Origin of the sequence: Pseudomonas sp. LG1E9, from assembly GCF_003290225.1 — a bacterium.
Classification (GTDB): Bacteria; Pseudomonadota; Gammaproteobacteria; order Pseudomonadales; family Pseudomonadaceae; genus Aquipseudomonas; species Aquipseudomonas cyclaminis.
The window spans coordinates 6,055,284-6,166,854 of sequence record NZ_CP029983.1 but is presented as its reverse complement, the minus strand read 5'-3'; the positions used below and the strand labels follow the sequence as shown (position 1 = coordinate 6,166,854).

At 61.4% G+C, this 111,571-nt stretch carries 109 protein-coding genes (2 of these 109 only partly in view); 65 read left to right on the top strand and 44 right to left on the bottom strand.

Annotation, left to right across the window (positions count from 1 at the left end; genetic code table 11):
* Together eat and DNK50_RS28265 are read right to left on the bottom strand one after the other, a co-directional pair.
* Positions 1 to 36: the beginning of an ethanolamine permease gene (gene eat / locus DNK50_RS28270; RefSeq protein WP_112196852.1), read on the bottom strand. It extends 1,398 nt beyond the left edge of the window; only the first 36 of its 1,434 coding nucleotides appear in the window; it begins with the start codon at positions 34 to 36; the stop codon falls past the left edge of the window.
* 147 nt (positions 37 to 183) lie between these two features.
* Positions 184 to 1,704, bottom strand: a complete 1,521-nt coding sequence (locus DNK50_RS28265) for an aldehyde dehydrogenase family protein (RefSeq protein WP_099584657.1) — start codon at positions 1,702 to 1,704, stop codon at positions 184 to 186.
* Positions 1,705 to 1,979: 275 nt separating this feature from the next.
* Here DNK50_RS28265 and DNK50_RS28260 point away from each other — a divergent pair, with 275 nt between their 5' ends.
* From DNK50_RS28260 to DNK50_RS28245, 4 genes are all read left to right on the top strand, one after another.
* Positions 1,980 to 3,881, top strand: coding sequence for a sigma-54-dependent Fis family transcriptional regulator (locus DNK50_RS28260; protein ID WP_112196851.1), 1,902 nt, complete (start codon positions 1,980 to 1,982; stop codon positions 3,879 to 3,881).
* Between the two features lie 79 nt (positions 3,882 to 3,960).
* Positions 3,961 to 5,310 (top strand): UDP-N-acetylmuramate:L-alanyl-gamma-D-glutamyl-meso-diaminopimelate ligase, encoded by a 1,350-nt coding sequence (mpl, locus tag DNK50_RS28255; protein ID WP_099584659.1) that lies wholly within the window; start codon positions 3,961 to 3,963, stop codon positions 5,308 to 5,310.
* Entirely contained in the window at positions 5,307 to 5,936 is a 630-nt protein-coding gene (ubiX, locus tag DNK50_RS28250) for a flavin prenyltransferase UbiX (protein WP_099584660.1), read from the top strand. The genes mpl and ubiX overlap by 4 nt, the downstream gene beginning before the upstream one ends.
* Entirely contained in the window at positions 5,929 to 6,213 is a 285-nt protein-coding gene (locus DNK50_RS28245; RefSeq protein WP_099584661.1) for a YceK/YidQ family lipoprotein, read from the top strand. Before ubiX ends, DNK50_RS28245 begins: the two co-directional genes overlap by 8 nt.
* A gap of 136 nt (positions 6,214 to 6,349) precedes the next feature.
* On the opposite strand, the gene DNK50_RS28240 is transcribed toward DNK50_RS28245, so the two are convergent.
* The 3 genes from DNK50_RS28240 to DNK50_RS28230 all read right to left on the bottom strand — a co-directional run bounded on the left by DNK50_RS28240 (position 6,350) and on the right by DNK50_RS28230 (position 9,300).
* Positions 6,350 to 6,991 carry an oxidoreductase gene (locus DNK50_RS28240; protein ID WP_112196850.1) on the bottom strand — a complete coding sequence of 214 codons (642 nt, stop codon included), beginning with the start codon at positions 6,989 to 6,991 and terminating at the stop codon, positions 6,350 to 6,352.
* Positions 6,992 to 7,020: 29 nt separating this feature from the next.
* On the bottom strand, positions 7,021 to 8,739 hold the full coding sequence (locus DNK50_RS28235) for a C13 family peptidase (RefSeq protein ID WP_099584663.1): 1,719 nt from the start codon (positions 8,737 to 8,739) through the stop codon (positions 7,021 to 7,023).
* Between the two features lie 105 nt (positions 8,740 to 8,844).
* Complete coding sequence (locus DNK50_RS28230) at positions 8,845 to 9,300, bottom strand: MaoC family dehydratase (protein WP_112196849.1); 456 nt, start codon at positions 9,298 to 9,300, stop codon at positions 8,845 to 8,847.
* 163 nt (positions 9,301 to 9,463) lie between these two features.
* On the opposite strand from DNK50_RS28230, the gene DNK50_RS28225 reads away from it, so the two are divergent.
* The 4 genes from DNK50_RS28225 to DNK50_RS28210 all read left to right on the top strand — a co-directional run bounded on the left by DNK50_RS28225 (position 9,464) and on the right by DNK50_RS28210 (position 11,459).
* Positions 9,464 to 9,817 carry a CidA/LrgA family protein gene (locus DNK50_RS28225; protein ID WP_032884588.1) on the top strand — a complete coding sequence of 118 codons (354 nt, stop codon included), beginning with the start codon at positions 9,464 to 9,466 and terminating at the stop codon, positions 9,815 to 9,817.
* A complete protein-coding gene (locus DNK50_RS28220; protein ID WP_112196848.1) occupies positions 9,814 to 10,530 on the top strand; it encodes an LrgB family protein in 717 nt (238 codons plus the stop codon). Before DNK50_RS28225 ends, DNK50_RS28220 begins: the two co-directional genes overlap by 4 nt.
* Before the next feature lie 22 nt (positions 10,531 to 10,552).
* The gene (locus tag DNK50_RS28215) at positions 10,553 to 11,143 is read left to right on the top strand and encodes an LON peptidase substrate-binding domain-containing protein (RefSeq protein ID WP_112196847.1); all 591 of its coding nucleotides are present in this window, start codon (positions 10,553 to 10,555) and stop codon (positions 11,141 to 11,143) included.
* Between the two features lie 100 nt (positions 11,144 to 11,243).
* The gene (locus tag DNK50_RS28210; protein WP_099584827.1) at positions 11,244 to 11,459 is read left to right on the top strand and encodes a hypothetical protein; all 216 of its coding nucleotides are present in this window, start codon (positions 11,244 to 11,246) and stop codon (positions 11,457 to 11,459) included.
* Here DNK50_RS28210 and DNK50_RS28205 read toward each other — a convergent pair.
* Together DNK50_RS28205 and DNK50_RS28200 are read right to left on the bottom strand one after the other, a co-directional pair.
* Positions 11,453 to 12,769, bottom strand: coding sequence for a bifunctional DedA family/phosphatase PAP2 family protein (locus tag DNK50_RS28205; protein WP_112196846.1), 1,317 nt, complete (start codon positions 12,767 to 12,769; stop codon positions 11,453 to 11,455). The two genes, DNK50_RS28210 and DNK50_RS28205, sit on opposite strands and share 7 nt — an antisense overlap.
* A 114-nt stretch (positions 12,770 to 12,883) precedes the next feature.
* Positions 12,884 to 13,555 (bottom strand): DNA-3-methyladenine glycosylase, encoded by a 672-nt coding sequence (locus tag DNK50_RS28200; protein WP_099584667.1) that lies wholly within the window; start codon positions 13,553 to 13,555, stop codon positions 12,884 to 12,886.
* A gap of 175 nt (positions 13,556 to 13,730) precedes the next feature.
* On the opposite strand from DNK50_RS28200, the gene DNK50_RS28195 reads away from it, so the two are divergent.
* The 13 genes from DNK50_RS28195 (at position 13,731) to DNK50_RS28135 (ending at position 26,182) form a co-directional block, all read left to right on the top strand.
* Entirely contained in the window at positions 13,731 to 14,996 is a 1,266-nt protein-coding gene (locus tag DNK50_RS28195; RefSeq protein ID WP_099584668.1) for a glutamate-5-semialdehyde dehydrogenase, read from the top strand.
* The gene (nadD, locus tag DNK50_RS28190; RefSeq protein ID WP_099584669.1) at positions 14,996 to 15,640 is read left to right on the top strand and encodes a nicotinate-nucleotide adenylyltransferase; all 645 of its coding nucleotides are present in this window, start codon (positions 14,996 to 14,998) and stop codon (positions 15,638 to 15,640) included. The genes DNK50_RS28195 and nadD overlap by 1 nt, the downstream gene beginning before the upstream one ends.
* Before the next feature lie 69 nt (positions 15,641 to 15,709).
* Entirely contained in the window at positions 15,710 to 16,204 is a 495-nt protein-coding gene (gene rsfS / locus DNK50_RS28185; protein WP_003176298.1) for a ribosome silencing factor, read from the top strand.
* A 9-nt stretch (positions 16,205 to 16,213) separates the two neighbouring features.
* Positions 16,214 to 16,681 (top strand): 23S rRNA (pseudouridine(1915)-N(3))-methyltransferase RlmH, encoded by a 468-nt coding sequence (gene rlmH, locus DNK50_RS28180; RefSeq protein ID WP_003176297.1) that lies wholly within the window; start codon positions 16,214 to 16,216, stop codon positions 16,679 to 16,681.
* 15 nt (positions 16,682 to 16,696) lie between these two features.
* Positions 16,697 to 18,595: a penicillin-binding protein 2 gene (mrdA, locus tag DNK50_RS28175; RefSeq protein ID WP_112196845.1), complete on the top strand. Its 1,899-nt coding sequence runs from the start codon at positions 16,697 to 16,699 to the stop codon at positions 18,593 to 18,595.
* A 31-nt stretch (positions 18,596 to 18,626) separates the two neighbouring features.
* Positions 18,627 to 19,730, top strand: coding sequence for a rod shape-determining protein RodA (gene rodA / locus DNK50_RS28170; RefSeq protein ID WP_042570827.1), 1,104 nt, complete (start codon positions 18,627 to 18,629; stop codon positions 19,728 to 19,730).
* Positions 19,731 to 19,747: 17 nt separating this feature from the next.
* On the top strand, positions 19,748 to 20,758 hold the full coding sequence (mltB, locus tag DNK50_RS28165) for a lytic murein transglycosylase B (RefSeq protein WP_032884595.1): 1,011 nt from the start codon (positions 19,748 to 19,750) through the stop codon (positions 20,756 to 20,758).
* Positions 20,758 to 21,759 carry a septal ring lytic transglycosylase RlpA family protein gene (locus tag DNK50_RS28160; protein WP_099584671.1) on the top strand — a complete coding sequence of 334 codons (1,002 nt, stop codon included), beginning with the start codon at positions 20,758 to 20,760 and terminating at the stop codon, positions 21,757 to 21,759. Before mltB ends, DNK50_RS28160 begins: the two co-directional genes overlap by 1 nt.
* A 180-nt stretch (positions 21,760 to 21,939) precedes the next feature.
* On the top strand, positions 21,940 to 23,097 hold the full coding sequence (locus tag DNK50_RS28155; protein ID WP_099584672.1) for a D-alanyl-D-alanine carboxypeptidase family protein: 1,158 nt from the start codon (positions 21,940 to 21,942) through the stop codon (positions 23,095 to 23,097).
* Positions 23,098 to 23,181: 84 nt separating this feature from the next.
* Positions 23,182 to 23,457: a DUF493 domain-containing protein gene (locus tag DNK50_RS28150; RefSeq protein WP_099584673.1), complete on the top strand. Its 276-nt coding sequence runs from the start codon at positions 23,182 to 23,184 to the stop codon at positions 23,455 to 23,457.
* On the top strand, positions 23,457 to 24,104 hold the full coding sequence (lipB, locus tag DNK50_RS28145) for a lipoyl(octanoyl) transferase LipB (protein ID WP_112196844.1): 648 nt from the start codon (positions 23,457 to 23,459) through the stop codon (positions 24,102 to 24,104). Before DNK50_RS28150 ends, lipB begins: the two co-directional genes overlap by 1 nt.
* A gap of 26 nt (positions 24,105 to 24,130) precedes the next feature.
* Positions 24,131 to 25,132, top strand: a complete 1,002-nt coding sequence (gene lipA / locus DNK50_RS28140; protein ID WP_160385010.1) for a lipoyl synthase — start codon at positions 24,131 to 24,133, stop codon at positions 25,130 to 25,132.
* A gap of 129 nt (positions 25,133 to 25,261) precedes the next feature.
* Positions 25,262 to 26,182: an LD-carboxypeptidase gene (locus tag DNK50_RS28135; protein ID WP_112196843.1), complete on the top strand. Its 921-nt coding sequence runs from the start codon at positions 25,262 to 25,264 to the stop codon at positions 26,180 to 26,182.
* 120 nt (positions 26,183 to 26,302) lie between these two features.
* On the opposite strand, the gene DNK50_RS28130 is transcribed toward DNK50_RS28135, so the two are convergent.
* The 5 genes from DNK50_RS28130 to leuS form a co-directional block, all read right to left on the bottom strand.
* Positions 26,303 to 27,628 carry a lytic murein transglycosylase gene (locus DNK50_RS28130; protein WP_112196842.1) on the bottom strand — a complete coding sequence of 442 codons (1,326 nt, stop codon included), beginning with the start codon at positions 27,626 to 27,628 and terminating at the stop codon, positions 26,303 to 26,305.
* 61 nt (positions 27,629 to 27,689) lie between these two features.
* Complete coding sequence (gene arfA / locus DNK50_RS28125) at positions 27,690 to 27,854, bottom strand: alternative ribosome rescue factor ArfA (RefSeq protein WP_099584677.1); 165 nt, start codon at positions 27,852 to 27,854, stop codon at positions 27,690 to 27,692.
* A gap of 148 nt (positions 27,855 to 28,002) precedes the next feature.
* Complete coding sequence (holA, locus tag DNK50_RS28120) at positions 28,003 to 29,040, bottom strand: DNA polymerase III subunit delta (RefSeq protein WP_099584678.1); 1,038 nt, start codon at positions 29,038 to 29,040, stop codon at positions 28,003 to 28,005.
* Positions 29,041 to 29,079: 39 nt separating this feature from the next.
* Positions 29,080 to 29,685, bottom strand: a complete 606-nt coding sequence (gene lptE / locus DNK50_RS28115) for an LPS assembly lipoprotein LptE (protein ID WP_099584679.1) — start codon at positions 29,683 to 29,685, stop codon at positions 29,080 to 29,082.
* 88 nt (positions 29,686 to 29,773) lie between these two features.
* Positions 29,774 to 32,380: a leucine--tRNA ligase gene (gene leuS / locus DNK50_RS28110; RefSeq protein ID WP_112196841.1), complete on the bottom strand. Its 2,607-nt coding sequence runs from the start codon at positions 32,378 to 32,380 to the stop codon at positions 29,774 to 29,776.
* Between the two features lie 261 nt (positions 32,381 to 32,641).
* Here leuS and DNK50_RS28105 point away from each other — a divergent pair, with 261 nt between their 5' ends.
* Positions 32,642 to 32,959: a hypothetical protein gene (locus DNK50_RS28105; protein ID WP_099584681.1), complete on the top strand. Its 318-nt coding sequence runs from the start codon at positions 32,642 to 32,644 to the stop codon at positions 32,957 to 32,959.
* Positions 32,960 to 33,058: 99 nt separating this feature from the next.
* Complete coding sequence (locus DNK50_RS28100; RefSeq protein ID WP_112196840.1) at positions 33,059 to 33,820, top strand: YdcF family protein; 762 nt, start codon at positions 33,059 to 33,061, stop codon at positions 33,818 to 33,820.
* A 64-nt stretch (positions 33,821 to 33,884) separates the two neighbouring features.
* Here DNK50_RS28100 and lnt read toward each other — a convergent pair whose 3' ends face one another.
* The 5 genes from lnt to miaB form a co-directional block, all read right to left on the bottom strand.
* Positions 33,885 to 35,408, bottom strand: a complete 1,524-nt coding sequence (gene lnt / locus DNK50_RS28095; RefSeq protein ID WP_112196839.1) for an apolipoprotein N-acyltransferase — start codon at positions 35,406 to 35,408, stop codon at positions 33,885 to 33,887.
* An 8-nt stretch (positions 35,409 to 35,416) separates the two neighbouring features.
* Positions 35,417 to 36,256, bottom strand: a complete 840-nt coding sequence (locus DNK50_RS28090) for an HlyC/CorC family transporter (protein ID WP_005791724.1) — start codon at positions 36,254 to 36,256, stop codon at positions 35,417 to 35,419.
* Between the two features lie 31 nt (positions 36,257 to 36,287).
* Complete coding sequence (gene ybeY / locus DNK50_RS28085) at positions 36,288 to 36,746, bottom strand: rRNA maturation RNase YbeY (protein ID WP_112196838.1); 459 nt, start codon at positions 36,744 to 36,746, stop codon at positions 36,288 to 36,290.
* A complete protein-coding gene (locus DNK50_RS28080; protein WP_069673128.1) occupies positions 36,739 to 37,743 on the bottom strand; it encodes a PhoH family protein in 1,005 nt (334 codons plus the stop codon). Before DNK50_RS28080 ends, ybeY begins: the two co-directional genes overlap by 8 nt.
* Before the next feature lie 217 nt (positions 37,744 to 37,960).
* Positions 37,961 to 39,289: a tRNA (N6-isopentenyl adenosine(37)-C2)-methylthiotransferase MiaB gene (gene miaB / locus DNK50_RS28075; RefSeq protein WP_112196837.1), complete on the bottom strand. Its 1,329-nt coding sequence runs from the start codon at positions 39,287 to 39,289 to the stop codon at positions 37,961 to 37,963.
* Between the two features lie 131 nt (positions 39,290 to 39,420).
* Here miaB and DNK50_RS28070 point away from each other — a divergent pair, with 131 nt between their 5' ends.
* Positions 39,421 to 39,747, top strand: coding sequence for a DUF1820 family protein (locus DNK50_RS28070; protein ID WP_003236992.1), 327 nt, complete (start codon positions 39,421 to 39,423; stop codon positions 39,745 to 39,747).
* 8 nt (positions 39,748 to 39,755) lie between these two features.
* On the opposite strand, the gene DNK50_RS28065 is transcribed toward DNK50_RS28070, so the two are convergent.
* The 4 genes from DNK50_RS28065 to DNK50_RS28050 form a co-directional block, all read right to left on the bottom strand.
* Complete coding sequence (locus DNK50_RS28065) at positions 39,756 to 40,310, bottom strand: tetratricopeptide repeat protein (protein ID WP_099584686.1); 555 nt, start codon at positions 40,308 to 40,310, stop codon at positions 39,756 to 39,758.
* A gap of 226 nt (positions 40,311 to 40,536) precedes the next feature.
* On the bottom strand, positions 40,537 to 41,820 hold the full coding sequence (gene hemL / locus DNK50_RS28060; RefSeq protein ID WP_099584687.1) for a glutamate-1-semialdehyde 2,1-aminomutase: 1,284 nt from the start codon (positions 41,818 to 41,820) through the stop codon (positions 40,537 to 40,539).
* Positions 41,821 to 41,838: 18 nt separating this feature from the next.
* On the bottom strand, positions 41,839 to 42,462 hold the full coding sequence (thiE, locus tag DNK50_RS28055) for a thiamine phosphate synthase (protein WP_099584688.1): 624 nt from the start codon (positions 42,460 to 42,462) through the stop codon (positions 41,839 to 41,841).
* Between the two features lie 32 nt (positions 42,463 to 42,494).
* Positions 42,495 to 43,292, bottom strand: a complete 798-nt coding sequence (locus tag DNK50_RS28050; protein WP_112196836.1) for a hydroxymethylpyrimidine/phosphomethylpyrimidine kinase — start codon at positions 43,290 to 43,292, stop codon at positions 42,495 to 42,497.
* Between the two features lie 276 nt (positions 43,293 to 43,568).
* On the opposite strand from DNK50_RS28050, the gene DNK50_RS28045 reads away from it, so the two are divergent.
* The 4 genes from DNK50_RS28045 (at position 43,569) to DNK50_RS28030 (ending at position 49,977) form a co-directional block, all read left to right on the top strand.
* Positions 43,569 to 45,959 (top strand): hybrid sensor histidine kinase/response regulator, encoded by a 2,391-nt coding sequence (locus tag DNK50_RS28045; RefSeq protein ID WP_112196835.1) that lies wholly within the window; start codon positions 43,569 to 43,571, stop codon positions 45,957 to 45,959.
* A 67-nt stretch (positions 45,960 to 46,026) separates the two neighbouring features.
* Positions 46,027 to 47,682, top strand: a complete 1,656-nt coding sequence (locus tag DNK50_RS28040) for an acyl-CoA dehydrogenase family protein (RefSeq protein WP_112196834.1) — start codon at positions 46,027 to 46,029, stop codon at positions 47,680 to 47,682.
* A 114-nt stretch (positions 47,683 to 47,796) separates the two neighbouring features.
* A complete protein-coding gene (gene amn, locus DNK50_RS28035; protein WP_003176267.1) occupies positions 47,797 to 49,269 on the top strand; it encodes an AMP nucleosidase in 1,473 nt (490 codons plus the stop codon).
* A gap of 72 nt (positions 49,270 to 49,341) precedes the next feature.
* A complete protein-coding gene (locus DNK50_RS28030; RefSeq protein ID WP_112196833.1) occupies positions 49,342 to 49,977 on the top strand; it encodes a pseudouridine synthase in 636 nt (211 codons plus the stop codon).
* Here DNK50_RS28030 and DNK50_RS28025 read toward each other — a convergent pair.
* Both DNK50_RS28025 and DNK50_RS28020 read right to left on the bottom strand, forming a co-directional pair.
* The gene (locus tag DNK50_RS28025) at positions 49,972 to 50,181 is read right to left on the bottom strand and encodes a DUF2788 domain-containing protein (RefSeq protein WP_025999909.1); all 210 of its coding nucleotides are present in this window, start codon (positions 50,179 to 50,181) and stop codon (positions 49,972 to 49,974) included. The genes DNK50_RS28030 and DNK50_RS28025 overlap by 6 nt on opposite strands.
* A 135-nt stretch (positions 50,182 to 50,316) precedes the next feature.
* On the bottom strand, positions 50,317 to 50,796 hold the full coding sequence (locus DNK50_RS28020) for an Lrp/AsnC family transcriptional regulator (protein WP_003176264.1): 480 nt from the start codon (positions 50,794 to 50,796) through the stop codon (positions 50,317 to 50,319).
* A gap of 397 nt (positions 50,797 to 51,193) precedes the next feature.
* Between DNK50_RS28020 and DNK50_RS28015 the strand changes: the two genes are divergently transcribed.
* Positions 51,194 to 52,228: a DUF6515 family protein gene (locus tag DNK50_RS28015; RefSeq protein ID WP_112196832.1), complete on the top strand. Its 1,035-nt coding sequence runs from the start codon at positions 51,194 to 51,196 to the stop codon at positions 52,226 to 52,228.
* On the opposite strand, the gene DNK50_RS28010 is transcribed toward DNK50_RS28015, so the two are convergent.
* Both DNK50_RS28010 and DNK50_RS28005 read right to left on the bottom strand, forming a co-directional pair.
* Positions 52,225 to 53,118: a cation diffusion facilitator family transporter gene (locus DNK50_RS28010; RefSeq protein WP_099584695.1), complete on the bottom strand. Its 894-nt coding sequence runs from the start codon at positions 53,116 to 53,118 to the stop codon at positions 52,225 to 52,227. The genes DNK50_RS28015 and DNK50_RS28010 overlap by 4 nt on opposite strands.
* Before the next feature lie 9 nt (positions 53,119 to 53,127).
* Positions 53,128 to 53,547, bottom strand: coding sequence for a polyribonucleotide nucleotidyltransferase (locus DNK50_RS28005; RefSeq protein ID WP_112196831.1), 420 nt, complete (start codon positions 53,545 to 53,547; stop codon positions 53,128 to 53,130).
* A 110-nt stretch (positions 53,548 to 53,657) separates the two neighbouring features.
* Between DNK50_RS28005 and hrpB the strand changes: the two genes are divergently transcribed.
* Positions 53,658 to 56,165 (top strand): ATP-dependent helicase HrpB, encoded by a 2,508-nt coding sequence (gene hrpB, locus DNK50_RS28000; protein ID WP_112196830.1) that lies wholly within the window; start codon positions 53,658 to 53,660, stop codon positions 56,163 to 56,165.
* Positions 56,166 to 56,291: 126 nt separating this feature from the next.
* Here the strand turns inward: hrpB and DNK50_RS27995 are convergent, their stop codons facing one another.
* Together DNK50_RS27995 and DNK50_RS27990 are read right to left on the bottom strand one after the other, a co-directional pair.
* Positions 56,292 to 57,380 (bottom strand): endonuclease/exonuclease/phosphatase family protein, encoded by a 1,089-nt coding sequence (locus tag DNK50_RS27995; RefSeq protein ID WP_099584698.1) that lies wholly within the window; start codon positions 57,378 to 57,380, stop codon positions 56,292 to 56,294.
* Between the two features lie 40 nt (positions 57,381 to 57,420).
* Positions 57,421 to 58,080 (bottom strand): YciC family protein, encoded by a 660-nt coding sequence (locus DNK50_RS27990; protein ID WP_099584828.1) that lies wholly within the window; start codon positions 58,078 to 58,080, stop codon positions 57,421 to 57,423.
* 180 nt (positions 58,081 to 58,260) lie between these two features.
* Between DNK50_RS27990 and DNK50_RS27985 the strand changes: the two genes are divergently transcribed.
* The 3 genes from DNK50_RS27985 to DNK50_RS27975 all read left to right on the top strand — a co-directional run bounded on the left by DNK50_RS27985 (position 58,261) and on the right by DNK50_RS27975 (position 60,226).
* Positions 58,261 to 58,995 (top strand): DUF2076 domain-containing protein, encoded by a 735-nt coding sequence (locus DNK50_RS27985; RefSeq protein WP_112196829.1) that lies wholly within the window; start codon positions 58,261 to 58,263, stop codon positions 58,993 to 58,995.
* 117 nt (positions 58,996 to 59,112) lie between these two features.
* Positions 59,113 to 59,589, top strand: a complete 477-nt coding sequence (locus DNK50_RS27980; RefSeq protein WP_099584700.1) for an NYN domain-containing protein — start codon at positions 59,113 to 59,115, stop codon at positions 59,587 to 59,589.
* A gap of 25 nt (positions 59,590 to 59,614) precedes the next feature.
* Entirely contained in the window at positions 59,615 to 60,226 is a 612-nt protein-coding gene (locus tag DNK50_RS27975; RefSeq protein WP_112196828.1) for a PolC-type DNA polymerase III, read from the top strand.
* Between the two features lie 123 nt (positions 60,227 to 60,349).
* On the opposite strand, the gene DNK50_RS27970 is transcribed toward DNK50_RS27975, so the two are convergent.
* The gene (locus DNK50_RS27970; RefSeq protein ID WP_112196827.1) at positions 60,350 to 60,646 is read right to left on the bottom strand and encodes a DUF6124 family protein; all 297 of its coding nucleotides are present in this window, start codon (positions 60,644 to 60,646) and stop codon (positions 60,350 to 60,352) included.
* Positions 60,647 to 61,692: 1,046 nt separating this feature from the next.
* Here DNK50_RS27970 and DNK50_RS27960 point away from each other — a divergent pair.
* Positions 61,693 to 61,968 (top strand): acyl carrier protein, encoded by a 276-nt coding sequence (locus DNK50_RS27960; protein WP_112196826.1) that lies wholly within the window; start codon positions 61,693 to 61,695, stop codon positions 61,966 to 61,968.
* A 17-nt stretch (positions 61,969 to 61,985) separates the two neighbouring features.
* Here DNK50_RS27960 and DNK50_RS27955 read toward each other — a convergent pair whose 3' ends face one another.
* On the bottom strand, positions 61,986 to 62,438 hold the full coding sequence (locus tag DNK50_RS27955) for an Lrp/AsnC family transcriptional regulator (protein WP_099584704.1): 453 nt from the start codon (positions 62,436 to 62,438) through the stop codon (positions 61,986 to 61,988).
* A 161-nt stretch (positions 62,439 to 62,599) separates the two neighbouring features.
* Here DNK50_RS27955 and yedA point away from each other — a divergent pair, with 161 nt between their 5' ends.
* Positions 62,600 to 63,496, top strand: a complete 897-nt coding sequence (gene yedA, locus DNK50_RS27950) for a drug/metabolite exporter YedA (RefSeq protein WP_099584705.1) — start codon at positions 62,600 to 62,602, stop codon at positions 63,494 to 63,496.
* Positions 63,497 to 63,544: 48 nt separating this feature from the next.
* Positions 63,545 to 64,882 (top strand): DEAD/DEAH box helicase, encoded by a 1,338-nt coding sequence (locus DNK50_RS27945; protein ID WP_112196825.1) that lies wholly within the window; start codon positions 63,545 to 63,547, stop codon positions 64,880 to 64,882.
* Between the two features lie 122 nt (positions 64,883 to 65,004).
* Here DNK50_RS27945 and DNK50_RS27940 read toward each other — a convergent pair whose 3' ends face one another.
* Both DNK50_RS27940 and DNK50_RS27935 read right to left on the bottom strand, forming a co-directional pair.
* Positions 65,005 to 66,231, bottom strand: coding sequence for a TIGR03862 family flavoprotein (locus tag DNK50_RS27940; RefSeq protein ID WP_112196824.1), 1,227 nt, complete (start codon positions 66,229 to 66,231; stop codon positions 65,005 to 65,007).
* A gap of 171 nt (positions 66,232 to 66,402) precedes the next feature.
* A complete protein-coding gene (locus tag DNK50_RS27935) occupies positions 66,403 to 67,323 on the bottom strand; it encodes a histone deacetylase (RefSeq protein WP_112196823.1) in 921 nt (306 codons plus the stop codon).
* Positions 67,324 to 67,399: 76 nt separating this feature from the next.
* Here DNK50_RS27935 and DNK50_RS27930 point away from each other — a divergent pair, with 76 nt between their 5' ends.
* Genes DNK50_RS27930 through DNK50_RS27920 form a run of 3 tightly spaced genes read left to right on the top strand, consistent with a single transcriptional unit; the run spans position 67,400 to position 69,460 of the window.
* Positions 67,400 to 67,969, top strand: coding sequence for a GNAT family N-acetyltransferase (locus tag DNK50_RS27930; protein ID WP_112196822.1), 570 nt, complete (start codon positions 67,400 to 67,402; stop codon positions 67,967 to 67,969).
* Positions 67,970 to 68,006: 37 nt separating this feature from the next.
* Entirely contained in the window at positions 68,007 to 68,876 is an 870-nt protein-coding gene (gene tesB / locus DNK50_RS27925) for an acyl-CoA thioesterase II (protein WP_112196821.1), read from the top strand.
* Complete coding sequence (locus DNK50_RS27920) at positions 68,873 to 69,460, top strand: HAD family hydrolase (protein WP_112196820.1); 588 nt, start codon at positions 68,873 to 68,875, stop codon at positions 69,458 to 69,460. Before tesB ends, DNK50_RS27920 begins: the two co-directional genes overlap by 4 nt.
* 71 nt (positions 69,461 to 69,531) lie before the next feature.
* On the opposite strand, the gene DNK50_RS27915 is transcribed toward DNK50_RS27920, so the two are convergent.
* Genes DNK50_RS27915 through DNK50_RS27905 form a run of 3 tightly spaced genes read right to left on the bottom strand, consistent with a single transcriptional unit; the run spans position 69,532 to position 71,865 of the window.
* Entirely contained in the window at positions 69,532 to 70,506 is a 975-nt protein-coding gene (locus DNK50_RS27915) for an alpha/beta hydrolase (RefSeq protein WP_112196819.1), read from the bottom strand.
* Positions 70,507 to 71,394, bottom strand: coding sequence for a neutral zinc metallopeptidase (locus tag DNK50_RS27910; protein WP_112196818.1), 888 nt, complete (start codon positions 71,392 to 71,394; stop codon positions 70,507 to 70,509). It abuts the gene before it with no gap.
* A 57-nt stretch (positions 71,395 to 71,451) separates the two neighbouring features.
* Positions 71,452 to 71,865, bottom strand: coding sequence for a membrane lipoprotein lipid attachment site-containing protein (locus DNK50_RS27905; RefSeq protein ID WP_099584714.1), 414 nt, complete (start codon positions 71,863 to 71,865; stop codon positions 71,452 to 71,454).
* A 198-nt stretch (positions 71,866 to 72,063) separates the two neighbouring features.
* On the opposite strand from DNK50_RS27905, the gene DNK50_RS27900 reads away from it, so the two are divergent.
* Positions 72,064 to 72,942 carry a DMT family transporter gene (locus tag DNK50_RS27900; protein ID WP_112196817.1) on the top strand — a complete coding sequence of 293 codons (879 nt, stop codon included), beginning with the start codon at positions 72,064 to 72,066 and terminating at the stop codon, positions 72,940 to 72,942.
* A 26-nt stretch (positions 72,943 to 72,968) separates the two neighbouring features.
* On the opposite strand, the gene DNK50_RS27895 is transcribed toward DNK50_RS27900, so the two are convergent.
* Entirely contained in the window at positions 72,969 to 74,303 is a 1,335-nt protein-coding gene (locus DNK50_RS27895) for an MFS transporter (RefSeq protein WP_112196816.1), read from the bottom strand.
* Between the two features lie 223 nt (positions 74,304 to 74,526).
* On the opposite strand from DNK50_RS27895, the gene quiC reads away from it, so the two are divergent.
* Both quiC and DNK50_RS27885 read left to right on the top strand, forming a co-directional pair.
* Complete coding sequence (quiC, locus tag DNK50_RS27890) at positions 74,527 to 76,428, top strand: 3-dehydroshikimate dehydratase QuiC (protein WP_112196815.1); 1,902 nt, start codon at positions 74,527 to 74,529, stop codon at positions 76,426 to 76,428.
* 80 nt (positions 76,429 to 76,508) lie between these two features.
* Positions 76,509 to 77,174, top strand: coding sequence for a TetR/AcrR family transcriptional regulator (locus DNK50_RS27885; RefSeq protein ID WP_112196814.1), 666 nt, complete (start codon positions 76,509 to 76,511; stop codon positions 77,172 to 77,174).
* Between the two features lie 126 nt (positions 77,175 to 77,300).
* Here DNK50_RS27885 and DNK50_RS27880 read toward each other — a convergent pair whose 3' ends face one another.
* Positions 77,301 to 78,149, bottom strand: a complete 849-nt coding sequence (locus DNK50_RS27880) for a shikimate dehydrogenase (RefSeq protein ID WP_112196813.1) — start codon at positions 78,147 to 78,149, stop codon at positions 77,301 to 77,303.
* Positions 78,146 to 78,595: a type II 3-dehydroquinate dehydratase gene (gene aroQ, locus DNK50_RS27875; RefSeq protein ID WP_099584720.1), complete on the bottom strand. Its 450-nt coding sequence runs from the start codon at positions 78,593 to 78,595 to the stop codon at positions 78,146 to 78,148. Before aroQ ends, DNK50_RS27880 begins: the two co-directional genes overlap by 4 nt.
* 207 nt (positions 78,596 to 78,802) lie before the next feature.
* Here aroQ and DNK50_RS27870 point away from each other — a divergent pair, with 207 nt between their 5' ends.
* The 9 genes from DNK50_RS27870 (at position 78,803) to DNK50_RS27830 (ending at position 89,601) form a co-directional block, all read left to right on the top strand.
* Entirely contained in the window at positions 78,803 to 79,324 is a 522-nt protein-coding gene (locus DNK50_RS27870) for an RNA polymerase sigma factor (protein ID WP_099584721.1), read from the top strand.
* Between the two features lie 63 nt (positions 79,325 to 79,387).
* Entirely contained in the window at positions 79,388 to 80,386 is a 999-nt protein-coding gene (locus DNK50_RS27865) for a FecR family protein (RefSeq protein ID WP_099584722.1), read from the top strand.
* Between the two features lie 151 nt (positions 80,387 to 80,537).
* Positions 80,538 to 83,288, top strand: a complete 2,751-nt coding sequence (locus DNK50_RS27860) for a TonB-dependent receptor (RefSeq protein WP_112196812.1) — start codon at positions 80,538 to 80,540, stop codon at positions 83,286 to 83,288.
* Positions 83,289 to 83,391: 103 nt separating this feature from the next.
* Positions 83,392 to 84,012 (top strand): heme acquisition protein HasA, encoded by a 621-nt coding sequence (locus tag DNK50_RS27855; protein WP_112196811.1) that lies wholly within the window; start codon positions 83,392 to 83,394, stop codon positions 84,010 to 84,012.
* Between the two features lie 176 nt (positions 84,013 to 84,188).
* Positions 84,189 to 85,937 carry a type I secretion system permease/ATPase gene (locus DNK50_RS27850; RefSeq protein ID WP_112196810.1) on the top strand — a complete coding sequence of 583 codons (1,749 nt, stop codon included), beginning with the start codon at positions 84,189 to 84,191 and terminating at the stop codon, positions 85,935 to 85,937.
* A gap of 2 nt (positions 85,938 to 85,939) precedes the next feature.
* A complete protein-coding gene (locus DNK50_RS27845) occupies positions 85,940 to 87,259 on the top strand; it encodes an HlyD family type I secretion periplasmic adaptor subunit (RefSeq protein WP_371929535.1) in 1,320 nt (439 codons plus the stop codon).
* Complete coding sequence (locus DNK50_RS27840) at positions 87,256 to 88,572, top strand: TolC family outer membrane protein (RefSeq protein WP_112196808.1); 1,317 nt, start codon at positions 87,256 to 87,258, stop codon at positions 88,570 to 88,572. The genes DNK50_RS27845 and DNK50_RS27840 overlap by 4 nt, the downstream gene beginning before the upstream one ends.
* A 136-nt stretch (positions 88,573 to 88,708) precedes the next feature.
* Positions 88,709 to 89,137, top strand: coding sequence for a DUF4160 domain-containing protein (locus tag DNK50_RS27835; protein ID WP_112196807.1), 429 nt, complete (start codon positions 88,709 to 88,711; stop codon positions 89,135 to 89,137).
* Positions 89,134 to 89,601: a DUF2442 domain-containing protein gene (locus DNK50_RS27830; RefSeq protein WP_099584729.1), complete on the top strand. Its 468-nt coding sequence runs from the start codon at positions 89,134 to 89,136 to the stop codon at positions 89,599 to 89,601. Before DNK50_RS27835 ends, DNK50_RS27830 begins: the two co-directional genes overlap by 4 nt.
* Here DNK50_RS27830 and trmA read toward each other — a convergent pair.
* Together trmA and DNK50_RS27820 are read right to left on the bottom strand one after the other, a co-directional pair.
* Positions 89,584 to 90,663, bottom strand: coding sequence for a tRNA (uridine(54)-C5)-methyltransferase TrmA (gene trmA / locus DNK50_RS27825; protein WP_099584730.1), 1,080 nt, complete (start codon positions 90,661 to 90,663; stop codon positions 89,584 to 89,586). The genes DNK50_RS27830 and trmA overlap by 18 nt on opposite strands.
* Positions 90,660 to 91,955: an NCS2 family permease gene (locus tag DNK50_RS27820; RefSeq protein WP_099584731.1), complete on the bottom strand. Its 1,296-nt coding sequence runs from the start codon at positions 91,953 to 91,955 to the stop codon at positions 90,660 to 90,662. The genes trmA and DNK50_RS27820 overlap by 4 nt, the downstream gene beginning before the upstream one ends.
* Positions 91,956 to 92,143: 188 nt before the next feature.
* Here DNK50_RS27820 and DNK50_RS27815 point away from each other — a divergent pair, with 188 nt between their 5' ends.
* The 4 genes from DNK50_RS27815 (at position 92,144) to DNK50_RS27800 (ending at position 96,359) form a co-directional block, all read left to right on the top strand.
* Positions 92,144 to 92,590 (top strand): DUF4879 domain-containing protein, encoded by a 447-nt coding sequence (locus tag DNK50_RS27815; protein ID WP_112197000.1) that lies wholly within the window; start codon positions 92,144 to 92,146, stop codon positions 92,588 to 92,590.
* Between the two features lie 96 nt (positions 92,591 to 92,686).
* Positions 92,687 to 93,193, top strand: a complete 507-nt coding sequence (locus DNK50_RS27810) for a (2Fe-2S)-binding protein (protein WP_112196806.1) — start codon at positions 92,687 to 92,689, stop codon at positions 93,191 to 93,193.
* Positions 93,190 to 94,179, top strand: coding sequence for a xanthine dehydrogenase family protein subunit M (locus DNK50_RS27805; RefSeq protein WP_099584734.1), 990 nt, complete (start codon positions 93,190 to 93,192; stop codon positions 94,177 to 94,179). The genes DNK50_RS27810 and DNK50_RS27805 overlap by 4 nt, the downstream gene beginning before the upstream one ends.
* Positions 94,176 to 96,359 carry a xanthine dehydrogenase family protein molybdopterin-binding subunit gene (locus tag DNK50_RS27800; RefSeq protein ID WP_112196805.1) on the top strand — a complete coding sequence of 728 codons (2,184 nt, stop codon included), beginning with the start codon at positions 94,176 to 94,178 and terminating at the stop codon, positions 96,357 to 96,359. The genes DNK50_RS27805 and DNK50_RS27800 overlap by 4 nt, the downstream gene beginning before the upstream one ends.
* Positions 96,360 to 96,426: 67 nt before the next feature.
* Here the strand turns inward: DNK50_RS27800 and DNK50_RS27795 are convergent, their stop codons facing one another.
* On the bottom strand, positions 96,427 to 97,674 hold the full coding sequence (locus tag DNK50_RS27795; protein WP_112196804.1) for an MFS transporter: 1,248 nt from the start codon (positions 97,672 to 97,674) through the stop codon (positions 96,427 to 96,429).
* A 318-nt stretch (positions 97,675 to 97,992) separates the two neighbouring features.
* On the opposite strand from DNK50_RS27795, the gene DNK50_RS27790 reads away from it, so the two are divergent.
* From DNK50_RS27790 to DNK50_RS27780, 3 genes are read left to right on the top strand one after another with little or no spacing between them, the layout of a single operon-like run.
* Positions 97,993 to 99,432, top strand: a complete 1,440-nt coding sequence (locus DNK50_RS27790) for a cytochrome ubiquinol oxidase subunit I (protein WP_099584737.1) — start codon at positions 97,993 to 97,995, stop codon at positions 99,430 to 99,432.
* Between the two features lies 1 nt (position 99,433).
* Positions 99,434 to 100,441 carry a cytochrome d ubiquinol oxidase subunit II gene (cydB, locus tag DNK50_RS27785; RefSeq protein ID WP_099584738.1) on the top strand — a complete coding sequence of 336 codons (1,008 nt, stop codon included), beginning with the start codon at positions 99,434 to 99,436 and terminating at the stop codon, positions 100,439 to 100,441.
* 11 nt (positions 100,442 to 100,452) lie between these two features.
* Complete coding sequence (locus tag DNK50_RS27780) at positions 100,453 to 100,620, top strand: DUF2474 domain-containing protein (protein WP_099584739.1); 168 nt, start codon at positions 100,453 to 100,455, stop codon at positions 100,618 to 100,620.
* An 83-nt stretch (positions 100,621 to 100,703) separates the two neighbouring features.
* On the opposite strand, the gene DNK50_RS27775 is transcribed toward DNK50_RS27780, so the two are convergent.
* Together DNK50_RS27775 and DNK50_RS27770 are read right to left on the bottom strand one after the other, a co-directional pair.
* Positions 100,704 to 101,828, bottom strand: a complete 1,125-nt coding sequence (locus tag DNK50_RS27775) for a methyltransferase (RefSeq protein ID WP_112196803.1) — start codon at positions 101,826 to 101,828, stop codon at positions 100,704 to 100,706.
* A gap of 159 nt (positions 101,829 to 101,987) precedes the next feature.
* Positions 101,988 to 102,698, bottom strand: coding sequence for a LuxR family transcriptional regulator (locus DNK50_RS27770; protein WP_112196802.1), 711 nt, complete (start codon positions 102,696 to 102,698; stop codon positions 101,988 to 101,990).
* Between the two features lie 381 nt (positions 102,699 to 103,079).
* Here DNK50_RS27770 and DNK50_RS27765 point away from each other — a divergent pair, with 381 nt between their 5' ends.
* On the top strand, positions 103,080 to 103,856 hold the full coding sequence (locus DNK50_RS27765) for a ferredoxin--NADP reductase (protein ID WP_112196801.1): 777 nt from the start codon (positions 103,080 to 103,082) through the stop codon (positions 103,854 to 103,856).
* 47 nt (positions 103,857 to 103,903) lie between these two features.
* Here the strand turns inward: DNK50_RS27765 and mscL are convergent, their stop codons facing one another.
* Positions 103,904 to 104,323, bottom strand: coding sequence for a large-conductance mechanosensitive channel protein MscL (gene mscL / locus DNK50_RS27760; RefSeq protein ID WP_099584743.1), 420 nt, complete (start codon positions 104,321 to 104,323; stop codon positions 103,904 to 103,906).
* A 286-nt stretch (positions 104,324 to 104,609) separates the two neighbouring features.
* On the opposite strand from mscL, the gene katB reads away from it, so the two are divergent.
* From katB to radA, 3 genes are read left to right on the top strand one after another with little or no spacing between them, the layout of a single operon-like run.
* Complete coding sequence (katB, locus tag DNK50_RS27755; protein WP_099584744.1) at positions 104,610 to 106,151, top strand: catalase KatB; 1,542 nt, start codon at positions 104,610 to 104,612, stop codon at positions 106,149 to 106,151.
* 55 nt (positions 106,152 to 106,206) lie between these two features.
* The gene (locus DNK50_RS27750; RefSeq protein ID WP_112196800.1) at positions 106,207 to 106,746 is read left to right on the top strand and encodes an ankyrin repeat domain-containing protein; all 540 of its coding nucleotides are present in this window, start codon (positions 106,207 to 106,209) and stop codon (positions 106,744 to 106,746) included.
* 35 nt (positions 106,747 to 106,781) lie between these two features.
* The gene (radA, locus tag DNK50_RS27745; protein WP_099584746.1) at positions 106,782 to 108,149 is read left to right on the top strand and encodes a DNA repair protein RadA; all 1,368 of its coding nucleotides are present in this window, start codon (positions 106,782 to 106,784) and stop codon (positions 108,147 to 108,149) included.
* A gap of 33 nt (positions 108,150 to 108,182) precedes the next feature.
* On the opposite strand, the gene DNK50_RS27740 is transcribed toward radA, so the two are convergent.
* Entirely contained in the window at positions 108,183 to 108,551 is a 369-nt protein-coding gene (locus DNK50_RS27740; protein WP_112196799.1) for a PilZ domain-containing protein, read from the bottom strand.
* 174 nt (positions 108,552 to 108,725) lie between these two features.
* Between DNK50_RS27740 and DNK50_RS27735 the strand changes: the two genes are divergently transcribed.
* From DNK50_RS27735 to yjiA, 3 genes are all read left to right on the top strand, one after another.
* Complete coding sequence (locus DNK50_RS27735; RefSeq protein ID WP_112196798.1) at positions 108,726 to 110,792, top strand: carbon starvation CstA family protein; 2,067 nt, start codon at positions 108,726 to 108,728, stop codon at positions 110,790 to 110,792.
* 15 nt (positions 110,793 to 110,807) lie between these two features.
* Positions 110,808 to 111,005: a YbdD/YjiX family protein gene (locus DNK50_RS27730; RefSeq protein WP_003176208.1), complete on the top strand. Its 198-nt coding sequence runs from the start codon at positions 110,808 to 110,810 to the stop codon at positions 111,003 to 111,005.
* Between the two features lie 137 nt (positions 111,006 to 111,142).
* A protein-coding gene (gene yjiA, locus DNK50_RS27725) for a GTPase (RefSeq protein WP_112196797.1) crosses the window boundary here: on the top strand, positions 111,143 to 111,571 show its 5' portion. It continues 531 nt past the right edge of the window; only the first 429 of its 960 coding nucleotides appear in the window; it begins with the start codon at positions 111,143 to 111,145; the stop codon falls past the right edge of the window.

Sequence of the window (111,571 nt, the reverse complement as noted above, 5' to 3'; positions counted from 1 at the left end):
GAAGTCGACGGAAGAGCCAGTGGGTTCGTTAGGCATGGGAAAGTACCTTTCATTGTTATTGTTTTTAACTCGGCTTATTTATGCCGAATGCACATCGCAAGTACTTATGAAGATCTAAAACTCTGGGGGGGGTAAAGTCCCCTCCCACAGTTGATCGCATTTCAAAGGTGGGAGGGGCGGTAGTTAGAAGAAGCCCAACGGATTAATGTCGTAGCTCACCAGCAAGTTTTTGGTCTGCTGGTAATGATCCAACATCATCTTGTGGGTTTCGCGACCCACGCCGGACTTCTTGTAACCGCCAAATGCGGCATGCGCCGGGTACAGGTGGTAGCAGTTGGTCCACACGCGGCCCGCCTTGATCGCCCGGCCCATGCGGTAGGCGCGGTTGATGTCGCGGGTCCACACGCCGGCGCCGAGGCCGAACTCGGTGTCGTTGGCAATCGCCAGGGCTTCAGCTTCGTCCTTGAAGGTGGTGATGCTCACCACTGGGCCGAAGATTTCTTCCTGGAACACGCGCATGTCGTTGGTGCCCTTGAGCAGGGTCGGCTGGATGTAATAGCCGCCCGCCATGTCGCCGGTGAGTTGCTCGACCTTGCCGCCGGTCAGCAGTTGCGCGCCTTCACCCTTGGCGATTTCCAGGTAGGACAGGATCTTGTCGAACTGCTGTTCGGACGCCTGGGCGCCGACCATGGTGTCGGTGTCCAACGGGTCGCCGCGTTTGATCTGCTCGATTTTCTTCATCACCACCTTCATGAAGTCGTCGTAGATCGATTCTTCCACCAGCGCACGGGATGGGCAGGTGCACACCTCGCCTTGGTTGAAGAATGCCAGCACCAGGCCTTCGGCGGCTTTCTCGATGAACGACGGTTCGGCTTTCATGATGTCGGCGAAGAAGATGTTCGGCGACTTGCCGCCCAACTCGACGGTGGACGGAATAATGTTCTCGGCCGCCGCATGCATGATGTGCGAACCCACCGGGGTCGAGCCGGTAAAGGCGATCTTGGCGATACGCTTGCTGGTGGCCAGGGCCTCGCCGGCTTCTTTGCCGAAACCTTGCACCACGTTAAGCACGCCCGGCGGCAGCAGGTCGCCGATTACTTCCATCAGTACGGTGATGCCCAGCGGCGTTTGCTCGGCGGGCTTGAGCACCACGCAGTTACCGGCGGCCAGGGCCGGCGCGAGTTTCCACGCAGCCATCAGGATCGGGAAGTTCCACGGGATGATCTGGCCGACTACGCCCAGAGGCTCATGGAAGTGGTAGGACGCGGTGTGTTCGTTGATCTCGGCGCTGGTGCCTTCCTGGGCGCGAATACAGCCGGCGAAGTAGCGGAAGTGGTCGGCGGCCAGTGGAATGTCGGCGTTGAGGGTTTCACGCACGGCCTTGCCGTTGTCCCAGGTTTCGGTGATGGCCAGCAGTTCGAGGTTCTGTTCGATGCGGTCGGCGATTTTCAGCAGCACCAGCGAGCGGTCCTGAGCCGAGGTCTTGCCCCAGGCGTCAGCGGCGGCGTGGGCGGCGTCGAGTGCTTTGTCGATGTCTTTGGCAGTAGAGCGCGGGAACTCGGCGATAGGCTTGCCGTTGACCGGCGAGGTGTTGGTGAAATAGTTGCCGTCGACCGGCGCAACGAATTCGCCACCAATGTAGTTGCCGTACTTGGCCTTGAACGAAACGATCGCGCCTTCAGTACCGGGGTGTGCGTAACGCATGGTGGGTATCTCCTGGCTTTTATGTTTATTGGAGTGCAGCGCTGTTGCTGCGCTTGATAAAGCGTAGAGCAAAGGTTGGGCCACTGCTTTGAGGGCCAGGTAAATCAAGGAGTTGGGGTTTGTTGCAAGGCGTTGCTGTCACACGACTGGTACAGCGCATGTGACAGTTTGTGCCATAAACGGTACAGCCTGTGACCGGTGGGTCGGCACGGGATTGCATCTGTCGCAGGGCTGGGGGATGCTGGGCGTTCTCACGCAGGGAGAATAATAAGAACATGCACAACGATCATTTCAGCCGCCATGCCCAGCAAGTCATCACCGTGGCGCGTGGCCGCGACCCGTCCAGCGATCCGTCCATCGCCCGTTCCTGGCTGCGGTGCCTGGAGGATTACCACCTCGACCCTGCGCAAACCATCGCCCCCACCGTGCTCGAACACGGCCGTTTGCTGGAAAGCCGCGAGCGCCTGCAACAAGTCCTGCACATCGCCGGCACGGAGATGAACAGCCTGCACCAGCAACTCTCCGGCGCCGGCCACGCGGTGCTTCTCACCGATGCGCGCGGGGTGATCCTCAACTGTGTCACAGCGCCGTCCGAGCGCAAGATTTTCGAGCGTGCCGGGTTGTGGCTCGGTGCTGATTGGAGCGAGGCCTGCGAAGGCACCAATGGCATCGGCACCTGCCTGGTGGAGCGCCAGTCCCTGACCATTCATCGCGACGAGCACTTCCGTGGCCGTCATACCGGGCTGACCTGCTCGGCAAGCCCGGTGTTCGACCCCCATGGCGAACTGCTGGCAGTGCTGGACGTGTCGTCGGCCCGGGAAGCGGTGTCGCGCCAGAGTCAGTTCCACACGATGGCGCTGGTGAATCTGTCGGCGAAGATGATCGAGAGTTGTTACTTCCTGCGTCACTTTGAACATCACTGGTTGCTGCGCTTTCATTTGCAGGCCGAGTCGGTGGGCCTGTTCAGCGAAGGGTTGCTGGCGTTTGATGGCGAAGGGCGCATTTGTGCGCTCAACCAGAGCGCACTGAACCTGTTAGGGCAGGTGCGTGGCGATTTGCTGGGGAAGCCTGTGGAAGCGTTTTTCGACTGCTCCCTGGATCAGTTGCTCGGTCGCGCCAGCGCCAATGCGACCGCCAGTTGGCCGCTGCGTACTCGTGACGGGCGGCGCTTGTTTGCCGCGTTGCGTGGGCTGCCGCGCAGTGTGTCGGTACCCATCAGCAAGCCGGAGCCTGCCCGTCTGGCCGGCATCTGCCTGGGTGACCCCGCGTTGCAAAACGATTTCCGCAAGGCCCTGCGGGTATTCGAGCGTGATGTGCCGCTGTTGATTAACGGGGAAACCGGCAGCGGCAAAGAAGCCTTTGCCAAGGCTGTGCATCACGCCAGCCAGCGTGCCGACAAAGCCTTCGTCGCCCTCAACTGCGCCGCCATCCCGGAAAGCCTGATCGAGAGTGAGCTGTTCGGATATCGCGGCGGCAGTTTCACCGGGGCACGCAAAGAAGGGATGCAGGGCAAGTTGCAGCAGGCGGATGGCGGCACCCTGTTCCTCGATGAAATCGGCGATATGCCTCTGGCGCTGCAAACCCGTCTATTAAGGGTGCTGGAGGATCGCATGGTGGTACCCATCGGCGGTGAGCCCGAGGCGGTGAACGTCAGAATCGTCAGCGCAACGCACCGCAATTTGCTGGCGCGTGTGCAGGACGGCAGTTTCCGTGAGGACTTGTATTACCGGCTCAATGGCCTGGAAGTGGGTTTGCCGGCGTTGCGCGAGCGCAGCGATAAATCCCAGTTGCTGGATTTCCTGCTGGCTGAAGAGGCGGACGGGCAAACCGTACAACTCGACCCGGCAGCGCGTTCGGCGCTGCTGACCTTTGCCTGGCCCGGTAATGTGCGACAACTGCGCACGGTTCTGCGCACGCTGGCGGCGCTGTGTGACAACGGGCGCGTGGGGCTGGAAGACTTGCCCGCGTCGATCCGCCAGGCCCGGCCGCATCCGGTGACGGGGGCCAAGCCCGCAGAGTTACCTCTGGAAGACGCCGAGCGACTCGCCTTGCTCACCGCCCTGGAGCAACAACGCTGGCACATGACCCACACGGCGGAGCAATTGGGTGTCAGCCGTAACACACTCTATAGAAAGCTGCGCCGGCACGGCATCGCACGGGCGTCCCTATCCGGGTGACTGTGGTCAGGTCCTACAGCTAAAGAGTGCGATTTTCGCCCCCCTGCGCTAACCTGCCTCGATGTTTACGAGGTCGACTATGCACATTCATATTCTTGGTATCTGCGGCACTTTCATGGGCTCGATGGCGGTTTTGGCCAAAGAATTGGGTCATCACGTGACAGGCTCCGATGCCAACGTTTACCCGCCCATGAGTACGCAACTCGAAGCCCAGGGCATTGAGCTGACCCAAGGTTACGACCCCGCGCAATTTGACCCGGTGCCTGACCTAGTGGTGATCGGCAATGCCATGTCCCGTGGCAACCCCGCGGTCGAATACGTACTCAATAAAGGCTTGCCTTACGTGTCCGGCCCGCAATGGCTGGCCGACCACGTCCTGCAAGGCCGCTGGGTACTGGCCGTGGCCGGCACTCACGGCAAGACCACCACCAGCAGCATGCTCGCCTGGGTGCTGGAGCATGCGGGCATGAGCCCTGGCTTCCTGATCGGCGGTGTGCCGCAGAACTTCTCGGTGTCGGCGCGCTTGGGCGATACGCCGTTCTTTGTGATTGAAGCGGACGAATACGACAGCGCGTTTTTCGACAAGCGCTCCAAGTTTGTCCACTACCGTCCGCGTACGGCGATCCTGAACAATCTTGAGTTCGATCACGCGGATATCTTCCCCGATCTACCGGCGATTGAGCGTCAATTTCATCACCTGGTGCGCACCATTCCGAGCGAAGGCCTGGTGATTCACCCCACCACCGAGCCAGCCTTGCAGCGCGTGATCGAGATGGGCTGTTGGACCCCGGTGCAAACCACCGGCGCCGGCGGGCAGTGGCAGGTCAAGTTGCTCAGCGAAGACGGTTCCAGGTTTGAAGTGCTGTTCGAAGGCGAAGCCCAGGGCATCGTCGAATGGGATATGACCGGCCAGCACAACGTCGCTAACGCCTTGGTGACGTTGGCGGCGGCGCGGCATGTGGGCGTGGTGCCGTCCATGGGCATTGCTGCGTTGAGCGCGTTCAAGAGCGTGAAGCGGCGCATGGAAAAAGTCGCCGATGTGAACGGGATTACCATCTACGATGACTTTGCCCACCACCCTACGGCGATCGCCACTACGCTGGATGGCCTGCGCAAGCGTGTGGGAGATGCTCCGATCATTGCGATCATCGAACCGCGCTCCAACTCCATGAAGCTCGGCGCGCACCGCGATGGCTTGCCCGAAAGCGTCAACGACGCCGATCAGGCTGTGTGGTATGCGCCGCCCAATCTCGGCTGGGACCTGCCGGGCATTGCAGCGTTGTGCACCGTGCCGTCGACGGTTTGCGACAGCATTGAAGGCATTATCGAGTACGTCAAACAGCAGGCCAAACCGGGCACCCACGTGGTGGTCATGAGCAACGGCGGCTTTGGCGGCCTGCATGGCAAGCTGGCCGAGGCGCTCAAATGAGCGGCCCGGAACGCATTACCCTGGCGATGACCGGTGCTTCGGGCGCGCCCTATGGCCTGCGCCTGCTCGATTGCCTGGTGCGCGAGGACCGCGAGGTGCACTTCCTGATCTCCAAGGCCGCACAACTGGTGATGGCCACCGAGACCGACGTGGCACTGCCGGCCAAGGTGCAGATGATGCAGGCCTTCCTCACCGAGTACACCGGTGCGGCGGCGGGGCAGATCAAGGTCTACGGCAAAGAAGACTGGATGTCGCCGGTGGCCTCGGGCTCCGGCGCGCCGGCGGCGATGGTGGTGGTGCCGTGCTCCACTGGCACCTTGTCGGCGATTGCCACCGGGGCCTGCAATAACCTGATCGAGCGCGCGGCAGACGTGACCTTGAAAGAGCGTCGCCAGTTGATCCTGGTGCCACGTGAGGCGCCGTATTCGAGCATTCATCTGGAGCACATGCTCAAGCTGTCTAACATGGGCGTGACCATCTTGCCCGCGTCGCCAGGCTTTTATCACCAGCCGCAAACCATTGATGATCTGGTGGACTTTGTGGTCGCGCGGATTCTCAACCTGCTCAACATCCCCCAGGACATGCTGCCGCGTTGGGGCGAGCACCATTTGAGCAGTGATGAATAAGGCGCTGCTGCTGGTGTTGGCGTTGCACCTGACCGGCTGCGCCACGGCCCGCACCCTGGACGCCGCGCAACCGGGCGCGCCGGTGGTGTATGCCGGCACGCGGTTGGACCTGTATGCGATGAATGGCGGCTGCTGCGCCAAGGACCGGTTTGGTGCCGAGGCGCCGAGCTATCCCGGCGTCGACCTGCCGGCGAGTGCGTTGCTCGACACCTTGTTGCTGCCGTTGTCGGTGTTGACAGTGCTGGGCGTGGGGTTTAATGCAACGGGCGGGCTGTAGCCTGGATCTTAAAAACACCACAGGCCAATGTGGGAGGGGGCTTGCCCCCGATAGCAGTGTTTTAGTCAACCCATAGGCAGACTGACCCACCGCCATCGGGGGCAAGCCCCCTCCCACATTTGCTCTGTGTCAGCTCTTACTTACCCAGTTTGCGCAGATCGTCCGACTCCACCACCCGCACCCCATCCTGCTCTTCCAGCGCCAGGCGCCACATGGCTCGGGCCAGCTCGCATACTTCGATCCCTCTGTACTTGCCTGGAATCAACCGTGACAACGGCCCGGCCAGTTGTTCGGCCAAACGCGGCTCCAGCCGTTCTCCCAATAACAGCGAAGGCCTCACGATGGTCAGTTGCGGCCAGCCTTGGGCCTTGAGCGCCTGTTCCATTTCCCCTTTGACCCGGTTGTAGAAAATCGAGGATTTGGGGTCGGCGCCAATCGCGCTGATCACGATCAGGTGCCGTGCGCCCAGTTCCCGCGCGCGCTTGGCGAAGGCGACGACCAGGTCCAGGTCAACCGCACGGAAGGCCTCTTCCGAGCCGGCTTTTTTGATCGTGGTGCCCAGGCAGCAGAAGGCGATATCCACCCGGCCGCTCAGTTGCGGCAGGAACACCGCCGGGTCACCCACCGGGTTTTCCAGGTGCGGATGTTCGGCCAGCGGCTTGCGGCTCGGCGCGAGCACGCGGGTTACGGTGGGTTCGTTGAGCAGGCGGTCGAGCAGGTGTTCGCCAGTGAGGCCGGAGGCCCCCGCGAGCAAGATATGCTGAGGTGTCAGGTACATAGTGTTTCCCCCTTGTTACACGTTACAGCTTAGTTGCCTTTGGCTTCCTTGCTATTCATTGAGACGCTTTCGAGCGCCTTTCGTGCCTGCTGTTTGCGTAAAAGTTGCCAATGGGCGATCACGCCTTTGGGGGCCCAGATCTGCGGTTCGGACGCTTCGAAATTGTCGGCCTGTTCGCGTTCGCTCACATGCAGCTGCGCCAGTTTGAAGGCTTGCTGCAAGTCGTCGGTCTGGTTGAAGGCTTGGGCGAAGAGGGCGTCGCCAAAGTAGGTGAAGTCGGCCTCTTCGGAGCAGCCGAAGGACACGCGGTCGGCGCGGGAAGCCGTCATGATCAGGGTGCGATCATCTTTGAGCGCGGGGATAAAGCCGCCGGAATAGCAGGCGGAAATCACGACGATCTTGTCGCGGTTTTTCAGCGGTGCAAGCACGGCGGCCAGCTCATCGGCCGGCAAGTCGGCCAGCTCCATGCGTGGCTGGTCCAGCACCAGTTCATGTTCGTGGGTGCCGTGGCTGGTCATGTAGATAAACACCAGGTCTTCCGGGCCGGTGCGCTCGGCCAGGGTTTGCACGGCGCGGCGCAGGCTTTCGCGGGTGGCCAGGGGGCGGTCGGCGATATGGTCGCGGTGGTTGACCAGGCGGATCTGCCCGCGTGCGCCGAAGCGCGTGGCGAGCATGTTGCTGACGTAATCGGCTTCGCGCAGGAACACGCTTTGTTTGCCGTCGCCGGCCACGGCCAGGGTATACAGCTCCACGGCAGGTGTTGAGGCGGGCACGGCGGCGAGCGCAGCATCGAGCAAGCGGCCTTGGACCAGCACGCCGATTTCCAGCGGGTCGGGCAGCAACGTGCCGTCGGCGTCACGCACGCGCATGCCGTTGACCCAGGTCCCGGCTTGCACGGTGCCGTCGGAGAGTACCAGGGTGCCGCGACCCTGATAGTTGTCGCTGTCGAAGCCGCCGATATAGAAGCTGCCGTCGGTGAGGTTCAGGCGGCCTTCGCCGGTAAAGCGCCAATCGCTGAACTGGCCGACGTAATGGCTGCCGTCCACGCCGATCAGCTCGCCCTTGCCGCTGAGCGCGCCTTCCTTGAACTGGCCGATCCACACGTCGCCGTCGGCGTTTTCATAGCGGCCCTTGCCGTTGAGCTGGTTCTGCTTGAATTGGCCGACATAGATGTCGCCGTCGGCGCTGTTGAAGGTGCCGTTGCCCTCCAACTGGCCATCGACGAAGTGCCCGCTGAACTGGTTGCCGCTGTCGTCGTTGCGCTGGCCTTCGCCGTTGGGTTTGCCGTGGGCGAACTGGCCCTGGTACTGGCTGCCGTCGGCCAGCTCCAGGCGGCCGAGGCCGGAATATTGATCGTCTTTGAATTCGCCACGGTAGGTCATTTGCCCCTCTTTGAGGGTGCCTTCGCCGTTGCGCCGGCCGGCGCGGAAACCGCCGACATACTGGCTGGCTGCGGTGGTCAGGCTGCCCTGGCCGTCGAACAGGCCTTGCTGGAACTGGCCCTTATAGACTTCGCCGTTGCTGCCGTGCCATTCGCCCTGGCCGTGCCACTGGCCCTTGTCGAATGCGCCGGCGTACCAGCTGCCGTTGGGGTAGTCCACACGGCCCTGGCCTTGCAGCAAACCGTTGACCACATCGCCCCGGTAGCGGCCGCCGTCGGGCAGGCGCGCATCGGGCGGCAACAGCGATTCGCCGTCTCCGCAAGCGGTGAGCAACAGGGCAAGGGCAAGGGGGGCGAGTGGGCGCATAGCGGGATCCGGATAATTGAGCGCCGAGTATGCCGCAGCTGCGAGGTTCATACATAAATTTACATGCCCTGTGGTGAGTTTCAGTCCCTCACCACAGGGAAGCGCTTACACGAAGCAGAGTGACAGCGACTCAGCGATGTACGCCGGTTTTTCCTGGCCTTCGATTTCCAGCGTGGCGGTGGCCTTGAACAGCCACTGGCCGGGTTTTTTTTCGGTGACATCAGTGAGGGTGACGTTCAGGCGCACCTTGGAATTGACCTTCACCGGCTGGATAAAACGCACGCTGTCCAGGCCATAGTTGACCGCCATTTTCAGGCCTTCGGGCATGATCAGGATGTCTTCCATCAACTTGGGCATCAGCGACAGAGACAGGAAACCGTGGGCAATGGTGCTGCCGAACGGCGTTTGCGCCGCCTTGACCGGGTCGACGTGGATGAACTGATGATCGCCAGTGGCCTCTGCGAACAGGTTGATACGTGCCTGGTCGATGGTGAACCATTCGGAACGTCCCAGTTCCTTGCCGACATAATCTTTGAGCTGCGCTACAGGTACATAGGGCATTGCGTCTCTCCTTGGTTCATCGATGCAGTTTTATGGATTACAGAGAACCAATGTAGATCATCACGGGCAACCAGCCCGGTCAACCCACCATGCTTTTGGCGAATGCCGATGCATAGGGCCGGCATGCTTATAATGCGGGCGGGTTCAGAGGGGGAGAGGACGGATGCTGTTACGTGGTCTGACATGGCTGGTGCTGTTTCAGTTGATTGGCACGGCGATCAATCATTTGCTGCTGCCGGTACTGCCGGGGCCGATCATTGGCCTGTTGCTGATGCTGGGTTTCCTGATCTGGCGTGGCGAGGTGGGCGAGCCGCTGAGCCTCGCGGCTGGCAGCCTGTTGCGCTATTTGCCATTGCTGCTGGTGCCGCCGGCAGTCGGGGTGATGGTCTACGCCAAGGACATCGCGGCTGATTTCTGGGCCATTGTCGGCGCGCTGGTGCTGTCACTGGTGATCGCCATGGCTTTTGTGGGCGTGCTGATGCAACAGATGGTCAAGCGCAAGGAGAAGGATCAATGATCTTCGACTGGCAGGGCGCGTGGACGGCCGTTATTCATCATCCGCTGTTTGGTATTGGTATCACCCTGGGCGCCTATCAGCTGGTGCTCGCGGGGTTCGAGAAAACCCGCTGGATCTTCCTGCAACCGGTGCTGGTCTCAATGCTGCTGGTGATCGGCGTGTTGCTGACCTGCGGCCTGAGCTACGCCGAGTACCGCAAGAGCACCGAAATCATGGGTATTCTGCTGGGGCCTGCCACGGTGGCGCTGGCGGTGCCGCTGTATCTCAATCTGCGGCGCATTCGCCAATTGTTCTGGCCGATTTTTACTACGCTGGTAATAGGCGGCGTTCTGGCTACCGGCCTGTGTGTGCTGCTCGGTTGGTGGTTCGGTGCTGAACACATGATGCTGATGACCATGGCGCCCAAGTCGGTAACCTCGCCGATTGCCATGCTGGTGGCCGAACAGATTGGCGGTGTGGCGGCGCTGGCGGCGGTGTTTGTGCTGATCACGGGTGTCGTGGGGGCGATGGTGGGGCCGGCGCTGCTGTCGCGCCTGGGCGTGCACAGCCCCGAGGCGCGCGGCATGGCGTTGGGCATGACCGCCCACGCCGTCGGCACCTCGGTGGCCCTGCAGGAAAGCGAAGAGTGCGGCGCCTTTGCGGCGCTGGCCATGAGTCTGATGGGCGTGGCCACGGCGGTGTTCCTGCCGTTGGCTGTGTCAGTGATTGTTTAAACCAGGTTTAAGGAAACCTTATATGAGTCTGGCGCTGTTCCCGCTCAATACCGTGCTGTTCCCCGGTTGCACCCTCGACCTGCAAATATTTGAGGCGCGCTATCTGGACATGATCAGTCGTTGCATGAAAAAGGGTGAAGGCTTCGGCGTGGTGTGCATCCTTGACGGCAGGGAGATCGGCATGGCCCCGGATGGCTACGCACTGATTGGCTGCGAAGCGCTGATTCGCGACTTCAAGCAACAGGACAATGGCTTGCTGGGGATTCGTGTCGAAGGTGGGCGCCGTTTCCGCGTGCGTGACGCTAACGTGCAGAAGGACCAACTGCTGGTGGCCGAGGTGCAATGGCTGGGCGAAAAGCCGGACCGGCCATTGGTAGACGAGGATGCCGATCTGTTGGCGTTGCTTGAAGCGTTGGCCGAGCATCCCATGGTCGCCTCGCTGGACATGAACGCCCACGCCGATGGCCAGCAAGCCTTGGCCAATCAGTTGGCTTATCTGCTGCCCTTCACCGAGGCTGACAAGATCGACCTGCTGCAGCTCGACGATCCGCAACAGCGGCTGGATGCAATCCAGATGCTGCTCGATGAGCTACAGGGTGAGTTGTTTACCTGAGTTTCGGAATTCACTGGCCAGACTCTCGGAATTTTCCTTCGTTGCGCCTTGGGGCCGACTGAAATAGTCCCCGATCACACACCTTGATCTGGGGATGGGAATGATTCGGCTAACGCAATCGGAAATGGCCACTTGGGACGCCTTTTTTGTCAGCATCACCACGCAACTGATCCGCAAGGATGAAAAGCGCGGCGCTGAATTTATCGCCACGCGCGCCGCAGAGATCGCCGATGAAATGCTCTTGGAGCGGCGCGAGCGTTATACCGAACGCCGCGTCGCACCAGTCGACTGGATTGGCCCCGCCAAGGGTCAGTAGGCGTACCTGAGCAGTGCGTGGGATGTGCCAGTAAAGGCGATAAACCCAAGAACTGCCACCACGGCCGGTAGCACCAGCCACCAGGCTTTGGCCGGCATCGGCGGCAACGGGCTGCGGTATTGGCTGACCGTCAGGCTGAATGCGCATACGGTCATCGCCAGCAGCGTGCCGGCTAGGATGTCGCTGGGCCAATGAGCGCCCAGGTACACCCGAGACAACGCGATAAATGCGGCGGGAATGCAGCCCAGCAATATCCAGGTCAGGCGCAGCCGTGTCGGTTGGCCGCGTCCGGCCAGCACTGCCAGTGCCAGGAAAAACGCAAAGGCGCCGGAGGCGTGGCCACTGGGCATGCTGAAGCTGGTGAGGGGGTCTGTCAGGATTTCCGGGCGACCACGGGCGAAAAACAACTTGGTCCCGGTGTTGATCACGGCGGCCCCGGCCAGCGTGGCGCCGACAAACAGTGCGTGGCGCCATTGTCGTGCCAGTAACAGCAGGCCGGTGAACACAGCGCTGGCGACGAACATCTTCTTGAACTCACCCAACTGGGTAACCATCACCATGGTTTCATCCAGCCAGGCGCTGCGATGCTCCTGCACCAGCGCGCTCAGACCCTGGTCGAAATCGTTGAGGTGGTGATAGCCGATAAACAGCGCAAGCAAAAGAATCAGACTGGCGCAGCCTGTCCACAGGGTGGCGCGACGATGGCCGCGCAGGCTGCTGTTCAAGGTCAGTCCCAGCAGCACCGCCAGGCAGGCCGTGACAACACCTGCCTCCGGCCAGAAACCTTCCGGCAGCGGCAGGCGGAACGCGGCGCCAGTGGCCCAGCCCGGCAGCAAGTAAGCCACCGTCCAGCCGGCAGCGGCAAGAATGCTCACCAGGGCAAAGCGCGGGAACGGCATGTCGCACATGCCAGCCACCATCGGCAGCATCGGGCGCAGGGGGCCGATGAAACGTCCGACCAGCAGGCTGGCGATGCCGTACTTGTGAAAGTAGGTCTCTGCACCATTCATCCATTCGGGGTGGTGGCGCAGGCCGGGCAGGCGCCGGATGTTCTGGTGGAAATGTCGGCCCAGGAAGTAGGAAACTCCATCGCCCAGCAAGCCGCCGAGAAAGCCCAGCAACAGCGTTTCACTCAACGACAGCGCACCGCTGCCGGCCAGCGCCGCAATAGCAAACAGCAACACCGTGCCCGGCACGATCAGCCCGGCGATGGCCAGGCATTCCACGCACGCGACGATAAACACCGCCGCCGCCAGCCATTGCGGGTTGACGGTCAGCCAGCCAGTAATGCTATCGAGCCATTGGCCCATAAAACCTCACTCCCTCTGTGAAATACATAACCCTTAGTCACTGGAAATCAATTGTGGGAGGGGGCTTGCCCCCTCCCACATTGGATCTGCTGTGCTTTCGGTTCTTATGTTCATTCAAATCAAAAAATAATCCCGGCCTTCGACCTGGCCCCGGCGTAGCGGGTTCCGTGTGCAATACGGCGCATAGCCAGCATCGACAAAGCGGTACATCAGGTGTTCATCGCGCCCACTGGGGATGCCCAGGCGGGTTGTCTGGATGATCTGGGTCGGAACCTGGCCCACGTCTTCGACGTAGAGCAGTTCCTCGTCAAAGCGCTTGGCGTCCCACATCGGCACTTTCAGGCCCAGGGCTTTGCACAGCAGGGTCTGGCCGGCACACAGTTTCTGCGTGGGGCGCGGGCTGCCGTCGGCATTTGGGTTGTTCAATAACATCTGCGCCAGGCTGGCCGGGCCGGAGATTTCGTCCACCCACGGATAAGCCGATTTGATCAGCACGGCATTGCCCGGCCCCTGGGCGCTGAAGTTCAAGGAATCGCCGCCACGGGCGTAGTACATGTAGATATGGCCACCATCCAGAAACAAAGCCTTACGCTTTTCTGTGTAGCCCAGTGAGGCGTGGCTGCCTTTTTCGGCCACGTAATAGGCTTCGGTTTCAATAATTCGCGCCGAAAGCCAGATTTCGCCGACGCGATGGCGTATGACTTTTCCGAGCAAGTCGCGCGCAAGCAGTTGCGCATCTCGGTCGAAGAAGCAGTCGGGCAGGGCGCTGGAGGGGAGTTGGGGCATGGCGGTCAGGGGTTAATACGGCTAAATGTGACCGAATAATAACAACTCCCACCTTAATTACCGCTGAACCCCAGGTTTTTACAGTTCATTTCGACCATCCGCCCGTCACCGCTGTCAGTCGGGCGGCGTCACAGCTATAATCTGCCGCTTTCCTCTTTGCCAAGACTCCCTGACCATGACTGAGTCCGTTCTTGACTACATGACCCGCCTGGGTCGCGCTGCCCGTCAGGCCTCGCGGTTGATCGCCCGTGCGAGCACTGCGCAGAAGAACCGTGCCCTGCTGGCTGCCGCCGATGCTCTGGATGCTTCGCGCTCCGAACTCGCCGCCGCCAACGACCTGGACCTGGCCAACGGCCGCGCCAATGGCCTGGAGCCGGCCCTGCTGGACCGCCTGGCGCTGACCCCGGCACGTATCGATGACATGATCGAAGGCTTGCGTCAGGTGGCCAAGCTGCCTGACCCCATCGGTGAAATCCGCGATATGCGTTACCTGCCGTCCGGCATCCAGGTCGGCAAGATGCGCGTGCCACTGGGCGTGATCGGCATCATCTATGAGTCGCGCCCGAACGTGACCATCGACGCCGCGAGCCTGTGCCTCAAGTCCGGCAATGCCACCATCCTGCGTGGCGGTTCCGAGGCAATCAATTCCAACCGCGCCATCGCGACGTGCATCCAGCAAGGCCTGGCCGTGGCCGAACTGCCGGCTGAAGTGGTGCAAGTGGTGGAAACCACCGACCGCGCCGCTGTCGGCGCGCTGATCACCATGCCGGAATTTGTCGACGTGATCGTGCCGCGCGGTGGCAAGAGCCTGATCGAACGTGTCAGCCGTGATGCCAAGGTGCCGGTGATTAAGCATCTGGACGGCGTGTGCCACGTGTTCATCGACGTTGCTGCCGATATCGACAAGGCCATCCGCATCGCCGACAACGCCAAGACCCACCGTTACGCCCCGTGCAACACCATGGAAACCCTGCTGGTGCACGTCGGCATTGCCGATCGCGTGCTGCCGCCGCTGGCTGCCATCTACCGCGACAAGGGCGTGGAACTGCGCGGCTGCGAACGCACCCGTGCGTTGCTGGGCGCGGACGTGATCGAAGCGACCGAGCTGGACTGGTACACCGAATACACGGCGCCGATCCTGTCAATCAAGATTGTCGATGACCTGGACGAGGCCATTGAACACATCAATCAATACGGCTCCAAGCACACTGACGCCATTGTCTCCGAGCATTTCAGCGATGCGCGGCGTTTCCTCAATGAAGTGGATTCCGCTTCGGTGATGATCAACGCCTCGACGCGTTTTGCCGACGGCTTCGAATACGGCCTGGGCGCGGAGATCGGCATCTCCACCGACAAGCTCCATGCACGCGGCCCGGTTGGCCTGGAAGGGCTGACCAGCGAGAAGTACGTGGTGTTCGGCGACGGTCATGTGCGCACTTGATGGTTAAACGCATCGGGCTGCTCGGCGGTACTTTCGACCCCGTGCACATCGGCCATTTGCGCAGCGCCCTGGAAGTCGCGGATGCCCTCGCGCTGGACGAGCTGCGCGTGATGCCCAACGCGCGGCCGCCCCATCGCGATACGCCGCAGGTGTCGCCGCAACAACGTCTGGAAATGGTGCGCCTGGCGGTAGAGGGCGTATCGCCGCTGGTGGTGGACGACCGCGAACTCAAACGCGATAAACCGTCCTACACTGTCGACACCCTGGAACTGATGCGCGCCGAGTTGGCCGCAGATGACCAGTTGTTTCTGCTTTTGGGCTGGGACGCATTTTGCGGCCTGCCCTCTTGGCACCGCTGGGAGGAACTCCTCCAGCATTGCCACATCCTGGTTTTGCAACGCCCGGATGCCGACAGCGAACCGCCGGATGCCTTGCGCAACCTGCTGGCCGCGCGGTCGGTAAGTGACCCCTTGGCCCTGACCGGGCCGAACGGGAATATTGCATTCGTCTGGCAGACCCCGCTTGCGGTGTCCGCCACCCAGATCCGTCAACTGCTGGCCAGCGGGAAGTCGGTACGTTTCCTGGTGCCTGACGCGGTCCTGGCCTACATCGATGCGCACGGGCTTTACCGTGCGTCGAACTGAAAAGGCGCGCTTGAACGCACGAACAGTCGTGCAGCGAGCGCCCGAACATACGAGCAAAACGAGTTTTTTATGACGAACAAAGACGTAAGCAAAGTAAAACGCAAAGGCACGTTCAAAAGCGCCCCGCTGCCGGTTGAAGCCCACGTTGGCCCGGAACTGGCTGGCGAAGAGCTGGTAAAAGTCGCCGTTGCCGCCCTGGAAGACGTGAAGGCCCAGGACATCCAGGTCCTGGACGTGCGCGACAAGCAGAGCATCACCGACTTCATGATCATCGCCACCGGTACCTCCAACCGCCAGATCGGCGCGATGCTGGACAAGGTTCGCGAAGCCGTCAAAGCCCAAGGCGTCAAGCCACTGGGTGAAGAAGGCAAGGGCGACAGCGACTGGGTGCTGCTGGACATGGACGATGTGATCGTTCACATGATGACCTCCAACGCCCGTCAGTTCTACGACCTGGAGCGTCTGTGGAAAGGCGCCGAGCAGAGCCGTGCCGCTGATGGCAAGCACCACAGCCCGGAAGTGGGCCACGCGCACTTCGACAAGCTCAACAAAGACCAGGAATAAGGAACGGCTGTGCGCCTGCGTCTGATCGCTGTCGGTTCACGCATGCCCAAGTGGGTGGAAGAAGGCTGGCACGAGTATGCCAAGCGTCTGCCCGCTGAGCTGTCGCTGGAACTGGTGGAAATACCGCTCAACACCCGGGGCAAGAATGCCGACGTGGCGCGCTTTATCCGTCAGGAAGGCGAAGCCATGTTGGCCAAGGTCGGCCCCAATGAGCGCATCGTCACCCTCGAAGTGCACGGCAAACCCTGGAGCACCGAGCAACTGGCGGTGGAACTGGATCGCTGGCGCCTGGACTCGCGCACCGTCAACTTCATGGTCGGTGGCCCTGAAGGGCTGGCGCCGGAAGTCTGCGCGCGGGCGGACCAGCGCTGGTCGCTGTCGGCGCTGACGTTGCCGCACCCGTTGGTAAGGATTCTGATCGGTGAACAGCTGTATCGCGCCTGGACAGTCCTGTCCGGGCACCCTTACCACAAATAATCTGCGCCCCTCCCGATGACCCAGCCGATCCGCATCAAGGACCACGAGAAAGACGCACGTCTTGTACGCGCTCGGGTCGTGTTTGGTGCGATTCTGGTCGTCGGGCTGATGTGTGTGCTGATCGCCCGCCTGTATTTCCTGCAGGTGATCCAGTACGAGTATCACTCCACGCTGTCGGAAAACAACCGGGTGCATGTGCAGCCGATTCCGCCGACCCGTGGGCTGATTTTCGACCGCAATGGCGTGGTGGTCGCGGACAACCGGCCCAGCTTCAGCCTGAGCATGACCCGCGAGCGTTCCGGTGACTGGCAGCAAGTCCTCGATGTCATCGTCGAAGTCTTGCAATTGACGCCGGAAGACCGGGTGGTCTTCGAAAAACGCATGAGGCAGGGCCGTCGGCCATTCGAGCCGGTGCCGATCCTGTTCGAGCTGACCGAAGAGCAGATCGCCCGTATCGCGGTGAACCAGTTCCGTTTGCCGGGTGTGGAAGTGGTGGCGCAGTTGGTGCGTCATTACCCACAGGGTGCGCACTTTGCGCATTCGGTCGGCTACATGGGACGGATCAACGAGAAAGAGCTCAAGAGCCTCGACCCGGTCAACTACAGCGGCACCCACCATATCGGCAAGACCGGCATCGAGCGTTTCTACGAGCCGGAACTGCACGGCCAGGTGGGTTACGAAGAAGTCGAGACCAACGCCCGTGGCCGCGTGTTGCGCGTGCTCAAGCGCACCGATCCGATTCCCGGCAAAGACATTGTGTTGAGCCTGGACATCAAGCTGCAGGAAGCGGCGGAGATGGCATTGGGCGGGCGGCGCGGCGCCGTGGTGGCGCTGGACCCGAAAAGCGGCGAAGTCCTGGCCATGGTCAGCCAGCCGAGTTTCGACCCTAACCTGTTTGTCACCGGGATCAGCTTCAAGGCCTACGCCGAGTTGCGTGACTCCATCGACCGACCGCTGTTCAACCGCGTACTGCGCGGCCTGTACCCACCGGGTTCGACCATCAAGCCCGCGGTAGCGATTGCGGGCCTGGACGCGGGTGTGGTCACGGCCTCCAGCCGTGTGTTCGACCCGGGCTACTACATGCTGCCCAACTACGATCACAAATACCGTAACTGGAACCGTACCGGTGACGGCTATGTCGACCTGGACACCGCGATCATGCGGTCCAACGACACCTATTTCTACGACCTGGCCCACAAGCTGGGGATCGACCGCTTGTCTGACTATATGGGCAAGTTCGGCCTGGGTCAGAAGGTTTCCCTGGATATGTTCGAAGAATCTCCTGGCTTGATGCCATCGCGGGAGTGGAAGCGTGCGACCCGTCGTCAGGCGTGGTTCCCGGGTGAAACCCTGATCCTCGGTATCGGCCAGGGCTATATGCAGGCCACGCCCTTGCAGTTGGCCCAGGCCACGGCGCTGGTGGCCAACAAAGGCATCTGGAACCGTCCGCACCTGGCCAAGACCATCGAAGGCGAGAAGCCGGTGGATGACAACCCGATCCCGGACATCGTGCTGCGCGACCCGTCGGACTGGACCAAGGTCAACCATGGCATGCAGCAAGTGATGCACGGCGCCCGTGGCACTGCGCGCAAGGCCGCCGTCGGCGCGCAGTACCGCATTGCCGGCAAGAGCGGTACGGCCCAGGTGGTCGCGATCAAGCAGGGCGAAAAATACGACCGCTCCAAGGTCCAGGAACGCCACCGCGACCACGCCTTGTTTGTCGGCTTTGCTCCGGCAGACGACCCGAAAATCGTCGTGGCCGTGATGGTGGAGAACGGCGAGTCCGGCTCCGGTGTTGCAGCGCCTGTAGTGCGTCAGGTGATGGACGCCTGGTTGCTGGCCGACGACGGCAGGCTCAAGCCCGAATATGGCGGCCCCCCTTCAAACACCGAGGTTACGGCCAGTGAAGAGTAATTTTGACCGCATCCTCTCCAGTGAGGATGTGATGCGTCGCCGTGCGACGTTGCTGCAGCGCATGCACATTGATGGCCCGTTGCTGATCCTGCTGCTGACCCTGGCCGCCGGCAGCCTGTTCGTGTTGTATTCGGCCAGCGGCAAGAACTGGGACTTGCTGATCAAGCAGGCGTCGTCGTTTGGCCTGGGCCTGCTGTCCATGGTGGTAATCGCCCAGCTGGAGCCGCGTTTCATGGCGCGTTGGGTGCCGCTCGGCTACGTCGCCGGGGTATTGCTGCTGGTGGTGGTGGATGTGATGGGCCACAACGCCATGGGCGCGACCCGCTGGATCAACATTCCGGGGGTGATTCGCTTCCAGCCGTCGGAATTCATGAAGATCCTGATGCCGGCCACCATCGCCTGGTATCTGTCCAAGCGCACTTTGCCGCCGCAGCTTAAACACGTGGGCATCAGCCTGATCCTGATCGGCGTACCGTTCATCCTGATCGTGCGCCAACCGGATCTCGGCACCTCGCTGCTGATCCTCGCCGGCGGTGCGTTCGTGCTGTTCATGGGTGGGTTGCGCTGGCGCTGGATCCTCAGCGTGCTGGCCGCGGCCGTACCGGTGGCAGTAGCGATGTGGTTCTTCTTTATGCACGATTACCAGAAGCAACGGATCCTCACGTTTCTCGACCCGGAAAGCGACCCGCTCGGCACCGGCTGGAACATCATCCAGTCCAAGGCCGCCATCGGTTCCGGCGGCGTGTTTGGCAAGGGTTGGTTGCTGGGCACCCAGTCGCACTTGGACTTTTTGCCAGAGAGCCACACCGACTTCATTATTGCGGTGATGGGCGAAGAGTTCGGCCTGGTGGGCATCTGCGCGCTGTTGCTGATCTATTTGCTGCTGATCGGGCGTGGCCTGGTGATCACCGCACAGGCGCAGACGCTGTTCGGCAAATTGCTCGCAGGCGCCTTGACCATGACTTTTTTTGTTTACGTTTTCGTCAACATCGGTATGGTCAGTGGCCTGCTGCCGGTGGTTGGGGTGCCGTTGCCGTTCATTAGCTACGGCGGAACTTCGCTGGTGACATTGCTGTCAGCGTTTGGGGTTTTGATGTCGATTCATACGCATCGCAAGTGGATCGCACAGGTTTGAATAAGGTGAAGATGTCAATGCAAGTAATGCGCGGCTGGGCGACTCGGCATGCGTCCTGGATGGGCCTGATTGGGCTGCTGGGTGCAACGCAGGAGGCGCAGGCCGGTGACTACGATGGTTCACCTCAGGTCGCCGAATTTGTCGGTGAGATGACCCGCGACTACGGTTTCGCCGGTGAACAGCTGATGGGCGTGTTCCGCGAAGCCCAGAAAAAGCAGGCGATCCTCGACGCCATCTCCCGCCCCGCCGAACGTGTGAAGCAGTGGAAGGAATATCGCCCGATGTTCCTCACCGACGCCCGCGTGGCACGTGGTGTGGATTTCTGGCGTCAGCACGAAGCCGTGCTGGCCCGCGCCGAGCAGGAATATGGCGTGCCGGCCCAGGTGATTGTCGCGATCATCGGCATTGAAACCTTTTACGGGCGTAATACCGGCAGCTATCGGGTGATCGACGCCTTGTCGACCCTGGGCTTCGATTACCCGCCCCGCGCCGACTTCTTCCGCAAGGAGCTGCGCGAATTCCTGCTGCTGGCCCGTGAAGAGCAGGTCGATCCACTGACCCTCAAGGGCTCCTACGCCGGGGCGATGGGCTTGCCGCAGTTCATGCCGAGCAGTTTCCGCGCCTACGCCGTGGATTTCGACGGCGACGGCCACATCAACATCTGGAGCAATCCCGACGACGCCATCGGCAGCGTGGCCAGCTACTTCAAGCGCCACGGCTGGGTGGGTGGCGAGCCGGTGGTGATCCGCGCCGATGTCAGCGGGGAGCGTGCCGATGAAGGCCTCACCCAGGGCATCGAGCCGGCCAAGACGGTCGGGGAGTTGCGGGCGCTGGGCTGGTCGAGTCAGAATGCGCCACGCGATGACATGCCGGTCACGGCGTTCCGCCTGGAAGGCGAAAATGGCCCTGAATACTGGATGGGTCTGAAGAATTTCTACGCGATCACGCGTTATAACCGCAGTGTGATGTACGCCATGGCCGTGCATCAGCTGTCAGACATGCTGGTCCAAGCACGGGGCAACAAGTAATGCGGGCATCGCCGTTCAATCAACCGCTCAAGCTGGTGGCGTTCGCCGCGTTGTCCCTGCTGGTCGTCAGTTGTTCCACCAGCCGTGGCCCGGCAACCCAGAAGCCCGGCGGCACCGCCGTGCGTTCCCAGCCGGGCCTGGACATCAACCGCGCCCACAAAGACGGCGCGCCGTGGTGGGATGTCGACGTGTCGAAGATCCCGGACGCCACGCCCACCCTGCACACCGGCCCGTACAAGGCCAACCCCTACACCGTGCTGGGTAAGTCCTACTTTCCGCTACAGGAATCCAAGACCTACGTGCAATCGGGCACGGCGTCCTGGTACGGCACCAAGTTCCATGGCCAGAACACGGCCAACGGCGAGGTCTATGACCTGTATGGCATGAGCGCAGCGCATAAAACCCTGCCGCTGCCCAGCTATGTACGGGTGACCAACCTGGATAACAATCGCACGGTGATCCTGCGGGTCAACGACCGTGGGCCGTTCTATTCGGACCGCATCATTGACTTGTCCTATGCCGCCGCGAAAAAACTCGGCTATGCCGAAACCGGCACCGCACGGGTCAAGGTCGAAGGCATCGACCCTGCGCAATACTGGGCTCAGCGTGGCAAGCCTGCGCCGTTGATGCTCAACGAGCCGCAGAGTGCGCAGCCGCAAGTGACGGCGTCCACCGGCAAGATCGAACAGTGGACACCGCCCCCGCAGCAGCACGCGCCGGACACGGTGGTCGTGCCCCATGCAGCGCCAGGCGCCGCGGTCGCCGGCGGGCAATACCTGCAGGTGGGCGCTTTCGCCAACCCGGATGCGGCAGAACTGTTAAGGTCCAAGCTCAGCGGCATGGTCAACGCACCGGTCTTTATCAGCTCCATCGTGCGTAACCAGCAGACGCTGCACCGCGTGCGCATGGGCCCGATCGGCTCCCCGAGCGAAGTCGCGCAAGTACAGAACAGCGTGCGCCTGGCCAACCTGGGGCAACCCAGCGTGGTCACCGCCGAGTAACAAAGGATTGATGGCCCAGGCCCGTACGCGGGTTTGGGCCGTGGTTGTTGGCTCGTTGAACAATAAAAACCCAGGGGCAAGGGGTGAGCGGGCAACCGAACACGTGACAGTCTGGTAGCGGGCTGTCTGAATAAGTTTTGCCCGCGAGGGCAAGTTTCCATAAGCAATTTCGAGAGACGGATGAACATCACCACCTTAGCCAAACGCACGTGCCTGCTTATCTCGCTGATCATCACCCCGGCCGCCTGGGCGGTTGAAATGGTGCCGGCTTCACCGCAACTGGCCGCCAAGGCATGGGTCCTGATGGACGCTGCCAGCGGCAACGTGCTGGTCGAGAGCAACGGTGACCAACGCCTGCCACCGGCCAGCCTGACCAAGCTGATGACCGCCTACATCGCGACCCTGGAAATCCGTCGCGGCCAGATCGGTGAGAACGACCCGGTGACCGTCAGCGAAAACGCCTGGCGGACCGGCGGCTCGCGCATGTTCATCAAGGTGGGCTCGCAAGTCACCGTGAGCGACCTGCTGCACGGCATCATCATCCAGTCCGGTAACGACGCCAGCGTAGCCTTGGCCGAGCACATTGCCGGCAGTGAAGACGCGTTCGCCGACATGATGAACAAAACCGTGGCCGACCTGGGCATGACCAACAGCCACTTCATGAACCCGACCGGCCTGCCGAACCCTGAGCACTATTCGTCGGCTCACGACATGGCGATCCTGGCGCGCGCGATCATTCGTGTCGACCCGGTGCACTACGCGATCTACTCCCAGAAGGAATTCTTCTGGAACAACATCAAGCAGCCTAACCGCAACCTGCTGCTGTGGCGCGACAAGACCGTCGATGGCCTGAAAACCGGCCACACCGACGAAGCCGGCTACTGCATGGTGTCGTCCGCCGTACGTGATGGCCAGCGCCTGATCGCCGTCGTGTTCGGTACCAACAGTGAGCAGGCCCGTGCGGCCGAGACGCAAAAACTGCTGACCTACGGTTTCCGCTTCTTCGAAACCCAGACCTTCTACCAGAAGGGTGCTGAACTGGCGACCGCGCCGGTATGGAAAGGCGCGACTTCCCAAGTCAAGGCTGGCCTGGCTGAAGACCTGACCCTGACCATGCCTAAAGGCCAGCTGAAAAAGCTCGCTGCCAGCATGACCATGAACCCGCAATTGGTTGCCCCAATCGCCAAGGGCGACGTGATCGGTAAAGTCGAAGTGAAACTGGACGACAAGGTGGTGCACAGCGCCGACCTGATCGCGCTGGACGCTGTCGACGAAGGTGGTATCTTCCGCCGCGTGTGGGATAGCATCCGTCTATTCTTCTACGGCTTGTTCAACTGATTGTGTGCACCTGCAAAGCCCCGTGTTGATCCGACGCGGGGCTTTGCTGTCGCCACGGCTTACCGCTTACGAGGCCGTTACGCCATGACCGATAAAGAAGTAAAGGCGCCAAAGATCGAATTCCCAGTGACGGACTATCCCGTCAAGGTGATCAGCGATACCGGTGTAGGCAACAAAGACAAGATCATCGATATCGTGCGTAAACACGCGACGATCAACGATAACCGGGTGGACGAACGTTCCAGCACCAACGGTAAATACACCACGATCCAGTTGCACATCGTTGCGACTGATCAAGACCAGCTCTACAACATCAACAGTGAACTGCGGGCCACCGGCTTCGTGCACATGGTGCTGTGATGTCACAGGTCCTGGGCTTTCGCGAGCTCGGCCAGATGGCCTACGAGCCTGTCTGGCACGCCATGCAGCGGTTCACGAACGAGCGCGGCACCTCGGCCCCCGATGAGGTCTGGCTGGTGGAACACCCGCCGGTGTTCACCCAGGGCCAGGCCGGCAAGGCCGAGCATTTGCTGCTGCCGGGAGATATTCCGGTGGTGCAGGTCGACCGAGGTGGCCAAGTGACTTACCATGGCCCCGGTCAACTGGTCGCTTATCTCTTGCTGGATGTGCGCAAGCTGGGATTTGGCGTGCGCGATCTGGTCAGCCGTATAGAGGCTTGCCTGATCGAGCTGCTGGCCAGTTATGGCGTGACCGCTGCGGCCAAGGCTGATGCTCCTGGCGTGTATGTGGAGGGCGCGAAAATCGCCTCCCTGGGGCTGCGCATTCGTCACGGATGTTCCTTTCATGGCCTGGCCTTGAACGTGGACATGGACCTGGCGCCGTTCCGGCGGATCAACCCGTGCGGCTACGCCGGGTTGGCGATGACCCAGTTGAGCGAACACGCCACACCGATTAAATTTGCCGAGGTAAGTGCCCGGCTGCGCGCGCAGCTCGTCAAACACCTCGACTATGCTGAGCAGACGACCCTTACGGGCGGAATCGACTGATTATGACTACTGATGCAGTGCAAACCATGATCCCGACGCTGGACGTCACCGAACGTCCGGCCCCGGCCCCGCGTGCCAAGGTGGAAGCCGGCGTCAAGCTGCGCGGCGCCGAGAAGGTTGCACGCATCCCGGTGAAGATCATTCCGACTACCGAACTGCCGAAGAAACCCGACTGGATCCGCGTGCGCATCCCGGTTTCGCCGGAAGTCGACCGTATCAAGGCCCTGCTGCGCAAACACAAGCTGCACAGCGTGTGCGAAGAAGCGTCCTGCCCGAACCTGGGCGAGTGCTTCTCTGGCGGCACCGCCACCTTCATGATCATGGGTGACATCTGCACCCGTCGTTGCCCGTTCTGCGACGTCGGCCACGGTCGTCCGAAGCCACTGGACGTCAACGAGCCGGAAAGCCTGGCCATCGCCATCGCCGACCTGAAGCTCAAATACGTAGTGATCACCTCGGTAGACCGCGACGACCTGCGTGACGGCGGCGCCCAGCACTTTGCCGACTGCATCCGCGAAATCCGCAAACTGTCGCCGAACGTGATGCTCGAAACCCTGGTTCCGGACTACCGTGGCCGGATGGACGTGGCGCTGGAAATCACCGCCGCCGAGCCGCCGGATGTGTTCAACCACAACCTGGAAACCGTGCCACGCCTGTACAAGGCTGCGCGTCCGGGTTCGGACTACCAGTGGTCGCTGACCCTGCTGCAGAAATTCAAGCAGATGATGCCGCACATCCCGACCAAGTCCGGCCTGATGCTGGGCCTGGGCGAAACCGACGAAGAAGTCATCGAAGTCATGAAGCGCATGCGCGAACACGACATCGACATGCTGACCCTGGGCCAGTACCTGCAACCGTCGCGCAGCCACTTGCCGGTACAACGTTTCGTGCACCCGGACGTCTTCGCCTGGTTCGCCGAGGAAGGCTACAAGATGGGTTTCAAGAACGTCGCCTCCGGCCCGCTGGTTCGTTCTTCGTACCACGCTGATGAGCAGGCCAAGCTGGTCAAGGCAAGCCTGGTCTCGTAATACAGATGTGGGAGGGGGGCTTGCCCCCGATTGCGGTGTGTCAGTCGCTACCTGTGCTGGCTGATCCACCGCTATCGGGGGCAAACCCCCTCCCACATTTTTTTGCGCGTTAACTAGGGAGAGTTGTGTATGACTGCAGCCGTTCCAGCCCTTCGTTCCGAAGGCACCATCGCCCTGATCGCCCCCGCCGGCCCCGCCGCATTGGACGTTGAAAAGGCCGGGCAATGGATGCGCACGCGCGGCTACGACCTGCGAATTTTCCCCGGCGTCTATGAGCGCGACGGCTACCTCGCCGGTAGCGATAAAGTCCGCCTCAACGATCTGCACGCCGCCTTCGCCAATCCCGATATCGATGCCATCTTCTGCCTGCGCGGCGGCTATGGCACGCCACGATTGCTGGACGCGCTCGACTTCGACCTGATCCGCGCCAACCCCAAGCCGTTTGTAGGCTATAGCGACATCACCGCCCTGCATCTGGCGATCAACCGTTACGCTGGCTTCGTGACCTTCCACGGCCCGATGCTCAATGCCGACCTGCTCGGTAACAAGAAGCCACCGACCGAGTCCTCCCTGTTCAGCCTGCTGCGTGGTCAGCTCGGCGCTGGCAGCGTGCTTGCACACCCGGTGGCCTTCCCGCTGACCACCATCGCGCCTGGCATCGCCTGTGGGCGCTTGCTGGGGGGCAACCTGTCGATGATCGCGGCGGTGATGGGCACGCCTTTCGAGCTGGACGCTGAAGGCATCATCCTGTTTATCGAGGACGTCAACGAACCGATCTACCGTATCGACCGCTTGCTCACGCACCTGCGCCTGGCGGGCAAGCTGGCCCTGGTCGCCGGTGTGCTGGTCGGGGATGTGGCGGGGGTGGATAACGCTGCGCTGGAGCGCTTGCTGACGCAGACCTTCGAACCTTTGGGCACTCCAGTATTGTCCGGCTGGCGCAGCGGGCATTGCGATCCGAACCTGACGCTGCCGATGGGTGCATTGGTGCGGCTGGATGCGGGGGAAAAGCGGGTGGTGTTGGAGCAGGATGTGGTGTTCAAAACCTGAATCTGTGGGTGGCTGCTCAACCGCAATCGGGGGCAAGCCCCCTCCCACACTTGAATGTATTCACAAATCAAAATGTGGGAGGGGGCTTGCCCCCGATTGCTTTAGTCGCCATACGCAGATCTAGCGGTTTTGCAGGGACTCCAGCAGCTTCACGGTCGGATACCCGTCCGCCGGCCAGCCCAGCGCCTGCTGCGCCGCACGAATCGCCTTGCGGGTGTTGGCGCCGATGATCCCATCCGGGTTGCCCGCGTCGTAGCCATTGGCATTCAACGCCGTCTGCAAATCCATACGCTGGGAGCGACTCAGCGGCAGCTCATCTTTTGGCCATTCGCCACGAATCACGCCACCGCCCCCAAACCGTTCCGACAGCAGGCCAACCGCCAGCGCATAGGACGACGAGTTGTTGTACTTGAGGATCGCGCGGAAGTTATCCAGCACCAGGAACGCCGGGCCGCGATAGCCCGCAGGCAGCAGCAGGGCGGCGGAGAGCTGGTCGACATTGGCCGGCATGCTTGCGCCCGGCGGTAACTGGACCCCCAGTTTCAGCCACTCGGCGACGGTCTTGCGGGTGCCGCCATCGGCCAAGGCGTAATCGAAGTTCGCCGGCAGTTGTTTGAGCTCGAACCCCCACGGCTGGCCTTTCTGCCAACCGGAGCTTTGCAGGTAGTGCGCGGTGGAGGCGAGGGCGTCGGCCGGGCTGTTCCAAATATCGCGGCGACCGTCGCCGTCGAAGTCCACGGCGTGGGTGTTGTAGGTGGTCGGGATGAATTGGGTCTGGCCCATGGCGCCGGCCCAGGAGCCTTTCATCTGGTCGGCCTGGATATCGCCGTGCTGGATGATCTGCAGGGCCGCCAGCAATTGCGCCTGGGCAAAGGCCGGGCGCCGGCCTTCGTAGGCCAGGGTCGCCAGGGAGCGGATTACCGAGTTGTTGCCCTGGAACTGGCCGAAGTTACTCTCCATGCCCCACACCGAGACGAGCGCCTGGCGGTCGACGCCATAGCGTTGTTCGATACTTTGCAGGATATCGGCGTACTTGATCAGCAGCGCCTGACCATTGCGCACGCGCAGTGGCGACAGAGCGCCGTCGATGTATTCCCACACCGGGCGGGAAAACTCCGGCTGGCTCCGGTCGGCACGGATCACCGCCATGTCCGGGGTGACATTGGCGAACGCATTGTCGAACACGGCGGCGGTAATGCCGGCCTGCAGGGCTTGTGCGCGGAAGCCGGCCTGCCATTCGGCGAAGGTCTGGGTCGGTTGGATGTCGAGGTTGTCCACGGCCAGCGGGGCCACGACAGCGGGCGCTACCACGGGTGCGGTCTGGAGTTTGGGCAGGGGTTGAGCGTCGGCGGCGGTGGGTTTTTCCGCGCAGGCGACAAGCAGAATGAGGCTGGAGGCAGCGATCAATTGGCGAAGGTGCCAATGACGGGAAAGACGAGAGGGCATGCACAGGTCCAGGGATTACAAATCAGACACAGACCTTATCATGCCGGAGGGGCGCTTGCCTTCAGGCAGCCAGAAAGTAAGAAGCCTCCCAGCTATTAGACTGGAAGGCTTCGCGGCGGTAGCTGCCTTTGCCCTTGCCGGCGCGTTCCTGACGGGCGCGGAACAGTGGCTGGGCGATGATGGATTTGGCCTTGTTGGGGCCATGCTTGGATGGCTTTTTGCTCATGGTCTTGACTCTCTTGGGGGAGGGAAACGGTGCAAATAATCTGCCGAAGTTCGGCCGCTGTAAAGCCCATCAATTGTAAGCGCAATCAAAAGCGTGGGAGGGGCTTGCCGCCTCCCATATTGGTTTTGCAGTGTTTTTAACAGAGGGGCTATTCGGCGGGAAGTGTCAGGCGTTGGCCGGCCATCAACAGCGACAAGCGACTGAGGCTCATCCACGGCGAACCGGCTGCCTGGCCTTTGATCTGCGCATCAATGCGCTGCGCCTCAAGCAACAGCTGCGCCCAGCGTTGCGCTGTGTGCCGTTGCAGGGCCTTGCTCATCAAGGGTTTGCGCTTGTCCCACACTGGCGGCCGGGCCTGGCTGAAACACTTGTCCAGCGGCGTGCCCTGGCTGTATTGCAGGGCAATATTGGCCAAGACCCGCAGCTCACGGGCCAGGGCCCAGAGAATCACCGGCGGCTCCACCCCTTCGCCGCGCAGACCTTCGAGCATGCGCAAGGCGTGGGCGGGTTCGCCGTTGAGGATTGCATCCACCAGTCCAAACACGTCAAAACGCGCGCTGTCTGCCACGGCACCTTGAACGGTCTCGACAGTGATCTGTCCGTCTTCGGCCATCAGCTTGAGTTTTTCGATCTCCTGGGCGGCGGCAAGCAAGTTGCCTTCGACCCGAGCGGCGATCAACTCTACGGCGTCTTGCGTTGCAGACAACCCTGATTGAGACAGGCGCTGGCGAATCCACTGTGGCAACTGATTGCTGTCCACCGGCCAGATCTGGATGAACTGGGTCTGAGCCCCTTCTACCAGGGCCTTGCCCCATTTGGTCTTCTGCGCACTGCCGTCGAGTTTGGGCAGGCTGATCAGCAAGACCGTGTCCTCAGCGGGCCGCGAGCAGTATTCCATCAACGCCGCAGCGCCCTTGTCGCCGGGCTTGCCCGAGGGCAGGCGCAGTTCCAGCAGGCGTTTTTCGGCGAACAGCGACATGCTCGCACCGGCTTGCAGCAGCGTGCCCCAGTCAAAGCTGGCGTCGGCACTGAAGACCTGGCGTTCATCAAAGCCCTGCTGGCGGGCGGCGGTACGGATGGCGTCGGCAGCTTCCTGGCACAGCAACGGGTCATCACCGCTGACGATGTAGACAGGCGCAAGGCTACCTTGCAGGTGTTTGGCGAGTTGGGCGGGGGCGAGTTTCATAGGCAGGTAGAGCGGGGCGCCTGGGGCGCCCCGTCCGGCTTACTCGGCAGGCACTTCAACAGGCGACTGTTTCGGCGTGTTGTCTTCGTACTCTTTTGCGGCTTTAAGTGCGTCGGCGTCAGCCTTGGCCTTGTTGTCAGCGGCTTGCTGCAAGGTTTCCAGCTGTTGCGGGGTCAGCATCGACAGGCGCAGGACCATGCGCTGCACCAGATCCCGACGCATTTCCTGGCGCACCTGGGTGATTTCGGCGTCCGAACCTACCAGGTTGTTGCCATCGTGGCTGACGATTTTCTGCACCTGGATGTTGTCACCCATCAATGGCAGGTGATCACGGCCCTGGACTTCAAAGCTCAGTACGGTGCTCAGTTCGATATCGGACGCACGGCCGGCGCTGGCGTAGCTCAGGTTGCGCTGGGTTTCTTTCTCGTTCGCCAGGAACAGCTTGTAGGTTGCGCCGGTGTAGACGTGTACGCCGTTGTTTTCCAGGACCTGGCGCAGCTGGGTCACGGTTTCGCTGTAGGCGTCGCGTGCGCTGACATCCAGTTCCTTGATCGTCAGTTCATTGGTTCCGGTGCCGCGCAGCTGGAAGCCGCAAGCGCTCAGTAGCACGGCAAGGCCCATAACCAGCAGATTGCGTTTGATCATTTTGTTGCTCCCCTTGAAACCATGTGGGCCTTATCGAGGCCCTGAAGGCTTTGTTCGGCGCAGGGCTCAAGCCCTGCGCCCGATCCGATTAGCTAGCGACGATATTGACCAGTTTGCCAGGCACCACGATCACTTTGCGGATCGTCAGGCCTTCGGTAAAGCGCAGCACGTTCTCGTTGACGCGTGCGGCGGCTTCGACTTCTTCACGGCTGGCAGTGGCCGGCATGTCGATCTGGCCACGCAGTTTGCCGTTGACCTGGATCACCAGTTGCAGCGTGTCCTGTACCAGCGCGCTGTCATCCTGCACCGGCCAGCGCGCATCGATGACAGCGTCGCTGTGGCCCAGACGGCTCCACAGGTCGTGGCTGATGTGCGGGGTGATCGGCGCGAGCAGCAGGGTGACTGTTTCCAGGCCTTCCTGTACCAGGGCGCGGTCCTGTTCGGTCACTTGCGGGGCTTTTTCCAGCACGTTCATCAGCGTCATCACCTGGGCGATGGCGGTGTTGAACTTGTGGTTCTGGCCCACATCCTGGCTGGCTTGCTTGATGGCCAGGTGGGTGCTGCGGCGGATGAGTTTCTGCTCGTCGCTCAAGGATGCCACGTCCAGCTTGCCCGGCAGGCCCTGGCTGACATGGGCGTGAGCCAGGCGCCAGACACGTTTGAGGAAGCGGTGCGAGCCTTCGACACCGGAGTCGGACCATTCGGCGCTCATGTCAGGCGGCGAGGCGAACATCATGAACAAACGGCAGGTGTCGGCGCCGAACTGGTCGATCATCGACTGTGGGTCGACGCCGTTGTTCTTCGACTTGGCCATTTTCTCGGTACCGCCGATTTCCACCGGCAGGCCGTCGGCGATCAGCTTGGCGCTGATGACCTTGGCTTTGCTGTCACGCTCAAGCTCGACGTCAGCCGGGTTGAACCAGGTGTAGGCGCCATTGGCTTCGCGGCGATAGTAAGTCTCGGCGATCACCATGCCCTGGGTCAGCAGGTTCTTGAACGGCTCGTTGGAACTCACCAGGCCTTCGTCGCGCATCAGCTTGTGGAAGAAGCGCGCATACAGCAGGTGAAGAATGGCGTGTTCGATACCACCGATGTACTGATCCACCGGCAACCAGTGGTCGGCTGCGGATTTTTCCACCAGGCCGCCCTCGTAGTGAGGCGAGGCGTAGCGGGCGTAGTACCAGGAGGACTCGACGAAGGTGTCCATGGTGTCGGTTTCACGCTTGGCCGGGGCGCCGCATTTCGGGCAGTTGCACGCGTAGAACTCAGGCATGCGCGCCAGCGGCGAACCGGCGCCATCCGGCACCACGTCTTCGGGCAGTACGACCGGCAGTTGGTCTTCCGGTACCGGCACGTCACCGCAGGTATCGCAGTGGATGATCGGGATCGGGCAGCCCCAGTAGCGCTGGCGGCTGATGCCCCAGTCGCGCAGGCGGAACTGGGTGCGCGAGGCGCCGAGGTTCTTCTTGATCAGTGCGACTTCGATGGCGTCGAAGGCGCCCTGGAAGTCCAGGCCGTCGAATTCACCGGAATTGATCAGTGTGCCGTGTTCGTTGTAAGCGTCCTGCCAAGGCGTCGGGGTGGTGTCACCGGCGCTGGTACGCACGACGGGCTTGATCGGCAGGTTGTATTTGACGGCGAACTCGAAATCGCGCTCGTCGTGGGCCGGCACAGCCATTACCGCGCCGTCGCCGTAATGCATCAGCACATAGTTGGCGACCCACACCGGCAGTTTTTCGCCGGTCAGCGGGTGCTCGACGAACAGCGAGGTCGGCAGGCCTTTTTTCTCTTGGGTGGCGACGTCGGCTTCGGCCACGCTGCCGCCTTTGCATTCGGCGATGAACGCCTGCAGTTCAGGATTGTTCTGTGCGGCCAGGGTGGCCAGCGGGTGTTCGGCGGCCACGGCGACGTAAGTCGCTCCCATTAAAGTGTCCGGACGGGTGGTGAAGACTTTGAGCGCGCCCGCTTCGCCGATGGAATCGACGTTGTACGGGAACTGCACTTCCATGCCCTTGGACTTGCCGATCCAGTTGCGCTGCATGGTCTTGACCTGTTCAGGCCAGCCCGGCAGATCGTCGAGGCTCGACAGGAGCTCATCCGCGTAGGCGGTGATCTTGAAGTAGTACATCGGGATCTGGCGCTTCTCGATCACCGCGCCGGAACGCCAGCCGCGACCGTCGATGACTTGCTCGTTGGCCAGCACGGTCTGGTCGATCGGGTCCCAGTTCACGGTACCGTTCTTGCGGTAGATCACGCCTTTTTCGAACAGGCGAGTGAACAGCCATTGTTCCCAACGGTAGTAATCCGGCTTGCAGGTGGTCACTTCGCGGGACCAGTCCACCGCCAGGCCCAGGCTGCGCAGCTGGGTCTTCATGTAGGCGATGTTTTCGTAGGTCCACTTGGCGGGAGCCACGTTGTTTTTCATCGCGGCGTTTTCTGCCGGCATGCCGAAGGCGTCCCAACCCATGGGTTGCAGAACGTTTTTGCCGAGCATGCGCTGGTAGCGGGAAATCACGTCGCCGATGGTGTAGTTGCGCACATGCCCCATGTGTAGCTTGCCGCTGGGGTAAGGGAACATCGACAGGCAGTAGAAAGTTTCCTTGCCCGGCTGTTCACTGACTTCAAAGGACTTTTGCTCGTCCCAGAAGGTTTGGGCGGCATTTTCTATTTCACGGGGCTGATATTGTTCGTGCATGGCTACTTTTGAACTGGATAGGGGTGGCCTAATCCTCTTCGGTGCAACGTTCAGGTTGTTCGACACCAAAAAGCGGCGCGTCCGTGCCCAAACCCTGCGGGAAGTGGAGTTACAGGAAGCGCCGTAGCATACATGACCCCACTCTATCGAGGGAAACCCTGATTGCGCAGCCGAGGCCGTCTGTCGCGGCGCCGGGCAGGCGTAGCTACGGGGGCTACGCTGTTTATTGGGGAGCAAGTCTTTCTTCAATGAGGTGAGGGGATGGTTGAATCGCAGCGAATCGCAACGAAACCGGAAGTCTACGAAGGACTGATCGACCGATTGGGTCGTGCATTGGATGCAGCGAGAACAGCGGGCCGATTGCGTGATGAACGGCCTGTCGAGTTGGAACTGCGCGGGTTGAGCCGTGCAGAGCTGGAACTGATCAAGGCTTATTTGGAACGCAACAAGCGCAGTGCGCCCCCTTGGGTGGCAACCCCGCCAGCCCAGGAGCCTACGCACTCTGCCAAGGTGGTGTGGCTCAAGGACTTGCCGGCCGGTCGTGGCCCGGAAACATTCCGGTCCGCCCGCTACAAGTAGTTCACTCCCCGCAGAACCACACCACTGCGCTATGTCACTGTAGAGATTGTCGCTAAACCCCGTTACACCTTAGGCTTCGGGCATCTATGGAGATGCCCGATGCCTATTCGTTATTTCATCAAACAACTGCTCCTGCCTCCCGGCGTTCTTTTGCTGCTGCTAGCCCTTGCCTGGTGGTTTCGTCGCAGCCGTCCACGTTTGGCCGGATGTTGCTTCGCCTTGGGCTTGGGCGGCATGTGGTTGATCAGCCTGCCGGTGGTGGTGGAGTGGGGCGCGCGCGCTCTGGAAACCTCACCGCCCTTGGCTCGTGAAGACTGGTCGACGTTGGCCCAGCGCGCCGATGCCATCGTGGTACTGGGCTCGGGGCGTGAGCGCGGGGACCCCGCATGGGGCACTGACCAGCCTACCGGTATCGGCCTGGAGCGCCAGCGGTATGCCGCCCGATTGGCCAAGGCGTCCGGCCTGCCGGTGCTCACCACCGGTGGATTGCACTACGGCACGCCGCCCAGCGAAGCTGAGCTGATGGCGGTGTCGATGCAGGATGATTTCGGCGTGACGGTACGCTGGAAGGAAGAGCGCAGCCGCACCACCTGGGAGAATGCGCAAATGAGTGCCGAGATTCTACTGCCCGAGGGGATCAAGCGCGTGGTCGTGGTGACACAGGCCTGGCACATGCCGCGTTCAGTGTGGAGTTTTGAAAAGGCCGGTTTTACCGTGGTGCCGGCGCCCGTGGGCTTCCTTGGCGTGGACAACGCCCGGCCGCTGGGCGGCTGGATGCCGGAGTTCAAGTCGGTGTGGCAGAGCGGGCAGTTGATCAATGAAGCGGTGGGGCAGGTGGGGTATCGGCTGTTCTATCAATAACACCATAAGTCAAAAATGTGGGAGGGGGCTTGCCCCCTCCCACATTTGTTTCGGTGTTGGTCTGTTAGACGGTTTTCGACATGCGGGCCGCGAGCAACGCCCAACCAAACAGCATCAGGCACACGATGATCAGCGGCCACGAGCGCCATTGCAGGTACGGCGTGAGGTTATGCATCGGCACCACTTCCCCGTAGAGAATGCCGCGTTCGAATTGCGGGATCTGCACGGTGATCTGGCCATACGGATTAATCAGCCCGGTCACGCCATTATTGGTGGCGCGGATCATCCAGCGCCCCGCTTCCAGCGCGCGCATCTGCGCCATTTGCAGGTGCTGCAACGGGCCGATGGAGCGGCCAAACCAGGTGTCATTGCTGATGGTCAGCAGCAGATCGCTCTGGGCCGACAGGCCGGCGGCAAATTCCGGGTACACCACTTCGTAGCAAATAAACGGCGCGATCTGATAGCCCTTGGCCTGCAACATCGCCTGGTCGGCGGGGCCGCGGGCGAAGTCCGACATCGGCAGGTCGAAGAAGGCAATCAGTCCGCGCAGCATGTCTTGCAGCGGAACGTATTCGCCAAAGGGCACGAGCTTCTGCTTGAGGTAAGTCCCATCACCTTCGCCCACCACGGTAATCCCGTTGAAGTAGCGCTTCTGGTGGTGCACTTCCTGGCGGATCGGTACGCCGGTGATCAGCGCGGTGTGCCGGTCAGCCGCAAACTTGCCCATCATGCCCAGGTAACCCTCGACGGATTCCTTGAGCACCGGCACCGCCGTCTCCGGCCACACCAGCAAATCGACGGGCTTGGAGCTGAAACTCATGTCGCGGTACAGCGCCAACTGCGCAGTGAGCTGCTCCGGATCCCATTTCATGCTTTGTTCGACGTTGCCTTGGATAGCGGCCACGGTCAGCGGCGCGCCGGACGGAGCCGTCCAGGCGTGATGCTTGAGTGCCAGGCCAATGGCCCAGGGGGCGACCAGCAACACCAGGCCCGCGCCGATAAACCCGTTGTGTTTACTGGCGAGCAGGCGCGGAAAGTTGCATAGCACAGCTGCCGTAAGCGCGAGGGCAAAGGAGATCAGCCACATGCCACCCACTGGCGCCAGGCCTGTGAGGGGGCCGTCCAGTTGGCTGTAACCGGAGTACAGCCACGGGAAACCGGTGAGGAACCATCCGCGAAAGGCTTCCTGGCCGACCCACAATGCGGCAAACGTGAGCGCGTCCGCCAACGGCGCTTCATTGCGGCGCAGCCAGCGGGCCCACAGCCAGGCGGGCAGGGCGAAGAACCAGGCAATGGCGGCGGTGAACAGCAGCATCAAGAACCCCGCCAGCAGCACCGAAGCGCCGCCGAAGTGGTGGATGCTGTAGTAAATCCAGCTGGTCCCCGCGCCGAACAGACCGAAACCGAAACACCAGCCACGGCCCAGGGCCTGGCGGGGTGTCAGTTCCCGCAGGCCGATATAAAACACTGCGACTGCGACCAGTGCAAACGGCCACAGATCGAACGGCGCCAGCGCCAGGGTGGTGATGGCGCCGGCCACCACGGCCAGCAAGTTACCGGGCCAGCCGGGTGCGATCAAACGGCGCATGTCAGTCCTTAGCGGGCAATCGGAGTCAGGCGGATCAAGTGGATACGACGGCTGTCTGCATTCAGGATGCGGAAGCGATACGCGCCGATCTCAGTGGTCTCGTTACGTTTTGGCAGGTGGCCAAACGCACTCATCACCAGGCCGCCAACGGTATCGAACTCATCATCGGAGAATTCGCTGTCGAAGAACTCGTTGAAGTTCTCGATCGGTGTCAGGGCCTTGACCAGGAAGTCACCGCTCGGCAGCGGCTTGATGTAGCTGTCTTCTTCGACGTCGTGCTCGTCTTCGATGTCGCCGACGATCTGTTCCAGCACGTCCTCGATGGTCACCAGGCCAGCCACGCCGCCGTATTCGTCGATCACAATGGCCATGTGGTTGTGGTTGGCGCGAAACTCGCGCAGCAGCACATTCAGGCGCTTGGATTCGGGCACGAAGGTGGCCGGACGCAGCAGGTCCTTGATGTTGAAGCTGTCGCCGTTCTCCTTGAGGATCAGCGGCAGCAGGTCCTTCGCCAGCAGGACGCCCATGACGTCGTCATGGCTTTCACCGATGACCGGGTAGCGCGAGTGCGCCGAGTCGATCACGGCCGGGAGGAATTCCCGTGGGGTCTGGGTCGCCTTGATGCTGATCATCTGCGAGCGCGGGACCATGATGTCCCGGACTTGCAGGTCAGCCACCTGGATGGCGCCTTCGACGATGGCCAGCGCTTCGCTGTCCAGCAACTTGTTCTGGTGGGCCTCGCGCAGCAGCTCCAGCAGCTCCTGGCGGTTTTTCGGCTCGTGGGCAAAAGCCTGGGTCAGTTTACCCAGCCATGACTTTTGCCCGTTGCTCGATCGGTCTTCGCTCATAGCGATTACTCTAAATCCTTTGTTGTGTCAGTTAGGTTTCGTCGTCTGCATACGGATCAGGGTGACCCAATTCGGCAAGCAACGTTTGTTCCAGTGTTTCCATTTCCTCGGCTTCGTCATCGTCTATATGGTCGTAACCCAAGAGATGCAAGCAGCCGTGGATGACTAGATGAGCCCAGTGGGCTTCAAGTTCCTTGCTTTGTTCCTTCGCCTCACGCTCAACCACCTCGACGCAGATCACCAGATCGCCCAGCAACGGGATATCCAGCAGCTCGTCGGGGACGTCGGCGGGGAAGGACAGCACGTTGGTTGCGTAGTCTTTCTGGCGCCAGGTGTGGTTCAGTTCGCGGCCTTCGGGCTCGTCCACCAGACGGATGGTCAGTTCCGAGTCGGCAGTGCGCTGGCGCAGGGCCAGCTCGCACCATTGGCGGAACTGGTCTTCGCGGGGGGCAGGCGCGTCGGTGGCCAGTTGCAGGTCAAGCTCAAGCATCGCGGCGAACGTCCTTTGACAGTCCGTCGTCGCGGTGTTCGAAGCGCTCGTAGGCTTCGACAATGCGCTGCACCAGCGGGTGGCGCACCACGTCCTTGGGCATGAAGTGCGTGAAGCTGATGCCCGGCACGTCCTTGAGTACCTCGATCACCTGGCCCAGGCCGGACTTGGTGCCCTTGGGCAGGTCGACCTGAGTGATGTCGCCGGTGATTACGGCGGTAGAGCCGAAACCGATACGGGTGAGGAACATCTTCATCTGCTCGACGGTGGTGTTCTGGCTTTCGTCGAGGATGATGAAACTGTTGTTCAAGGTGCGACCGCGCATGTAGGCCAGCGGGGCGATCTCGATCACCTGGCGCTCGATCAGCTTGGCCACGTATTCAAAACCAAGCATCTCGTACAGCGCGTCATACAGCGGGCGCAGGTACGGATCGATCTTCTGGGCCAGGTCGCCGGGCAGGAAGCCGAGTTTTTCACCCGCTTCAACCGCCGGGCGCACCAGCAGGATGCGGCGCACTTGCTCGCGCTCCAGGGCGTCGACCGCACAGGCCACGGCCAGGTAGGTCTTGCCGGTGCCGGCCGGGCCGATGCCGAAGTTGATGTCGTTGCCGAGGATTTCCTTGACGTACTTCTGCTGATTCAGGCCGCGTGGGCGAATCATGCCTTTTTTGGTACGCAAGGCCACGCTGGCTTCGGCCACAGGGTTGTTGGCCAGGTCTTCTACAGCGGACTCTTGCAAGTACAGGTGCACCGTTTCCGGTGACAGTTCACTGCCCTTGGTCTCGCGATAGAGGCGACGCAGCAGGTTTTCTGCAGACGTGGTGTGTTGGGGTTCACCAATAAGCTCGAACTGATTGCCGCGATTGCGGATTTCGATGCTCAGGCGTTGTTCGATCAGGCGCAGGTGCTCGTCGAACTGTCCGCACAGATTGGCGAAACGGCGAGCCTCAAAGGGCTCAAGGATAAAACGATGGGGTTCTACTATGGGTGCGTTCAAGGTCGCTTTTAGCCGCCCTTTGGCAATTGAGGTGAAAGAGAGAATAACGCCAGTGACCTGTGTGCGAAAGCACTTACGTTATCGGAATGTGCACGTTTCAAATGTGGGAGGTGGCTTGCCCCCCCGATGGCGGAGTGTCAGAAACAGGTGGGCCATCTGATCCACTGCCATCGGGGGCAAGCCCCCTCCCACATTTTGATCTCCAATGATCTGAAAATTATTGGATCAGCGAGCCACGCAACGAGTGCGGTTGCGCCGCATCGATGTGCACATCGGCAAACTGGCCGATCAGGGTCGGGTTGTCGCAACGGAAGTTGACGATTCGGTTGTTCTCGGTACGGCCTTGCAGCTCGCCCGGGTCTTTCTTCGAATAGTCGGTGACCAGAATGCGCTGGGTCGAGCCGACCATTTGTCGGCTGATTTCGAAACCCTGCTGATTCAGGCGGTGCTGCAGCGCGTTCAAGCGTTCTTTTTTCAGCGCTTCCGGGGTTTCGTCCACGAGGTCAGCGGCCGGTGTGCCGGGGCGCTGGCTGTAGACGAACGAGTAGGAAAAGTCGAAACCAACGTCTTCAATCAGCTTCATGGTCTGCTGGAAGTCTTTTTCGGTCTCGCCGGGGAAACCCACAATAAAGTCCGAGCTGATGCAGATGCCCGGCACCGCTGCGCGCAATTTGCGCAGTTTGGATTTGTACTCCAGGGCGGTGTGGTTGCGCTTCATGGCCGACAGGATGCGGTCCGAGCCCGATTGCACCGGCAAGTGCAGGTGTTTGACCAGCTCCGGCACGTCGGCGTGCGCCTGGATCAGGCTGTCGGAGAATTCCAGCGGGTGCGAGGTGGTGTAGCGGATGCGCTCGATACCGTCCACAGCCGCCACCACGCGGATCAACTCCGCCAGGTCCGCGAGGCGGCCGTCGTCAGTCAGGCCGCGATAGCCGTTGACGTTCTGGCCCAGCAGGGTCACTTCGCGTACGCCGTTTTCGGCCAGGTGGATGATTTCCGCCAGCACGTCGTCGAATGGCCGGCTGACTTCTTCACCGCGGGTGTAGGGCACCACGCAGAAGGTGCAGTACTTGCTGCAGCCTTCCATCACCGACACGTAGGCGCTTGGGCCGTCGATACGCGGCTCGGGCAAGTGGTCGAATTTTTCAATTTCCGGGAACGAGACGTCTACCTGAGGCAGCTTGGTGACACGGGCGGCGTCGATCATTTCCGGCAAGCGGTGCAGGGTTTGCGGGCCGAAGACCACGTCGACATAGGGCGCGCGGTCGCGAATCGCGGCGCCTTCCTGGCTGGCCACGCAACCGCCGACGGCGATGACCATGTCCGGGTTGGCCAGTTTCAATTCACGCCAGCGGCCCAGCTGCGAGTACACGCGGTCCTGGGCCCGTTCGCGGATCGAGCAGGTATTGAGCAGGATTACGTCGGCATCTTCGGCGCGGGCGGTGACTTCCAGGGCCTGGTGTTCGCCCAGCAGATCGACCATGCGCGAGCTGTCGTACTCGTTCATCTGGCAACCGTGGGTTTCGATATAAAGCTTCTTGGCCATGGGAATCGTCAACTGGTGGTAAAGAACCGCGCATTATAGGGGGCATGCCCATTGGTTCCTAGCGTTGTGCATCGGGTGCCATGCTATAGTTCGCGCCCTCTTTTATATCCCCGATGTGTTGCTCGCCCACCATGACCAAACGTGAAGCTCCAATCTACAAGGTGATTTTTCTTAACCAGGGCCAGGTGTTCGAAATGTACGCCAAGCAGATCTATCAAAGTGATCTGTGGGGTTTCCTGGAAGTGGAAGAGTTCGTCTTTGGCGAGCGCACCCAATTGGTCGTCGACCCGGGCGAAGAAAAGCTCAAGGCTCAGTTCGAAGGCGTGGTGCGCAGTTTTGTGCCGATGCATTCGATCGTGCGCATCGATGAAGTCGAGCGCCTGGGCACGCCCAAGATCAGCGAGGCGCGGGGCGTGAGCAATGTGATGCCATTTCCGATGCCGATGCCTGAAAAGTAAGGCGGCTGTCAGGGCAGGGGGGAGAAGGGCGAGCGCCCATCGGCACTCTGCAATTCCTGAAGATAGTTGCGGAAAATCTGGCCCAGCACCTGGGTGGCCACTTCCAGTTCATCGCGTTGCATGTGCTCGGCGACTTCGTCGGCGGTGTCCAGCGCGTCTTCGGCGCCGTTGACCGCGGCCATTTTCAGCACGATATACGCCTGAACGTTATTGGCCGGCACGCCTTCGCCTTTGAAGAACATGGTGCCGAGCTGAAATTGTGCCTGGGCGTGGCCCTGCAACGAAGCTTTCTCGAAGTAGCTCAAGGCTTTGTTGAGGTCGCGTGCCGGGTTTTTACTGTCGTGGAAGTACTCGCCCAACTCGTATTGCGCCTGCGCATCCCCGTCGTCGGCCTGTTTCTGGCACGCGCTCAGGGATTCGGCCTGGCTGTCTGGCTGGGTATTGAGGGTGCAACGACCCATCGCTGGAATTAACAACGAGTTGCCGCCTGCCTGGGCATGTGCCAGCAGCGGCTGAAGGAGCAACAGGCAGCCCAGTACCAGGGTGCGGCCGGTGCGTTTCATGGGAATCGACTTACCTCTGACGGGGCGCGCGGACCCTCACGGGATCCAATAAGCGCGCATTATGAAATAAGCAGGCCTCTGCTTACAAAGTCTTTACTCGTTTTTCTGCTGCTTGGGCAAGTTATCTGCCGGATTGCAGGTAAATTCTCGAAAAAATAAGGAAAGCTCTGTCAGAAAAGTAGCAAATCTGACGCCACCTATAGCGACGCCAGATTTTTGCGACCGTTTATTTCAGGGCGGCGAATGCGCGCTCGGCGGCGTCCAGAGTCAGTCGCAACTCGGTTTCGCCATGGGCAATCGACGTGAAACCCGCTTCAAAGGCACTCGGGGCAAGGTAGACCCCGCCTTCCAGCATCAGGTGGAAGAAGCGCTTGAACAGATCGGCGTCGCTGCCCATCACGTCATCAAAGGTGACGATATCGTCGGCACCGCTGAAATACAGGCCGAACATGCCGCCCGCCTGCGTGGTGACAAATGGGATACCGGCCGCGTCGGCACGCTGTTGCAGGCCATCCAGCAGACGCGTGGTGTAGTCGGTCAACTCGGCGTGGAAGCCGGGACGACTGATCAACCGCAGGGTAGTCAGGCCAGCGGCCATGGCCAACGGGTTACCGGACAACGTGCCAGCCTGGTACACCGGGCCCAGTGGTGCGATGTGTTGCATGATTTCGCGCTTGCCGCCAAAACAGCCCACAGGCATGCCGCCGCCGATGATTTTGCCGAAGGTGCTCAGGTCCGGCGTCACGCCGTAATGCGCCTGGGCACCGCCGAGGGCGACGCGAAAGCCAGTCATCACTTCGTCGAAAATCAGCACCACGCCATGCTTGTCACATTGCTCGCGCAGGCCTTCGAGGAAGCCCGGCGCCGGCGGTACGCAGTTCATGTTGCCGGCCACGGGCTCGACGATGATGCACGCCACGTCTTGGCCGACTTCGCTGAGCATCTGCTCGACGGCAGCGATGTCGTTGAACGGCAGCGTCAGGGTGTGCCTGGCAAATGCCGCCGGCACACCGGCCGAGCTTGGCACGCCCTGGGTCAGCAGGCCGGAGCCGGCTTTGACCAGCAGGCTGTCGGAGTGGCCGTGGTAGCAGCCTTCGAACTTGATGATGCTGTCGCGGCCGGTGAAACCTCGGGCCAGGCGAATCGCGCTCATGGTGGCTTCGGTGCCGGAGCTGACCATGCGCACCATCTCCATCGACGGCACGATTGAGCACACCAGGTCCGCCATCTCGGTTTCCATGGCGGTTGGGGCGCCGTAGGACAACCCGTGCTCCAGCTGTTTACGCACGGCATCCAGCACGTCCGGGTGGCTGTGGCCCAGGATCATCGGGCCCCAGGAGCCCACGTAATCCACATAACGCTTGTCGTCTTCGTCGGTGACGTAGGCGCCTTCTGCATGCTTGAAGAACAACGGCGTGCCACCCACGCTCTTGAACGCACGCACGGGGGAGTTCACACCGCCGGGGATGTGCTTCTGGGCATTGGCAAACAGGGTTTCGGAACGAGACATGGTGAGGGCTCTCTGAATTCAGGATGTGATTAAAGCGTTGAAAGCGCGGGCGCGGCGCGTGACTTCCTGGGTGCTGTCGGCGCCGAACAAACCGTGGACCACGGCCAGCAGATCGGCACCATGGGCCACCAGGGGCTCGGCGTTCTCCAGGGTGACACCGCCGATCACGCAGATCGGCAGGTGCAAGCGCTTGCGGGCCTCGGCCAGCATTTCAACGGTGGCGGCAGGTGCGCCGGGCTTGGTAGTGGAATTGAAGAAGCGACCGAAGGCGACGTAACTGGCGCCTTCCTTCGCGGCCTGTTCGGCCAGTTCGATCTGGCTGTGACAGGTGGCGCCGATGATGGCTCTGGAACCGAGCAGCGCACGGGCTGGCGTCAGTGGGCCGTCGGTCTGGCCCAGGTGCACGCCGACGCCCAGGCGCGCGGCCAATTCGGCGTCATCGTTGATGATCAGTTGGGTCTTGTAGCGCGAGCACAGCTCCCGCAGCTTTTCGGCTTCGCGCAGGCGCCGGGCTTCGTCGCTGCTTTTGTCGCGGTACTGCAACAGGGTCACGCCACCGTCCAATGCCGCTTCTACATAGGCGAGGAATTTGCCGGCCAGCAGTTGGCTGTCGGTGATGGCGTAAAGGCCACGTAGTTTCATCGGGCAGGCCTCTTGCTTCTAAGAGCAGAAAGTTACGAACAGAAATCCAGCGGCAAACGGCGCGGTACAAACTGACCCTGGCCGAGCTGTTCGGCGTCACGCAGGGTACGCCACGTGTAGTTGAGCGCCGATTGCACCGCGCTCACCAGCCCTTCGCCCTGGGCGATCCGCCCGGCCAGGGCGCTGGCCAAGGTGCAACCCGAACCGTGATAACTGCCGGGCAGGCGCTGGCAGGTAAAGGTCTGCTGGGTGCCGTCGCGGCTGTAGAGGCGATTGTGCACTTCATGCTCGTCGCCATGGCCGCCTGTGATCAACAGGTGCTTGATAAACGGCAGCAGCTTTTCGGCGCACTCGTCCGCCGTGCCTTCGGGCAACTGCGCAAGGATGCGCGCTTCGGGCAGGTTGGGCGTGGCAATCAGCGACAACGGCAACAGCCGCTCGCGCATGGCGTAGCCGACTTCGTCCTTGCCCAGGCTGCCGCCGCCGCCGGCACGCAGCACCGGGTCGCACACCACCGGCAGGTGCGGGTGCGCCTGCAGCAGTTCGACCACAGTGTCGACCATCGCGGTGGAGCCGAGCATACCCAGTTTGACCGCCGCCACTTCGGAATCGCCAAGCACGGCATTGGCCTGTGCCAGCACCCACTCGCGGTCGAGCACACGGAAGTCGCTGACATTGACGGTGTTCTGCACGGTCAGGGCGGTGACGGCCGGAGCCGCATGGCACCCCTGGGCGAGCAGGGCTTCGATATCTGCCTGCAAGCCGGCGCCACCACTGGGATCATGGCCGGAGAGACAGAGGACAACAGGGCGAGAGCTGTAGATATTCATGGTGCGCGAGCTTACCACCAAACGCTTTTGGCGTGGCCGTCGGGCGATGGTTGAATTTTGTCCAAAGTGCGACGCTTTTTTGGCGCTTTTCTCTGCGCAAAAGTGCGCTGAAACGCTTGTTCTAGAGCCTTCAGGAAAATTATTTCAATGGTGTCCAATGGCCTTTAGCGGCTATGCTAAAGTGGATCCAAACAACTTAACTGTACCGCCGGTGTACGTCTTCTCAAAAGGAATGGGGAGCTTTTGACCTTACCGGACACGCCACGCTGGGGCTCTATGCGCTATTTGCTGATTTTATTGTTGTGCGGGCTGCCGATGCTCGCCAGCGCCATTGAGTTCAACCAGGACACCCGCAGCCTGGCGCTGGGCCGAGCTATGCAAGTGCTCGAAGACCCCACCGATTCGCTCACCATTGCCGACGTCAGCGCGCCTTCCGCCGCCCGGCAGTTCAAACCCCACGATAAAGACACCCTCAACGCCGGCTATTCACGTTCGGTGTTCTGGCTCAAGGTCAACCTGCATTACCTGCCCTACGGCCCCGAGGCCCAACGCACCTGGCTGTTGGAGCTGGCCTACCCGCCGCTGGACCACCTCGACCTGTACCTGCCCGACAGCACCGGCAACTACCGTCTGGCCGGGCGCACCGGGGATGCGCTGCCGTTTTCCGCCCGTGAGATTCGCCAGAACAACTACCTGTTCAAGGTCGACTTCAATCCTGGAGAGGCGAAAACCGTCTACCTGCGTCTGCAAAGCGAAGGTTCGATCCAGGCCCCGCTGACACTCTGGTCCAGCACCGCCTACCTGGAGCAGCAGCCGCTGCGCCTGTATGTATTGGGCCTGATCTACGGCGTGTTGCTGGGGATGCTGGTCTACAACCTGTTTATCTACCTCAGTGTGCGCGATACCAGCTACCTCTATTACATCTTCTATATCGCTTCGTTCGGCATGTACCAACTGTCGGTCAACGGCGCGGCGGTGGAGTATTTCTGGCCGAACAACCCGTGGTGGGCGAATGCCGCGACGCCGTTCCTTATTGGCGCGGCGGCGTTGTTTGGCAGCCTGTTTGCGCGCAGTTTCCTGCACACCGCACTGCACAGTCGCTGGATCAACCGTTTTCTGCTGGCGCTGGTGGGCTGCGGCGCGGTGGTCATGTTGCTGTCGCTGATGACCAGCTACGCCCTGGCGCTGCGCCTGGCTACCGGCTTGGCGTTGGTGTTTACCGTGACCATCTTTGTCGCCGCCATCAAGGCCTGGTATTGCGGCCAGCGGGTGGCGCGCTATTTCATCATCGCCTGGTCGGCCTTCCTGCTGGGCGGGGTGGTGAATACGCTGATGGTGCTGGGCTACCTGCCCAATGTGTTCCTTACGATGTACGCCAGCCAGATCGGTTCGGCGATTGAAGTGGCGCTGTTGTCCCTGGCATTGGCAGACCGCATCAATTCCATGCGTGAGCAACAGGCGCAGATTCTCCTCGACGCCAGCCAGAAGCTCGAAGTGCTCAACCAGCAGCTTGCCCGCAGCAACCGGCTCAAGGATGAGTTCCTCGCCACACTGACCCACGAACTGCGTACCCCCATGAACGGCGTGATCGGCTCCCTTGAGCTGATGCAAACCGTGCCGCTGGACGACGACCTGGCGCAATACCAGCAAACCGCTGCCGGCTCGGCGCGAGACATGATGCGCATGGTCAATGGCATTCTCACCCTCACCGAACTTCAGGCTGGGCGCCTGAGTGCCCAGTTGCAGGTGTTCAGCCTGCGCGGGGTGCTCGACACCTTGCGCCAGCAGTTCAGTGTCAGCGCCCAAAGCAAGGGCCTGGCGTTTTCCATCGACGTGGCCGATGAACTGCCGGACCGGGTGGTGGGCGACGCCGACAAACTGATCCAGTGCCTGGATTGCCTGCTGGACAACGCATTCAAATTCACCCACGAAGGCGCCGTACGCCTGCGGGTGGTGGGCGTGCCCCACAGTGACGGTGGCTTGCGCCTGAGCTTTATTGTGACTGACACCGGTATTGGCTTCGCCTTCCTGGACGAGGCCACCCTGTACCAGCGGTTTTTCCAGCTGGATGGTTCCATGACTCGCGAATACGGCGGCCTGGGTATCGGCCTGGCGATCTGTCGGCAATTGATCGAGCTGCTGGGCGGGCGCCTTACCCATCATTCCGAGTTGCGCAAGGGCAGCCGCTTCCAATTGGAGGTGGAAGTCAGCCCGGTGGCGCCAGAAGCAAAACCAGCAGTGAACCGGCAGCGTGCGCCCCAAGACTGCGCGGTGCTGCTGGTGGATGACAACAGCGTCGGCCAACTGGCAGTGCGCGGCATGTTGCTCAAACTGGGTTACCGGGTAAAAAACGTGGACAGCGGCCCCAGCGCTCTAGCGGCCTTGCAGGGCGGCAATTTCGACGCAGTCGTGTTGGACCTACCTGAAGGCGGCTTCTCATTGTGCTGTCAGATCCGTGCTCTGCCGGGCTGCGGTGAGTTGCCGGTGATTGCCTTGAGCACGTCACTGAATGTGTCTGAACGCGAGCACTGTCATGGCATCGGCGTATCCGACCGCCTCGCCAAGCCCGTGCGTTTCGAGGCCTTGCAGGCGGTGTTGACACGCCGGGTGCTGTGTCCGCAAGAGGGTGAACGCGCCGGGTATTCGGCGGGTATGCCACTTTTTTAAGGCGGATGACGGTGCTTAACTGAAATTCAGGCCTCAACCCAACGGGGCTGTTTCCAGGAGGCCCGTCATGAATCTGCACCCATTCGCTGAAACCCACGACGTCACCAACCAGCCCCCATCCCTGGATGGCACTAACCTGTACCGCATCGACTTGCCTTTGCAAGAGTGGTCGCGCCGCTATGGCGCAGGCTGGGCAGAGGCGCGCATCGATGCCTACGGCGCGCTGGCCGGTGGGCCGTTGATGGCGGCCGGGTTCCTGGCGAACCAGAATAAACCGGTGTTCAACAGTCATGACCGTTACGGTCATCGCATCGACCTAGTGGAGTTTCACCCGGCCTACCACGAGCTGATGCGCACCGCCGTCGAACACGGCCTGCCGTCGTTGCCGTGGGCGCATCCGCAATCCGGTGCCCATGTGGCGCGGGCCGCGATGACGTACCTTCACAGCCAGGCCGAAGCCGGCACCGGCTGCCCGCTGACCATGACCTTCGCCTGCGTCCCGGCTCTGCGCCTGCAACCAGACCTGGCGAAGACCTGGTTGCCGAAAATCCTCAGCACCGAATACGACCCGCGCAATGTCGGCATTGCCCACAAGGCCGGCGCCACCATCGGCATGGCCATGACCGAAAAACAGGGCGGCACCGATGTGCGGGCCAACACCACTCGTGCGTATCCGGTAGGCGCCGGCGGTCCGGGGCAGGCTTACGAACTGGTGGGGCACAAGTGGTTCTGCTCGGCGCCGATGTGCGATGGGTTCCTGACCCTGGCCCAGACTGACAAGGGCTTGACCTGTTTCCTACTGCCCCGGCAGCGCCCGGATGACACGCGCAATGAGTTCTATATCCAGCGCCTGAAAAACAAACTCGGCAACTGCTCCAACGCTTCCAGCGAAGTAGAGTTCCGTGGTGCCCTGGCCTGGATGATCGGCGAAGAAGGCCGTGGCGTGCCGACCATCATCGAGATGGTTGCCATGACCCGCTTCGATTGCATGGTCGGCTCCAGCGCCTTGATGCGCCAGGCGCTGACCCAGGCCAGCCATCATTGCGCCCACCGTTTGGTGGGTGGTCGTGTGCTCAGTGAACAACCGCTGATGCAAAACGTGCTGGCCGACCTGGCCTTGGAAAGCGAGGCCGCCTTGGCCTTGAGCCTGCGCATGGGCCGCGCCCTGGATCACCTGGGCGATGAGCAGCAAGCCAAATTCGCCCGGCTGGTGACGGCGGTGGGCAAGTATTGGATCTGCAAGCGCGCGCCGGCGATGATCAACGAAGCGGCCGAATGCATGGGCGGTGCCGGGTATGTCGAGGACAGCATCCTCCCGCGCCTCTACCGTGAGGCGCCGGTGAATTCGACGTGGGAAGGTTCCGGCAATGTGCAGTGCCTGGATGTGCTGCGCGCATTGTCCAAGGAGCCGGGTGTATTGGAAGCGCTGTTTGTCGAGCTGGGCGATGGTCAGGGTGACAAGCAACTGGCGCGGCACATCGAACGCCTGAAGTCGGCGTTCATGGACACCCAGGACATCCAGTACCGCGCACGGCAGCTGACCGAGGATATTGCTGTCGCCTTGCAGGCCAAGATGTTGCTGGAGGCGGGGAATGCGGCGGTCAGTGATGGGTTTATCGCCAGCCGGTTGGGTGAATCATCCGGCCGGGTGTATGGCGCCTTGCCACGCGGCATTGATGTGGCGGCGATTGTCCAGCGAGCCACACCCCATCCCCCCAAGTAAACACGGGCCAAGGGAGGGCAAGCCCCCTCCCGCATTTTAAAATGCATTCCAAACCACCTGTTTCAGTGAAGCCGGGATACAGGCAAGATAAAGGCCTGCACGTCAGAACACAGGATGCTTACCGTGACCGAAGCTTTTGTTGTCGTTCAAACCGCCGAAGAAGCCGTGGACCGGCTGGCGGCTCTGCATGAGCGTGCTACCGGCGCGCTCAACCAGGCCCTCAAGCAATACCTCAAGGACCGCGTCGAACCCGACGCTGCACAACGCGCTCTGTTTCGCTATCCGGAACTGCGCCTGACCTACCACTGCCACGGCGAAGTCCCACAGACCACCCGGGCATATGCCAAGGTTCAGTTGCCGGGGACCTACAGCGTCACCGTCACCCATCCGTCGGCATTCCGTAAATACCTGCTGGAGCAACTGGTGCCGTTGATGCACGACTTCACCGTGACGGTGGAAGTGGGCGTCAGCCAGCAGAATATTCCTTACCCGTACGTGGTGGAGCAGGGCGACGAGTTGGCCGGTTCCGGCGTGACCGCTGCGACCCTGGCCCGGGTGTTCCCGAGCACGGACTTGTCGGCCGCCACCGATGGCATTGCCGATGGCCTCTACGACTGGGAAAACACCGACCCGCTGCCCCTGGCACTGTTCGATGCGGCCCGGGTGGACTTCTCTCTGCGCCGTCTGGTGCATTACACCGGCAGCGACTGGCGGCATGTGCAGCCGTGGATCCTGCTGACCAACTATCACCGTTACGTCGACCAGTTCATCCTGCATGGCCTGGAGCAATTGCGCAGCGACCCACGCTTTATCCGCATGGTGCTGCCGGGCAACGTGGTGATCGACAAGAGCATGGACCATGGCGAAGCGTCAGCCATCGCTGCGGGCGTGGTTTGGCACCGTTACCAGATGCCGGCGTACCACCTGCAGGCCACTGATGGCCACGGCGTGACATTGGTGAATATCGGCGTGGGCCCATCCAACGCCAAGAACATCACCGACCACCTCGCTGTGCTGCGTCCGCATTGCTGGCTGATGATCGGCCACTGCGGCGGCCTGCGCCAATCCCAGACCATCGGCGACTACGTACTGGCCCACGCCTACATGCGCCGCGACGGGATTCTGGACCGCGTGGTACCGCCGAACATCCCGATTCCGGCCCTGGCCGAAGTGCAGATGGCCTTGCAGCAAGCCGCTGCCAATGTCACCGGCGAAAAAGGCGAAGAGCTTAAAAAACGCCTGCGCACCGGCACCGTGCTGACCTACGACGACCGTAACTGGGAACTGCGCTGGGCTCAGGAACGGCCGCTGATCAACCTGTCCCGCGCCGTGGCGGTGGACATGGAAAGCGGCACCATCGCTGCCCAAGGCTACCGTTTGCGAGTGCCGTACGGCACCTTGCTGTGTGTCTCGGATAAACCGCTGCACAGCGAGATCAAACTGCCCGGTTCGGCCAACGCGTTCTATGAACGTGCGGTCAGCCAGCACTTGAAGATTGGCATCGAGGCGGTGGACCTGTTGCGCACCGAACTCAACTCGCTGCACTCGCGCAAACTGCGCAGCTTCGACGAACCGCCGTTCCGCTAAGCGGTTGGGATGGTCATTTAGCGGTCAGGCCACTAGCATTGTCGGTCCTGACCGTTAGATGCTCCTTTTGCCATGTCCCGTCCTACTCGCCCCGATTCGCGCCGCCCTGGTGTGAAACCTCCGCATTCCGCCGCTCGTCGTGTCGCCAAGGCGCCACCGGCCGAGCCGAAGTTGATCCTGTTCAATAAGCCATTCGACGTGCTGACCCAGTTCAGCGACGAAGGCGGACGGGCGACCCTCAAGGATTTTATCGACATCCCCGGCATCTACCCGGCGGGCCGACTGGACCGCGACAGCGAAGGCCTGTTGCTGCTGACCAATGACGGCCAGTTGCAGGCACGGATTGCCGATCCCAAGCACAAGCTGGCGAAAACCTATTGGGTGCAGGTGGAAGGCGAGCCGACTGAAGAACAACTGCAGCGCCTGCGCGACGGTGTCGAGCTTAACGATGGCAAGACCTTGCCCGCCGAAGCGCGACAACTGGAAGAACCGGAGTTATGGCCGCGCAACCCGCCGGTGCGGTTTCGCAAAAGCGTGCCGACCCACTGGCTGGAGCTGGTGATTCGTGAGGGGCGTAACCGCCAGGTACGGCGCATGACCGCAGCGGTAGGCTTGCCGACCTTGCGCCTGGTGCGCGTGCGCATTGGCGACTGGTCTATCGAAGGCCTCGACCAGGGCCAGTGGAAGGAAGTGCCGGCGCGCTTATAAGGCGCCGGACTCGATCAGGCCGATCACCACGCTCTTGATGATGAACGCGGCCACGCCCAGGCCCAGCACGAAAAACAGGATGAACGAGCCAAAGCGCCCGGCTTTGGATTTCTTCGCCAGGTCCCAGACGATAAAGCCCATGAAAATGATCAGGATGGTGACGAGGCCGGTCATCATCCATTCTTCGAAGAGGGCGGGGTCGATGTTGTTCATGGGGCTCTTCCGTGGGGCGGGCGGCAAGTATAAGGCAGCGCTACAGGCGCAACATTGACCTGAGTCCAAGCGTAATCCAAATGTGGGAGGGGGATTGCTCCCTCCCACATTTGACCTTCACTGATCTCAGGTGCGCAGGTGGGTCAATGGCAGCTCGGTGCTGTTCAATACCTGGTTGAGCACAAAACTCGACCGCACACTGGTCACGCCTTCGATCCGGGTCAGGTGCCCCAGCAGCAATTTTTGATAGTGATCCATATCCGGCACCACCACTTTCAACTGGTAGTCCGCATCCATCCCCGTCACAAGGCTGCATTCGAGCACTTGCGGTAAGGTGCGGATGGCCGCTTCGAAGTTCTCGAAACGCTCGGGCGTGTGACGGTCCATGCCGATCAGCACGTAGGCCGTGAGGCTCAGGCCGAGCATCTTGCGGTCGAGCAGGGCGACCTGGCGCGAGATGTACCCATCGTCCTCCAACTGCTTGACCCGGCGCGAGCACGGCGAAGGCGACAAGCCGATGCGCTCGGCCAACTCCTGGTTGGAGATCCTCGCGTCACGCTGCAATTCCGCCAAAATACTCAGGTCGTATCGGTCAAGCTTGCTCATTGGGTTGGCCTTTGTCGTAACTATTGCGGTGAATTATCCATGAAGGGTTAAAAATTGCGCAAGCACTGTTTATTGACGCAATCTTCGCAATCATCTGGCGGGCGCGGGCCTGTATCTTTATCAACAGAATCACCGCCTGGACAACAGTCCACAGCAGCGAGCCCAATCAGGCCTGCTGCGGCCGCCACCCCAGCAGGGTTGAGCCGGCCTCCAGGCTGCACACTGTCTACAAGACGGCGTGAGGTGAGCCAACGCCAAAAGCGTTGAGCCAGGACGAAGTTCTCAAGGGGTGGCCGACGGGTCACCCCTTTTCTTTTGCCTGCTGATAACCTGTGCCAGAACCGGGCCCCTCTTTTCCAGTCTCATGGACAGGCCCTAATCCGCAGTGAGGAATAGCATGAAGCGCATCTGGCGTATGGCAGGTGTTGGTTTGCTGGTGGTCAGTGTCGGCACGCAAGTCGTGGCTGACGAGCGCGATAACTCACCGAATCAAGGGCAGCGGCCGCAAGGCGGTGGTGGGCAGCATGAGCGGGGTCCTGAAGGCGGGCGGCCAGAAAACAATCCGCCACGACCCGAGAACAATCAGCCACGTCCTCAGAATCAACATTTTGAACGTGGCGGCCCTAACGGCGGCGGGCAATGGCAAAGTCGTCCGCAAAACAATGAGCAGCCTCGGCCGGCGCCGCAGCCCCAACCGGCAAACAACCTGCCGATCCAGGGCCGGCCCGATACCGTGCGCCAGACCCAGGAACCGCGCCAGGGTTACTACCGCGACATTCCCCGGCGCAACGACGACAACCGACATTGGGAGGCCGGCGGCCCAGGTTCCCGTCCGGGCGACAACGGACGTCCCAACGATAATCGCTGGCCAGGTCGCCCCGACGGCCATGGCAATGGCTGGGGCCCAGGCCCGCAGCATCGTCCCGGCTATATCATTGATCGTTTCCCCGACCGCAATTACCGCGTGCCGTATCGCGGGCAGGACTACTTTTTCTCCGGCGGCTACTGGTATCGCCCACAGGGGCCGCGCTACGTCGTAGTGGCGCCGCCGTATGGCATCCGGGTGCATTACCTGCCGGATTATGCGCGGGAAGTGTGGGTGGGGGGTTCACTGCTATTCCTTGCCGCTGGCGCCTACTACGCCTACGAGCAAAGCACACAGCAATACGTGGTGGTCCAACCCCCGGCGCAAGTGCCTTCGCCGCAACCGGCGCCGCAGGGCAATGGCTATGACGTGGTCGCCTATCCCGCCAACGGCCAGTCACCGGCGCAAGTGCAGCAGGACGGTTATGACTGTTACCGCTGGGCGGTGCAGCAAAGCGGCTTCGACCCGCAGGCCGTCACCTACGCCCCTGACCCGGCGGTGGTGCAGACCTACCGTCAGGCCCAGGGCAACTGCTTGAGCAGTCGCGGTTACCAGGTCCAGTATTAGGCCTTGGCGCCCGTGACCACTTCCTGCGGGTCGGCGTGCACCAGCACTTCGGCGCGCGGGTAGACGTGGTGAATGGCATCGGCGGCCTGATCGCTGATGCCGTGGGCCACTGACAGAGTCAACTCCCCCGGCAGCTCCAGGTGCAACTGCACAAACCAGTGGTTGCCCGACACCCGCGTGCGCAGGTCATGGGCCCCCAGTACCCCGGGCACCCCACGGGCGAGTTCGAGCATGTGCTGGCTCACGTCCGGCGGCAGTTCTTCATCCATCAGCACCGCAAAGCTTTCGCGGGCGATCTGGATCGCGCTCCACAAAATGTAGGCGGCAATCCCCAGCCCGAACCAGGCATCGACCTGATGGAAACCGAAGCCCGCCAGCACCAGCGCCACCAGGATGCTGCCGTTGAGCATCAGGTCGGAGCGGTAATGCAGCGAATCGGCGCGCACAGCATTGGAGCCGGTTTCGCGGATCACCCGGTGTTGCAGCATCAGCAGCGCCACCGTCAGCGCCAGCGAAAACACGATCACCCCGATGCTCAACCACGGCGCCCCCACGGGCTCGGGATGCTGCAAGCGCGCATAGGCCTGCAGCGCGATCAACACCGCACTGCCGCCGATAAACAGCGCCTGAGCCATGCCCGCCAGCGACTCTGCCTTGCCATGGCCGTAACGGTGATCGTCATCGGCCGGGCGCAAGGCGTAATGCACCGCCAGCAGGTTCAACAGTGACGTCACGCCATCGAGCAACGAGTCCGTCAGCCCGGCGAGCATGCTCACCGACCCGCTGAACCACCAGGCAATCGCCTTGGTAACAATCAGCACACAGGCCACGCCAACGGAGGCGCGGGTGGCCAGGCGCAGAAGCCTGGCGTGTTCGGGGCTGCTGGTCATGGGCAGTCCTTATGCGGCGGGTTGCAGGCCCAGGCTGGCGAGTTGCTGCACGCTGCCCTTGAACTGGATCATGCGCGGATCGTCCAGCGGCAAGGTACGGCCGGTTTCTTTCTGGATGATGCTTTGCAGCTTGGCGTTGTCGACCTTGCCGTCGGCGCCAATGGCTTCGTGGAGTTTTTCCGGGGACACCTGGGCGGTCTTGCCCGGTTCGAAGTAAATGGCGCCGGTGGCGAAGTCGACGCCAAACGCGATCAGGCCAGGGATCACGTAGAACAGCAGGCCGATGGCGTCGAGCGCAGCGATGGCCGGGTCGATCTTGCCATCGATCTGGCCACGGCGGTCCGGGTAGAAAATCGAACCGCAGGCCGTCAGTTGGCTCAGCAGTGTGACGGCGAGGACACCGCCGATGACACGGGAAGCGATACGCATGAAGACTCTCCTGAACACAGTTGATACGGGACTATATAGCACTGCCATTGAGACCAGCGTCGGCATCCGGCAGTTCGCCGTTATACTCGCCGCTCTGCTTTGGAGCCAGTATGAATTCGTTGCCAATCGATGATGTTTTACCCGCCCTGCGTGACGCCTTGGCGAATCGCCATGAAGCCGTGCTGGAAGCGCCGCCCGGCGCCGGTAAAACCACCCGTGTGCCCTTGGCCTTATTAAACGAGCCCTGGCTGGCCGGGCAGACCATCCTGATGCTCGAACCACGCCGCCTGGCCGCACGCGCCGCTGCCGAACGCCTGGCCAGTGAGCTGGGTGAAAAGGTCGGCGAAACCGTCGGCTACCGCATCCGCCTCGACAGTAAAGTCGGCCCCAACACGCGCATCGAAGTGGTTACCGAGGGCATCCTCACCCGTCGCCTGCAGGACGACCCGGCGCTGGACGGTGTGGGCCTGCTGATCTTTGACGAGTTCCATGAACGCAGCCTCGACGCCGACCTGGCGCTGGCCCTGAGCCTCAACGGCCGCGAGCTGTTTCGCGACGAACAGCCGCTGAAAATCCTGCTGATGTCCGCCACCCTTGAGGGCGAGCGCCTGGCCAGCCTGCTGGATGACGCGCCGATCCTGCGCAGTGAGGGGCGCATGTTCCCGGTGCAGATGCGCTGGGGCCGGCCGTACCAGGCTGGCGAATTTATCGAGCTGCGGGTGGTGCAGACCGTCCTCGAAGCGGTGCATGACGAGACCGGCAGCGTGCTGGTGTTTCTGCCGGGGCAGGCCGAGATTCGCCGGGTCCACCAGCAACTGGCCGACGCGCTGGGTGATCGCCCGGATGTGCTGTTGTGCCCGCTGCATGGCGAGTTGGACTTGAACGCCCAGCGCGCCGCCATCGACCCGGCACCCGCAGGTAAACGCAAAATCGTACTGGCCACCAACATCGCCGAGACCAGCCTGACCATCAACGGCGTGCGCGTGGTGATCGACGCCGGGTTGGCGCGGGTGCCGCGTTTCGACCCCGGCAGCGGCATGACCCGCCTCGACACCCAGCGTATCTCCCGTGCCAGCGCCACCCAGCGTGCCGGCCGGGCAGGGCGCCTGGAACCGGGCGTGTGTTATCGATTGTGGTCCGAGGACCAGCATGAAGGCCTGGCCGCGTATGGCAGTGCGGAAATCCTCGCGGCGGACCTCGCCGGCCTGGCCTTGCAACTGGCGCGCTGGGGCGTTACGCCGACGCAACTGGTGTGGCTGGATGTGCCTCCGACCGCCGCCTATGCCCAGGCCCAGGATCTGTTGCAACGCCTCGGCGCATTAAACGAAGACACACTGACCGGCCATGGCCAGAAAATGGCCGAATTGCCGGCTCACCCGCGCATCGCCCATTTGCTGCTGCGCGGGCAGGACCTGGGGCTGGCGGCCACCGCGTGTGATGTTGCCGCCTTGTTGGGTGAGCGCGATATCTTGCGCGGCGGCGGCGCGGATGTGCACAGTCGTCTGGCGTTGCTCTCCGGCGAAGAACGGGCGCGGGGCACCCAAGGCGGCGTACAACGGGCCAGGCAATTGGCGCGGCAATATCGCGGGTATTTGCGAGGCAAGGCCACGCAACCGGTGGCCGATCCCGAGCATCCACGTTGGCTCGGCGCTTTGCTCGCCCTGGCGTACCCGGACCGCGTCGCCCAGCAACGCCGCCCCGGCGGCGCCGAATACCGCCTGGCCAACGGCCGCGCTGCGCTGTTCGCCGAAGCCGACAGCCTGATGAAACAACCCTGGCTGGTCATCGCCGACCTGGGCAGCCGCCAGGGCCAGCGCGAAGAACGCATCTACCTGGCAGCGGATTTTGATCCAGCGCTGTTCGAGTCGGTACTCGCCGAGCAAGTGCGCAATGTTGACCAGTTGGACTGGGACGAGCGCGAAGGCGTGTTGCGCGCCGAACGCCAGCGCAAAGTCGGTGAACTGGTGCTCAGCCGCGAACCGCTGACCGGCCTCGACGAATCCGCACGCAGCCAGGCGCTGGTCAATCTGGTGCGGCGCAAAGGCCTGGAACTGTTGCCCTGGACGCCCGAGCTGCGCCAATGGCAGGCCCGCGTGATGCTACTGCGCCAGTTGGACACCGGCAAAACCAGCGAATGGCCCGACATCAGCGACAAGGCCTTGCTCGCCGGTTTGGAGCACTGGCTGATGCCCTACCTGGGCAAAGTCTCACGCCTGAGCCATTTTGCCAGCCTGGATATCTCCAGCTACCTGCACAACCTGCTGCCCTGGCCGCTGCCCCAGCGCCTCGACGAACTGGCGCCGCAGCATGTGAAAGTGCCGTCTGGCTCGTCGGTGCGCCTGGACTACAGCGAACAGCCGCCGATCCTGGCGGTGCGTTTGCAGGAGCTGTTCGGGCTGGCGGATACGCCACGTATTGCCGGCGGGCGTCAGGTGGTGAAGTTGCACCTGCTGTCCCCGGCGCGGCGGCCGGTGCAGGTGACGCAGGACCTGGCGAATTTCTGGCGCAGTACCTACGCCGAGGTGAAGAAGGATTTGAAGGGGCGTTATCCGAAACACTATTGGCCGGATGATCCGTTGATCGCCGAGCCGACGGCCCGGATCAAGCCGCGCAAGTAAGCGTTACAGAGATCCAAATGTGGGAGGGGGCTTGCCCCCGATAGCAGTAGGTCAGTGAAAGGTATTTCAATTGATACACCGCCATCGGGGGCAAGCCCCCTCCCACATTTGGATCTTTAGCGTTAGTTATTGCGCGGCGGGCAGCAGGAACCGGGCTATTACCGGCAGATGATTTGAGATACGCAACGTATCCTCCTGTCGCACCTTCGCCTCCACCCGCTTGATCCGCGAGCTATAGAACAGGTAATCCACCGTGCGATCCGGCCCGTCCAGGCTTGGGTCATTGGGGAAATACGTCAGCCATTTTTCACGGTTTATCCCGCTGGATTGGCTGTTGCTCGGGATCATCGGGTATTTGTCCCACAACAAATGCAGTTCGCTGTCCGGCGAATACTGCCCGCGCTTGCCAGCATCCAACCGTAGGAATTGCCCCAGTGGCAGCAGGTTGAAGTCGCCGCCGATCAGCCACGGGGTGCCGCGGCCTTCGAATTTATCCAGTAATTTCACGGTGGCTTGCACTTGCTCCTGCACGGCACTGCGCCCAGGTGCGTCGTCGTCCAGGCGGGTGTTGAGCACCGCCAGTTGGCCGCCGTCGCTCAGGGGCAGGTAGGTCAGCAGCAAGGCCGGTTTTGGCTGGAATTGGCGGCGGATGATGTTGGCGTCCGGCGCCGGCAGTTGCAGGCGTTCGGCGTGTTCGATCTGGTAGCGGCTGAGGGTCGCGAGTTTGCGGCCGACGCTGCCGAAGATATGCAGGTCGGGCACAAAGTCGGCCTTCCAGTCGAAGGCCTGGGCGCTGCACGGGTAGAGGTCGACCAGGCGTTCCTGCAACAGCGCGAACTGGTCCTGGTAATGGGAGGGCTTGGCGTTTTCGTCGAGTTCCTGCAACAGCAGGATGTCGGGCTGTTCGTCGCGAATCACCCGCGCCACTTCGTCCAGGCTCACGGCCATATCTTCCACGGTGGGGCGGTCGTCCGGGCCGTTGCCGTCGGGGGTGTCGTACCAGAACACGTAGTTCTTGCCGGCCAGGTATTGCACGTTCCACGTCATGACCTTGAGCGCCTGCCCCGGCAGCAGCGTCGGCGCACGGGGCGCGACGCAGCTCACTGGCAAGGTTTCCTTGGGCGCGGGGCGCCAGGTCAGGCTGTAGATCAGGGCGGTGAGCACGCCTGCGAGAATCAGCAGGCCCAGCAAGGTGATGCGCAATAAACGGGTCATCGGCTCGGCTTATAGCGTTTCAGGAATGGCACGGAGCATATCACCGCGCGTCGGCATCGCCACCGATCAGCATGAATAAACGGAACAGCACCACACTGGTGAACAACTGCAGGAAGCTGTGGGCACTGTCCATCAACAGCCCCAGCAACGGCGCCGGGTTGGGATACGCCGCCACGCTGGCGCCTTTGAGCAGCCACAGCGGGGTCATGACGCACAGCAGGCACACCAGGATCCGCCAGAAATGCCCACGGGTCAGACGCAAGCTTTCCTTCATCGCCTCCAGTGCCGGCATGCCGCGCAGCACCAGCAGGTACTCGGCGAAGGCCAGCACCACCATCAGCCACAGGCCCGGCAGGAAATACAGCGACAGGCCCAGCAGGATCAGCAGCGTGCTCATGGCCGTCAGCAGCGCAAAACGCGGCCACAAGGCCAGCGCCATCGCCCACACATCCTTGGTGCGCGGCGACTCGCCACGGGTGCGCGCATCGAGGAACAGTATCAGCGCGCCGGTGTACAGCGGGTACACCAATAACCCCACCACCACGCTGTAGCCGGCAAACGCATCCGCGCCTAGCGTGTGGTCCAGTATCTGTTGCAGCAAGGCTTCGAGAATCACCAGCGGCAGGCACAACTGGACGATGGCGCCCAGGTTGCTGCGGGTAAAACGGAGGGAGTCGCGCAAGACGTCTAACGGATTCATCAGGTTCATCGCAGGCCTGGAAACAAGGGCGACACTTTAACCGATCACGGTCAGAGGGGCACAAACGTAAACCTTGAGTAAAGACCATTGAAACAACTCGTAACACCCCCATAACTGGAAAGCACCCGACCTGATCACAGGCGGGACCAGAATTTCTACCGGCAATCTAACGAGGTCGCCATGAACAGCGAAGAGCAAACCCTGATCGATGGACTGTTTTCACGGTTGCAGCAAGCCGAAACGGACTCAGCCCCCCGCGACGCCCAGGCCGAAGCGCGGATCAAGGAGCACATGACTCGCCAACCGGCCGCCGGGTACTACATGACCCAGTCGATTCTGGTGCAGGAACACGCACTCAAGAGTCTCGACGCGCAGAACAAACAGCAGGCGCAACAGATCCAGCAATTGCAGGAAGAGTTGCAGCGGGCCAAATCCACGCAGCCGGCGGCGTCGAGCGGCGGTGGTTTCTTGTCGAGCATCTTTGGCGGCGGCGGTTCCCGTGACGCGCAACCGGCGCCGAGCAATTCGGGCGGCGGCTGGCGTGAGCCAACGCGGCCTTCGTTCGGCGGCCAGCCCGCGCCGCAGCAAAACTATCAACAGCCCCAACAACCGGCCGCCGCCGCGCCAATGGGCAGTGGCTTCCTCGGCGGCGCGATGAAAACCGCCGCCGGCGTGGCCGGTGGTGTATTGCTGGCCGAAGGCATCAGCAGCCTGTTCCATCACAACCAGCAGCCGCAGGTGGTGGAAGAAATCATCGAGCAGCCGGCACCGGCCAGCGATCAAGGCGGCTGGGGCAATGATGACCAGAAATTTGCCGGCAATGACAACTGGGGCGGCAACAACGCGGACAGTTTTGCCGACAGCGATTATTCCGACGATTCCTCTTCCTTTGGCGACGACGATTCCTTCGTCTGACATACCTAGTCCGGGGCGCTGCGGCGTCCCGGTCTGATTTTTTCCGGAAACTTTCTCGCGGCTGGCATACTGGCACCCTTTCCGGGCTCTGGCGCCTGGCTGTCATGAGGAAGTGCGGTGAAGAAAATTGCAGTGTTCGCCGATGTACAAAACCTCTACTACACCGTCCGCCAGGCATACGGCTGCCACTTCAACTACGCCGCCCTCTGGGCAGACATCGGCTCCCGCGGGCAGATCGTCGAGGCGTACGCCTATGCCATCGACCGTGGCGACAGCAAGCAGCAGCAATTCCAGCAGATCCTGCGCAACCTGGGCTTTACGGTGAAACTCAAACCGTACATCCAGCGCAGTGACGGCTCGGCCAAGGGCGACTGGGACGTGGGCATCACCCTCGACATCATGGACGCCGCCGATCACGTGGACGAAGTGGTGCTGGCCTCCGGCGACGGTGATTTCGACATGCTGCTCGAACGCATCATCCAAAAGCATGGGGTTGAAGCTGTGGCCTACGGCGTACCGGGGCTGACGGCCAATTCACTGATACGCGCCGCCAGCCGCTACGTGCCGATCGAAGGCGCGCTGCTGCTCAAATAAATGCTCAGACGGAGTTGGAACAGGTTTGGAACGTATAGCGGTCATCGACTTTGAAACCACCGGCATCACGCCGAGCAGCCACTGCCGGGCCACGGAAATTGCCGTGGTCATCCTTGAGCGTGGCCAGATCGTGGACCGCTACCAGAGCCTGATGAACGCAGGCGTGCGCGTGCCGGGCTTTATCGAACAACTCACGGGCATCAGCAACGCCATGCTGCGCAGCGCTCCACCGGCCGAGCGGGTGATGAACGAGGTCAACGAATTCGTCGGAACCACGCCGCTGATGGCGCACAACGCCGCGTTCGACCAGAAGTTCTGGGACTTTGAACTCGGCCTGATCCGCCGCACCCGCCTGCAAAAATTCGCCTGCTCCCTGCTGCTGGCCCGCCGATTGATGCCGGCTGCGCCGAACCACAAGCTCGGCACGTTGAACTCATTCGCAAAACTGCCCCACACCGGCCAGGCCCACCGGGCGCTGGCGGATGCGGAAATGGCGGCCAACCTCACGGCGCACCTGGCCCACGAACTGCGGCGTACCCACGGCTTGCGCGAGCTGTCCCACGATTTTCTGTGCACCCTGCAGAAAGTGCCGGCGGCGAAGATCAATGAGCATTTGAAGAAGCATCGCGGGTTCTGACAGAACAACGCCGCTCAAAATGTGGGAGGGGGCTTGCCCCCGATAGTGGTGTGTCAGTCGTTTTTCTGTAACTGACCCGCCGCTATCGGGGGCAAGCCCCCTCCCACATGGGTTATGCGGTGTTCATCGCGGCTGCACACACTCCAACGCCCGATCCACCACGCCCTTCGCCATCTCCACCAAATGCATCACTGCCCGCTGCTGCACAGCCATCGCCTCGCCCGACGAGTGAGCAGTGCCCACCGCGCAATGCAGCAAATCTGCCGCATGGGCGAGGGCGTCTTCGAGGCTCAGGTTGTCGTTCAGGATGAAGGGCGGGGCATCTGGGGCGCAGGTTTTGAGGTAGTAGTCGATGGCTCGGCGATTGAGCAGGGCGTCTTCGCTGAGGAAACTGGGTGGATCGGGGGTGACTTTGACCATGGTGAAACTCCTCTTGTTAAGCAGGAGCTGCGTCTATTCGCTTGCACGCGATTAGGGTGGCAGCGGCACGCGGGTGTGCAAGACCGGGACAAAAGGCAAACCCAGTAGATCCGAAGATCTCCCGCGTACAGCTGCCATAACAGACCAGCGCCATCTCGCAATAAATGGGCGCTGATTTTGCGGGCATCTATAAAGCCTATGTTTGGTCGGACTTGCACGTCCGGCCACCGAACATTCGATGACTGGACGAGACTAGCTACCTGATCCGACGGAAACAAGGCTGTGGGATTCTCTCGGAAACGTCCCGCAAATGAAAGGGATCGGTCTTGCTGGCCATTGAAACAACAGTTTTTTTTGGGCTTTTATCTGCTTTCTGAATAGTCAGTAGGCTTAGCCCTGCTGTCATGTCGGACCTTTCTGGATTTTCCCTTCTCCCGTCTATAGCCCTTTGCTGCGACCTAAGATCCCGGCTGTCATTTACGTACAGGGACTACGTCATGCAGGAAAGCGATCTTCACACAGCAATCATGCGAAGCCAGTTTGAGCTCCAAGGCAACGGCATCGATTTCGGCTCAACTTCAAGCATGGCGTTTCATTTGGGAAACACGATGACAAGTTGCCCGGCAGTCATGGTGTTACCTAATTTGCCAGGCTGGACCCATGGTGCCAGTTACTCAAACCCGTTCATGCTGATTCCTCTGTGCCGAGCACCACGTTTGACGAACTCTGGAAATGTACACAGCAACACTATGGCTTGACGGCCGCAACGGTTCTCACTGGCGCCGCAGGCATACCTATAAGCAAAGTTGCTGTGGGCACATGGGTTCACGTTGGCTCCAGCAAAACGACGAATCTGGCGAGCCTCATTGGAATGCGCTTTTTCCCTCGTACCTTGATCAGGCAGCCCACGGTGGCCAGAATGGCGAAAGCAACGTTTGGCACAGTCCGTGTGTTTGGCATTATCGGACGAGGCGTTCCTTTCGTTGCTGCCGGGCTTGCAGTCTTTGATCTAGTGAGTATTGGTAAATGTGCTTATGAGGCGAGAAATGGAAGGTAATCCGACCAGAGCCGAAATCAGCGAGAAGGTAGTTCAGCTGTTCGTCGATATCATCGGTTTTATCGATCGAAGCGAAGTGACGGAACAGACGGATTTCATTCACGACTTCGCCATCATTGATGACGACCTGACTTGCTTCGTCATGCAGATCAAGTGGCAGTTCAAGCTGCGAGCGACTCAGGATGATTGGGATGGAATCACCACGATCAAGCAAATTGTCGACTTGATCGTTGAGCGCTCAAATTTGCAGTGCTGCCCCCGATGACGGTAGATCAGTCACCATCATTTCCCATTAACGGCCAACTGCCCCAACGGCACCCGCCGCTCTATCGCGCTCGACAAGATGATCGAAGTCTTGCTGAAGCCAAACTTCGCCACCCGATTGATCAAGTTCTCCAACTGCGGCATTGACCCCACCGCAGCCTGCATGATCACGCACGGATCGCCGGTCACCCGGTGGCATTCGGTCAGCTCGGGGATTTCGGCCAGTGCGTCGTACACCTTCTGGCTCCCATGATTGGTCAGCCTCAGCTCAATCACACACTGGATCGGCAAACCGACCTTCGACATATCCACCTTGGCCTGGTAACCGGTGATCACCCCGCTGGCTTCCAGCTTGGCCACGCGCTCGGCCACGGCGGGGGCGGAGAGGTTTACCGTGCGGGCCAGTTGCGCGTAGGACGCGCGGCCGTCTTCGAGCAGGGCGCTGAGGAGCATGCGGTCGTATTTGTCCATGATAAGGCTCCAGTAGCGGGTGGCTTTCGAAAGCATGGGTTATAGCCTTCATAACCATGGTTTGAAAAGTGTATGGGCGGTTTAAACAGGTTTTGTAACTTATGTTTAACGACCTGCCTTTTTAGAATAAGCGTCTCTTATATCTGCCTTCGAGCCGCCCCATGCCTGGCACACGTCGCTTTCCCTTACCGTTGATCGCCGCCTTTTTTGCGTTGTATGTGATCTGGGGGTCTACCTATCTGGTGATCCGCATCGGCGTCGAATACTGGCCGCCGCTGATGCTGGGCGGGATCCGCTTTCTGCTGGCGGGGGCGGCGATGTATGGCTTCCTGCGCTGGCGCGGGGCGCCGGCGCCGACCTGGGAGCAGTGGAAGGCGGCCGCGAAGATCGGCATTTTGCTGCTCACCTTCGGTAACGGCGCGGTGAGCGTGGCCGAGCACACGGGGGTGTCGTCCGGTGTGGCTGCGCTGGCGGTGGCGACGGTGCCGCTGTTCACCTTGCTGTGTGGGTATTTCTGGGGCGCACGCAATACCCGCTTGGAATGGGCGGGCGTGATCCTGGGGATGGTCGGCATTGCCATGCTCAATATGGGCAGCACGTTGCAGTCGAGCCCGATGGGCGCGGCATTGCTGCTGTTTGCAGCGGCGTCGTGGGCGTTTGGTTCGGTGTGGAGCCGGCGCCTGCCGCTGCCGCCGGGTGCCATGGCCAGTGCCGCAGAAATGCTGGTAGCCGGCGTGACGCTGTTGATCGCCAGTGCGCTCACCGGCGAACACCTGCAAGCCATGCCGCCGCTGGAAGGCTGGCTGGCCCTGGCGTACCTGGCCGTGTTCGGCTCGATCATCGCGTTCAACGCCTACATGTACCTGCTCAAACACGTCCGCCCGGCGGCGGCCACCAGTTATGCCTACGTCAACCCGGCGGTGGCGGTGTTGCTGGGGATTGTGTTCATTGGCGAGACCATCGGCCTGGAAGAAGCCTTGGCGATGCTGGTGATCATCAGCGCGGTGCTGTTGATCAGTCTGCCCCAGTGGCGAAAGCCCAAGCCGGAAATAAGGTAAACTGCCGCGCATTACGCCCTTGCGCTGAATTTTTCCTACGGTAAACACATGACTTTCGCCACACTTGGCCTGATCGAACCCTTGCTGCGCGCCCTTGAGACGCTTGGCTACCAGACCCCGACGCCGGTGCAGGCGCAAGCCATTCCGGCAGTGCTGGCCGGTCGCGACCTGATGGCTGCGGCCCAGACCGGCACCGGCAAGACCGCCGGTTTTGCCTTGCCGCTGCTGCAACTGCTGACGATGGAAGGGCCGAAAGTCGCCGCCAACTCGGCGCGTGCGCTGATCCTGTGCCCGACCCGCGAACTGGCCGAGCAGGTACACGCCAGCGTCGCCGAATACGCGCAAAACCTGCCGTTGACCACCTACGCGGTGTACGGCGGCGTGAGCATCAACCCGCAGATGATGAAGCTGCGCAAGGGCGTCGACATTCTGGTCGCCACCCCTGGCCGCCTGATCGACCTGTTCCGCCAGAACGCGCTGAAGCTCAATCAGCTGCAAACCCTGGTGCTGGACGAAGCCGACCGCATGCTCGACCTGGGCTTCTCCGAAGAGCTGGCGAACATCTACCGCATGTTGCCGAAAAAGCGCCAGACCTTGCTGTTCTCCGCGACTTTCTCCGATGAGATCCGCACGCTGGCCGGGCAGATGCTCAACGACCCGCTGAGCATCGAAGTCAGCCCGCGCAACGTCGCCGCCAACACCGTCAAGCAGTGGGTGGTGCCGGTGGACAAGAAGCGCAAGGCCGAGCTGTTTGTGCACCTGATGCGCAAAGGCCGCTGGAAGCAGGTGCTGGTGTTCGCCAAGACCCGCAACGGCGTGGATGCGCTGGTGGATAAGTTGCAGGGCCTGGGCATCAATGCCGACGGCATCCATGGCGACAAGCCGCAAGCCACTCGCCAGCGCGCGCTGGATCGCTTCAAGAGCAGCGAAGTGCAGATTCTGGTCGCCACCGATGTGGCGGCCCGTGGCCTGGATATCGAAGACCTGCCGATGGTGGTCAACTTCGACCTGCCGATCGTGGCTGAGGACTACATCCACCGTATCGGCCGTACCGGGCGTGCGGGCAACACCGGCGAGGCGATTTCCCTGGTGTGCGCCGATGAAGTGAACATGCTGTCGGCCATCGAGATGCTGACCCGTCAGACCCTGACCCGCAAGATGGAGCCCGACTTCGAACCGGAACACCGCGTGCCAGACACCGATGCCAGCGGGCAAGTGGTGAAGAAGCCGAAAAAACCGAAGAAGCCTAAAACCTCCGGTGGCGGCGGCGGTAAGCGCAACCTGGGCAAGTGGGTGGACAGCGGGGAATCGGCGCCGGTGGAGCCGTCGATCAAGCCGGTGCGCAAGGTGCCGGTGTTTAATACTGGGCCGCGTAAGAAGAAGTGATTTTGCGGTTTGGCTGATGGCCCTATCGGGGGCGAGCCCCTCCCACATTTTGATTTGTGAATACATTCAACATTGTGGGAGGGGGCTTACCCCCGATGGCGGCTTTGAACTAAGCAAAAATCTCAGCGCTCAAGCCACTCCAAAACCCCCCGCCCAGCCGCTCTGCCGCTGGCAAAACACCCCGTCAGCAAATACCCGCCCGTCGGCGCTTCCCAATCCAGCATCTCCCCCGCACAAAACACCCCCGGCAATTGCTTGAGCATCAGTCGCTCATCCAACGCCTCAAACGGCACGCCGCCTGCGGTGCTGATGGCCTCATCAATGGGCCGCGTCTTCACCAGCCTCAACGGCAAGGCCTTGATATCCACCGCCAGTTGCGCCGGATCATTGAAGTGATCGGCTGGCGCCAACTCACGCAACAGCGCCGCCTTGACCCCATCCAGCCCCAACTGACTGTGCAAATGTTTGCTCATAGAGCGTGAACCGCGTGGCTTGGCCAGCGCCGCCAGCACCTTATCCAGTGCCTTGCTCGGCAGCAGATCGATATGCACCGTGGCTGAGCCACCGCGGTTGATCGCCTCGCGGATCGGCGCCGACAGCGCATAGATCAGGCTGCCCTCGATACCGGTGGCGGTGATCACACATTCGCCGAGCCGGGGTTTGTCATCCCCCAGCCCAATGGCGACGTTTTTCAACGGGGCGCCCGCGAATTTGCTGACCAGTAATTCGCTCCAGGCCGACACATCAAAGCCGCAGTTGCTCGGCTGCAGTGCCACATAAGGCACGCCTTTGTCTTCCAGCAAATTGAGCCATGCACCGTCGGAACCCAGCCGCGACCAGCTGCCGCCGCCAAGGGCCAACAGCACGGCGTCGCTGTGGACAACCTTCTCACCTTCCGGGCTGTGGATAAGTAAATCGCCCTCGGCATTCCAGCCGGTCCAGCGATGCCGGGTGTGGATAACCACGCCTTGTTCGCGCAGGCGCTTGAGCCAGGCACGCAGCAAGGGAGCAGCTTTCATGTCTGTAGGAAACACCCGGCCGGAGGTGCCGACAAAGGTCTCGATACCCAGGCCATGAATCCATTCGCACAAGCCGTCGGCACCAAACCCACGCAGCAACGGCGCCATCTGCGGTGCACGTTCGGCGTAGCGCGAAAGGAAGGCCGGGTAAGCCTCGGAGTGGGTGATGTTCATACCGCCCACACCCGCCAGCAGGAATTTTCGCCCCACGGACGGCATGCCGTCATACAGATCTACGCGCACCCCGGCTTGACTCAAGACTTCGGCGGCCATCAGCCCGGCAGGGCCGCCGCCGATAATGGTGACGTGGTGAGGTACGGTCTGAGGCATGGGCAGGGCTACGGTGACGTGAATAGGCCGAGCATTCTACCCGACGTCGGCCTAACTGCCTGATCAAAAAACGTACACTTTCCTACAGGCCTTATGGCTTCTGGCTTTCAGCCGCTTACGCTCAAGTTATCCACAGGCCGCTCCACAGCCATTGTGGGTAACACCCACCACTCAATGACAACCTGATGACGTCCATACCCGTTGTGCACTGTGGTGCAGGATGCCGTGGCGGCGGGCGAGGGCTGGGCGATCTTTGCTGTAGCCGCCGCCGATCACGCCCATTACCGGTATGTCCCGGCCCAGGCAGTGGCGCATCACGCTTTCATCGCGGGCGGCTACGCCTTCGTCTGTCAGCTTGAGGTAACCGAGGGTGTCATCCTTATGCACATCGACGCCAGCGTCGTAGAGCACCAGGTCGGGCTGGTAGAGCGGCAGCAGGTAATTGAGGGCGTCGTCGACTACGCGCAGGTAGTCGGCATCGCCCGTGCCCATGGGCAGCGGGATGTCCCAGTCGCTCTGGGCCTTGCGCGCCGGGAAGTTCTTTTCGCAGTGCAACGACACGGTGATGGCATCCGGCGTGTCATGCAGGATGCGTGCGGTGCCATCGCCCTGGTGAACGTCGCAGTCGAAGATCAATACGCGGTTCACTCGACCGCTGGCCAGCAGGTATTGGCTGATCACCGCGAGGTCATTGAAGATGCAAAAGCCCGCCGGATAGTCGTAATGGGCGTGGTGGGTGCCGCCTGCCAGGTGACAGGCGAGGCCGTGCTCCAGCGCTTGCTCCGCCGCCAGGATCGAACCGCCTACCGCCCGCACCGTGCGCCGGGCCAGGTCTTCACTCCAGGGCAGGCCGAGGCGACGTTGGTCTTCGCGGGACAATTCGCCGCTCATGTAGCGTTCGATATACCCAGGTTCATGGGCCAGGGCCAGGATCTCCGGTGGGCATAGCTCGGGGCGCAGCAACAGGCTGTCTTCGGTCAGCCCCGTGGACACCAGGTGGTCGCGCAACAGGCGGAATTTGTCCATGGGGAACCGGTGGTCCGCCGGGAACTCGGGGCTGTAGTCATCGTGGTAGATCAATGGCAAAGGCATGGGATTTTCTGACGGGAACCTGCGAAGGATCTTACCAGCGCTGTACACTCACGCACATGGCAAGGGGAGGGGACCCATGGAGCCGATACTCGAATTGGAAAGTGCACGTCTGGTGATGCGCCAATGGCGCGACACGGACCTGCCGGACTTTGCGCGCATGTGCGCTGACCCGCAGGTGATGCGCTATTTCCCGGCCAGGCTGAGCCATCTGGAAAGCGCCGCGCTGATCGGGCGGATTCGCGGCCATTTTGCCGAGTACGGCTTTGGTTTCTGGGCCTTGCAACGCAAAGATACCGGCGCCTTCATCGGCCTGACCGGGCTGCAGCATGTCGGCTTTGACGCGGGGTTTACCCCAGCAGTGGAAATCGGCTGGCGCCTGGCCCGTGAGCATTGGGGCCTGGGTTATGCCAGCGAGGCGGCGTGGACCGCGCTGCGCTGTGGGTTCGACCGTTTGCAATTGGATGAGATCGTCGCCTTCACCACCGAAGCCAATCTGCCATCACAAAAAGTCATGCAGGCCATCGGTATGCATTACGATCCCCAGGCCGATTTTGAACACCCCAAGGTCGCAGCCGATGACCCGCTGCGCCCACATGTTTTGTACCGCATCACCCGCGCCCAATGGTTGGACACGCTGCACGGATAGCAGCCCGGAATGCCCCATAGATTGTAGGAGTTGCTCTATGAGCCAAGTATTGGAAGATCTGGTGAACCTGCTGACCCTGGAGCCGATCGAGGAAAACCTCTTTCGCGGCCGCAGCCAGGACCTGGGTTTTCGCCAACTGTTCGGCGGCCAGGTGCTCGGCCAGTCGCTGTCGGCCGCCAGCCAGACCGTTGAAGAAGCGCGCCACGTGCATTCCCTGCACGGTTATTTCCTGCGCCCCGGCGATGCCGCATTGCCGGTGGTGTATTCGGTCGACCGCGTGCGTGATGGCGGCAGTTTCAGCACGCGCCGCGTGACCGCGATCCAGAAGGGCCATCCGATTTTCACCTGCACCACCTCGTTCCAGTACGACGAAGAAGGCTTCGAGCACCAGACCACCATGCCCTTGGTGGTCGGCCCGGAGAACCTGCCCTCGGAACTGGAGCTGACCCAGCAACGCGCGCACCTGATCCCCGAGCACATGCGCGAGAAGCTGCTGTGCCCCAAGCCGATTGAAGTGCGCCCGGTCACCGAAAAAGACCCGTTCAACCCGCAGCCGTCCGATCCGGTCAAGTACGTATGGTTTCGTGCCGACGGTGCTTTGGCCGACACACCGGCGCTGCATAAATACCTGCTGGCCTACGCTTCGGACTTCGGCCTGCTGACCACTTCGCTGCTGCCCCATGGCAAGACCGTGTGGCAGAAAGACATGCAGGTCGCCAGCCTTGACCACGCGCTGTGGTTCCACGCCGACCTGCGTGCCGACGACTGGTTGCTCTACGCCATGGACAGCCCTTGGGCCGGCAATTCCCGTGGGTTCTCCCGTGGCAGCGTGTACAACCGCGCCGGGCAACTGGTGGCCTCGGTGACCCAGGAAGGCTTGATCCGCCACCGCAAGGACTGGGCATGAGCCTGAGCAACATTAAGCACTGGGTGTTCGACATGGACGGCACCCTCACCGTGGCCGTGCATGACTTTGCGGCCATTCGCGTGGCACTGGAAATCCCGCCCGAGGACGACATCCTCACGCACCTGGCGGCGTTGCCGGCGGATATCGCGGCGGCCAAACATGCGTGGTTGCTGGAGCACGAGCGCGAGTTGGCGCTGGGTTCGGTCGCCGCTGAAGGCGCGGTGGAGCTGGTGCGTGAGTTGGCCGGGCGCGGTTATCGCCTGGGCATCCTGACCCGTAATGCCCAAGAGCTGGCTCATGTGACGCTGCAAGCGATTGGCCTGGCGGACTGTTTTGCCATTGAAGATGTGCTGGGCCGTGATGACGCGCCACCCAAGCCGGATCCAGGCGGCCTGCTGAAGCTGGCGGCGGCCTGGGATGTGTCGCCGAGCGCGATGGTGATGGTGGGGGATTATCGGTTTGACCTGGATTGCGGCCGGGCGGCGGGGGCTAGGACGGTGTTGGTGAATCTGCCGGACAACCCGTGGCCGGAATTGGCGGATTGGCATGCCGCAGACTGTGCGGTCTTGCGCCGGATGATCTAACCCAGACGATAGAGATCAATTTTGGGAGGGGGCTTGCCCCCTCCCACATTTTGAGCCAGTTTCTTCAGGTATTACTGAGTAAACAACACCTTTTGCCCCTCGGGCGACGTAAACATCCCATCCCCGTTATGCCCCACTCCTGGCACTTCTACCAGCGTCTGGCGCAACTGCGGATGCCGTTGCTTGAGGTAGTCAAAATAGTTGTGCCCACGTATCAGTCGATACGCGCCCTGCGTCTCGGCCTCACAGCTTTTATCCAGCGCCGGGTGGTTCGGGTCGGTGTCTTGCTGGCCCAGCAGGTAGGTGATGTCCCGTGACACATAGGCCTGTTCCAGCTGTTCGGCGCTCTGGCCCTTGGCATAAGCCGGCAGGTGTTGCAGACCGTATTTCCAGTCGTTGAAACCGGGGCAGTTGGCGGTGTCGAACGGCACTGGCCGCTGCGGGCTGAAGTAGGCGTAGGACGAAGGATTGGCCACCACATACCGCAGGCGGATACCTTCGTTTTGCAGGGTGGGATGATCATGGCCCATGAGGGCGAAGCGCTGCACCACTTGGCCACCGCCGGAATGACCAGCGACGACGATGTCCTTCAAGGCCGGAAACAGTGTGCGGTTGCCCAGGTGCTTGATGATCTGGTCGAGGGCGCCGTATGAGCTGACCTGGCCGGGACCGGTGGAAGGCTCGCCGGCCATCCAGTCGTTGCCATTCCAGCGCAGGACTTGCCCGTCCAAATGGTTGCGCTTCACATCAGAAGCATTCAGAAACTGCGGCGCAATCACCAGCGTGTTCGCGCCCACACCTGCATGCTCGGCGGCATCGACACCACTTTGCAGGTAGGTCTGCGCATTGCGCAGCCGGCCATGCACGATGATCAACACGCGGGAGACGTTGGGCAGCGGCTGGCGCCAGTCCTGGCTTACGCCGAGGCTGAGGTCGCCGGCGTCCAGGTGGAAACGATCGGGGCTGACGATTTTGACGCCGTGTTCCGCCGCCAGGGCGGAGCACGACACGACTAGACCCAGCAGCAAACCCAATCGTTTATTCATTTAAAGACTCTTGGCGGTGAAGGTGTCGCACTGCGTGATCTGGCCCTGGGCGAAGCCCGTCTTGAACCAGCGAACCCGCTGCGCCGAGGTGCCGTGGGTAAACGAGTCCGGCACCACGCGGCCCTGACCCTGTTGCTGCAAACGGTCATCGCCGATGGCGTTGGCGGCGTTCAGGGCTTCTTCAATGTCGCCGGGTTCCAGCCAGTTCAGGCGTTTTTGCGCACGGTTGGCCCACACGCCGGCAAAACAGTCGGCTTGCAGTTCCTGGCGTACCAGCAGGCCACCGTCGCCTTGCATCTGCCGGCCCTGTTGGCGTGCGGCCTGGATCTTCGAGGAAATCCCGAGCAACGTCTGCACATGGTGCCCAACTTCGTGGGCGATCACGTAGGCCTGGGCGAAATCGCCGGCGGCCTGGAAGCGTTGGGACATTTCCCGGAAGAAATCCAGGTCCAGATAGACCTGCTGGTCCGCCGGGCAATAGAACGGACCGCTGGCCGAGGTGGCACCGCCACAGGCGGAATTGACCCGGCCACGGAACAGGATCAGTTTCGGGTTCTTGTAGGTCAGGCCGTTTTCCTGGAACACCTGGCCCCAGGTGTCTTCGGTATCGCCGAGCACGGCGCGGACGAAATCGGCCTGTTCATCATTGGCCGATGGCGCCTGGCGCGACTGCGTGCTGACCGACGGTGCCTGTTCCATCTGGCCGGTCAATTGGCCGAGGATCTGCATCGGGTCCTGGCCGGTCAGCCAGCCAATGCCGACGATCAGCACAATCGCCGTCAGACTCAGGCCCTTGCCACCGCCAAAGCGCATGCCGCCACCGCCGCCGCCACTGTCATCGCGGGCATCCACCACGTTGTCGCTGCGTCGGCCTTTTTTCCATAGCATGGGGGCAATCCTCTTGATGAACGGTCCTACAAAGATGTGGGTTGAGTATGGCCGGTATTAGCGGCAATACCCTTCGCCGGTGTCGACGATCAGGCAGTCTTTTTTATCTGCCAGCCATTTCAAACCAGTGGCTTCACCGTCGCCGGCACGCAGCAATTGCGGGCCGTCCGGGCGGGTGAAAGCGATGCCGTCTTCGGAGGCCTCACCCTTGAAGGTGCCGGAATCGTCCGCATCCAGGCCGTATTGCATGGTGAGCACGTAGTGACCACGGCCGATGGCGTCGTCCTTGGCGATGGTCAGGTTCAGGCCTTCGACGCCGATCCACTTGCCGACCCATTTGTCGGTCGGTGGCGTCTCCGGCACCAGGGTGGCCTGCACGGAGGCGGGTGCGGGTTTAGGTGCGTCCTGGGCTTGTTGGTTGCAGGCGGTGAGCAGGGCAAGGGTGGAAAGAGCAAAGAGGGTTTTTTTCATAGCAGCAGGCCTTGGTTAAAAAGTGTGCAGCACGGGGGCGAACGTGCAGGGTTGGACTCGATTCCCATGATTTAGTGCGCTGTTCGCCCGGTGTTTGGTTATGCTCTTGGGGCAGACTCCGACCCGGCTGCTAGATTACCGGGTTGAGCGCTATTTCGTTCAGTGCTCGGTGTTCCGTCCGCCACGCAAGAGAATTCCATGACTGTCAGTACCCCGCTGTCCGGCGTCAACCATCCCTTCAAAGGCATTGTGCTGATTGTGGCGGCGACGTTCCTGTTCTCCAGCCACGACGCCTTGTCCAAATACCTGGCCGGGTTCTACCCGATTGTGATGGTGGTGTGGGCGCGCTACGTGGTGCACACCGTGTTGATGGCCGGGATTTTCCTGCCGCAATCGGGTCTGCGCGTGCTGCGCAGCAAGCGGCCCGGCATGCAGGTGGTGCGGGCCCTGTGCCTGTTGGGCACCAGCCTGTTTTTTACCTCGGCGTTGCATTACATCCCATTGGCGGAAGCCACGGCGGTGAACTTCCTGGCGCCGATCCTGGTAACCGCGCTGTCGGTGCCGCTGCTGGGTGAGCACGTCACGCGTGGCCAGTGGCTGGCAGTGATCTGCGGGTTTGTCGGCGTGCTGGTGATCATCCATCCCGGCGGTGAACTCTTCACCCCGGCGGTGTTGCTGCCGCTGTGCTCGGCGCTGTTTTTCTGCTTCTACCAGTTGCTCACCCGCATCCTCAGCCAGTACGACACACCGACCACCAGCAATTTCTTCGCCGGGCTGTGCAATACCTTGGTGATGAGCGCAATGGTGCCGTTCTTCTGGCAGATCCCGACGCTGTGGCACGGGGTGATGATGCTGGCGCTGGGCACGTGCGGGATGACCGCGCACCTGATGCTGACCCAGGCGTTCCGCTTTGCGGCGCCGGCCTTGCTGGCGCCATTCGGCTATTGCCAGATCGTGTTTGCGGGGTTGTTGGGTTGGCTGGTGTTCAGTCATACCCCCGATATGACCACGGTGGTCGGTATCGGGGTGATCTGCATGAGCGGGTTGGCCGCTGCCTGGCAGCAGCGGCGTCGATAGGTCAGGGGATGGCTCTGGGGGATGGCTCAGACGTCTACGGTAGGAATCCTGCGCGGCGCCATGAAGTACATCCAGGTCAGCGCAATGAAGTACATCGCCGGGATCAAGGTGAACAACACGGTGTAGTTGTTGTTGGTCACGGTGAGGATATGGCCGACGATCTGGGTCATGAACATGCCGCCGATGGCCGCGCACATGCCGCCGAAGCCGAACACGGTGCTCATCATGTGCTTGGGCGTGTAGTCCATCACCAGGCTCCAGATATTCGCGGTCCAGGCCTGGTGCGCGCCGATGGCCAGGGAGATGGCAAATACCGCGACCCACAATTCGCTGGAACCGGCTGCCATGATCACGCCGACGATGCAGCAGGCAAACAGCAGCATCGACAGCAACCGCGCCTTGATCGAGTTCATCCCGCGGCCGATCAGGAATGACGACAGGATGCCCCCGCCCACGCTGCCGAAGTCGGCGGTCAGGTAGATGATGATCAGCGGGATGCCCATCTGGGTCACGTTGATGCCCAGGTTGTATTGCTGGTTCAAAAACGGCGGCAGCCAATACAGGTAGAACCAGAACACCGGCGCGGTCAGCGCGTAGGCAATCGCAAAAGCCCAGGTGCCGCGCATGCGCAGAATGCGGCTGAACGGCACGCCAGGCTGTTGCGGCTCGACTTCCCGTTGCACGTAGTCCAATTCGGATTGTTTAACGCTCGGATGATCTTCCGGGTTGTAGTACTTCAAACCCCAGAACACCAGCCAGATCGCGCCCAGCGATGCCATGCACAGGAAGGCAGCCTGCCAGCCCCACACATGCAGGATCAGCGGCAGCAGCATCGGCGTCATCATTGCGCCAACGTTGGTGCCGGCGTTGAAGATCCCGGTGGCCACCGCACGTTCACCCGCAGGGAACCACAACCGCGTGGTCTTGACGCAAGCCGGGTAGTTGGCGGCTTCGGTCAGCCCGAGGATAAAACGGCAGACCATAAAGCCGACGGCCGAGGTCGCCAGGCCGTGGGCGCCGGTGGCCAGGCTCCAGAGCAGTACCGCGCAGAAGAACACGCGCTTCACGCCGACTTTGTCGATCAAGCGGCCTTGCAACACAAAGCCAATTGCGTAGCCCACCTGGAACCAGAAGTTGATGTTGGCGTAGTCCATCGCCGTCCAGCTCATCTCTTTGGCGAGGATCGGTTGCATGACACCGAGGGCGGCGCGGTCGATGTAATTGAGGGTGGTGGCGAAGAACACCAGGGCCAACATGCCCCAGCGGGTTTTACCGACGGCCATGGCGCCGCGGATCTTGTCGCCGATGCCGGCGTGCGGGGTGCCGGGGCGCGAGGCCAGGGCGGAGTTTTGCGAAGGCATGTGGTTGTACCCGTTTTTTGAAATTTTTATGGTGTGTTCTGGGTCTTTTATAAACGTTTGTAGCGGGATCGATGGTGCGCAGCGGCTAAAAAATCGTCAATTCGCCAAAGAGGCTTAGTGTTCGATAATCGCACCAAAAACTAACCGGTTCGTACATTTTAATTGCTGCGTGTAGGCTGGGGGCGAATAATTTGCCACAAACAACAATTGCCGGGAGTCGTCCATGCAACGTTCCATTGCCACCGTTTCATTGAGCGGCACCCTGCCGGAAAAACTCGAAGCCATTGCCGCCGCCGGGTTTGATGGGGTTGAGATCTTCGAGAACGACCTGTTGTATTACGACGGCAGCCCCCGTGAAGTCAGGCAGATGTGCGCGGACCTCGGCATTGCCATCACCTTGTTTCAGCCCTTTCGTGACTTTGAAGGCTGCCGCCGCGACCGCCTGGCGCGCAACCTGGAGCGGGCCGAGCGCAAATTCGACCTGATGCAGGAACTGGGCACCGACCTGGTGCTGGTGTGCAGTAATGCCTCGGCCGATTGCGTCGGCGATCAACAGATTTTGCTCGATGACCTGAGCCTGCTGGCCGAACATGCCGGCCGTCGTGGCTTGCGCATCGGTTATGAAGCGCTGGCCTGGGGCAAGCACGTGAACACCTGGCAACACGTGTGGAACCTGGTGCGTCAGGTCGATCACCCAAGCCTCGGCGTGTTGCTCGACAGCTTCCATACCCTGTCGCTCAAGGGCGACCCAAGTGCCGTTGCCGAGATCCCCGGCGACAAGATCTTCTTCGTGCAAATGGCCGACGCGCCGATCCTGGCCATGGACGTGTTGGAGTGGAGCCGGCATTTCCGTTGTTTCCCCGGCCAGGGCGAGTTTGATCTGGCGGGCTTTCTGGCACCGATCATCAAGAGTGGCTATACCGGGCCGTTGTCCCTGGAAATTTTCAACGATGGTTTCCGCGCTGCGCCAACCCGTGCCAATGCCGCCGATGGCCTGCGTTCGCTGCTGTACCTGGAAGAGAAAACCCGCCAGCGCCTGGCCGAAGAAGCGCCTGCCACACCGGTCGATATCCTCTTCGAAACCCCGGCGGCGAGTGAGTATGACGGCATTGAGTTCCTCGAATTTGCCGTGGATGAAAACCTCGGCGCCAAGCTGACGAACTGGCTGGAACGCCTGGGGTTCGTCAAGGCCGGGCAGCACCGCTCCAAGAGCGTGAGCCTGCTGCGTCAGGGTGATATCAACCTGATCCTCAACTGCGAACCCTATTCCTTCGCCCATAATTTTTTCGAAGCCCATGGTCCGTCCTTGTGCGCCACGGCGATCCGGGTCAAGGACAGCGCCAAGGCCCAGGAGCGAGCGGTCGCCTATAAAGGCCAACCCTATCGCGGCCTGGTCGGCCCCAACGAGCTGGAACTGGCGGCCGTGCGCGCACCGGATGGCAGCCTGATCTACCTGGTGGACCCAAGCGAAGGCGGGCTGTATGACACCGACTTCAACCTGCAAACTGCCTCGACCGACGCCGGCGGTTTGCTGCGCATCGACCATATGGCCATGGCCCTGCCGGCCGACAGCCTCGACAGTTGGGTGCTGTTCTACAAGAGCCTGCTGGACTTTGAAGCCGATGACGAAGTGGTGCTGCCCGACCCTTACGGCCTGGTCAAAAGCCGCGCCTTGCGCAGCCGTTGCAGCTCGATCCGCCTGCCGCTGAACATCTCCGAAAACCGCAATACCGCCATTTCCCACGCGCTATCGAGCTATCGGGGCTCCGGCGTGCACCACATTGCCTTCGACTGTGCGGATATTTTCGCCGAAGTGCGCCGTGCCAAAGAGGCCGGCGTGCCGCTGCTGGATATTCCGCTCAACTACTACGACGACCTGGCCGCACGTTTCGATTTCGACGACGAGTTCCTCAGCGAGCTGGCGTACTACAACGTGTTGTACGACCGCGACGCCCAGGGCGGTGAGTTGTTTCATGTGTACACCGAACCCTTCGAGGGGCGGTTTTTCTTCGAGATCATCCAGCGCAAGAATGGCTATGCCGGCTACGGCGCGGCCAACGTGGCGGTGCGTCTGGCGGCAATGGCCAAGTCCCGCAGCGGTGCGGCGCGCCAGGCACGTTTATAAGGGGTTGTCGGGTGCTTCCTTCGGGGAGCACCGGGGCCCATAATCGCGGCCTGCACAATAAAAATGGCCGTGAGCGCACCATGACCTCAAGTCCCGAACTCCCCGAGGTGCAAGCCGCACCGCGCAAGAGTCGTAAGAACAACCCGGAAAAGACCCGCGAAAACATCCTTCAGGAAGCCATTGTGGAGTTTGTCCAACAGGGCTTGTCCGGCGCGCGCGTGGACGCCATCGCCGAGCGCATCCACACCTCCAAACGCATGATCTATTACTACTTCGGCAGTAAGGAGCAGTTGTACGTCGAGGTATTGGAGAAGCTCTACGGCGATATCCGCAACACCGAAACGCGCATGAACCTGACCGAGCTGGAGCCGCGAGAGGCGATTCGTCGGCTGGTGGAGTTCACCTTTGATCACCACGATCAGAACGTGGACTTTGTGCGGATCGTCAGCATCGAAAATATCCACAATGCCGAGTACGTGAAACGCACCGACACGATCAAGGCGATGAACAGCAAGATCCTTGAGGGGTTGGGCGCGACCCTGCGTCGGGGCGCGGAAATGGGCCTGTTCCGTGAGGGCCTGGAACCACTGGATGTGCACTTGCTGATCAACTCATTCAGCTTTTACCGGGTGTCCAACCGCCATACGTTCAGTGAGATTTTTCAGATCGAACTGTCGGATGACGTGGTTAAACAGCGCCATCGCGAGATGATCTGTGAGTCGGTGTTGCGGTATCTGCAGGCTTGAGTGACCCGATTGGAATGCATTCCTATGTAGGAGGGCAAACAAGCCCGCTCACCACAATGTTATGTGTAAGCCTTTGAGAGTTGTATGGATACCAATGGCCATCGGGGGCAAGCTCCCTCCCACATTTCAGGTATTCATGCTCTTGAAGTGCGCCAGCATCCGCTGTGCATCCGCCACCTCGCCACTGAACAATTCAAACGCCTTCACCGCCTGAAACACCGCCATGTTGCCGCCATCCAGCGTGCGGCAACCCAAGGCGCGGGCATCGCGCAGCAGTTCGGTTTCCAGCGGGAAATACACGATTTCAGCCACCCATAGTTCGGCTCTCAGCAGTGCCGCAGGTACGGGAGTGCCGGGCAGTTTGGCCATGCCCATCGGCGTGGTGTTGACCAGGCCATCGGCCTCGGCCATCGCGTTTTCCAAATCCTGACCCACTTGTGCACGGCCATTGCCGAAACGCTGGGCGAGGTTATCCACAAGGTCACGGGCGCGGCTGACGTCTACGTCGAAAATACTCAAGTGCTCCACACCTTCTGCCAATAACGCATGCGCTACCGCGGCGCCCGCACCACCGGCGCCCATCTGCACCACGCGCTGGCGCGTTACATCATTCAGGTTGCGCCGGAAACCTTCGGCGAAGCCCAGGCAATCGGTGTTGTGGCCAATGCGTTTGCCGTTCTTGAACACCACCGTATTCACCGCGCCGATGCCCCTGGCTTCGTCGGACAGTTCATCGAGCAACGGTAGGATCGCCTGCTTGCACGGGTAGGTAATGTTCAGCCCGGTAAAGTGCATCAACTCGGCAGCGTCCAGCAGATCGGGCAGGGCGTTGATGTCCAGGTGCAGGGGCTCAAGGTCAATCAGGCGATACAAGTACCGCAGCCCTTGGGCGTCGCCTTCCTGTTCGTGCAGGGCGGGGGTGCGGGAAGCCTGGATACCGGCGCCGATCAGGCCAGCGAGGATGCGCGGTTTCATTGAGCCGATCCTTTCAGCAACTGGCTGAAGTGCTCCAGTGCCAGGTGATAGCCGTGGCTGCCAAACCCGGCGAGCACCGCTTTGGCGATGGGCGACACAAAGGAGTGATGACGAAACGCTTCACGGGCATGCACGTTGGATAAATGCACTTCGATCACTGGCACTTCACTGGCCACCAGCGCGTCACGAATCGCCACCGAGGTGTGGGTCCAGGCCGCCGGGTTGATCACGATACCGGCGCAACGATTACGGGCGCTGTGGATCCAGTCCAGCAGTTCGCCTTCGTGGTTGGTCTGGCGAAATTCGATTTTCAGCCCGAGCTTGTCCGCGCTGCGTCCGCACAGGGCGGCGACGTCGGCCAGGGTTTCGTGGCCATAGGTGGCAGGCTCGCGGGTGCCGAGCAGGTTGAGGTTGGGGCCGTTGAGCACCAGCACGATAGGCGGCATTGGGGGTATCTCCACAGTTCTTGTTCGTTGTGTGGATAAAATGTACTGGTTAGTTAATTTGGTCAATTGATGGCAACGGATGTGTTCGATTACCGAACTTTTAATCAGGCGTGTCCTACGGCGGAATCAGATTAGATATCAATTGAAAATCATTCTCGACAACGCTTAAGATGCCCGTGTGTTTCCTTTACATTCCAGGGAGTCGGTTTGTCGGACGTGGATCTCAAGGGCCTGTTTCTCAAGCACGCCGATACCCTGCGGGGGTATCTGGCTCGCAAGGTACGGGACCCGCAGTTGGCGGCCGACCTGGTACAGGAGAGTTTCCTGCGCCTGGCGGAAAAACCGGCCGGCGAGCGCATCGACAATTCCCAGGGCTATCTCTATCGAACGGCGAGCAATCTGCTGATCGACCATATTCGCCAGGAAGCACGGCGCAAGACCGATTCCGTGCCCCATGAGGCGTTGGCCGAGATTGAAGATGACGTGGCCGGGTTGGAGGCTCAGGCAATGGCGCAGCAACAGCGGCAGGCGTTGAAGCAGGCATTGGCGCAGTTGCCGGAACGAACCCAGCAGATCTTCCGTCTGAACCGTATAGAGGGCATGACCCACGCCCAGGTTGCCCGGCACCTGGACATCTCCGACAGTTCCGTGCAAAAGCACCTGGCCAAGGCATTGGCGTACGTGATGCAGCGCTTGCAGGACGGTGAGGTGACGCCATCCGACGAATGAATTACGGAAAATTGCCAGGTCAGACGTCACAGCGTTATATAACGAAAAATTCGAGATTCACACGTGAATAGCCAGGGTCCGCAGCAGCACAGCATTACCGAGGCGGCCGCCGATTGGGCGGTGCGCCTGCACGCCGGTGCCCTGACCGACCAGGAGCAGGCCGAGCTGCGCCAGTGGATCGCCTGCGACAGCCGCCATGAAGGGGCGTTGCGTTATGCCGAGCGGACCTGGGCGGCGTTGGGCGAGGTGCATAAGGACGAACCGGCGCATCGCCAGCGCCCGTCGTCGGCGATGCCGCCGGTGCGCCGAACCCCGCGACGCAGGCCGTGGCAACGTGCGGCAGCGGTGGCGCTGGTTGTGGTGGTGGCCGGCGTGGGCTGGGTGCGCGGGCCGGACGCCTGGCTGCGCATGCAGGCCGATTACGTCACCCAAAAAGGTGAAGTGCGCACCGTGCACCTGGCCGATGGCAGCACGGTGGAGCTGGATTCCGCCAGCGCCATCCGCCTGGACTACGACGGCGTGCAGCGGCGCATCAGCCTGATCCAGGGTTCGGCGATTTTTGACGTGGCGCCGATGGTGGGTAAGGAAACCCGCCCTTTCGTGGTGCAGAGCGCCGGCGGGCAGACGCAGGCGTTGGGCACGCGGTTTGTGGTGCAGCGCGAGGACGACCGCCACGGCTGGGTCGGCGTGTTGCAACACAGCGTTGAAGTCTCCCTGCACGCCACACCGAAAAACGGCCCGAGCGATCATGTGCTCAAGCAGGGCCAGGCCGCGCGCTTCAGCCCCGAACAGGGCATCGTGCCGCTGGATCAATTTGATGTCGACCGTGCCACCAGTTGGCGGCGCGGCGTGTTGATCTTTGATCGCCAGCCGCTGGCCAAGGTCATTGAACAACTCAACCGCTACCGGCCCGGCCAGGTGGTGTTGACCCATTCCGACCTGGGCGAGCGTGAAGTCAGCGGTGTGTTCCGCCTCGACATGCTCGACACGGCCCTCGGCACCCTGACTCAGGAACTCCAGGTGCAACGCTTGGACCTGGCAGGCCTCAGCCTCATTTACTGATGACCCGGTGGGAGTCGCGCTCTCACCCGCTTGAAACCCCTCGCACAAAAACTTTTAAAAAAACCTTACTGACTTCCTGCGCCTCGTACGTCTTGCTATGTGAGAAGCATTCGCATAAACAAAAATACGATCAGCGTAGGGAAAGCCAGAAATGTCAGCACTCACCAAGGGGCGTATCACCGGTAGCCGGTTAGCCCTGGCCATCCACTTGGGCCTGTTCGCCGCAACGTCACCCGTGTACGCGGCGGCGCCTCAAGTGGGCGCGGCCCAGCCCGCCGTGCTGACGTTCGATATTCCTGCGCAGTCCTTGGGCAGTGCCGTATTGGCCTTTGCCGACCAGGCCGGTTTGCAGGTGCTGTTCGACAGCCCGCGCCTGCAAGGTTTGAGCAGCACCGCGCTCAAAGGCAGCTTCAGCGTTCAGGAAGGCCTGGGCCGTTTGCTCGGCGCCGCGCCGGTGGAATATCGCTTTACCAGCGAGCGCCAGGTGACCCTCAACCGCGTCAGCGATGATCACGACGGCGCCATGACCGTTGGCACCACCACCATCACCGGCAACACCAACGGCCAGGCCAGTGACTGGGTGTACCAGACCCCAAAGTCCGTGGCCGTGATCAGCCGTGACATGATCGATAAACGCCCGCCCCGTCACGCCGCCGACATGCTTGAAGAAACCGCCGGCGTCTACACCGCAGTGAACCAGCGCGACCCCGGCCTCTCGGTGAACATTCGCGGCGTGCAGGACTACGGCCGCGTGAACATGAACATCGACGGCATGCGCCAGAACTTCAACGTCAATGGCCACCAGCAACGCAACGGCACCATGCTGATCGACCCGGAGTTCATCTCCAGCATCGAGATCGACAAGGGCAGCCAGTCGGGGCAGGGCGGGGCAGCGGTGTTGGGCGGAATTGCCTCGTTCAAGACCCTGGATGCCAGTGAGTTTCTCAAAGACGGCAAGGAGTACGGCGGCCGCCTGCGTGCCGGCAGCGGCATCGGTGAGTTGGGTAACGGCACCGACTTCAACGGCAGCGGCGTATTCGCCTTTAGCGATGAGCGCGGCGATGTGTTGCTGGGCTACAGCGAGCGGCATTTTGGCAACTACCGCGCCGGCAAGCACAACGACGACAACCTGGGCACCAACCTGCGGGCCCGAAAGTACGCCCCGGCGGCCTTCGACGACTGGTTGAACAGCGAAGTCGGTGACACCGGCAGCGTGACCCGCTCGCAGATCGTCAAGTTCGGCCTGAACTTGCCCAACGACCAGCGTGTGCAGTTGAGCTACCTGGAAAGCGACACCGACAGTAACGATGCCTGGGGTTATATCGCCGATGACCTTCAGAGCACCTATTACGTGCGCACCAGCAAAAACAATCTCAATGCGAAAAATGTTGCGCTGGACTACAGCTACAGCCCGGACAACGCGCTGATCGATCTCAAGGCCAAGCTCTATTACGTCACCACCCAGATGGATCGCGGCAATAGCCCCAACCAGTCGTCGCCAGGCACCGGTAACTACGTCGGTGCCTACACCGATCACTTCCAGACCGACACCTGGGGCCTGCAGGGTGACAACACCTCGCGGTTTGATTTCGGCGAGCGAGGGCATGTCACCTGGAATTACGGTGTGGAGCTGTATCAGGACGAGTTCAAGCCACGCACCAACAAAGTTGAAGCCACCAACAACCTGGGCTTGTTGCCTTACGCAGAGGGCAGTACTCCAGGAGGCAAACGCACCATCGCCAGCCTGTTCAACAACGCGCAGTACGAATATGGCGGCTGGCTGACCCTGGATGCGGGCCTGCGTTATGACCGCTATCGGCTTGAAGGCGAAACCGGCATGACGCTGTACCGGCGTGATCGCTTCTACAACAGCCTCGTCGGCGCCAGGCGTGTCGCGGAAGTGATTGAGGTTGACCGTGAAGAAGGCCAGTTTTCGCCCACCTTCGGTCTCGCGGTGAAACCGGGCCTGGACTGGCTGCAACTCTATACCCGTTGGGGCAAGGGCTGGCGGCCACCGGCGGTCACCGAAACCTTCATGACCGGCCGCCCCCATGGCGGCGGTTCGGGAGAGCGCGTCTTCCCCAACCCGTACCTCAAGCCTGAAGAATCGCGGGATTGGGAAGTGGGCATGAATGTCTTCAAGGAAGGCTTGTTCTTCAGTGACGATCGCCTCGGCATGAAAGTGGCTTACTTCGATACCCGGATTGAAAACTTCTCTTTCCTCAACACCAGCGTCAGCTTGCCGGAAACCCAGGTGGGTGGATTTCTCGGAACCATGGCGTACGTCAATAACACCAACCCGACGCGCTTTCGCGGGGTCGAATACCAGCTCAATTACGACATGGGGCGCGCATACGCCAACCTCAGCTACACCCACATGATCGGCAGCAATGAGTTCTGCTCGAAGAACTACTACATGGGCGGCGCCAAGACCACCGGGCCCAGAACCACGCGCCTGGAGCGTTTCACACTGCCGGATGGGCGCATCAGCATACGGCCGGTCACCACTTATGAAGTGCTGGATGACGACGTCGCCAACAACCAGGAAAGCTGCGGGCGAATCATGGGTAACGCCACGTACATGCCTGCCGATCGCGGCTCGCTGACGCTGGGTGCGCGCTTTCTGGAAAAACGCCTGGATACCGGTGTGCGTGTGCGCTACAGCTCGGGCAACGGCGAAAACCTCAATCAGCAGGGCTACGAACTGATGGATCAGGCGATGTGGCCCAAGTACACGCTCTATGACCTGTACGCCAGTTACTGGATGACGGATCAACTGAACATTGCCCTGGCGTTGGAAAACGCCACCGATGAAGCCTATTTCGTTGCCATGGGCGACGCCAACAACCTCAGCCTGGCACGCGGGCGAACCCTGAGCGGAATGTTGGAATACAAATTCTGATCAGCGTGCGCAGGCAGCTGATTAACGGTTTTGCCCATGGGTGGGCAAAAAGGCACGCCGCACCGGCGTGTTTATCAAAAACGTTGTTTAACGAGGTTCAGTGATGACTATTTCTGTTAGCTACGATTCGGGCCTGGGTTCTCTGTCGGTATCGGACTACCTGAGTGCCTGGGCGGTGGGGTTCAACACCGCAGGTCACGGCACCAGTAACACGGGTGGTTTCAGCAACGGCACCCTCAGCGGCGATCAGTATTCGACCCACGGCGCCAACAACTCCGAGTACGCGTTCATCGCCGACAGCGACACCAGCAATGGCCTGCACTATGTGTTCAACCCGTCGCTGCCTGCCAGCAGCAACCTGAACCACTACCTGTGGGGCGACCTGGATAATGTGCAACTGGGCACAGGCCTGGGCGGCGGCAGTGGCAGCGACTTCAGCCTGAGCGACTTCAAAGTCGCGTTCAACGGCCTCGACCTGAGCGCCGCCGAGGGTGCAGGCCGGGCGGGCAACGAGGTCCAAAGCGTGATCTTCGGCTTGATGCAGGGCAATACCGCCGCGCTGGAAACCGTGCTCAACAACCTGCTCGACGACTTTGGCCTGTCCACTGCCAGCACCTTCGACGAAGTGTCTGCGGGCCTGGCGGCACACGCCAGCGCAGTGTCCAGCGACGTTGCCCTGGTGGGTGTGCAAGACGTGGCCCAGGACTGGGCACTCGCCGCCTGAGCCGGCTGCTGCAGGAAAAAAGCGAATGGAAGATCGCTCTCCCATTCGCCGCATGACACACCGCCGTCGCCCAAGCCTTCTAACTCTTCCGGCGACGGCGGTGCCGAATTCTGCGCAGCGTCGTATCGCCTGTCAACGCGGCGACGCTGCACGCTCAACCCCACGAGAACCTCCAGATGCGCCACGCCGGCAACGAAACCCTGGCCGCCCTCACGGCCTATAAAAGTGGCTTCTTCAACATCGGCCTGTTCTCGGCGGTGATCAACCTGCTGATGCTCGCCCCGGCGCTGTACATGTTGCAGGTGTATGACCGGGTGCTCGCCTCCGGCAATCAGATGACCCTGTTGATGCTGACGCTGATGATCCTCGGCCTGTTCGGGCTGATGGGCGCGTTGGAGTGGGTGCGCAGCCAGGTGGTGATCCGCCTCGGTACGCAGATGGACATGCGCTTGAACCAGCGCGTATACGACGCCGCGTTCGAGGCGCAACTCAAGGGCGGCAGCCAGGCGTCGGGGCAGGCGGCGGGGCAGGCGCTGCATGACCTGACCACGCTGCGCCAGTTCGCGACCGGCCAGGCGTTGTTCGCGTTCTTTGATGCGCCGTGGTTCCCGGTGTACCTGCTGGTGATCTTCCTGTTCCATCCCTGGCTCGGCATGCTGGCCCTGGGCGGTGCGGTGATTTTGATTGCCCTGGCGTGGATCAATCACCATGTGAGCCAGGCACCGATGGCCCAGGCCAGCCAACTGTCCATCAGCACCAGCCAGCAGGCCACCGCTAACCTGCGCAATGCCGACACCATCGAAGCCATGGGCATGCTTGCCACCTTGCGCGGGCGTTGGTTCAGCCAGCACCAGGCATTTCTCGCGCAGCAGAACCTGGCCAGTGAAAAGACCGCCGCCGTCAGTGCCTGGTCCAAGGGCGTGCGCCTGGCGTTGCAGTCCCTGGTGCTGGGCCTGGGCGCGTTGCTGGCGGTGCAGGGCGACATCACGCCAGGCATGATGATCGCCGGTTCGATCCTGATGGGCCGGGTGCTCACGCCCATCGACCAACTGATCGGCGTATGGAAGCAATGGGGCTCGGCGCGCCTGGCCTTTGAGCGGCTCTCGAAGATCTTGGCGGACAACCCTGCGCGGCCGGCACGCATGAGCCTGCCGGTGCCCAAGGGGCAGTTGAGCGTCGAGCAGGTCAGCGCCTGCGCCCCTGGCAGCCGTCGGCCGGCGCTGGCCAACCTTGGCTTTAATCTGCCAGCGGGTGAAGTGCTGGGTGTGATCGGGCCGTCGGGCTGCGGCAAGTCCACCCTGGCGCGGGTGCTGGTGGGCGCCTGGGCACCGCTGGCCGGCAAGGTGCGGCTGGACGGTGCCGACCTGACCCAGTGGGACAAGCAGCAACTCGGCCCGCACATCGGCTATCTGCCCCAGGACATCCAACTGTTTGCCGGCAGCATCGCCGACAACATTGCCAGGTTTGCCGAGCTGGACGCCGACAACGTCCTTGCCGCCGCGCAAATGGCCGGCGTGCATGAACTGATCCTGCAACTGCCCCAAGGCTACGACACGGTGTTGGGGGAGGGCGGCGCAGGCCTGTCCGGCGGGCAGAAACAACGGGTGGCGCTGGCACGTGCCCTCTATGGCTTGCCCGCGCTGATCGTGCTGGATGAACCCAACGCCAACCTCGACGAAGTGGGCGAGCAGGCCTTGCTCCAGGCCATCGCCCAGCTCAAGCAGCAGCGTCGCACCGTGATTCTGATAACCCACAAAGCCAATGTGCTGAGCCTGACCGACCAACTGCTGATCCTCAAGGACGGCCAATTGCAGGCCTTCGGCCCCACGGCGCGGGTGCTGGAAGCGCGGCACAAACCCGCAGCCAGCAAACCGGTGTCGACCATGAGCATGAGTTACCGCCTCGGTGAAGGAAAACAGGCATGAACATGAATAAACCGGTGTTGGTCAGCGAAGCGCCCAATAACGTGCTGGCGCTGGATGACAAACAATATTCGCGCCTGGGTTGGCTGCTGGTGCTCGGCGGATTTGTCGGGTTTGTCGGCTGGGCGGCGTTGGCGCCGCTGGACAAGGGTGTGGCGGTGTCCGGCAAGGTGATGGTTTCGGGCCATCGCAAAACCGTGCAGCACCCTACCGGCGGCATCGTCGAGCGTATCGAAGTGCGCGACGGTGAGGTGGTCAACGCCGGTCAAGTGTTGCTGCGCTTGAAGGAAACCCCGTTGCGCGGGCAGATGCAGTCGCTGCGCAGCCAGTACCTGGCGTCGTTGGCCAGCGAAGCGCGGTTGAGCGCGGAAAGCGAAGGGTTTCCTGCGATCACCTTCGGCCCTGAACTGCTGAACGAACCGGAGGCGGCCGACACCCTCAAGCTGCAACGGCAACTGTTCAACAGCCGCGCCCAGTCGCTGGCCACCGAGCAGCAAGGCCTGCGCGAGACCATCGCCGGGGCCGAAGCGCAGTTGCGCGGCACGCGCGATTCCCAGGCGAGCAAGTTGCAGCAACGGGCGGCGCTCAATGAGCAACTGCAAGGCCTGCGCGCACTGGCGCGCGACGGCTACATCCCGCGCAATCGCCTGCTCGACAGCGAGCGCCTGTACGCCCAGGTAGACGGCACCATCGCCGAAGACTACGGCCGCATCGGCCAGTTGCAGCGCCAGGTGCTTGAACTGCGCTTGCGCATCCGCCAGCTCGGCGAAGACTTCCAGAAAGACCTGCGCGGCCAGTTGGCCGACACCCGCACCCGCAGCGACGACCTGCGCAATCGCCTGGCCTCGGCCGAATTCGAGCTGGCCAACAGCCTGGTACGCGCGCCCGCGTCCGGCGTGGTGGTGGGGCTGGACGTGTACACCGAAGGTGGCGTGATCAAGCCCGGCCAGGCGCTGATGGACATCGTGCCCCAGGGCGAGCCGCTGCTGGTGGAAGCACGGGTGCCGGTGCAGATGGTCGACAAAGTGCACCCCGGTTTGCCGGTGGAGTTGCTGTTCTCGGCCTTCAATCAGGCCACCACGCCACGGGTGGCGGGCGAGGTGACCTTGGTATCCGCCGACCGCCAGGTCGATGAGCGCACGGACGAGCCTTACTACACATTGCGTGCCCAGGTCAGTGCGGCGGGCATGCAACAACTCGACGGCGTACAGATCCGCCCCGGCATGCCGGTGGAAACCTTCGTCAAGACCGGTGAGCGCTCGATGCTCAACTACCTGTTCAAACCCTTGCTGGACCGCACCCATATGGCCCTGGTGGAAGAATGAAGGCGCTGCTGTTTACCCTTTGCTTGGGCTGTACACCCGCGGCGCAGGCGCTGGGTTTGCTGGATGCGTACGATCTGGCCTTGCGCAATGACCCGACCTTTCAGGCCGCCATTCAGGAGCGTGAGGCCGGTGAAGAAAATCGCGTGATCGGCCGGGCGGCGTTGCTGCCGAATCTGTCGTGGAGCTACAACAACTCTCGCAACGAATCTGAGGTGACGGCGGGTGATGTCACCAGCGACCGTGACTACCGCAGCTATGCTTCGACCCTGACCTTGCAACAACCACTGCTGGATTACGAAGCCTATGCGCGGTTTCGCCAAGGCACGGCCCAGGCGCTGATGGCGGATGAGCGCTTTCGCGGCAAGAGCCAGGAACTGGCGGTGCGGGTACTCAGCGCCTACAGCCAGGCGTTGCTGGCCCAGGAACGTATCGAACTGAGCCGCGCCCAGAAGCGCGCATTTGCCGAACGCCTGCAACTCAACGACCGCCTGCTTAAAGGTGGCGAAGGCACGCGCACCGATGTGCTGGAAACCCAGGCGCGCCTGAGCCTGGCCCAGGCCGAAGAAATCGAATCCCTGGACGCCCAGGACAGTGCCCTGCGTGAGTTGGAAGCCATTGTCGGCCAACCGCTGCAGATCGAGGCGCTGGCGCCGCTGACCCGCCAATTCGACATCCCGCCCCTGGAGCCGAACCGTTTCGAGACCTGGCGGGAAATGGCCATGGTCAACAACCCCGAGCTCAAATCCCAGCATCACGCGCTGGACGTGGCGGCCTACGAAGTGGAGCGCAAACGTGCCGGGCACCTGCCCAAGGTCAGCCTATACGCCAGCAGCCGCCAGACCAGCTCCGATTCGGAAAGCAGCTACAACCAGAAGTACGACACCAACAGCGTCGGCATCCAGGTCAGCTTGCCGCTGTTCGCCGGTGGTTCGGTGTCGGCGTCTACCCGTCAGGCAGGCAATCAGTTGAGCCAGGCCCAGTACGAACTGGACGCGCAAACCTCGGCCACCCTGGTGGAGTTGCGCAAACAGTTCAACCTCAACACCAGTGGCGCGGCGAAAGTGCGCGCCTATGAAATGGCCGTCAGCTCCGCCACGGCATTGGTCACCGCGACGAAGAAAAGCGTCAGTGGCGGCGAGCGCGTCAACCTCGACGTGCTCGACGCCGAACAACAACTGTTCACCGCCCGCCGTGACCTGGCGAATGCGCGGCATGCGTATTTGCTGGCGCGGATTCAGTTGAAGTATTACGCGGGGTTACTCAGCGAGCAGGACTTGCGGGCGTTGGCGGGGTATTTCCAGCCCTCGGCATGAGTGGTTACAACCCGGCATTCGCCGGGTTTTTTATCGTCACTAGTCTGTGAAAAAGCTCCGGAAGTTGGGAGCCGGTTGTCGGGTGCCACTGGGAAAACTGTTACCTGACAGAAAATAACCTAACGGATGGGTTACGATGAGAGTAGCGGCTTACAAGGGATATGTCATTTCGGTCTTTCTCAGGGATGAGCATTGCCCGCCTCATGTGCATGTCAGGGGCAAGGGCTGGGATGCACGCTTTCGTTTCAGTTTTCTGAATGGGGATGTGGAGTTGTGGGATGTTGAGCCTGACCGGAGGCGGCCACCCACGGCGGTTCTGAACGAGATACGCGAGGCGATGATGCAGCGGCATTACTTGGCGCGGGCCCGCAGGATGTGGTGGGAAAACCTGCAAACGGTCTGCCTGGAAAATCATTCCTGGGACTGGGACGCGGGTGAAGTGCTTCCTGGGTTGATCATTCGGCCTGGTGTCTATGTCATCGCAAACGCCTGGCATGACGTAATCGAGCAACGGACAATCTTGAATCTGGTAAGAGCACCAGATTGCGTGGGGATCAATTTATGAAAATCATAAAAGCCAAAGTCGTACCTTATGTACCGCTCACCGAAGCTGATGTCGACAAGGCAATCGCCCGTGGGCGCAAGCTCAAGCGTCTGCACGCCAACGCCAGCAATGTGCGTTACGAAGACAACTGCATCTCCATTGGCTTCAGCGACGGCAGTCGCGTCGTGCTGCCTGTGGCTGGTCTGCCGGAGTTCAAGGGGTTTTGCTTGGAGGATTTTCAGCAGTTGGAGGTCGGCTTTGGTGGCAAGGCGCTTTGCTGTGAAGCCCGGGATCTGGATGTCTCGATCACTGGCCTGATTGCCACAAGCAAGCCGTTGATGGACTTGGCCACCAGCCTGGTAGCGTCCCGCAACGGTCGCAAAAGCAGTGCTGCCAAATCCGCCGCCGCCCGAGCCAATGGCAAGAAGGGCGGCCGCCCGCGCAAGAAAGAACCCGAGGACGTGGAATTACCGCCGGGTCAATAACACCCCGGACTCCATATGGTGCGTCCACGGGAACTGGTCAAACATTGCACATTGGGTGATCCGGTGCGTGTCATGCAGTTGCGCAATGTTCGCTGCGAGTGTCTCCGGGTTGCAGGAGATGTACAGGATGTTGTCGAAGCGACGGGTCAGTTCGCAGGTGTCCGGGTCCATGCCGGCGCGGGGCGGGTCGACGAAGACGCTGCCAAATTCGTAGCTCTTCAGATCGATGCCGTGCAGGCGACGGAACGGGCGCACTTCGTTCAGTGCCTGGGTGAGCTCTTCGGCAGAGAGGCGCACCAGGGTGACGTTACCCACCGCGTTTTCATCGAGGTTGCTCAGGGCTGCATTCACCGAGGTCTTGCTGATTTCGGTGGCCAGCACTTTGCGTACGCGGGTGGCCAGCGGCAGGGTGAAGTTGCCGTTGCCGCAGTACAGCTCCAGCAGGTCATCCGGGCGATCGCCCAGTGCTTCGTATGCCCAATTGAGCATCTTCTGGTTCACTGTGCCGTTGGGCTGGGTGAAGGCGCCTTCGGGTTGGCGGTAGCTGAAGGTGCGCCCGCCCACGTCGAGTTTTTCCACCACGTAGTCGTGGCCGATCACATCGCGCTTGCCCTTGGAGCGGCCGATGATGCTCACGTTCAGGTCAGTTGCCAGCTTGTTCGCAGCCGTTTGCCAGTGCTCGTCCAGCGGGCGGTGATAGCACAGCGTGATCATCGCATCGCCGGCCAGAGTGGTGAGGAACTCCACCTGGAACAGCTTGTGGCTCAGGGCGGCACTGGCTTGCCAGGCGGCCTTGAGCTGCGGCATCAACTGGTTGATGCGCTGGCTGGCAATCGGAAATTCTTCGATCAGGATCGGCGTGCGCTTGTCGTCCTGGGAGAACATTGCGTAGTGGCGATCCCCGCCTTCGCGCCACAGGCGGAACTCCGCCCGAAGGCGGAAGTTCTGCAGCGGTGAGTCGAAGACCTGCGGCTCGGGCGCGTCGAACGGCGCCAGCAGGTCACGCAAGCGCGTGACCTTGTCTTGCAGTTGAGCGGTGTAGCTTGCGGCGTCAAAAGTCATGCGTTGAACCAGCCCAGCTTGATCACGAACAGAATCGACAGAATCACCAGCGCTGGGTTCAGCTCACGGTAGCGGCCCGAAAGCAGCTTGATGGCGGTCCAGGCGATGAAGCCGAAGGCGATGCCGTTGGCGATGGAGTATGTGAAGGGCATCGCCAGGGCGGTGATGACCACCGGCGCTGCAACGGTAATGTCATCCCAGTCGATTTCCGCCAGGCCCGAGGTCATCAGCACGGCTACGAACAGCAGCGCCGGCGCGGTGGCGTAGGCCGGAACGCTGGCAGCCAGTGGCGAGAAGAACAAGGCCAGCAGGAACAGGATCGCTACCACGATGGCGGTCAAGCCGGTACGGCCACCGGCGCTCACGCCTGCGGCCGATTCGATGTAGCTGGTGGTGGTCGAGGTACCCAGCAGCGAGCCGGCCATGGCGGCCGTGCTGTCGGCGATCAGGGCGCGGCCCATTTTCGGCATGTGGCCGTCCTTGCCCATCAGGCCGGCGCGCTTGGCGACGCCGATCAGGGTGCCGGAGTTATCGAACAGGTCCACGAACAGGAAGGCGAAGATTACGCTGACCAGGCCGATATCCAGCGCACCTTTGATATCCAGTTGCAGGAATGTCGGGGCCAGGGACGGTGGCATCGAGGTCACGCCAATGAACGGGGTGAAGCCCAGCACGATGGAGGCGATGGTGACTGCCAGGATGCCGATCAGTACCGCACCGCGTACGGCCAGGGCTTCCAGCGCAACGATCAGTACGAAGCCCAGCGTGGCGAGAATCGGTGCCGGTTGTTTCAGGTCACCCAAGCCAACCATGGTCGCCGGGTTGCTCACTACGATGCCGGCGTTGTGCAGCGCGATCAGCGCCAGGAACAGGCCGATACCGGCGGCAATCGCCGAGCGCAGGGGCAGGGGAATGGCGTTGATGATCCACTCGCGGATGCGGAAGATCGACAGCAGGAAGAACAGCACCGCCGAAATAAACACCGCACCCAGCGCCACTTGCCAGGTATGGCCCATGTGCAGCACGACGGTGTAGGTAAAGAAGGCGTTGAGGCCCATGCCCGGCGCAAGCGCAATCGGGTAGTTGGCGATCAGGCCCATGACGGTCGAACCGATGGCGGCCGCCAGGCAGGTCGCGACGAACACCGCGCCCTTGTCCATGCCGGTTTCGCCGAGGATGCTCGGGTTCACGAACAGGATGTAGGCCATGGCCAGGAATGTCGTGATGCCCGCGAGAATCTCGGTGCGCACGTTCGTGTTGTGTGCCTTGAGTTGAAACAGCTTTTCCAGCATGCCTGCTCCCTGTGACGCTATCTTGCGTCGTGATTTGTTGACCTCTAAGTCAAAGCACAAACTGCGCCAAGCGCCTTTGGTTTCAGAGAGGATCGGAAAAAGCGGCGCATCATACCAGCAGCCGAGGCTGTATGGCGCATGGCCTTGAGGCATACTGCGCCGACGTTCAATACCGGGTCATCGACAGCATGAAAAAAGCCACCGCGTGGAGTCTAGCTCTGATCCCTTGTCTCGGCCTGTGGCTGGGTGCGGCACCGGTGTGGGGCGCGACTGCACCGGCCTTGAGCGAAGTGCGCGTATTCAAGGTCGAGTCGGCCAAGTGCACCGAAACCATCCCGGAGCGCACCAGCACCACGCAGATGTGCACGCACCGTGGGCCAACCAAGGTGTCGGTGATGGAAGTGGGCCTGGGCAACAACCCTGTCGGCCTGTTCAACGGCGCGGTGCTCAATGGCCAGCGCACGCCGGTGTGCCAGGTCGGCAACGTCAGCGAGACCTGCAATGGCGCGGGCACCTTGATGGGCTACATCTATGTATTCGACCTGAATGTCGAGGCCCAAGGCTGGTTCGAATACAGCAACTCCTCGATCAATCCCCCGCGCAATACCCTGAAAACCCTGCTCAATATCCGCTGATCAATCCGCTTGAACGCTCAAAACCCCGGGAAGTCGTACCCCTGAGACGGCGACTTTCCTGAACGCCGCGGATGTACACCAACCCGTGAGGTGTTTATGAGCGCGACCCCCAATGGCGCGGCGGCCCAACCGTTCGTCGCCCACTCCATACGGTTGACCTTGAATGGTCACGATCGCCAACTGGACGTGTTGCCCTGGACTACGTTGCTGGACCTGCTGCGCGAACAACTCGACCTGGTCGGCAGCAAAAAAGGCTGCGACCACGGCCAATGCGGCGCCTGCACGGTGTTGCGCGATGGCAAACGCATTAACGCGTGCCTGACCCTGGCGGTGATGTGCGACGGTGCCGAACTGACCACCATCGAAGGCCTGGCCAACGGCGACCAGTTGCACCCCATGCAGCAAGCCTTCATCAAACACGATGCTTTCCAGTGCGGCTATTGCACCCCCGGCCAGATCTGCTCCGCCGTCGGCCTGGCCAATGAAGGCCGTGCCCACGACACCGCCCAGATCCAGGAGCTGATGAGCGGCAACCTGTGTCGCTGCGGCGCCTATACCCATATTCGCGATGCCATCAAAGACGGCCTGGGAGGTGAGCAATGAACCCCTTCCACTACAGCAAACCAGCCGACGTCCATGAGGCCGTGCACCTGGCCAGCGGCGCATCGCGCTTTATTGCGGGTGGCACCAACCTGCTGGACCTGATGAAAGAAAACATCAGCCGCCCCGAGCACCTGATCGATATCACCGGCCTGCCGCTGCATGAGATTGAAGAAACCGCCGACGGCGGCCTGCTGATCGGCGCGCTGGTGAGCAACGCCGACCTGGCCTGGCACCCGCTGATCGAAGCGCGCTACCCGCTGCTGTCCCAAGCCATTCTCGCAGGCGCTTCGCCGCAGTTGCGCAACATGGCCAGTACCGGTGGCAATCTGCTGCAACGCACCCGTTGCTACTACTTCTACGACGCCACGGTGCCGTGCAATAAACGCGAACCCGGCAGCGGCTGCCCGGCGCGTACCGGCCTGAACCGTATCCACGCCATTCTCGGCGCCAGCGCGCAGTGCGTGGCCACGCATCCGTCGGACATGTGCGTCGCCTTGGCCGCGTTGCAAGCGCGGGTGCATGTCGAAGGCCGTGGCGGCGCACGCGTCATCGAGTTCGCGGATTTCCATCGGCTGCCCGGCGATACCCCGCAGCGCGACAACCTGCTGGCTGACGATGAGCTGATCACGGCGATTGAATTGCCCGCCGACCACCTGGCGCGTCACAGCCATTATCTGAAGATTCGCGATCGTGCGTCGTACGCCTTTGCCTTGGTGTCTGTGGCCGCCGCCCTTGAATTGGACGGCGACACCATCGTCGACGCGCGTCTGGCCCTGGGTGGCGTGGCCCACAAACCCTGGCGTGACCGTGCGGTAGAAACCGCGCTGATCGGCCAGGCCGTCAGCCGCGAAACCTTCAGCAACGCCGCCGACGCGCTGCTGCAAGACGCCGAGCCACTGGAACATAACGGCTTTAAAATCAAGCTGGCGCGCCGCGCAATTATCCGTGCGCTCAGCGACGCCGCCGTCGCAGGAGAACAGCCATGACCGCTATCGGAAAACCCCTGGACCGTGTCGACGGTCTGCTCAAGGTCACGGGCCAGGCGCGGTACGCCGGTGAGTTTCGCGAGGATGGCCTGCTGCATGGCAGCGTGGTGTCCAGCACTATCGCCAAGGGCCGGGTTATCAGCATCGACGCGTCCAAGGCGTTAGCGCTGCCGGGCGTGGTGGACGTGATCCATCACCTCAACCGCCCGAAAATCGCCAGTTACGACGATGCCTTCGCGGATGCTGATGCGGCGGACGGCTCGCCATTTCGCCCGCTGTATAACGACCGCGTGCTCTACAGCGGTCAGCCCTTGGCCTTGGTCATCGCCGATAACCTGGAGTTGGCGCGGCACGCCGGCTCGCTGGTGCACATCGACTACGCGCGCGAGGACTTCGAGACCGATCTGCTCGCCCAGCAGGAACTGGCCCATCCCTCGCCGCAAACCCCGCCCAAACCCCGCGGCAACTTCCAGGCCGAATGGTCCGGCGCGGCCATCAGCCTCGATCTGCACTACAGCACGCCCATCGAACACCACAACCCGATGGAACCCCACGCCAGCACTGTGCTTTATCAGCCGGATGGCACGCTGCATATCCACGACAAGACCCAGGGCCCGCAGAACTGCCAGGCCTATGTGCAAAAAGTCTTCGGCCTGGATAAAAGCCAGGTGCGTATCTTTGCTGCATTCGTCGGTGGTGCCTTTGGCTCCGGCCTGCGCCCGCAATACCAACTGCCCTTGGCGGTGATGGCGTCCCTGGCGCTCAAGCGCTCGGTGCGGGTTACGCTGACCCGCCAGCAGATGTTCACCTTCGGCTATCGCCCGCGCACCCTGCAGCGCTTGCAGATGGGCGCCGCCGCCAACGGCCGCTTGCTGGCGCTGGGGCATACCGCGATTGGCCAGACCTCACGTTTCGAGGACTTCAGTGAACACGTGGTGGAATGGAGCGGCATGCTCTATCACTGCGACAACGTGCAACTGACCTACAAGTTGGTGCCGCTGGATGTGTTCACGCCCCTGGACATGCGCGCGCCGGGCGCCGCGTTGGGCGTGATCGGCCTGGAATGCGCGATGGATGAACTGGCCTGCGCGCTGGGCATGGACCCGGTGCAACTGCGCTTGATCAACTACGCCGAACGCAATCAGAACGAAGACAAGCCCTGGTCGAGCAAAGCCCTGCGCGAGTGCTATCACGAAGGCGCCGAGCGTTTTGGCTGGAAGCAGCGCAACCCGGAGCCGCGCAGCATGCGCGACGGCCGCCAACTGATCGGCTGGGGCATGGCCGGTGGCGTGTGGGAGGCCATGCAAATGAAGGCCAGTGCCAAGGCGCGCATCGATGCGCAGGGCAAGTTGACGGTCAGCAGTGCCACCACCGACATCGGCACCGGTACCTACACGGTGATGACCCAGATCGCGGCCCAGGCCAGCGGTGTGGCGGTCGAGGATGTGGTTTTTCTGCTCGGCGACTCTTCACTGCCTACCGCGCCGCTGCAGGGCGGCTCGTTTACCGTGTCCTCGGTGGGCACTGCCGTGCAACAAGCCTGCGAAGCGCTGACCGCCAGACTGCTGAGCATCGCCCGCCAGACTTACCCGGTATTCAAGGACGCCGAGTCCGTGCGCTTTGAGGACGGTCACCTGCACACGGGGGACGTAAGTGTGTCGCTGGCGCAGTTGGTGAAGGATAGTGGCGAAGACGCATTGGAGGTTCAGGTCGACAGCGAGCCCGACAAAAAACGCGAGGGTTACGCCACCGCGACCCATTCGGCGGTGTTCGTCGAGGTCCAGGTGGACGAAGACTTGGGCACGATCAAAGTTCGGCGTGTCGTCAGCGCGATTGCCGCCGGGCGTGTGGTCAATCCGAAAATGGCGCGCAGCCAGATTCTCGGCGGGGTGGTGTGGGGGATCGGCATGGCCCTGCATGAAGAAACCCAGATCGACCATCAACTGGGGCGCTACATGAACCACAGCCTGGCCGAATACCACATCCCGGTGAATGCCGATATCGGCGAGATTGACGTGGTGTTCGTCGAAGAACACGACGAGATCGTCAACGCCCTCGGTTCCAAAGGCGTTGGCGAGATCGGCATTGTCGGGGTGGCGGCGGCGGTGGCGAACGCGATTTACCACGCCACCGGCAAGCGAGTTCGGGAGTTTCCGATCACTCTGGACAAGGTGCTCTAAAACACACCGCATAACCCATGTGGGAGGGGGCTTGCCCCTCCCACATTGACCTTATTGCCACATCGGATCATGTGGCGGGCTTGATGCTTTCTTCCACCGGCACATGCATCCGATCCCGATTGGCCAGCGTCGGGAACAGCTTGATCCACACCCCAGTCACCACCAGCGTACCGATCCCGCCCATCACAACGGCGGGCACGGTGCCGAACCAGTGCGCCGTGATGCCGGACTCGAACTCACCCAATTGATTGGATGCGCCGATAAACAACCCATTGACCGCACTCACCCGCCCGCGCATTTCATCCGGCGTCTCCAACTGCACGAAGGAGGCGCGGATGACCATGCTGATCATGTCCGCCGCGCCCAGCACCACCAGCACCGCCAGGGAAAACCAGAACGAGGTGGACAGGCCGAACGCGATGGTGGCGACGCCGAACACGCCGACGGCGGTGAACATCACGCGGCCAACCTTGCGGTCCACCGAAAAGCGCGCCAGCCACAACGACATCAACAACGCGCCCACCGCCGGTGCCGAACGCAACAGGCCCAGGCCCCATGCGCCGGTCAGCAGGATGTCCTTGGCGAACACCGGCAACAATGCCGTGGCGCCGCCCAGCAGCACGGCGAACAGGTCCAGGGAGATGGCGCCGAGGATGTCCGGGCGGCTGCGGATAAAGCGGATGCCGGCCAGCAGCGAATCCAGGGTGGCCTTGCCTTTGTTCAGCGGGGTCTGGCGGGCGGGCAGGTTGAGGGTCAGCACGCAGGCGATGATGTACAGCACCACCGTGGGCCCATACACCCAGACACTGCCGAACGCATAGAGCAAACCGCCGAGCGCCGGGGCGACGATGGTGGCCAGTTGCTGGGCCGACTGTGAAGACGCCACCGCACGGGGGAATAGCGCGCTGGGCACGATGCTCGGCAGCAGCGCCTGGGTGGTCGGCATTTCAAAGGAACGCGCCGCACCGAGCAGGAAGGCGAGGATAAAAATCATCTCGCGGGTCACGTTGCCGGTCAGGCCGCCAATGGCGAGGGACAAGGCAATCAGCGCCTGCACGGTCTGGCAGATCGCCGCGACCTTGCGCCGCTCATAGCGATCGGCCACGTGCCCGGTGTGCAGCATGAACAGTACGCGCGGCACGAACTCCACCAGCCCGACCAATCCCAGATCCAGCACGTTGCCGGTCAGTTGGTAGAGGTTCCAGCCGATGGCCACGGTGAGCATCTGGAAGCCGCTGGCGGTGAAAATCCGTGCCAGCCAGAACGCGATGAAAGGGCGGTGATGACGCAACAGCAACACGGGTTCACTAGGCATCGGGAATTCGGGTCGAGGCGGGAGGGAGCGTCGAGATTATCATCAAGCTGTAACAAATAGTTGCAAGATCTGGGCTGAGGCAAGCTGTCACGCGGCAAAAGACCACATAACTGGACACAGAAAATGGGACTACTCTTTGAGCAATGCTTGATCCAGATCAAAACCTGCGTGGGGATTGATCTGGCGGCCGCAAGGCCAGAATCCCTACGTGGCTGGTTAAAAAAAGAAACGAATTGAAATTCGCCACACTCCATATCCGTGGGGGCAGTGGGTGCAGGCTCCCGCCAGCAGCCGGTATTACCTGACAGAGGAAGACTTATGTTCGGTTTGGAGGCGCTAGATCTCGCCCGAATTCAATTTGCGTTCACCATCTCATTCCACATCCTGTTCCCGGCGATCACCATCGGCCTGGCCAGTTACCTTGCGGTGCTGGAGGGCTTGTGGCTCAAGACCCACAACGACACCTACCGTGACCTCTACCATTTCTGGTCGAAGATCTTTGCCGTCAACTTCGGCATGGGCGTGGTCTCGGGCCTGGTGATGGCTTATCAGTTCGGCACCAACTGGAGCCGCTTCTCGGACTTCGCCGGTGCTGTCACAGGGCCACTTCTGACATACGAAGTGCTTACGGCCTTCTTCCTCGAAGCCGGTTTCCTTGGCGTGATGCTGTTCGGTTGGAACAAGGTGGGGCGCAAGCTGCACTTCTTCTCCACCGTGATGGTGGCCGTCGGTACGTTGATTTCGACGTTCTGGATCCTCGCGTCCAACAGCTGGATGCAGACGCCCCAGGGTTTTGAAATCATCGACGGCCGCGTGATTCCGACCGACTGGCTGGCGGTGATCTTCAACCCCTCGTTCCCTTACCGCCTGATGCATATGGCCACTGCAGCCTTTGTGGCGACCGCGTTCTTCGTCGGTTCTTCGGCGGCCTGGCACTTGCTGCGCGGCAAGGACAACCCGGCGATCCGCAAGATGCTCTCGATGGCCATGTGGATGGCCCTGATTGTCGCGCCTATCCAGGCGGTGATCGGTGACTTCCACGGGCTCAATACCCTGGAGCACCAGCCGGCAAAAATTGCCGCGATTGAGGGCCACTGGGAAAACAAAGGCAATGAGCCAACCCCGCTGATCCTGTTTGGCTGGCCCGACATGAAGGCCGAAAAAACCAAATACGCGGTGGAAATCCCGTACCTGGGCAGCCTGATCCTGACCCACTCGTTGGACAAACAAGTGCCGGCCCTCAAGGAGTTTCCGCCCGAGGACCGCCCCAATTCGACCATCGTGTTCTGGTCATTCCGGGTCATGGTCGGCCTGGGCTTCCTGATGATCTTCACCGGTCTGTTCAGCCTGTGGCTGCGTCGCGGCGACAAGATGTACACGTCCAGGCCGTTCCTGTACCTGGCGCTGTGGATGGGGCCGTCCGGCCTGATCGCGATTCTCGCCGGTTGGTTCACCACCGAAATCGGCCGCCAGCCGTGGGTGGTCTACGGCTTGATGCGCACGGCGGATGCCTCATCCGGGCATAGCCTGGCGCAGATGACGATTACCCTGGTGTTGTTCGTGGTGGTGTACTTCGCGCTGTTCGGCGCCGGGTTGGGCTACATGATGCGCCTGGTGCGCAAAGGGCCTCAGACCCACGAAGGCAGCGAACCGACCCATGGCGGTCCTGGCCAGAAACGCACACCGGCACGTCCGTTGTCGGCCGCCGATGACAGTGGCGATGACGACCACGCCCACATCCAGCACAAGGGGAATTGAGATGGGTATTGATCTTCCGCTGATCTGGGCCGTGATCATCATCTTCGGCATCATGATGTACGTGGTCATGGACGGTTTCGACCTGGGCATCGGCATCCTCTTTCCGTTTATCCCCGGCAAAGTCGACCGTGACGTGATGATGAACACCGTCGCCCCGGTCTGGGACGGTAACGAAACCTGGCTGGTACTCGGTGGCGCGGCGTTGTTCGGCGCGTTTCCGCTGGCCTATTCGGTGGTGTTGTCGGCGCTGTACCTGCCGTTGATCCTGATGCTGATCGGGCTGATCTTCCGTGGCGTGGCCTTCGAGTTCCGCTTCAAGGCCAAGGACCACAAGCGTCACCTGTGGGACAAGGCATTCATCGGCGGCTCGCTGGCGGCGACATTCTTCCAGGGCGTGGCGCTGGGCGCGTTTATCGACGGGATTCCGGTGGTCAATCGCCAGTTTGCCGGCGGCTCATTGGATTGGCTCACGCCCTTCACGATGTTCTGCGGCGTGGCGTTGATCGTTGCTTACGCACTGTTGGGCTGCACCTGGCTGATCATGAAGACCGAAGGCACCTTGCAGGAGAAGATGCACAACCTGGCGCGTCCATTGGCGTTTGTGGTGTTGGCGGTGATTGGCATCGTCAGTATCTGGACGCCGCTGTCGCACCCGGAAATCGCTTCGCGCTGGTTCACCCTGCCAAACCTGTTCTGGTTCCTGCCGGTGCCGATCCTGGTGCTGGTGACCATGTACGGGCTGATCCGCGCCGTGGCGCGTAACGCGCACTACACGCCGTTCCTGCTGACGCTGGTGCTGATCTTCCTCGGCTACAGCGGCCTCGGGATCAGCCTGTGGCCAAATATCATCCCGCCATCCGTGTCGATCTGGGATGCCGCCGCACCGCCGCAGAGCCAGGGCTTCATGCTGGTGGGCACGTTGTTCATCATCCCGTTCATCCTGGGCTACACCTTCTGGAGCTACTACGTGTTCCGCGGCAAGGTCACCCACGAAGACGGTTACCACTAGGAGGGCGTTGCATGTCCGGCAAACCTACGTTGCACGAGATCGAACAGGCCGAGAAACAGCCGTTGTGGCGGCGCCTGGGGTGGCTGGCGATGATCTGGACGGGCAGTGTGCTGGCCTTGTTCATCGTGGCCAGCCTGATGCGCATGTTCATGAATGCGGCCGGCCTGACCACTCACTGACATCCCGATCCGGGCCTTGCGGCCCGCTGCCTGCTGACTTGAGAGGCAAGCCCTGTTCTTCTTCTGGAAGGGCGGGGCTTTTTTTATTTGCGCGCTTTGAGGATGACGAATTTCGGGGTGGCGGCCACTTGCTCGACGCCTCGGAACAGCCGCGCCAATTTGCTGTGATAACCCAGGTGACGGTTGCCGACGATGTACAGCGCGCCGCCCACCACCAGCGCTTCCCGCGCTTGCTGGAACATGCGCCAGGCCAGGAAGTCACCAACCACTTGCTGTTGGTGGAACGGTGGGTTGCACAGCACCACATCCAGGGAATCGGGCTCCTGGCCGGCCAGGCCATCGGCGGCACGCACGGTCACCTTGCGCTCGCCGAGGGCGGCTTGCCAGTTCTCAAGGGCCGATTGCACGGCCATGTACGACTCGTCGACCAAGGTGTATTGCGCGTCGGGGTTTTGCAGCGCGCTGGCAATCGCCAGTACGCCGTTGCCGCAGCCCAGGTCCGCCACGCGTGCACTGCCCAAGCCTTTAGGCAGGTGCGGCAGGAAGGCGCGGGTGCCGATGTCCAGGCCTTCACGGCAGAACACGTTGGCGTGGTTGAGCAATTCGATAGCGGGTGTTTCAAGGTGATAGCGGGTGGGGTAGGGCGAGACCGCCGCAGGACGTTCTTGCGCAGTGGCAATCAGCAGTCGCGCCTTCTTGACCGCGAGGGAGGCCTGCATCGGCCCGATGTAACGCTCCAGCAACTCGCCGGCCGCACGGGGCAGGTGCTTGACCATTGCCCCCGCGATGACCTCGGCGCCCGGAGCGAGTTGGCCTTGCAGGCGAATCAGTTGTTCTTCCAGCAGTGCCAGGGTCTTGGGCACGCGGATCAGGACTCGGTCAAAAGGGCCGGTCGGCAGTTGGTTGGCAGGTACAAAAGTCACTGCATCAAACGCCTTGCCATTGCGCACCAGGTTTTTCTCCAGGCCTTGGGCGGCGAGAAACGAGTCGCCGCTGGAGGTCACCTGCACCCGGCTTTCAAGGCTGGCGGCCAGGGCACCGAAGCTGTCATTGAGCACCAGCACACGCGTCGCGGCGCTCGGCTGTTGTTCGGCCAGATGGCTGAGCAGGTACTCGTCGGCGGCATCAAAGGCTTGCAGCGGATCGTTGTGTTGCTCTGGCTGGCGGATCAGATCGAGCTGGGCGAAGGGGCTGTCGAGCAGGGGCATGGCGGGGGAGGCTCTGGGTAATCGGTGGGGTTCGGCAGTGATCTGCGCAACCATCTGAGTGAACAACGGGCGGCACCCTTGGGGGCTGCTCAGCACTCAGAATTGGCCGTAAATGTTACGTTTTTTCCACGGGGATTACATGGGGTGTTTCACGGTCGGTTAAAACAGCCCCGCTTTCGAGGCACAGAGCACGGCGGCGATCTTGTTGTTGACCCCCAGTTTTTTGAAGCAACTGCAGATATGAAAGCCCACCGTACGTTCGGACAGGCACAGGATGGCGGCAATGTCTGCGGCCGTCTTGCCCATGGCAGACCACTTGAGGATTTCGGTTTCGCGCGGAGTCAATTTGCTAGCAGGGTTGAGGCTGGGCCTGTCCGCGTAAGTCTGCGCCACGACTGCATGCATCGCATGGCACAGCCACAGGACCTGGCCGGCTTTTTCGTAGAGTTCTTCCGGAGTGACTTCACCGGTGCTGCGGCCCAGGGTCAGCATGCTGAACACGCCCTGGAAATCATGCACAGCTTGGGTCCAGCCCCGATGCACGCCAAACGATTGGGCCAGAGACCACAAGTTGGGTGAGTCTTTAAAGGTTTTTTCCTCCCAGACAAGCGGTAATACACAGCGTTTGCAATGTGTCACCACGGGATCAATTTCAAAGAAGTGGGCCTGGTTGTACAGCTTGTTCCATTCATCTGGATAGTTGTTGATTTGAATGGGCTTCGTTTGGTTGTTTGGTAGCTGTGAACTCATCGTAAAGGAACAGTATTGGAAGCCAAGTGCGTAGGTGTGATTGACGGCCATTTCGAAAAGACTGGTGGCCTCGCTCTCGCCTTGCAGCTTGGCAAGTCGTGTGTTGCGCCAGTTAACCATTGGTAACTCTCCATGGATTCTGTGTGACATGGGATACGTCCTGATTCCCAAAACTGCACGGAAGGAAGTGTAGGACAAGAGCTACAGCGCAAGAGGAAATTTTCGCTCTTGCATGACGGCGTTTAAGAAGTTTTCATCCATGGCCTTGAATGAGTCGGGTAACTGATTAGTTGGTTTTTTTCGATTTTTTAGTGAGTTAAAGCGCGTGTGCCAAATCAACTTAGAGTGTGCTTGCAGCCAGGGCAAAGGGCTTAATAGCTAATTGATTAGATAGCCATTAAATTGCCATTACTTGGTCGCTGGGCGATGCCACTACAAACCACCGGTGTTTCCGTGCGCGAGTTTGAGGGACACTAGGGCACCTGTAGAACGGAGCCCCCCATGACGGCCAGCGCTGAGAAATTTACCCGCCAGACCTTGCTCGATGTGCAATCGCTGACCCCCAGCCTGTTTACGCTGCGCACCACCCGTGATCCGGGGTTCCGTTTTACGGCAGGTCAGTTCGTGCGCCTGGGCGTGACCAAGGCGGATGGCAGCACGGTATGGCGCGCCTATTCGGTGGTCTCCTCGCCGTTTGACGAGCACCTCGATTTCTTCTCGATTGTCGTCCCCGGCGGCGAGTTCACCAGTGAGCTGAGCCGCCTGCGTGTGGGCGATACCCTGATGGTGGAGCGCCAGGCGACGGGGTTCTTGACCCTGAACCGGTTCGTCGATGGCCGTGACCTGTGGATGTTGGCGACGGGGACTGGGGTCGCGCCGTTTTTGTCGATCCTGCAGGACTTCGAAGTCTGGGAGAAATTTGAGCGGATCGTACTGGTGTACAGCGCGCGGGAGGCCAAGGAGCTGGCCTATCAGTCGCTGATCAAGGAGCTGGGTGAGCGCGAGTACCTCGCCGAGTACGCCCACAAACTGACCTACGTTCCCATCGTGACCCGCGAGCATTATCCGGGCGTATTGAGTGGGCGTATTACCACCTCGATTGAAAACGGTGAGCTGGAGCGCGCCGCCGGCGTCGAGCTGAGCCCGGAGCATTCGCGCGTGCTGATTTGCGGCAACCCGCAGATGGTCGACAACACCCGCCAGTTGCTCAAGCAGCGCGACATGCAACTGAGCCTGAGCCGCCGGCCAGGCCAGGTGGCGGTGGAAAACTACTGGTAATAAAAAAGGCGCCTCAAGCAGGCGCCTTTTTTCCAAGCGGGGCCAGGTTAGAGCTGCTTGTTGTCGTTCTGTGCCTTGAGCAGATCGCGGATCTCGCCCAGCAACAGCTCTTCCTTGGTTGGCGTCGGCGGCAGGCTCGGTGCTACGGCCTCTTCGCGCTTGAGGCGGTTGATGGCCTTTACGCCCATGAAGATCGCAAATGCGACGATCACGAAGTCGATTACGCTCTGGATAAACTTGCCGTAGGCCAGGACGACGGCGGGTACATCGCCTTGAGCCGCCTTGAGGGTGATCGCCAAGTCGCCAAAATCCACACCACCGATCAACAGGCCAATGGGCGGCATCACCACATCGCCTACAAACGAGGAAACAATTTTGCCGAAAGCGGCGCCGATGATAATACCGACGGCCATGTCGACCACATTACCTTTGACCGCGAAGGCCTTGAACTCACTGATCACGCCCATAGGTTATTCCTTGTTACAGATTAGAAGGGTGGAGCTGAGTGTAAGTCAGTCGTAGTGGGCTTGCGCGACACAACTACTAACACTGTCTGTTTTAATCGACACATTAAAACGCAAATAGTTTGCAAAGTGCCATCAATCGCGCGCGAAATACTCGCTGTTTCAGCGGCTTACCACATTAATTTCTTAATCGCCCTGGTGGGGTTTTTCTATTTATCTTCTGACTCCCGGGTCACTAGCCTCTGGCAAGCACAACTGAATGTGCATAAAAAAACCAGAGGAAACCTTGATGAAAATTTCGATGAGCCGCAGGCCAGTGCTGGCGCGACACGCGCTGGTGCTGGCGACTGCCAGCCTGCTTTCCCTGTCGGTGCAGGCCGCCAACCTGACCCGCGATAACGGCGCTGCCGTCGGTGACAACCAGAACTCGCAAACCGCTGGCGCCAATGGCCCGGTGCTGCTGCAAGATGTACAGCTGATCCAGAAGCTGCAGCGCTTCGACCGTGAACGCATCCCCGAGCGCGTGGTGCATGCCCGTGGCACAGGCGCCCACGGTACCTTCACCGTAACCGACAACCTCAGCGACCTGACCAAGGCCAAAGTCTTCGCCGCGGGTGAAGCCACCCCGGTATTTGTGCGCTTCTCGGCCGTGGTTCACGGCAACCACTCCCCGGAAACCCTGCGTGACCCCCGCGGTTTCGCCACCAAGTTCTACACCGCTGACGGTAACTGGGACCTGGTGGGCAATAACTTCCCCACGTTCTTCATCCGTGACGCCATCAAGTTCCCGGACATGGTGCACGCGTTCAAGCCGGACCCGCGCACCAACCTGGATGACGACTCCCGTCGCTTTGACTTCTTCTCCCATGTTCCAGAGGCCACGCGCACGCTGACCGAGTTGTACTCGGACTCCGGCACGCCAGCCAGTTACCGGGAAATGGACGGTAATGGCGTACATGCCTACAAGTTGATCAACGCCAAGGGCGAAGTGCACTACGTCAAGTTCCACTGGAAGAGCCTGCAAGGCATCAAGAACCTTGATCCCAAGCAAGTCACTGAAGTGCAGGGGCGTGATTACAGTCATATGACTAACGACTTGGTCACCCATATCAACAAGGGCGACTTCCCCAAGTGGGACCTGTATGTGCAAGTGCTCAAGCCCGAAGACTTGGCCAAGTTTGATTTCGACCCATTGGACGCCACCAAAATCTGGCCGGACGTGGCCGAGCGCAAAGTCGGGCAAATGGTGCTGAACCGCAATCCGGCGAACGTGTTCCAGGAGACCGAGCAAGTGGCCATGGCCCCGGCCAACCTGGTGCCGGGCATCGAACCGTCGGAAGACCGCCTGCTGCAAGGCCGGGTGTTCTCCTACGCCGATACCCAGATGTACCGCCTGGGCGCCAATGCGTTGCAACTGCCGATCAATGCCCCACGGGTCACCGTCAACAACGGTAACCAGGATGGCGCGATGAACTTCGGCAAGAGCACCAGCGGCGTGAACTACCAGCCAAGCCGCCTGATGCCACGGGAAGAGCCGCAAACCGCGCGCTATAGCCAGTCGGCGCTGGTGGGCAGCACCCAGCAGGCGAAGATCCAGCGTGAGCAGAACTTCAAGCAGGCCGGTGATCTGTATCGCTCCTACACCAAGAAAGAGCAGCAGGACTTGATCGACAACTTCGGCGGCTCCCTGGCCACTACCGATGACGAGAGCAAGCACATCATCCTGTCGTTCCTCTACAAAGCGGACCCGGCGTACGGCACGGGCGTGGCCAAGGTTGCCAAGGGTGACCTGACCCGCGTGAAGGCGCTGGCTGAAAAACTGACTGACTGACGTTGGTAACGGTCGACGCGCTGGTTGGGGCGTCGACCCTTGGCAGGAGAATCCCATGCGTATTTCTATCGGTTTACTGATGGCCATGCTGGCCTTTGTTGCCCATGCCGAATCCCCCGAGCCGGCAGCCCTCAAGGCCCAGTTGCAGGATTATTACTTCGACGCCGCCCGCCGTGGCGACCTCGATATGCTCAACACCTTTATCGACTCCGGCTACAGCCTCAACACCCAGGACGACAAGGGCTACACCGCGCTGATTCTCGCCGCCTACCACGGCCAGGGCCCGTTTGTGGCGCGCTTGCTCGATGCGGGTGCCGACGCCTGTGTGCAGGACAAACGTGGCAACACCGCGCTGATGGGCGCGATCTTCAAGGGCGAGCTGAAAATCGCCCAGCGCCTGCTGGCCACCGACTGCAACCCCGACCAACGCAACGGCGCCGGGCAGACGGCCGCCATGTATGCCGGCCTGTTCAAGCGCGTCGAGTTGCTGGATGAGTTGAAAGCCAAAGGCGCGGACCTCAACGCCGAAGACCCGATCGGCAACAGTGCGTCGCGATTGGCCAGCGGTGAAATCCGGACCCCGGCGCCGCGCTGAGCTATCATCGCGGTTTTTCGGTTGGAGGTTCTCAAATGGCAAAGGCCAAGCGCATGTACGGCTGCACCGAGTGCGGCGCGACCTTTCCCAAGTGGGCCGGCCAGTGCGGCGAATGCGGTGCGTGGAACACCCTGACTGAAACCATGATCGAGAGCGGCGGTGCTGCTGCGCCCACTGGTCGTGCGGGCTGGACCGGGCAGCAGGCACAGATCAAGACCCTGGCCGAAGTCAGTGTCGAAGAAATCCCGCGTTTCTCTACTGCCTCGGGCGAGCTGGACCGGGTGCTCGGCGGCGGCCTGGTGGACGGCTCGGTGGTGCTGATCGGCGGCGACCCCGGCATCGGCAAATCCACCATCCTGCTGCAAACCCTGTGCAGCATCGCCAGCCGCATGCCGGCGCTGTACGTCACCGGCGAAGAATCCCAGCAACAAGTGGCCATGCGCGCCCGGCGCCTTGGCTTGCCCCAGGATCAGTTGCGGGTCATGACCGAGACTTGCATCGAAAGCATTATCGCCACGGCCCGTATCGAAAAGCCCAAGGTGATGGTGATCGACTCGATCCAGACGATTTTCACCGAGCAACTGCAATCGGCGCCGGGCGGCGTGTCCCAGGTGCGCGAGAGCGCGGCGCTGCTGGTGCGGTATGCCAAGCAGAGCGGCACGGCGATTTTCCTGGTCGGCCACGTGACCAAAGAGGGGGCACTGGCGGGGCCGCGTGTGTTGGAGCATATGGTCGACACCGTGCTGTATTTCGAGGGCGAATCCGATGGCCGCCTGCGCTTGCTGCGAGCGGTGAAAAACCGGTTTGGCGCGGTGAATGAACTGGGTGTGTTCGCCATGACGGACCGGGGATTGAAAGAAGTCTCCAACCCATCGGCGATTTTTCTGACGCGCGCCCAGGAAGAAGTTCCTGGCAGCGTGGTGATGGCAACGTGGGAAGGCACTCGGCCAATGCTGGTGGAAGTCCAGGCGTTGGTGGATGACAGCCATCTGGCCAACCCGCGTCGGGTCACGCTGGGACTGGATCAGAACCGCCTGGCGATGTTGCTGGCGGTATTGCACCGCCATGGTGGCATTCCGACCCACGACCAGGACGTGTTCCTCAACGTAGTGGGCGGGGTCAAGGTGCTGGAGACTGCATCCGACCTGGCGTTGATGGCGGCGGTGATGTCCAGCCTGCGCAACCGGCCATTGCCTCACGACCTGTTGGTGTTTGGTGAAGTCGGCCTGTCTGGTGAAGTGCGCCCGGTGCCGAGCGGCCAGGAGCGCTTGAAGGAAGCGGCCAAGCATGGCTTCAAGCGCGCCATCGTGCCCAAGGGCAATGCGCCGAAGGAATCGCCGCCGGGGATCACGATTATTGGAGTCACGCGTTTGGAACAGGCGTTGGATGCGTTGTTCGAATAACCAGCACCGCCCCACATTTGATGTGTGGTGCTTTCAGGTTTCCAGCAGCGCCGCCAACTCCCGGTGGAGTTCTTCCTCGTCACCCACATTCAATTCGATCAGCCGCCGCAAGTGGCTGATCGAATCCAGGTCGATGTCCTTGCACTCAAATCCCAACTGATCATGATCTTCATGGGTCAGGCGTACGTGCATCTTTATATGGGCTTTTGGGTCCAGCCGTATGTCGACGTCGAACGGCAGCGCCTTGTTCCCTTTCCAGTCTTCGGGGCGCTGCACCAGCAGCCCCTTGAGCGATAAATCCACCAATTGCACTGGCCATTCGGTGCCGTTTTGCCGAAGTTCGGTCTTGGCATCAAAAGCAATCCGGCGAAAACGGCGGCGGTCAGACGCTTGCTCGGTCATGGTGAAACCCTCTGTGGATAAAAGGATTGTAGCCCTGCGCCATCATCGGGCGGTTTTTTCTGCTTTTTTCGTCGCTGCAAGGCTCTAGACCAACGTAGGGGGGTGGCCTTTAAGGCCAACAGCGCTAAACTCCGGATGGCTGTCCTTTCTGTCCACCCTGGCTGGAATATAAAAATGAAAAATAATAATAGCCTGCTACGCCACTTACCCTGGCTGGTGCTGGCAATCGTAGGAGCGTGCGCCCTTGGCGTAGTGGCCTTGCGCCGCGGCGAGGCGATCAACGCCTTGTGGATTGTGGTCGCGGCTGTGGCCATCTACCTGGTTGCTTATCGCTACTACAGCCTGTTCATCGCTAATAACGTGATGCAACTCGATCCACGGCGGGCCACCCCCGCAGTGATCAACAACGACGGTCTGGACTATGTGCCGACCAACAAACACATCCTTTTCGGTCACCACTTTGCGGCCATTGCCGGCGCGGGCCCTTTGGTCGGTCCAGTATTGGCTGCGCAAATGGGCTACCTGCCCGGCACGCTCTGGCTGATTGCCGGCGTGGTGCTGGCCGGTGCGGTGCAGGACTTCATGGTGCTGTTCCTGTCGACCCGTCGCAACGGCCGTTCCCTGGGGGACATGGTTCGCGAAGAGATGGGCCGTATTCCGGGGACCATCGCGCTGTTTGGCTGCTTCCTGATCATGATCATCATCCTTGCGGTGCTGGCGCTGATCGTGGTCAAGGCCCTGGCCGAGAGCCCATGGGGCATCTTCACCGTAATGGCGACCATCCCGATCGCGATGTTCATGGGCATCTACATGCGCTACATCCGCCCGGGCCGCATCGGCGAAATCTCGATCATCGGCGTGGCGTTGCTGCTGGGCTCGATCTGGCTGGGCGGGCAGATTGCTGCTGATCCGGTCTGGGCCAAGGCCTTCACCTTCACCGGGATCCAGATCACCTGGATGCTGATCGGCTATGGCTTCGTTGCCGCAGTCCTGCCGGTGTGGCTGATCCTGGCGCCGCGCGACTACCTGTCTACGTTCCTGAAAATCGGCACCATCATTGCCCTGGCAATCGGCATCCTGGTCACCATGCCAGACCTGAAAATGCCGGCGCTGACCCAGTTCATCGATGGCACCGGTCCGGTGTGGAAGGGCGGTCTGTTCCCGTTCCTGTTCATCACCATCGCCTGTGGCGCGGTTTCGGGTTTCCACGCGCTGATCTCCTCGGGCACCACGCCCAAGTTGTTGGCCAATGAAAGCCACGCCCGTTACATCGGTTACGGCGGCATGTTGATGGAATCGTTCGTGGCGATCATGGCCATGGTTGCGGCTTCGGTGATTGAGCCTGGCGTGTACTTCGCCATGAACAGCCCGGCAGCGATCGTCGGCACTGACGTGGTGACCGTCGCGCAAACCGTCAGCAGCTGGGGTTTTGCAATTACCCCTGAAGCGCTGTCGGCCGTGGCCCATGACATCGGTGAAACCACCATCCTGGCGCGTGCCGGCGGTGCACCGACGCTCGCGGTGGGTATCGCGCAGATCCTGCACAGTGTGTTGCCGGGTGAAAACACCATGGCGTTCTGGTACCACTTTGCAATCCTGTTCGAAGCGCTGTTCATCCTGACAGCGGTAGACGCCGGTACCCGTGCCGGTCGCTTCATGCTCCAGGATTTGCTCGGCTCCTTCGTACCGGCGCTCAAACGCACCGAGTCCTGGACCGCCAACCTGATCGCGACCGCCGGTTGCGTGGCGATGTGGGGTTACCTGTTGTACCAGGGCGTGATCGACCCACTGGGCGGTATCAACACCTTGTGGCCGCTGTTCGGTATCTCCAACCAGATGCTGGCGGGTATCGCGCTGATGCTGGCGACAGTCGTGCTGATCAAAATGAAACGCCAACGCTACATCTGGGTGACCATGCTGCCGGCTGTCTGGCTGCTGATCTGCACCACCACGGCGGGCTTCATCAAGCTCTTCGACGCCAACCCGGCGATTGGCTTCCTGGCGCTGGCCAAGAAATACAGTGATGCCCTGGCCAACGGCCAGATCCTGGCCCCGGCCAAGAGCATCGACCAGATGCAACACGTGATCTACAACGCCTACACCAACGCAACGCTGACGGTGTTGTTCCTGTTCGTGGTGTTCAGCATCCTGTTCTACGCGCTCAAGGTCGGTGTCGCCGCCTGGGGCAACAAAGAACGTACGGATAAAGAAGCCCCGTTCCAGGCTGTACCGGACGCATGATCGAGGATTGCAACCATGTTCAATGACATCAGTCGCCTCGGTAAATACCTCGGTCAGGCCGCGCGCCTGATGGTCGGCATGCCCGACTACGACACTTACGTCGAGCATATGCAAACCAAGCACCCGGACAAACCGATGATGGACTACAAGGCGTTCTTCCGAGAACGCCAGGAAGCACGTTACGGTGGCAAGGGTGGGCCCAAGTGCTGTTGATTTAATGTAACTCCCCTGTGGGAGGGGGCTTGCTCCCGATAGCGGTGTATCAGTGACACATCAGTGCCTGACACTCTGCTATCGGGGGCAAGCCCCCTCCCACATTTGTTTCAGTGTTTCTTCAAGGAGAATTTCTTTTGTCCTCTCCCATTCCAGTGACCGTCCTCAGCGGCTTCCTCGGCGCCGGCAAGACCACCTTGCTGCGCCATCTGCTCAAAGCCGAACACGGCCTGAAAATCGCCGTGATCGAAAACGAATTCAGTGACGCCGGTATCGACACCCAGCTTTTGGGCGAAGAGCCGGTGCAAGTCATGACCCTGTCCAACGGCTGTGTGTGCTGCACCATCCACACCGACCTGACCAAAGCCCTCTACCTGCTGCTGGAACGCCTGGACAGCGGCGAGATCGCCTTCGACCGCCTGGTGATCGAGTGCACCGGCCTGGCTGATCCGGCGCCGGTGGCCCAGACCTTCTTCATTGATGAAGAACTGCGCGAGCGCTACATCCTCGACGGCATCATCACCTTGGTGGACGCGGCCCACGCCGAGCATCACCTGACCCAGACC

Excerpts from the sequence above, each read along its gene's own strand:
- DNK50_RS28265 (WP_099584657.1), bottom strand. The coding sequence starts at position 1,704 with ATGCGTTACGCACACCCCGGTACTGAAGGCGCGATCGTTTCGTTCAAG.
- DNK50_RS28260 (WP_112196851.1), top strand. The coding sequence starts at position 1,980 with ATGCACAACGATCATTTCAGCCGCCATGCCCAGCAAGTCATCACCGTG.
- mpl (WP_099584659.1), top strand. The coding sequence starts at position 3,961 with ATGCACATTCATATTCTTGGTATCTGCGGCACTTTCATGGGCTCGATG.
- ubiX (WP_099584660.1), top strand. The coding sequence starts at position 5,307 with ATGAGCGGCCCGGAACGCATTACCCTGGCGATGACCGGTGCTTCGGGC.
- DNK50_RS28245 (WP_099584661.1), top strand. The coding sequence starts at position 5,929 with ATGAATAAGGCGCTGCTGCTGGTGTTGGCGTTGCACCTGACCGGCTGC.
- DNK50_RS28240 (WP_112196850.1), bottom strand. The coding sequence starts at position 6,991 with ATGTACCTGACACCTCAGCATATCTTGCTCGCGGGGGCCTCCGGCCTC.
- DNK50_RS28235 (WP_099584663.1), bottom strand. The coding sequence starts at position 8,739 with ATGCGCCCACTCGCCCCCCTTGCCCTTGCCCTGTTGCTCACCGCTTGC.
- DNK50_RS28230 (WP_112196849.1), bottom strand. The coding sequence starts at position 9,300 with ATGCCCTATGTACCTGTAGCGCAGCTCAAAGATTATGTCGGCAAGGAA.
- DNK50_RS28225 (WP_032884588.1), top strand. The coding sequence starts at position 9,464 with ATGCTGTTACGTGGTCTGACATGGCTGGTGCTGTTTCAGTTGATTGGC.
- DNK50_RS28220 (WP_112196848.1), top strand. The coding sequence starts at position 9,814 with ATGATCTTCGACTGGCAGGGCGCGTGGACGGCCGTTATTCATCATCCG.
- DNK50_RS28215 (WP_112196847.1), top strand. The coding sequence starts at position 10,553 with ATGAGTCTGGCGCTGTTCCCGCTCAATACCGTGCTGTTCCCCGGTTGC.
- DNK50_RS28210 (WP_099584827.1), top strand. The coding sequence starts at position 11,244 with ATGATTCGGCTAACGCAATCGGAAATGGCCACTTGGGACGCCTTTTTT.
- DNK50_RS28205 (WP_112196846.1), bottom strand. The coding sequence starts at position 12,769 with ATGGGCCAATGGCTCGATAGCATTACTGGCTGGCTGACCGTCAACCCG.
- DNK50_RS28200 (WP_099584667.1), bottom strand. The coding sequence starts at position 13,555 with ATGCCCCAACTCCCCTCCAGCGCCCTGCCCGACTGCTTCTTCGACCGA.
- DNK50_RS28195 (WP_099584668.1), top strand. The coding sequence starts at position 13,731 with ATGACTGAGTCCGTTCTTGACTACATGACCCGCCTGGGTCGCGCTGCC.
- nadD (WP_099584669.1), top strand. The coding sequence starts at position 14,996 with ATGGTTAAACGCATCGGGCTGCTCGGCGGTACTTTCGACCCCGTGCAC.
- rsfS (WP_003176298.1), top strand. The coding sequence starts at position 15,710 with ATGACGAACAAAGACGTAAGCAAAGTAAAACGCAAAGGCACGTTCAAA.
- mrdA (WP_112196845.1), top strand. The coding sequence starts at position 16,697 with ATGACCCAGCCGATCCGCATCAAGGACCACGAGAAAGACGCACGTCTT.
- rodA (WP_042570827.1), top strand. The coding sequence starts at position 18,627 with ATGCGTCGCCGTGCGACGTTGCTGCAGCGCATGCACATTGATGGCCCG.
- mltB (WP_032884595.1), top strand. The coding sequence starts at position 19,748 with ATGCAAGTAATGCGCGGCTGGGCGACTCGGCATGCGTCCTGGATGGGC.
- DNK50_RS28160 (WP_099584671.1), top strand. The coding sequence starts at position 20,758 with ATGCGGGCATCGCCGTTCAATCAACCGCTCAAGCTGGTGGCGTTCGCC.
- DNK50_RS28155 (WP_099584672.1), top strand. The coding sequence starts at position 21,940 with ATGAACATCACCACCTTAGCCAAACGCACGTGCCTGCTTATCTCGCTG.
- DNK50_RS28150 (WP_099584673.1), top strand. The coding sequence starts at position 23,182 with ATGACCGATAAAGAAGTAAAGGCGCCAAAGATCGAATTCCCAGTGACG.
- lipB (WP_112196844.1), top strand. The coding sequence starts at position 23,457 with ATGTCACAGGTCCTGGGCTTTCGCGAGCTCGGCCAGATGGCCTACGAG.
- lipA (WP_160385010.1), top strand. The coding sequence starts at position 24,131 with ATGATCCCGACGCTGGACGTCACCGAACGTCCGGCCCCGGCCCCGCGT.
- DNK50_RS28135 (WP_112196843.1), top strand. The coding sequence starts at position 25,262 with ATGACTGCAGCCGTTCCAGCCCTTCGTTCCGAAGGCACCATCGCCCTG.
- DNK50_RS28130 (WP_112196842.1), bottom strand. The coding sequence starts at position 27,628 with ATGCCCTCTCGTCTTTCCCGTCATTGGCACCTTCGCCAATTGATCGCT.
- arfA (WP_099584677.1), bottom strand. The coding sequence starts at position 27,854 with ATGAGCAAAAAGCCATCCAAGCATGGCCCCAACAAGGCCAAATCCATC.
- holA (WP_099584678.1), bottom strand. The coding sequence starts at position 29,040 with ATGAAACTCGCCCCCGCCCAACTCGCCAAACACCTGCAAGGTAGCCTT.
- lptE (WP_099584679.1), bottom strand. The coding sequence starts at position 29,685 with ATGATCAAACGCAATCTGCTGGTTATGGGCCTTGCCGTGCTACTGAGC.
- leuS (WP_112196841.1), bottom strand. The coding sequence starts at position 32,380 with ATGCACGAACAATATCAGCCCCGTGAAATAGAAAATGCCGCCCAAACC.
- DNK50_RS28105 (WP_099584681.1), top strand. The coding sequence starts at position 32,642 with ATGGTTGAATCGCAGCGAATCGCAACGAAACCGGAAGTCTACGAAGGA.
- DNK50_RS28100 (WP_112196840.1), top strand. The coding sequence starts at position 33,059 with ATGCCTATTCGTTATTTCATCAAACAACTGCTCCTGCCTCCCGGCGTT.
- lnt (WP_112196839.1), bottom strand. The coding sequence starts at position 35,408 with ATGCGCCGTTTGATCGCACCCGGCTGGCCCGGTAACTTGCTGGCCGTG.
- DNK50_RS28090 (WP_005791724.1), bottom strand. The coding sequence starts at position 36,256 with ATGAGCGAAGACCGATCGAGCAACGGGCAAAAGTCATGGCTGGGTAAA.
- ybeY (WP_112196838.1), bottom strand. The coding sequence starts at position 36,746 with ATGCTTGAGCTTGACCTGCAACTGGCCACCGACGCGCCTGCCCCCCGC.
- miaB (WP_112196837.1), bottom strand. The coding sequence starts at position 39,289 with ATGGCCAAGAAGCTTTATATCGAAACCCACGGTTGCCAGATGAACGAG.
- DNK50_RS28070 (WP_003236992.1), top strand. The coding sequence starts at position 39,421 with ATGACCAAACGTGAAGCTCCAATCTACAAGGTGATTTTTCTTAACCAG.
- DNK50_RS28065 (WP_099584686.1), bottom strand. The coding sequence starts at position 40,310 with ATGAAACGCACCGGCCGCACCCTGGTACTGGGCTGCCTGTTGCTCCTT.
- hemL (WP_099584687.1), bottom strand. The coding sequence starts at position 41,820 with ATGTCTCGTTCCGAAACCCTGTTTGCCAATGCCCAGAAGCACATCCCC.
- thiE (WP_099584688.1), bottom strand. The coding sequence starts at position 42,462 with ATGAAACTACGTGGCCTTTACGCCATCACCGACAGCCAACTGCTGGCC.
- DNK50_RS28050 (WP_112196836.1), bottom strand. The coding sequence starts at position 43,292 with ATGAATATCTACAGCTCTCGCCCTGTTGTCCTCTGTCTCTCCGGCCAT.
- DNK50_RS28045 (WP_112196835.1), top strand. The coding sequence starts at position 43,569 with ATGCGCTATTTGCTGATTTTATTGTTGTGCGGGCTGCCGATGCTCGCC.
- DNK50_RS28040 (WP_112196834.1), top strand. The coding sequence starts at position 46,027 with ATGAATCTGCACCCATTCGCTGAAACCCACGACGTCACCAACCAGCCC.
- amn (WP_003176267.1), top strand. The coding sequence starts at position 47,797 with ATGCTTACCGTGACCGAAGCTTTTGTTGTCGTTCAAACCGCCGAAGAA.
- DNK50_RS28030 (WP_112196833.1), top strand. The coding sequence starts at position 49,342 with ATGTCCCGTCCTACTCGCCCCGATTCGCGCCGCCCTGGTGTGAAACCT.
- DNK50_RS28020 (WP_003176264.1), bottom strand. The coding sequence starts at position 50,796 with ATGAGCAAGCTTGACCGATACGACCTGAGTATTTTGGCGGAATTGCAG.
- DNK50_RS28015 (WP_112196832.1), top strand. The coding sequence starts at position 51,194 with ATGAAGCGCATCTGGCGTATGGCAGGTGTTGGTTTGCTGGTGGTCAGT.
- DNK50_RS28010 (WP_099584695.1), bottom strand. The coding sequence starts at position 53,118 with ATGACCAGCAGCCCCGAACACGCCAGGCTTCTGCGCCTGGCCACCCGC.
- DNK50_RS28005 (WP_112196831.1), bottom strand. The coding sequence starts at position 53,547 with ATGCGTATCGCTTCCCGTGTCATCGGCGGTGTCCTCGCCGTCACACTG.
- hrpB (WP_112196830.1), top strand. The coding sequence starts at position 53,658 with ATGAATTCGTTGCCAATCGATGATGTTTTACCCGCCCTGCGTGACGCC.
- DNK50_RS27995 (WP_099584698.1), bottom strand. The coding sequence starts at position 57,380 with ATGACCCGTTTATTGCGCATCACCTTGCTGGGCCTGCTGATTCTCGCA.
- DNK50_RS27990 (WP_099584828.1), bottom strand. The coding sequence starts at position 58,080 with ATGAATCCGTTAGACGTCTTGCGCGACTCCCTCCGTTTTACCCGCAGC.
- DNK50_RS27985 (WP_112196829.1), top strand. The coding sequence starts at position 58,261 with ATGAACAGCGAAGAGCAAACCCTGATCGATGGACTGTTTTCACGGTTG.
- DNK50_RS27970 (WP_112196827.1), bottom strand. The coding sequence starts at position 60,646 with ATGGTCAAAGTCACCCCCGATCCACCCAGTTTCCTCAGCGAAGACGCC.
- DNK50_RS27960 (WP_112196826.1), top strand. The coding sequence starts at position 61,693 with ATGGAAGGTAATCCGACCAGAGCCGAAATCAGCGAGAAGGTAGTTCAG.
- DNK50_RS27955 (WP_099584704.1), bottom strand. The coding sequence starts at position 62,438 with ATGGACAAATACGACCGCATGCTCCTCAGCGCCCTGCTCGAAGACGGC.
- yedA (WP_099584705.1), top strand. The coding sequence starts at position 62,600 with ATGCCTGGCACACGTCGCTTTCCCTTACCGTTGATCGCCGCCTTTTTT.
- DNK50_RS27945 (WP_112196825.1), top strand. The coding sequence starts at position 63,545 with ATGACTTTCGCCACACTTGGCCTGATCGAACCCTTGCTGCGCGCCCTT.
- DNK50_RS27940 (WP_112196824.1), bottom strand. The coding sequence starts at position 66,231 with ATGCCTCAGACCGTACCTCACCACGTCACCATTATCGGCGGCGGCCCT.
- DNK50_RS27935 (WP_112196823.1), bottom strand. The coding sequence starts at position 67,323 with ATGCCTTTGCCATTGATCTACCACGATGACTACAGCCCCGAGTTCCCG.
- DNK50_RS27930 (WP_112196822.1), top strand. The coding sequence starts at position 67,400 with ATGGAGCCGATACTCGAATTGGAAAGTGCACGTCTGGTGATGCGCCAA.
- tesB (WP_112196821.1), top strand. The coding sequence starts at position 68,007 with ATGAGCCAAGTATTGGAAGATCTGGTGAACCTGCTGACCCTGGAGCCG.
- DNK50_RS27920 (WP_112196820.1), top strand. The coding sequence starts at position 68,873 with ATGAGCCTGAGCAACATTAAGCACTGGGTGTTCGACATGGACGGCACC.
- DNK50_RS27915 (WP_112196819.1), bottom strand. The coding sequence starts at position 70,506 with ATGAATAAACGATTGGGTTTGCTGCTGGGTCTAGTCGTGTCGTGCTCC.
- DNK50_RS27910 (WP_112196818.1), bottom strand. The coding sequence starts at position 71,394 with ATGCTATGGAAAAAAGGCCGACGCAGCGACAACGTGGTGGATGCCCGC.
- DNK50_RS27905 (WP_099584714.1), bottom strand. The coding sequence starts at position 71,865 with ATGAAAAAAACCCTCTTTGCTCTTTCCACCCTTGCCCTGCTCACCGCC.
- DNK50_RS27900 (WP_112196817.1), top strand. The coding sequence starts at position 72,064 with ATGACTGTCAGTACCCCGCTGTCCGGCGTCAACCATCCCTTCAAAGGC.
- DNK50_RS27895 (WP_112196816.1), bottom strand. The coding sequence starts at position 74,303 with ATGCCTTCGCAAAACTCCGCCCTGGCCTCGCGCCCCGGCACCCCGCAC.
- quiC (WP_112196815.1), top strand. The coding sequence starts at position 74,527 with ATGCAACGTTCCATTGCCACCGTTTCATTGAGCGGCACCCTGCCGGAA.
- DNK50_RS27885 (WP_112196814.1), top strand. The coding sequence starts at position 76,509 with ATGACCTCAAGTCCCGAACTCCCCGAGGTGCAAGCCGCACCGCGCAAG.
- DNK50_RS27880 (WP_112196813.1), bottom strand. The coding sequence starts at position 78,149 with ATGAAACCGCGCATCCTCGCTGGCCTGATCGGCGCCGGTATCCAGGCT.
- aroQ (WP_099584720.1), bottom strand. The coding sequence starts at position 78,595 with ATGCCGCCTATCGTGCTGGTGCTCAACGGCCCCAACCTCAACCTGCTC.
- DNK50_RS27860 (WP_112196812.1), top strand. The coding sequence starts at position 80,538 with ATGTCAGCACTCACCAAGGGGCGTATCACCGGTAGCCGGTTAGCCCTG.
- DNK50_RS27855 (WP_112196811.1), top strand. The coding sequence starts at position 83,392 with ATGACTATTTCTGTTAGCTACGATTCGGGCCTGGGTTCTCTGTCGGTA.
- DNK50_RS27850 (WP_112196810.1), top strand. The coding sequence starts at position 84,189 with ATGCGCCACGCCGGCAACGAAACCCTGGCCGCCCTCACGGCCTATAAA.
- DNK50_RS27845 (WP_371929535.1), top strand. The coding sequence starts at position 85,940 with ATGAATAAACCGGTGTTGGTCAGCGAAGCGCCCAATAACGTGCTGGCG.
- DNK50_RS27840 (WP_112196808.1), top strand. The coding sequence starts at position 87,256 with ATGAAGGCGCTGCTGTTTACCCTTTGCTTGGGCTGTACACCCGCGGCG.
- DNK50_RS27835 (WP_112196807.1), top strand. The coding sequence starts at position 88,709 with ATGAGAGTAGCGGCTTACAAGGGATATGTCATTTCGGTCTTTCTCAGG.
- DNK50_RS27830 (WP_099584729.1), top strand. The coding sequence starts at position 89,134 with ATGAAAATCATAAAAGCCAAAGTCGTACCTTATGTACCGCTCACCGAA.
- trmA (WP_099584730.1), bottom strand. The coding sequence starts at position 90,663 with ATGACTTTTGACGCCGCAAGCTACACCGCTCAACTGCAAGACAAGGTC.
- DNK50_RS27820 (WP_099584731.1), bottom strand. The coding sequence starts at position 91,955 with ATGCTGGAAAAGCTGTTTCAACTCAAGGCACACAACACGAACGTGCGC.
- DNK50_RS27815 (WP_112197000.1), top strand. The coding sequence starts at position 92,144 with ATGAAAAAAGCCACCGCGTGGAGTCTAGCTCTGATCCCTTGTCTCGGC.
- DNK50_RS27810 (WP_112196806.1), top strand. The coding sequence starts at position 92,687 with ATGAGCGCGACCCCCAATGGCGCGGCGGCCCAACCGTTCGTCGCCCAC.
- DNK50_RS27805 (WP_099584734.1), top strand. The coding sequence starts at position 93,190 with ATGAACCCCTTCCACTACAGCAAACCAGCCGACGTCCATGAGGCCGTG.
- DNK50_RS27800 (WP_112196805.1), top strand. The coding sequence starts at position 94,176 with ATGACCGCTATCGGAAAACCCCTGGACCGTGTCGACGGTCTGCTCAAG.
- DNK50_RS27795 (WP_112196804.1), bottom strand. The coding sequence starts at position 97,674 with ATGCCTAGTGAACCCGTGTTGCTGTTGCGTCATCACCGCCCTTTCATC.
- DNK50_RS27790 (WP_099584737.1), top strand. The coding sequence starts at position 97,993 with ATGTTCGGTTTGGAGGCGCTAGATCTCGCCCGAATTCAATTTGCGTTC.
- cydB (WP_099584738.1), top strand. The coding sequence starts at position 99,434 with ATGGGTATTGATCTTCCGCTGATCTGGGCCGTGATCATCATCTTCGGC.
- DNK50_RS27780 (WP_099584739.1), top strand. The coding sequence starts at position 100,453 with ATGTCCGGCAAACCTACGTTGCACGAGATCGAACAGGCCGAGAAACAG.
- DNK50_RS27775 (WP_112196803.1), bottom strand. The coding sequence starts at position 101,828 with ATGCCCCTGCTCGACAGCCCCTTCGCCCAGCTCGATCTGATCCGCCAG.
- DNK50_RS27770 (WP_112196802.1), bottom strand. The coding sequence starts at position 102,698 with ATGGTTAACTGGCGCAACACACGACTTGCCAAGCTGCAAGGCGAGAGC.
- DNK50_RS27765 (WP_112196801.1), top strand. The coding sequence starts at position 103,080 with ATGACGGCCAGCGCTGAGAAATTTACCCGCCAGACCTTGCTCGATGTG.
- mscL (WP_099584743.1), bottom strand. The coding sequence starts at position 104,323 with ATGGGCGTGATCAGTGAGTTCAAGGCCTTCGCGGTCAAAGGTAATGTG.
- katB (WP_099584744.1), top strand. The coding sequence starts at position 104,610 with ATGAAAATTTCGATGAGCCGCAGGCCAGTGCTGGCGCGACACGCGCTG.
- DNK50_RS27750 (WP_112196800.1), top strand. The coding sequence starts at position 106,207 with ATGCGTATTTCTATCGGTTTACTGATGGCCATGCTGGCCTTTGTTGCC.
- radA (WP_099584746.1), top strand. The coding sequence starts at position 106,782 with ATGGCAAAGGCCAAGCGCATGTACGGCTGCACCGAGTGCGGCGCGACC.
- DNK50_RS27740 (WP_112196799.1), bottom strand. The coding sequence starts at position 108,551 with ATGACCGAGCAAGCGTCTGACCGCCGCCGTTTTCGCCGGATTGCTTTT.
- DNK50_RS27735 (WP_112196798.1), top strand. The coding sequence starts at position 108,726 with ATGAAAAATAATAATAGCCTGCTACGCCACTTACCCTGGCTGGTGCTG.
- DNK50_RS27730 (WP_003176208.1), top strand. The coding sequence starts at position 110,808 with ATGTTCAATGACATCAGTCGCCTCGGTAAATACCTCGGTCAGGCCGCG.